General features: G+C 72.2%; 81 protein-coding genes, 1 tRNA gene and 6 pseudogenes (1 of these 88 running past the window's edge). 31 read left to right on the top strand and 57 right to left on the bottom strand.

The annotated features are described in order from the left end of the window. From ACFZB9_RS22370 to ACFZB9_RS22350, 5 genes and pseudogenes are all read left to right on the top strand, one after another. On the top strand, positions 1 to 1,149 hold the 3' portion of the coding sequence (locus tag ACFZB9_RS22370; protein WP_391449678.1) for a carboxylesterase/lipase family protein. Its footprint begins 291 nt before the window's first position; 1,149 of the gene's 1,440 nt are visible here — the last part of the coding sequence; the start codon falls outside the window, past its left edge; it ends in the stop codon at positions 1,147 to 1,149. A 234-nt stretch (positions 1,150 to 1,383) separates the two neighbouring features. Further along, complete coding sequence (locus ACFZB9_RS22365) at positions 1,384 to 2,640, top strand: alpha/beta hydrolase family protein (protein ID WP_391449676.1); 1,257 nt, start codon at positions 1,384 to 1,386, stop codon at positions 2,638 to 2,640. Positions 2,641 to 2,851: 211 nt separating this feature from the next. After that, a pseudogene (locus ACFZB9_RS22360) lies at positions 2,852 to 4,178 on the top strand (sensor histidine kinase). After that, positions 4,175 to 4,852 (top strand): response regulator, encoded by a 678-nt coding sequence (locus ACFZB9_RS22355; RefSeq protein WP_391449674.1) that lies wholly within the window; start codon positions 4,175 to 4,177, stop codon positions 4,850 to 4,852. Before ACFZB9_RS22360 ends, ACFZB9_RS22355 begins: the two are co-directional and overlap by 4 nt. A 177-nt stretch (positions 4,853 to 5,029) precedes the next feature. Next, the gene (locus tag ACFZB9_RS22350; protein ID WP_391449672.1) at positions 5,030 to 5,413 is read left to right on the top strand and encodes a hypothetical protein; all 384 of its coding nucleotides are present in this window, start codon (positions 5,030 to 5,032) and stop codon (positions 5,411 to 5,413) included. Here the strand turns inward: ACFZB9_RS22350 and ACFZB9_RS22345 are convergent. From ACFZB9_RS22345 to ACFZB9_RS22320, 6 genes and pseudogenes are all read right to left on the bottom strand, one after another. Next, the gene (locus ACFZB9_RS22345; protein WP_391449671.1) at positions 5,410 to 6,615 is read right to left on the bottom strand and encodes a DUF6895 family protein; all 1,206 of its coding nucleotides are present in this window, start codon (positions 6,613 to 6,615) and stop codon (positions 5,410 to 5,412) included. The genes ACFZB9_RS22350 and ACFZB9_RS22345 overlap by 4 nt on opposite strands. Before the next feature lie 138 nt (positions 6,616 to 6,753). Next, positions 6,754 to 7,059, bottom strand: a complete 306-nt coding sequence (locus tag ACFZB9_RS22340; protein ID WP_391449669.1) for a hypothetical protein — start codon at positions 7,057 to 7,059, stop codon at positions 6,754 to 6,756. Continuing rightward, the gene (locus tag ACFZB9_RS22335; protein WP_391449667.1) at positions 7,046 to 8,275 is read right to left on the bottom strand and encodes a hypothetical protein; all 1,230 of its coding nucleotides are present in this window, start codon (positions 8,273 to 8,275) and stop codon (positions 7,046 to 7,048) included. The genes ACFZB9_RS22340 and ACFZB9_RS22335 overlap by 14 nt, the downstream gene beginning before the upstream one ends. A 323-nt stretch (positions 8,276 to 8,598) precedes the next feature. Then, entirely contained in the window at positions 8,599 to 8,751 is a 153-nt protein-coding gene (locus tag ACFZB9_RS22330) for a hypothetical protein (RefSeq protein ID WP_391449665.1), read from the bottom strand. A 131-nt stretch (positions 8,752 to 8,882) separates the two neighbouring features. Beyond that, on the bottom strand, positions 8,883 to 9,839 hold the full coding sequence (locus ACFZB9_RS22325) for an aldo/keto reductase (RefSeq protein ID WP_391449663.1): 957 nt from the start codon (positions 9,837 to 9,839) through the stop codon (positions 8,883 to 8,885). A gap of 149 nt (positions 9,840 to 9,988) precedes the next feature. Further along, a pseudogene (locus tag ACFZB9_RS22320) lies at positions 9,989 to 10,336 on the bottom strand (hypothetical protein); the annotation flags it as partial. A gap of 276 nt (positions 10,337 to 10,612) precedes the next feature. On the opposite strand from ACFZB9_RS22320, the gene ACFZB9_RS22315 reads away from it, so the two are divergent. Next, positions 10,613 to 11,248: an NAD(P)-dependent oxidoreductase gene (locus tag ACFZB9_RS22315; RefSeq protein ID WP_391449661.1), complete on the top strand. Its 636-nt coding sequence runs from the start codon at positions 10,613 to 10,615 to the stop codon at positions 11,246 to 11,248. 65 nt (positions 11,249 to 11,313) lie between these two features. On the opposite strand, the gene ACFZB9_RS22310 is transcribed toward ACFZB9_RS22315, so the two are convergent. Both ACFZB9_RS22310 and ACFZB9_RS22305 read right to left on the bottom strand, forming a co-directional pair. Then, a complete protein-coding gene (locus ACFZB9_RS22310) occupies positions 11,314 to 17,604 on the bottom strand; it encodes a beta-ketoacyl synthase N-terminal-like domain-containing protein (protein ID WP_391449659.1) in 6,291 nt (2,096 codons plus the stop codon). A 228-nt stretch (positions 17,605 to 17,832) separates the two neighbouring features. Beyond that, on the bottom strand, positions 17,833 to 19,257 hold the full coding sequence (locus ACFZB9_RS22305) for an MFS transporter (RefSeq protein ID WP_391449658.1): 1,425 nt from the start codon (positions 19,255 to 19,257) through the stop codon (positions 17,833 to 17,835). Positions 19,258 to 19,854: 597 nt separating this feature from the next. On the opposite strand from ACFZB9_RS22305, the gene ACFZB9_RS22300 reads away from it, so the two are divergent. From ACFZB9_RS22300 to ACFZB9_RS22285, 4 genes are all read left to right on the top strand, one after another. Beyond that, positions 19,855 to 20,976 carry a Rieske 2Fe-2S domain-containing protein gene (locus ACFZB9_RS22300; RefSeq protein WP_391449964.1) on the top strand — a complete coding sequence of 374 codons (1,122 nt, stop codon included), beginning with the start codon at positions 19,855 to 19,857 and terminating at the stop codon, positions 20,974 to 20,976. A gap of 582 nt (positions 20,977 to 21,558) precedes the next feature. Next, positions 21,559 to 21,837 carry a hypothetical protein gene (locus tag ACFZB9_RS22295; protein WP_391449656.1) on the top strand — a complete coding sequence of 93 codons (279 nt, stop codon included), beginning with the start codon at positions 21,559 to 21,561 and terminating at the stop codon, positions 21,835 to 21,837. A gap of 113 nt (positions 21,838 to 21,950) precedes the next feature. Beyond that, positions 21,951 to 22,403: a hypothetical protein gene (locus tag ACFZB9_RS22290; RefSeq protein ID WP_391449654.1), complete on the top strand. Its 453-nt coding sequence runs from the start codon at positions 21,951 to 21,953 to the stop codon at positions 22,401 to 22,403. A 185-nt stretch (positions 22,404 to 22,588) separates the two neighbouring features. Then, complete coding sequence (locus ACFZB9_RS22285; protein WP_391449653.1) at positions 22,589 to 23,845, top strand: cation:proton antiporter; 1,257 nt, start codon at positions 22,589 to 22,591, stop codon at positions 23,843 to 23,845. Positions 23,846 to 24,274: 429 nt separating this feature from the next. Here ACFZB9_RS22285 and ACFZB9_RS22280 read toward each other — a convergent pair. Then, positions 24,275 to 24,601: pseudogene (locus ACFZB9_RS22280) on the bottom strand (TetR-like C-terminal domain-containing protein); the annotation flags it as partial. 18 nt (positions 24,602 to 24,619) lie between these two features. Here ACFZB9_RS22280 and ACFZB9_RS22275 point away from each other — a divergent pair. Next, positions 24,620 to 25,156, top strand: coding sequence for an exonuclease domain-containing protein (locus ACFZB9_RS22275; RefSeq protein WP_391449652.1), 537 nt, complete (start codon positions 24,620 to 24,622; stop codon positions 25,154 to 25,156). A gap of 229 nt (positions 25,157 to 25,385) precedes the next feature. Here the strand turns inward: ACFZB9_RS22275 and ACFZB9_RS22270 are convergent, their stop codons facing one another. Continuing rightward, entirely contained in the window at positions 25,386 to 25,967 is a 582-nt protein-coding gene (locus ACFZB9_RS22270; protein ID WP_391449650.1) for a TetR/AcrR family transcriptional regulator, read from the bottom strand. 113 nt (positions 25,968 to 26,080) lie between these two features. Between ACFZB9_RS22270 and ACFZB9_RS22265 the strand changes: the two genes are divergently transcribed. Continuing rightward, the gene (locus ACFZB9_RS22265) at positions 26,081 to 27,091 is read left to right on the top strand and encodes a zinc-binding dehydrogenase (RefSeq protein WP_391449648.1); all 1,011 of its coding nucleotides are present in this window, start codon (positions 26,081 to 26,083) and stop codon (positions 27,089 to 27,091) included. 146 nt (positions 27,092 to 27,237) lie between these two features. Then, positions 27,238 to 28,173 carry an alpha/beta hydrolase gene (locus tag ACFZB9_RS22260; RefSeq protein WP_391449646.1) on the top strand — a complete coding sequence of 312 codons (936 nt, stop codon included), beginning with the start codon at positions 27,238 to 27,240 and terminating at the stop codon, positions 28,171 to 28,173. Positions 28,174 to 28,293: 120 nt separating this feature from the next. Here the strand turns inward: ACFZB9_RS22260 and ACFZB9_RS22255 are convergent, their stop codons facing one another. Together ACFZB9_RS22255 and ACFZB9_RS22250 are read right to left on the bottom strand one after the other, a co-directional pair. After that, positions 28,294 to 28,821 (bottom strand): transposase, encoded by a 528-nt coding sequence (locus ACFZB9_RS22255; RefSeq protein ID WP_391449963.1) that lies wholly within the window; start codon positions 28,819 to 28,821, stop codon positions 28,294 to 28,296. After that, entirely contained in the window at positions 28,818 to 29,357 is a 540-nt protein-coding gene (locus ACFZB9_RS22250; RefSeq protein ID WP_391449645.1) for a winged helix-turn-helix domain-containing protein, read from the bottom strand. The genes ACFZB9_RS22255 and ACFZB9_RS22250 overlap by 4 nt, the downstream gene beginning before the upstream one ends. 340 nt (positions 29,358 to 29,697) lie before the next feature. Here ACFZB9_RS22250 and ACFZB9_RS22245 point away from each other — a divergent pair, with 340 nt between their 5' ends. Both ACFZB9_RS22245 and ACFZB9_RS22240 read left to right on the top strand, forming a co-directional pair. Further along, positions 29,698 to 30,201 carry a hypothetical protein gene (locus ACFZB9_RS22245; protein ID WP_391449643.1) on the top strand — a complete coding sequence of 168 codons (504 nt, stop codon included), beginning with the start codon at positions 29,698 to 29,700 and terminating at the stop codon, positions 30,199 to 30,201. 412 nt (positions 30,202 to 30,613) lie between these two features. Next, positions 30,614 to 31,333: a dienelactone hydrolase family protein gene (locus ACFZB9_RS22240; protein WP_391449642.1), complete on the top strand. Its 720-nt coding sequence runs from the start codon at positions 30,614 to 30,616 to the stop codon at positions 31,331 to 31,333. A gap of 164 nt (positions 31,334 to 31,497) precedes the next feature. Here ACFZB9_RS22240 and ACFZB9_RS22235 read toward each other — a convergent pair. Both ACFZB9_RS22235 and ACFZB9_RS22230 read right to left on the bottom strand, forming a co-directional pair. After that, a pseudogene (locus tag ACFZB9_RS22235) lies at positions 31,498 to 31,809 on the bottom strand (SDR family oxidoreductase); the annotation flags it as partial. 153 nt (positions 31,810 to 31,962) lie between these two features. After that, a complete protein-coding gene (locus ACFZB9_RS22230; RefSeq protein WP_391449640.1) occupies positions 31,963 to 33,954 on the bottom strand; it encodes a DUF4157 domain-containing protein in 1,992 nt (663 codons plus the stop codon). A gap of 537 nt (positions 33,955 to 34,491) precedes the next feature. Here ACFZB9_RS22230 and ACFZB9_RS22225 point away from each other — a divergent pair. Beyond that, positions 34,492 to 35,358 carry a polysaccharide deacetylase family protein gene (locus ACFZB9_RS22225; protein WP_391449639.1) on the top strand — a complete coding sequence of 289 codons (867 nt, stop codon included), beginning with the start codon at positions 34,492 to 34,494 and terminating at the stop codon, positions 35,356 to 35,358. 656 nt (positions 35,359 to 36,014) lie between these two features. On the opposite strand, the gene ACFZB9_RS22220 is transcribed toward ACFZB9_RS22225, so the two are convergent. The 4 genes from ACFZB9_RS22220 to ACFZB9_RS22205 are packed head-to-tail and all read right to left on the bottom strand — an operon-like array spanning position 36,015 to position 39,154. Next, a complete protein-coding gene (locus ACFZB9_RS22220; protein WP_391449636.1) occupies positions 36,015 to 36,923 on the bottom strand; it encodes an NADP-dependent oxidoreductase in 909 nt (302 codons plus the stop codon). A 51-nt stretch (positions 36,924 to 36,974) separates the two neighbouring features. Next, the gene (locus tag ACFZB9_RS22215; protein ID WP_391449634.1) at positions 36,975 to 37,745 is read right to left on the bottom strand and encodes a TetR/AcrR family transcriptional regulator; all 771 of its coding nucleotides are present in this window, start codon (positions 37,743 to 37,745) and stop codon (positions 36,975 to 36,977) included. A 51-nt stretch (positions 37,746 to 37,796) separates the two neighbouring features. After that, positions 37,797 to 37,979 carry a hypothetical protein gene (locus ACFZB9_RS22210; RefSeq protein ID WP_391449633.1) on the bottom strand — a complete coding sequence of 61 codons (183 nt, stop codon included), beginning with the start codon at positions 37,977 to 37,979 and terminating at the stop codon, positions 37,797 to 37,799. Between the two features lie 29 nt (positions 37,980 to 38,008). Continuing rightward, a complete protein-coding gene (locus tag ACFZB9_RS22205; protein WP_391449631.1) occupies positions 38,009 to 39,154 on the bottom strand; it encodes an FAD-dependent oxidoreductase in 1,146 nt (381 codons plus the stop codon). Between the two features lie 136 nt (positions 39,155 to 39,290). On the opposite strand from ACFZB9_RS22205, the gene ACFZB9_RS22200 reads away from it, so the two are divergent. Then, positions 39,291 to 39,944: a TetR/AcrR family transcriptional regulator gene (locus tag ACFZB9_RS22200; RefSeq protein WP_391449630.1), complete on the top strand. Its 654-nt coding sequence runs from the start codon at positions 39,291 to 39,293 to the stop codon at positions 39,942 to 39,944. Between the two features lie 17 nt (positions 39,945 to 39,961). Continuing rightward, positions 39,962 to 40,201: an SDR family NAD(P)-dependent oxidoreductase gene (locus ACFZB9_RS22195; protein ID WP_391449628.1), complete on the top strand. Its 240-nt coding sequence runs from the start codon at positions 39,962 to 39,964 to the stop codon at positions 40,199 to 40,201. A gap of 69 nt (positions 40,202 to 40,270) precedes the next feature. Here ACFZB9_RS22195 and ACFZB9_RS22190 read toward each other — a convergent pair whose 3' ends face one another. Then, positions 40,271 to 40,921: a helix-turn-helix domain-containing protein gene (locus tag ACFZB9_RS22190; RefSeq protein WP_391449626.1), complete on the bottom strand. Its 651-nt coding sequence runs from the start codon at positions 40,919 to 40,921 to the stop codon at positions 40,271 to 40,273. A gap of 119 nt (positions 40,922 to 41,040) precedes the next feature. Between ACFZB9_RS22190 and ACFZB9_RS22185 the strand changes: the two genes are divergently transcribed. Then, positions 41,041 to 41,457 carry an ester cyclase gene (locus ACFZB9_RS22185; RefSeq protein WP_391449625.1) on the top strand — a complete coding sequence of 139 codons (417 nt, stop codon included), beginning with the start codon at positions 41,041 to 41,043 and terminating at the stop codon, positions 41,455 to 41,457. A 31-nt stretch (positions 41,458 to 41,488) separates the two neighbouring features. On the opposite strand, the gene ACFZB9_RS22180 is transcribed toward ACFZB9_RS22185, so the two are convergent. The 9 genes from ACFZB9_RS22180 to ACFZB9_RS22140 all read right to left on the bottom strand — a co-directional run bounded on the left by ACFZB9_RS22180 (position 41,489) and on the right by ACFZB9_RS22140 (position 50,282). Next, on the bottom strand, positions 41,489 to 42,970 hold the full coding sequence (locus ACFZB9_RS22180) for an MFS transporter (protein WP_391449623.1): 1,482 nt from the start codon (positions 42,968 to 42,970) through the stop codon (positions 41,489 to 41,491). A gap of 22 nt (positions 42,971 to 42,992) precedes the next feature. Beyond that, a complete protein-coding gene (locus ACFZB9_RS22175) occupies positions 42,993 to 43,451 on the bottom strand; it encodes a MarR family winged helix-turn-helix transcriptional regulator (RefSeq protein ID WP_391449621.1) in 459 nt (152 codons plus the stop codon). Positions 43,452 to 43,543: 92 nt separating this feature from the next. Then, positions 43,544 to 44,005 (bottom strand): cupin domain-containing protein, encoded by a 462-nt coding sequence (locus ACFZB9_RS22170; RefSeq protein WP_391449619.1) that lies wholly within the window; start codon positions 44,003 to 44,005, stop codon positions 43,544 to 43,546. A gap of 130 nt (positions 44,006 to 44,135) precedes the next feature. Beyond that, the gene (locus ACFZB9_RS22165) at positions 44,136 to 45,122 is read right to left on the bottom strand and encodes a carbohydrate kinase (RefSeq protein ID WP_391449618.1); all 987 of its coding nucleotides are present in this window, start codon (positions 45,120 to 45,122) and stop codon (positions 44,136 to 44,138) included. Next, a complete protein-coding gene (locus ACFZB9_RS22160; protein ID WP_391449616.1) occupies positions 45,119 to 46,108 on the bottom strand; it encodes a zinc-dependent alcohol dehydrogenase family protein in 990 nt (329 codons plus the stop codon). The genes ACFZB9_RS22165 and ACFZB9_RS22160 overlap by 4 nt, the downstream gene beginning before the upstream one ends. A gap of 28 nt (positions 46,109 to 46,136) precedes the next feature. Beyond that, entirely contained in the window at positions 46,137 to 46,988 is an 852-nt protein-coding gene (locus tag ACFZB9_RS22155; protein WP_391449961.1) for a carbohydrate ABC transporter permease, read from the bottom strand. Between the two features lie 17 nt (positions 46,989 to 47,005). After that, positions 47,006 to 47,905, bottom strand: coding sequence for a carbohydrate ABC transporter permease (locus ACFZB9_RS22150; RefSeq protein ID WP_391449959.1), 900 nt, complete (start codon positions 47,903 to 47,905; stop codon positions 47,006 to 47,008). A 77-nt stretch (positions 47,906 to 47,982) separates the two neighbouring features. Beyond that, on the bottom strand, positions 47,983 to 49,347 hold the full coding sequence (locus tag ACFZB9_RS22145; protein ID WP_391449615.1) for an ABC transporter substrate-binding protein: 1,365 nt from the start codon (positions 49,345 to 49,347) through the stop codon (positions 47,983 to 47,985). A 173-nt stretch (positions 49,348 to 49,520) separates the two neighbouring features. Next, entirely contained in the window at positions 49,521 to 50,282 is a 762-nt protein-coding gene (locus ACFZB9_RS22140; protein WP_391449613.1) for a DeoR/GlpR family DNA-binding transcription regulator, read from the bottom strand. A gap of 550 nt (positions 50,283 to 50,832) precedes the next feature. Here ACFZB9_RS22140 and ACFZB9_RS22135 point away from each other — a divergent pair. Continuing rightward, the gene (locus ACFZB9_RS22135) at positions 50,833 to 53,748 is read left to right on the top strand and encodes a BTAD domain-containing putative transcriptional regulator (protein ID WP_391449611.1); all 2,916 of its coding nucleotides are present in this window, start codon (positions 50,833 to 50,835) and stop codon (positions 53,746 to 53,748) included. On the opposite strand, the gene ACFZB9_RS22130 is transcribed toward ACFZB9_RS22135, so the two are convergent. From ACFZB9_RS22130 to ACFZB9_RS22100, 7 genes are all read right to left on the bottom strand, one after another. Then, the gene (locus ACFZB9_RS22130) at positions 53,651 to 54,340 is read right to left on the bottom strand and encodes a response regulator transcription factor (protein ID WP_391449608.1); all 690 of its coding nucleotides are present in this window, start codon (positions 54,338 to 54,340) and stop codon (positions 53,651 to 53,653) included. The genes ACFZB9_RS22135 and ACFZB9_RS22130 overlap by 98 nt on opposite strands. A 46-nt stretch (positions 54,341 to 54,386) precedes the next feature. Next, positions 54,387 to 55,130: a hypothetical protein gene (locus tag ACFZB9_RS22125; RefSeq protein ID WP_391449606.1), complete on the bottom strand. Its 744-nt coding sequence runs from the start codon at positions 55,128 to 55,130 to the stop codon at positions 54,387 to 54,389. Then, a complete protein-coding gene (locus ACFZB9_RS22120) occupies positions 55,127 to 55,987 on the bottom strand; it encodes a hypothetical protein (RefSeq protein ID WP_391449605.1) in 861 nt (286 codons plus the stop codon). The genes ACFZB9_RS22125 and ACFZB9_RS22120 overlap by 4 nt, the downstream gene beginning before the upstream one ends. 14 nt (positions 55,988 to 56,001) lie before the next feature. Further along, positions 56,002 to 57,543 carry a hypothetical protein gene (locus ACFZB9_RS22115; protein WP_391449603.1) on the bottom strand — a complete coding sequence of 514 codons (1,542 nt, stop codon included), beginning with the start codon at positions 57,541 to 57,543 and terminating at the stop codon, positions 56,002 to 56,004. A 37-nt stretch (positions 57,544 to 57,580) separates the two neighbouring features. Continuing rightward, entirely contained in the window at positions 57,581 to 57,856 is a 276-nt protein-coding gene (locus ACFZB9_RS22110) for a hypothetical protein (protein WP_391449601.1), read from the bottom strand. Further along, positions 57,856 to 62,268 carry an FtsK/SpoIIIE domain-containing protein gene (locus ACFZB9_RS22105; protein WP_391449599.1) on the bottom strand — a complete coding sequence of 1,471 codons (4,413 nt, stop codon included), beginning with the start codon at positions 62,266 to 62,268 and terminating at the stop codon, positions 57,856 to 57,858. Before ACFZB9_RS22105 ends, ACFZB9_RS22110 begins: the two co-directional genes overlap by 1 nt. A gap of 100 nt (positions 62,269 to 62,368) precedes the next feature. Further along, entirely contained in the window at positions 62,369 to 62,665 is a 297-nt protein-coding gene (locus ACFZB9_RS22100; RefSeq protein WP_391449597.1) for a WXG100 family type VII secretion target, read from the bottom strand. A gap of 412 nt (positions 62,666 to 63,077) precedes the next feature. Between ACFZB9_RS22100 and ACFZB9_RS22095 the strand changes: the two genes are divergently transcribed. Continuing rightward, positions 63,078 to 64,433, top strand: coding sequence for a ricin-type beta-trefoil lectin domain protein (locus ACFZB9_RS22095; protein WP_391449595.1), 1,356 nt, complete (start codon positions 63,078 to 63,080; stop codon positions 64,431 to 64,433). Positions 64,434 to 64,583: 150 nt separating this feature from the next. Here ACFZB9_RS22095 and ACFZB9_RS22090 read toward each other — a convergent pair. Next, positions 64,584 to 71,966 (bottom strand): annotated as a pseudogene (locus ACFZB9_RS22090) (type I polyketide synthase); the annotation flags it as partial. A gap of 119 nt (positions 71,967 to 72,085) precedes the next feature. Further along, the gene (locus tag ACFZB9_RS22085) at positions 72,086 to 81,211 is read right to left on the bottom strand and encodes a type I polyketide synthase (protein WP_391449593.1); all 9,126 of its coding nucleotides are present in this window, start codon (positions 81,209 to 81,211) and stop codon (positions 72,086 to 72,088) included. Between the two features lie 688 nt (positions 81,212 to 81,899). On the opposite strand from ACFZB9_RS22085, the gene ACFZB9_RS22080 reads away from it, so the two are divergent. Further along, positions 81,900 to 81,989, top strand: a tRNA-OTHER gene (locus ACFZB9_RS22080). A 69-nt stretch (positions 81,990 to 82,058) separates the two neighbouring features. Here ACFZB9_RS22080 and ACFZB9_RS22075 read toward each other — a convergent pair. The 3 genes from ACFZB9_RS22075 to ACFZB9_RS22065 all read right to left on the bottom strand — a co-directional run bounded on the left by ACFZB9_RS22075 (position 82,059) and on the right by ACFZB9_RS22065 (position 84,700). Further along, complete coding sequence (locus ACFZB9_RS22075) at positions 82,059 to 83,423, bottom strand: copper resistance CopC/CopD family protein (protein WP_391449591.1); 1,365 nt, start codon at positions 83,421 to 83,423, stop codon at positions 82,059 to 82,061. Then, on the bottom strand, positions 83,414 to 83,896 hold the full coding sequence (locus ACFZB9_RS22070; RefSeq protein WP_391449589.1) for a hypothetical protein: 483 nt from the start codon (positions 83,894 to 83,896) through the stop codon (positions 83,414 to 83,416). The genes ACFZB9_RS22075 and ACFZB9_RS22070 overlap by 10 nt, the downstream gene beginning before the upstream one ends. 90 nt (positions 83,897 to 83,986) lie before the next feature. Beyond that, a complete protein-coding gene (locus ACFZB9_RS22065) occupies positions 83,987 to 84,700 on the bottom strand; it encodes a hypothetical protein (RefSeq protein ID WP_391449587.1) in 714 nt (237 codons plus the stop codon). A gap of 465 nt (positions 84,701 to 85,165) precedes the next feature. Between ACFZB9_RS22065 and ACFZB9_RS22060 the strand changes: the two genes are divergently transcribed. Further along, the gene (locus ACFZB9_RS22060; protein WP_391449585.1) at positions 85,166 to 85,771 is read left to right on the top strand and encodes a GNAT family N-acetyltransferase; all 606 of its coding nucleotides are present in this window, start codon (positions 85,166 to 85,168) and stop codon (positions 85,769 to 85,771) included. A gap of 37 nt (positions 85,772 to 85,808) precedes the next feature. Here the strand turns inward: ACFZB9_RS22060 and ACFZB9_RS22055 are convergent, their stop codons facing one another. The 8 genes and pseudogenes from ACFZB9_RS22055 to ACFZB9_RS22020 form a co-directional block, all read right to left on the bottom strand. Further along, positions 85,809 to 87,098 carry a threonine/serine exporter family protein gene (locus tag ACFZB9_RS22055; protein ID WP_391449583.1) on the bottom strand — a complete coding sequence of 430 codons (1,290 nt, stop codon included), beginning with the start codon at positions 87,096 to 87,098 and terminating at the stop codon, positions 85,809 to 85,811. A gap of 132 nt (positions 87,099 to 87,230) precedes the next feature. Further along, positions 87,231 to 88,217, bottom strand: a complete 987-nt coding sequence (locus ACFZB9_RS22050; RefSeq protein WP_391449957.1) for a chitinase — start codon at positions 88,215 to 88,217, stop codon at positions 87,231 to 87,233. Positions 88,218 to 88,379: 162 nt separating this feature from the next. Continuing rightward, positions 88,380 to 89,012 (bottom strand): annotated as a pseudogene (locus ACFZB9_RS22045) (carbohydrate binding domain-containing protein); the annotation flags it as partial. Between the two features lie 855 nt (positions 89,013 to 89,867). Then, positions 89,868 to 91,550 (bottom strand): beta-1,3-glucanase family protein, encoded by a 1,683-nt coding sequence (locus ACFZB9_RS22040; protein ID WP_391449581.1) that lies wholly within the window; start codon positions 91,548 to 91,550, stop codon positions 89,868 to 89,870. 150 nt (positions 91,551 to 91,700) lie between these two features. Then, positions 91,701 to 93,197, bottom strand: coding sequence for an FAD-dependent monooxygenase (locus tag ACFZB9_RS22035; protein ID WP_391449579.1), 1,497 nt, complete (start codon positions 93,195 to 93,197; stop codon positions 91,701 to 91,703). Next, positions 93,194 to 93,769 (bottom strand): TetR/AcrR family transcriptional regulator, encoded by a 576-nt coding sequence (locus ACFZB9_RS22030; protein WP_391449578.1) that lies wholly within the window; start codon positions 93,767 to 93,769, stop codon positions 93,194 to 93,196. Before ACFZB9_RS22030 ends, ACFZB9_RS22035 begins: the two co-directional genes overlap by 4 nt. 83 nt (positions 93,770 to 93,852) lie before the next feature. After that, the gene (locus ACFZB9_RS22025) at positions 93,853 to 95,325 is read right to left on the bottom strand and encodes a glycosyltransferase family 39 protein (RefSeq protein ID WP_391449576.1); all 1,473 of its coding nucleotides are present in this window, start codon (positions 95,323 to 95,325) and stop codon (positions 93,853 to 93,855) included. A gap of 736 nt (positions 95,326 to 96,061) precedes the next feature. After that, positions 96,062 to 97,033: an ArsR/SmtB family transcription factor gene (locus ACFZB9_RS22020; protein WP_391449574.1), complete on the bottom strand. Its 972-nt coding sequence runs from the start codon at positions 97,031 to 97,033 to the stop codon at positions 96,062 to 96,064. A gap of 243 nt (positions 97,034 to 97,276) precedes the next feature. Between ACFZB9_RS22020 and ACFZB9_RS22015 the strand changes: the two genes are divergently transcribed. Together ACFZB9_RS22015 and ACFZB9_RS22010 are read left to right on the top strand one after the other, a co-directional pair. Continuing rightward, entirely contained in the window at positions 97,277 to 97,738 is a 462-nt protein-coding gene (locus ACFZB9_RS22015) for a hypothetical protein (protein WP_391449572.1), read from the top strand. Positions 97,739 to 98,003: 265 nt separating this feature from the next. Next, entirely contained in the window at positions 98,004 to 98,540 is a 537-nt protein-coding gene (locus ACFZB9_RS22010; protein ID WP_391449570.1) for a GNAT family N-acetyltransferase, read from the top strand. A 141-nt stretch (positions 98,541 to 98,681) separates the two neighbouring features. Here the strand turns inward: ACFZB9_RS22010 and ACFZB9_RS22005 are convergent, their stop codons facing one another. The 3 genes from ACFZB9_RS22005 to ACFZB9_RS21995 are packed head-to-tail and all read right to left on the bottom strand — an operon-like array spanning position 98,682 to position 100,198. Then, positions 98,682 to 99,347, bottom strand: a complete 666-nt coding sequence (locus ACFZB9_RS22005; RefSeq protein WP_391449567.1) for a dihydrofolate reductase family protein — start codon at positions 99,345 to 99,347, stop codon at positions 98,682 to 98,684. After that, positions 99,347 to 99,853, bottom strand: coding sequence for an SRPBCC family protein (locus ACFZB9_RS22000; RefSeq protein ID WP_391449565.1), 507 nt, complete (start codon positions 99,851 to 99,853; stop codon positions 99,347 to 99,349). Before ACFZB9_RS22000 ends, ACFZB9_RS22005 begins: the two co-directional genes overlap by 1 nt. 3 nt (positions 99,854 to 99,856) lie before the next feature. Beyond that, a complete protein-coding gene (locus ACFZB9_RS21995) occupies positions 99,857 to 100,198 on the bottom strand; it encodes an ArsR/SmtB family transcription factor (protein WP_391449563.1) in 342 nt (113 codons plus the stop codon). A 221-nt stretch (positions 100,199 to 100,419) separates the two neighbouring features. On the opposite strand from ACFZB9_RS21995, the gene ACFZB9_RS21990 reads away from it, so the two are divergent. Continuing rightward, positions 100,420 to 100,626 carry a hypothetical protein gene (locus ACFZB9_RS21990; protein ID WP_391449561.1) on the top strand — a complete coding sequence of 69 codons (207 nt, stop codon included), beginning with the start codon at positions 100,420 to 100,422 and terminating at the stop codon, positions 100,624 to 100,626. Between the two features lie 85 nt (positions 100,627 to 100,711). On the opposite strand, the gene ACFZB9_RS21985 is transcribed toward ACFZB9_RS21990, so the two are convergent. From ACFZB9_RS21985 to ACFZB9_RS21970, 4 genes are all read right to left on the bottom strand, one after another. After that, positions 100,712 to 101,650: a hypothetical protein gene (locus ACFZB9_RS21985; protein ID WP_391449559.1), complete on the bottom strand. Its 939-nt coding sequence runs from the start codon at positions 101,648 to 101,650 to the stop codon at positions 100,712 to 100,714. Positions 101,651 to 101,797: 147 nt separating this feature from the next. After that, complete coding sequence (locus ACFZB9_RS21980) at positions 101,798 to 102,235, bottom strand: hypothetical protein (RefSeq protein WP_391449557.1); 438 nt, start codon at positions 102,233 to 102,235, stop codon at positions 101,798 to 101,800. Positions 102,236 to 102,381: 146 nt separating this feature from the next. After that, complete coding sequence (locus ACFZB9_RS21975) at positions 102,382 to 103,386, bottom strand: hypothetical protein (RefSeq protein ID WP_391449555.1); 1,005 nt, start codon at positions 103,384 to 103,386, stop codon at positions 102,382 to 102,384. Positions 103,387 to 103,440: 54 nt separating this feature from the next. Then, positions 103,441 to 103,878: a hypothetical protein gene (locus ACFZB9_RS21970; RefSeq protein ID WP_391449553.1), complete on the bottom strand. Its 438-nt coding sequence runs from the start codon at positions 103,876 to 103,878 to the stop codon at positions 103,441 to 103,443. Between the two features lie 206 nt (positions 103,879 to 104,084). Here ACFZB9_RS21970 and ACFZB9_RS21965 point away from each other — a divergent pair, with 206 nt between their 5' ends. The 3 genes from ACFZB9_RS21965 (at position 104,085) to ACFZB9_RS21955 (ending at position 109,857) form a co-directional block, all read left to right on the top strand. Next, positions 104,085 to 107,336 carry a tetratricopeptide repeat protein gene (locus ACFZB9_RS21965; protein WP_391449551.1) on the top strand — a complete coding sequence of 1,084 codons (3,252 nt, stop codon included), beginning with the start codon at positions 104,085 to 104,087 and terminating at the stop codon, positions 107,334 to 107,336. A gap of 272 nt (positions 107,337 to 107,608) precedes the next feature. Further along, complete coding sequence (locus tag ACFZB9_RS21960) at positions 107,609 to 109,204, top strand: prenyltransferase/squalene oxidase repeat-containing protein (protein ID WP_391449550.1); 1,596 nt, start codon at positions 107,609 to 107,611, stop codon at positions 109,202 to 109,204. Further along, complete coding sequence (locus tag ACFZB9_RS21955; protein ID WP_391449548.1) at positions 109,204 to 109,857, top strand: HAD family hydrolase; 654 nt, start codon at positions 109,204 to 109,206, stop codon at positions 109,855 to 109,857. Before ACFZB9_RS21960 ends, ACFZB9_RS21955 begins: the two co-directional genes overlap by 1 nt. Before the next feature lie 58 nt (positions 109,858 to 109,915). Here the strand turns inward: ACFZB9_RS21955 and ACFZB9_RS21950 are convergent, their stop codons facing one another. Together ACFZB9_RS21950 and ACFZB9_RS21945 are read right to left on the bottom strand one after the other, a co-directional pair. After that, positions 109,916 to 111,217, bottom strand: a complete 1,302-nt coding sequence (locus tag ACFZB9_RS21950) for a sensor histidine kinase (RefSeq protein WP_391449955.1) — start codon at positions 111,215 to 111,217, stop codon at positions 109,916 to 109,918. A gap of 124 nt (positions 111,218 to 111,341) precedes the next feature. Continuing rightward, positions 111,342 to 112,019 carry a response regulator transcription factor gene (locus ACFZB9_RS21945; protein ID WP_391449546.1) on the bottom strand — a complete coding sequence of 226 codons (678 nt, stop codon included), beginning with the start codon at positions 112,017 to 112,019 and terminating at the stop codon, positions 111,342 to 111,344. Between the two features lie 124 nt (positions 112,020 to 112,143). Between ACFZB9_RS21945 and ACFZB9_RS21940 the strand changes: the two genes are divergently transcribed. Both ACFZB9_RS21940 and ACFZB9_RS21935 read left to right on the top strand, forming a co-directional pair. Then, entirely contained in the window at positions 112,144 to 113,574 is a 1,431-nt protein-coding gene (locus tag ACFZB9_RS21940; RefSeq protein WP_391449544.1) for a DUF2079 domain-containing protein, read from the top strand. A 231-nt stretch (positions 113,575 to 113,805) separates the two neighbouring features. Beyond that, positions 113,806 to 115,343 (top strand): (Fe-S)-binding protein (locus ACFZB9_RS21935; protein ID WP_391449543.1); only part of this gene is annotated, 1,538 nt, incomplete at its 3' end.

Here is a 115,343-nt window from a genome sequence, read left to right as displayed (position 1 = left end):
CCCGCCGCCGACGGCGCCCGGCGCCCCGTCATGGTCTTCGTGCACGGCGGCGGCTTCGTCAGCGGCTCGAACCGCGCCGCGCTCTACGGCGGCAGCGCCTTCGCCCGCGACGGCGTCGTCCTCGTGACGGTCAACTACCGCCTCGGCATCCCCGGTTTCCTCGATCTGGCGGGTGCTCCGCCCAACCGCGGACTGCTCGACGTGCTCGCCGCACTCGGCTGGGTGCACGACACGATCGCGACATTCGGCGGCGACCCCGGCAACGTCACGGTCTTCGGCCAGTCCGCGGGCGCCACGCTCATCGGCGCGCTCCTCGCGACACCACAGGCAGGCGGCCTGTTCCGGCGGGCGATCATCCAGAGCGGCAGCGGCACCGGCGCGTTCACCCCGGAGCAGGCGCAACGGGTCACCGCCACGGCAGCCGCCGCGCTCGGCATCGAGGCGACCGCCGAGGCGTTCGCCCCGATCCCCGACGAGCGCTTCCTGGCGATCCTGCCCGCCCTGACCGGCCTCGACCTGCGCACCGACACCGCCACGGACCCGCTGGCCGGGTTCAGCCCGTTCAGCCTGGTCCTGCCGGTCCAGCCCGCCGACGCCCTCGCCGAGGGCCCGGCCCGCGACGTCGACCTGCTCATCGGCACCACCACCGAAGAGGGGCGCCTCTACCTCGTCCCGCACGGCGCCCTGGAATCCACCACGCAGGCCGACCTGCTCGCCCTCGCCACCCGACTGCACACGGACCCGCACACCGCCCTCACCGCACAGCGCGCGGCACAGCCGGACCGAACACCGGGCGACCTGCGCTCCGCCCTGCTCGGGCAGGCCCTGTTCGAGGCCGGTACGACGCGCATGGCCCAGGCCCACGCGCGGCTCTCGGGCGGCCGCACACACCTCTACTCCTTCGGGTACCGCTCGACGGCCCTGGGCGGGCGACTCGGCGCCGCCCACACCGTCGAACTGCCCTTCGTGTTCGACAACGCCGACCAACCCTGGCTGCACGCAGACACCCGCCTCCTGGGCCCCGACCCCGCCCCAGCCGGACTCGCAGCCCAAGTGCACGGCGCCTGGGTCGCGTTCGCCGCCACCGGAGACCCCGGCTGGGCGACCTACCACCCCCAGCGCCCCGTGGTGGAAACCCTCGGCGGCTGAACCTCCTCCCCGCCGTCACACCGCGCGCCGGGAAGAAGGGGGGCGCCGGCCCAGCCTGCGTCGTCCGGTGCCGTACCCAGGTATGAGGCCGAACCTGGCTCTCAGGTGTGAGGCCGCACGCCTGCCCGTCCGCCTACGGTTACTCCCGTTCGGGCGAACCAGCCCGCGCCCGACCTCTCCTCGGGCGGCCTGCTCATCGCCGTCCGACGGCTCCTGCTGAAAGGCGAACGCCTCATGACCCAACACCTGCCGCCCGCAACCACGCTGTCGCGCCGTCGCCTTCTGGCGCTCTCGGCCGTCACTGCGGTGACGGGTCTCGAACTGGTCAGCACCGCCGCGCCGGCCACCGCCTCGTCCCGGTCCGCCCTGGCCGCGAGGCCCCTGACCGGCTTGCCGGCCGACAGCGGCCGGCTCACGCTGCCTGCGCCAACCGGTCCCGAACGCATCGGCACCGTCTCACTGCACCTGGTCGACCCGGCACGCACGGACCCGTGGACACCCTCCCACCCGACACGCGAGCTCATGGTGCAGATCTGGTACCCGGCGCAGAGCGTGCGAGGCTACCCGGCGGCGCCGTGGCTCTCCACCGGTGCGGTGCCCCACTTCGAGCAGGGCTGGGGCATGCCCGCCGGGCTGGTGCGCTGGCCGGCCTCCCACGGACACCTGGGCGCTCCGGTGGAGCAGGGCCGTCCCCGCCCGGTCGTGCTCTACTCGCCCGGGTACAGCATGGACCGCAACTCCAGCACCACCCTGGTGGAGGAGCTGGCCAGTCACGGCTACATCGTGGTCACGATCGACCACACCCACGACTCGCCCGAGGTCGAGTTCCCCGGCGGACGGATCGAGACCGGCACCGTCCCGGAGCATCCCACCGAGCAGGTCATGGCTCAGGAAACCGGGGTGCGCGCAGCCGACGCCCGCTTCGTCCTCGACCAGCTCGCCGCCCTCGACGCCGGCCGCAACCCGGACGCCGAGCAGCGCCCGCTGCCGAGCGGCCTGCGCGGTGCGTTCGACCTGGCCCGCATCGGCATGTTCGGGCACTCCCTCGGTGGCTGCACCGCCGCGGCCACGATGCACGACGACCCACGCGTCAAGGCCGGTCTCAGCCTGGACGGTCCGTTCGTCGGCGCCGCTGCCACCGCGGGCTCCGACCTGCCGTTCCTGCTGCTGACCAGTGACCACGACGACGCCTTCGCCGGCTGGGACGTGTTCTGGGAGAACCAGCGCGGTCCGAAGCTCCAGCTGCGGCTGACGGGATCGACCCACGGCTCGTTCACCGACGGCGAAGTGCTCTACCCACAGCTCGCCCCGGTGCTCGAACTCACCGCCGAGCAGGTCGTCGAGCAGATCGGCAGCGGAGATCCGCAGCGCTCGGTCCGCGTCCAACGCACGTACATCCGGGCGTTCTTCGACCTGCACCTGCGTCACCACGACAGCGGCCTGCTCCACGCCCCGTCGCCGCGCTACCCCGAGATCCGGTTCGTCCGCTGACGCCCCGCGGCGCGAACCACCCGTACGCGCATCGAGCGGGACACCGGACACCTGACGGCTGATCGGACCACCCGGACCACCCGGACCACACCAACCACGCGGACCACCCGCACCACGCGGACCCGCCCGACGTCGTACCCCGGTATGAGGCCCGGCCCGGTCCCTGGGTATGACGACCGGCGAGCGCCCGCCCGCATACGCTGGCCACCGCATGAACGATCGCCTCGCCCCCCAAATCCCCGCCCCCGCCTTCCTCCTGGCCGTACGGCGGCTCCTGCGCCCCCTCGGGCAGCCGCACTCCGCCGCCGCTCGGCCTGCGGTGCCGCTGTTCGCCGAGGCCCGCCATCGCTGGCAGCGGCTACTGCCGTACGCCGTCTCGCTGGTCCTGGCCGGCTGGCTCACCCAACTGGGCGCCCAACTGATGTCGCAGCTCTACGGCCTGGGCGGTGCCCTCGCTCTGGGGCTGGCCACCGCCCAGGCCGCCCCGCTGCTGCTGGCGGTCGCCCGACCGGTGCAGGCGTGGTGGGTCATGACAGCCGCCGATGTGGTCGGCGCCCTGGTACTGGCAGCGACCCCGGGGGGGTTCCGGGCAGAGCTGGCCGTGGCCACTGGCCGTCGTCATCGGTCAGTCGGTGCTGCTCGCGGCCCTCACCCGGCGCGCGACACGCCGCACCCTGTTCGGTGTGTGGCTGGGCCTCGGGGTGGTCGGGGTCTTCCTGTGGAGAGCGTTCCCCACGGCAGGAGACGGCACCAACAGCACGCTCTTCGTGCTCGCAAGCCTGGTGCTGCTGGCCGGAGGGGCGCTGCGCGAGCGCGGTGAGGCACAGCGGCAACTGGTCGAGCAGGAGCGCGTCAACGCGGACGAACGCGGACGGCGCACCCTGCTGGAGGAGCGGGCCCGGATCGCCCGGGAACTGCACGACGTGGTCGCCCACCACATGTCGCTGATCACCATCCAAGCCGACAGCGCCCCTTACCGGATCGCCGGAGTGCCGCCCGAGGCCCGAGAGGAGTTCGTCACCATCGCCGCCACCGCGCGCGAGTCGCTCCGCGAGATGCGCAGGCTGCTCGGTGTGCTGCGCAGCGAGGACGCCGACCACGAGCGGGCCCCGCAGCCCGGCCTCGACCGGGTGCCGTGCCTGGTCGAGGCGAGCGTGCGGGCCGGTACCCCGGCCGAACTGCACGTCGCCGGCGAGGTCGCCGCGCTCGGCGGCCTGCCGTCGGCCCTCGAACTGTCCGCTTACCGCATCGCGCAGGAGGCGCTGGCCAACGTCGTGCGACACTCGCCCGGCGCGGACACCCGCGTCTCGGTCTCCCTCTCCCCCGACGGTGGGCACCTGACTGTCCTGGTCGTCAACGGCGCCCCGCCGAAGCCCGTGGACCCGCTGGAGAACACGGGCACCGGACACGGCCTGATCGGCATGCGCGAACGCATCCGGCTGGTCGGCGGCACTCTGGACACCGGCCCGCTGCCGGACGGCGGTTTCCGCGTCGCCGCCTGGATCCCCGTGCGAGACAGGGACGGCGGCACCGCATGACGATCCGGGTGGTCGTCGTCGACGACCAGGCCATGGTCCGCGCGGGGTTCGCCGCACTGCTCTGCGCGCAGAGCGACATCGAGGTGGTCGGCCAGGCCCCGGACGGACGCCAGGGCGTCGACGTCAGCCGCCGCGCCCGTCCGGACGTGGTGCTCATGGACGTACGGATGCCGGAGATGGACGGCCTGGAGGCGGCCCGGCGGCTCCTGGACCCCTCGCCCGACGTCGTCCACCGCCCGAAGGTGCTGATGCTCACCACCTTCGACCTCGACGACTACGTCTACGAGGCGCTGCGGGCCGGCGCGAGCGGCTTCCTGCTGAAGGACGCACCGGTCGCCGACCTGATCCAGGCCGTCCGCGTCGTCGCCGCCGGCGATGCGCTGCTGGCCCCGTCGATCACCCGCCGCCTCATCGCGGATTTCGCCAGGCAACGGCCCGCCCCGTACCGCGCCCCGGCCCTGCGACTGAACGGCCTCACCGCGCGCGAGACCGAAGTCCTGGTCCTCATCGCCCGGGGTCTGTCCAACACCGAGATCGCGGGAACACTCGTCGTCGCCGAACAGACCGTGAAGACCCACATCGGCCACGTGCTCGCCAAACTCTCCCTGCGCGACCGGGCCCAGGCCGTCGTCTTCGCCTACGAGTCCGGTCTCGTTGCCCCCGGCGACCGCTGAACACGATCACCAATGCCTCCTGGCGCCGCGACATGTGGGGGCGTCAGCCGAGGTCGTCGATGATCTCGGCGAGGCGGTTGAGCTGCTCGGCGAGTTGGGCCCGTTCAGCGGGGGCGAAGGCCGCGTAGCCGAGCGCCTGGCGCTCACGCCGCTGCTCACGCAGCCGAGTGAGCCGCCGTGGTCTTCATCCACCCCACCGAGCCGGCGATGCCGATGCTCCCCGGCATCTCCGCACCGGTCATCGACTTCACCTTCGACACCGCCCGCACGGCCGTCCAGATGACCCTCAACGGCGTGATGAGCCGCCACACCCGCATGAAGGTGATCCTCTCCCACGCCGGCGGCTCCCTGCCCTACGTCGCCCACCGCGTCGCCGCCGGTGCCGCGCTGGTCACGCCGGCTCAGGTGGTGCCGCATGGACTCAGCCGGGTTCTTCGGCACACACGCCCGCCCGTTCCGCTGGACCTACCCGGGCACCACACACAGAGGGAGCGTGACCGCCGCGCGCGGGTCCGCGGTCAGCGGGCCAGTGCCGCCGTGAGGTCAACCCCGATCAGCTAGATCAGCGATGCCTGGTTCGACAGGAACTGGGCCGCGACCTGGATTCCTTTCGAATCTCCCGCACGAGAATCCTTGGACGCCACAACCATGCGGGTGAGGGCCGTGAGATCGTAGCGTCGCACAATGGCAATGGTTGCTGCTTCGGTCAGTGCTTCGAGTAGCACTGCGGGGGCGATCGGCAGTTCAAGCAGGTTGGCCACGGCTGGTGGGGTCCGGTGCGGCGGCGATGGCCAGGCGATGTCGACGATTCGCAGCGCGTCAGGACTCGGGACAGCAGGTGTGGCGTTCTCTCCCGGGCTGAGCCACTCCTCGTTCCTGGCGAGCACAGTCGCGCAGAGCAGTGCATCGACGTACGCCACGTGGTACTGGTGAAGGAAGCGGTAGGCGTCGCGCCCGGCAGCCGGCTGGCGTTCGTAGTCCTCGTCGCGGAAGGTCGGTCCGGGCAGGAAGCCCTGTTTGTGCAACACGTGTGTCCGCAGTGCCCAGCCGCACTGTACGGCGCCGGAGGCGGTGCCCGGGACCACCGCGTCAGCCAGCTGTAGCTCCCCCAGTATGTCGAAGTCGCTGATGGCCAGCGCCAGGCAGGCGGCCGATCCGATGGAGGACCGCAGGTCCTCCGGCGTGATGCCGGGAATTTCGTCCTGCCCGAAGTCGGTGACGTACATCAGAGCATGCGTCAGCGCATAGCAGTCGTCCCTGTTGCTGTAGATGCCGACCATGTCCGACGAGATGAAGGGTGTGTCGAGATCCCATGGCGTGATCAGGCCGGAGAAAATCTCTCCCAGCGGACCGGAGGCAAGTTGCCGGAATATCCACTGCTGTTCCATCCGGCGGAACGGAGAGCACCCGTGTGCGCCGACCTCGCCGGTCCGCACAGCATTGGCGACCAGGCGGTCCATTCCCGCGTCCGGGTAGCCCAGTGCGGAGAGATGCAGGTGGCCGGCCCCAAGACTGGTTACCGTCTGGGGGTGCCGGGCCATCACATACCGAACGCGTTGAGCGCGGCACCATCGCGTGCAGTACTCGACCAGCTCTGCCCAGGACCGCTCGTTCTGCCGGGCTCCCACTCGATCGGCGACGAGCAGGAGCAGCACTGTCTCGAGGACGAGCTTGTCCTGCTTTCGGACCAGCTCGCCCTCGTCGTCCGGCCAGCGCGCGGCGTATTCATCGAGATGCCGGAGGTTCGCGCTGGCGTACTGCATGACCTCGCTGATTCGCTGACGGAGGTCGGCTGCTGAACAAGCGGCTGGCTGGTTGCCCGAGGCGCCATCCTGCGGAGTTCTCACTCGGGATCCACCTTCCGCACGTTTCAGTAGGTCCTGGGAACGGTTACTGCTGGGTCACGTCGGGTGTGTCCCCCCGTCATCCGGGGGCGGGGGCGAGGGCGGTTCCGGAACGGGCTTCACGACCACGCAGTAATTGTTGTTCCAGAAGACGACATTGTCATCCTCCGACACTGCTTTCAGCAGATCGGGCTGCAGGACGTCACGGACCGATGTCTCCAGATTGAGCAACTTGCTTTGCGACAGTGCGCTGATCAACCGATCAACGTCTACCTTGGGGCGTCCGTTCGACATGTCATTTCCTCCTCTCCTTTGCTGGATCTGATACTGCACGAAGGCCTGATCGCTCTTACTGCGCGTCACCCACGGTCGCTGGAACGCTGACACGACTCGGCGCCAGGAGTCTCTTCAGGAGGGCGGAATTCGCCAGCAAGAAGGATATTTCTTCGTACCTCACCCGATTTTCCGGTAGAATTTCCGAGAGATCTATTTTGTGTCCTTCGAGCAGGATTCGGAGAATTTCTGGAACAGGGTCGGCGATGCTGATTCCGTCGCCCTCGTCGAGCAATACTCCGATCGCTGCGGCCAACTGTTCGACGGGATTTCCGCCATACTTCTGGGAGAAGATTTTGAGCGATCCCTCTCGGTCAGCGCCGTTCAGAATGAGTGCGAGCACCAACCGGGCACCCGGGTCTCGGACGCGTTCGCGCAGGGCCGTCAGCTGGAGGTCTTGCACCAGGACATCGGTGACCTCTCGTAGCGGCTCTCCAAGGCTCCCGTACCGCTCGGCAACGAGGTCGATGGACTCATCCAGGAGAACGGTTCCCTGAGCTGTTTTACAGAGCTCGAAGAGCAGCGAGAGCGAGGACATGAAGTCACTGGTCGCAAGCCACCGCCGCACACATTCCTGAAAGCGTTCCGGATCCACCTGCAACATTCGCATCAACTGTAACCGACGCTGCGTCGGCGGGTCGTCGAAGAACGGATTGGTGGCCACCGAGGGCGGATGGTAATCGTACTGTGGCTGGGCCCTGGGATCCGCGTGAGTCCGCGCTATCAGCGTCACTGATGGATGTTCGAGATGGAACAGGGAATGTGCTCCATCAGGCCCAGGCAATATCGGGCGGACAGCTCCGACCGACAGCACCTCGGAGCAGCTTCGGATGACATCACCGATGATGACATGACGGGAGACCTCGATTCTCCCATCGAAATGCCACCGGCTGTGCAGGCTGGATCCCGAGACCACTCGGAAAGCGCCTTGGAAGCCGTGCTCGTGGATGGAAGTGGTCGATGAGAGCCAATACAGGAGGCCCAGGTAGAAACGGCTCGTGCTGAACAGTGTCAGCGGAGGTTGGCCGAACCTCGCGCACATGTCTATCTGATGCGGAAGGCTCGGACCGCAAACGGTCTCTGCCGCGAACTCCAGGGGGTCAAATCCGTTGAGATCCGATCCCGAACCGAGGAGATCGACACAAATCTCCGGGAAGGAGTCCTCGGAATAGTCGTGCAACCGCCACTCCCGGTCCAGGGTATTTCCCAGTTCCTGAAACATGTTCCACATGCCGGCTTGAGCCATGGCTTCCTCGCAACACAGACTTGTGCACCGCTCATGAGGGCCTGGGGGGAAAGTTCTGCCGGACTAAACGGATGCGGCAGCTCACCGAGCAGAAGATTGCTTCTCGCTGCGCGACCAGCTGACGCCTTCCTGCGGCCGAGCAGCGGTGGGAAAGGCGGGACCACGCCCACGCACTCCACGTTTCGGTTCTTCGAACTCCATTATCACACGATTCGGTTGGGTGTGTGTCGTGCGCGCCGCCACGGTCGGGCCAGGTCTTCGGCGTAGTCAGCTGCCCCTCACCCCAGAGCATCGGCGTAATCCGGTGATGTCCCTTTTTGTGATCACGCGAGGCCGAGAAGCACCAGTGGGCGTCGTGGGTCACGGGCACTGCGGCGGAGGCAGGCCGCGATGTTGGTGACGCCGGATAGCTTCAGCGCGCCGATGGCCAGGTTGTGCCAGGTCGCCATCGCGCGCGGCGCGTTGCCGGTCCGCACCTGGGAGGCGTCCTCGCCGATATCGCCCTCGCGATGCTGGCGGGGAGACCCGCGACGGCCTGCCGGCCGTGCCACCGACTCGCCTGCGCAGCGGCCGTCCGCGCCCGTCGCACCCGTCCGCGCCGGGCTGCTCAGGCCGCGGCCGGCTCCGCGCCGAGGAGCGCGTCGATCTCGGCCAGTTCCTCGGAGGTCGGCGCCCACTGTCCGGCGGCGGCGTTGGCGCGTACCTGCTCGGCACTGGAGGCCCCGGCGATGACCGAGCCACAGCCGGGCTGTGCGGCGAGCGCGCCCACGCCGATCTCGAGGACGCTGCGGCCGTGCGCCTGGCCCCAGGCGGCGAGGCGTTCGACCGCGTCGAGGCCGGCCTCGGTCACCCGCTCGGGCCGCGACGCCAGGCGCGAGCCCGCGGGGACACCCGTGGCACGGCGCACCTTCCCGGTCAACAGACCGTTGGCGAGCGGGAAGAACGGCAGCACACCGAGGCCGTAGTGCAACGCCGCCGGCACCACCTCCCGCTCCACGCCGCGTTCGAGCAGCGACCACTCGTTCTGGGCCGAGACGAACGGCACCGCCCCGATCTCGCGGGCGACGTGCGCGGCCTCGGCGATCTGCCAACCGGCGAAGTTGGAGTGCCCGATGTAGCGCACCTTGCCTTCCCGCACCAGCTCGCTGAGCGCCGCGAGCGTCTCGGAGATCGGCGTGTGCGGGTCGGGGGTGTGCAACTGGTAGAGGTCGATGTGGTCGGTCTGCAGGCGCCGCAGCGATTCCTCGACCGCCCGCCGGATGTAGGCCCGGCCGCCCTTCGCCCCAGCCGCGGGGCCGTACCCCAGGTCCGCCCACTGATGGCCGAACTTGGTGGCCAGCACGACCTCGTCGCGCCGCCCCTTGAGCGCCTGGCCGAGCAGTGTCTCGGATCCGCCCAGGCCGCCGTACATGTCGGCGGTGTCGAAGAGCGTCACCCCGGCGTCGAGTGCCGCCTCGACCACCGCACGGGTCTGCGCCGCGTCGAGACGTCCGCCGAAGTTGTTGCAGCCGAGTCCGACCACGGAGACAAGGAGCCCACTGCTGCCGAGCGTTCGATAGTCCATGCCGGCACTGTACTTCCGGAACCCGGACTGCAACGGCCACCGCCTCGCCGGGCGGCGTCACGGGAACCCCTGGGGTTGGGAGCGGGGGAAGCGCACGGGCTCGGCACCACCATGCGGCCTGGACGGCGGACGAGTTGGGGGCTCGCCGGTCAGAGGGCGAGGGCGGGGTAGTCGGTGCAACCCCGGTGGTCGCCGCCGTAGAAGGTGGCCGGATCGGGGGTGTTGAAGGGGCCGCCGGCGGCGAGGCGGGCGGGCAGGTCGGGGTTGGCGAGGAACAGGGCCCCGTAGGCGATCATGTCCGCGACGCCGGCCTCGACGGCGTTGCGGGCCGCCTGGGCGAAGTCGTCGATCGTCTGCCGGATCGCGGCCTCGTCCAGCTCCCTCGGGGTCACGAAGTCCTTCGGCCCCTCCTGGGTGTAGACCTGGCCCGTGGCGGCGATCGCCGAGGGCGCCACGGGGACCAGCCCGTGCGGCAGCAGGCTCGGGTGGCCGAGCCGGCGACAAGCGCGCCTCCCTCATCGAGCCCACCGCGGCCGGCCAGGCCCTGCGCCGCGAGGTCGAGCAGAGCTGGAGCCGGCTGGAGGACCTCGTGATCGCCGGCCTGACCAGCGGCGAACGGACCGCGGCCCTGGACACTCTGGAGCGCCTGGAGCAAACCTCGTGCAGGCCGCCGCCGGCCCCGAGCGGGCCGCCTGTCCCGAACGCTGACCATTCGCCCTGCGGGCGCACGGGCCGATGATGGGAGGGGAATCCCGACTCCCGTGGGAGGCGTCATGAGGCTCACCGTCCTCGGAGCGACGGGTGGTGTCGGACGGCACCTGGTCGCACACGCACTGGCCGACGGGCACCGGGTCACCGCAGTGGTCCGTGATCCGGCACGGCTTGCCGTACGGCATCCGGAGCTGACCGTGGTGCGGGCGGACGCCCTCGACCCCGACGAGGTGGCGGGGGTGGTCGAGGGCGCGGACGCCGTGCTGTCGGGCGTGGGTCAAGCCGGGCGGCACGACCCGCTCCATCCGGCCTCGGCCTCGGCCCGCGCGGCGGCGGCGGGGATGGCGGCGACGGGGGTGCGGCGGCTCGTCGTGGTGAGCGCGGGCACGCTCAACCGCTCCGGGGCCGGGCAGTCGTTCGTGGCGCGGCGGGTGCTGTCGCCGCTGCTGTGGGTGGTGTTCAAGGAGCTCTACACCGATCTGGAGACCACGGAGCGGATCCTGCGCGCCAGTGACCTGGAGTGGACCGCGGTGCGGCCCGCCCGCCTGACCGACGGCCCCGGACAGGGCCGCTACCGGCCGGCGATCGACTCAGGCCCACCCGGCAACAGCATCGCCCGCGCGGACGTCGCCAGGGCGATGCTCGACCTCCTCACCGACCCGCGGACCATCCGCCGCACGGTGGGACTGAGTCACTGACACCGCACGGGCGCCCACCGGGCACACCGGGCACACCTCGCACGCCAATCCCTCCGGTTCCCCGGTCAGTCCCCCGGTTCGGACGGCAGCGTCCGGGAGAGCCACCGGTGGATCGCTTCCGCTGTGGTGGCCACGTGCTCCTCCAGGACCGAGTGGTGGTCGCCCGGCACGTCGCCGGCTCGCAGGTGCAGGGTCGCAACGGTCGTCTCCCCCGGCCGGTCCAGGAAGAGGCGCGTGTAGGCGCCCATCGCCGCGAGAGCGGGCTCGTCGAGCCTGAGCGCACTGCGGACCGCCAGTTCGGCCAGCCACTGCTCGTCCCGGACCGGGTGGGTGTCCACCAGCACCACCGCCAGAGCGCCGACCTGCTCCGCGACGGCCTGTGCGACCAGGCCGCCGGTGGAGCGGCCCAGCAGCACCACCGGCCGGTCGAGTTGCCCGATCGAGGCGGCGTGCGCGCGGACGAGCGCCGCCACGTCCTGCGGCACGGGGCCGCCCTCGTACCCCGGGTGCGGAAGCAGCCACAGGCCCGGCAGGTGCCGGGCCAGGGGGCCGTACTCCCCCGGGGGTGAGGTGAAGGAGGGGAAACAGACGATCGCCGGACCGTCGCCATCGCCGTCGCCGTCGCCGTCGCCGTCGCTGAGTCTCTGCGGGGCCACAGCGGGGAGCGTCGCCGCCGACGGCAGCGCCCACGACGCGCAGACGAGCAGGTGCACGGCCTCCTGGGGCCGGCCCAGCTCGCACAGCTTGCGGTAGAGGAAGGCGAGCGTCCCCGGAGCGGGTGGCGGGCGCAGCTGCTCGGCCAGGGCCCTGGGTGTGGCGGAGTCGAAGACCACCGTGGCGGGCAGCCGCAGGCCGGTGCGCGCCTCCAGGCGGTTTCGCAGCTCGATCGAGGTCAGCGAGTCGAAGCCGAGGTCGAGGATCGGGGTGTCCGGCTGCACCTCCGGGTAGCTCAGCACGGCGGCGACCTCGGTGCACACCAGCTCCAGCACGTCGCCCGGCGGGGCCTGCTGCGGCGTGCTGCGGCTCCTGGGCCGGGTATGGGGGCCCCTCCCGGCCGAAGGCTGGGGGAGGTCGAAGGCGATCGGCACCAGGACCGGCTCGTCGGTGCCCAGCGCCGCCTCCAGCAGTGCCACGCCCTCGGCGGGCGTCAGGGGCAGCAGGCCGGGACCGGCGGTCCGGTCGGCCATCATCCCGATCGTCCACGGGCCCCAGGCCAGCGAGAGGGCGGGGAGCCCGAGGCGGTGCCGGTGACGGGCGAGCTCGTCCAGGTAGCCGTTGGCCGCCGCGTAGTTGGCCTGCCCGGCGTGACCGAGCACACCGGCGGCCGAGGAGAACAGCACGAAGGCGTCCAGGTCCCGGTGCGCGGTCAACTCGTGCAGGTGCCAGGCCGCTTCGGCCTTGGGGCGCCACACCGTCTCGACGCGCGCCGGGGTCATCGACGCCAGGATCCCGTCGTCCAGGACCCCGGCGGTGTGCACGACGGCTCGCAGGTCCTCGATCGAGTCGACCAGCGCGGCCAGGGCCGCCCGGTCGGTGACGTCCAGCGGCGTCTCGCCGCTGCGGCTGGCGACCACGACGCACACTCCCTGGTCCCGCAGGTGGTCGGCGAGCGCCCGGCCCAGCGCGCCGCCACCGGTGACCAGGACGGTCCCGCGCCAGCTGAAGGACCCGCCCGGCACCGGGACCAGCTCCGCGCGCTCGGACACGATCTCGGTGCGCCCGGCGTCGGATTCGGCCAGGGTGAACCTGCCGGGGTGCTCCGTCTGCGCGACCCGCACCAGAGCGGCCACCGCCGCTGCGGCCAGGTCCGCCGGCCGCACCAGGACAGTCAGGTGCCCGCGGGCGTCCTGCAGCTCCCGCAGCGTGAGCGCCAGGGCCGCGGGCGCGTCGCCCGGCGGCACCTCAAGGACCCGGCCGTGCGGCAGCGGGCCCGGAACCCGCTGCCACTCGGGGCGGAACAGCGTGCCCCGGCCGGTCGCGGCCGTACGCACGGTGAGTGATTCGACGCACGCCACCGGCCGGCCCCGCTGATCGGTCAGGTCGATCCGCCCGTCACGGATGCGCACGCGCAGACCGGTGGCGCCCCGCGCCAGCAGGTGCACACCGCGCAGGGCGAAGGGCATCCCGCCGGTGAGCTGCCGTGCCGGGTGCAACGCCGCGTCGAACAGGGCGGGGTGCAGCGCGAACCGCCCCGCGTCCGGGAACTGTCCGCGTACCTCGCCGAAGAGTTCGTCGCCGCGGCGCCACATCCTGCTCAGCCCGCGGAACGCGGGTCCGTAGTCGGCGTGCTCGACGTCGAGCTCCTCGGCGTCCGGCGGGGGCCACTGACCGAGGTCCACCTGCGGCCCGGGCCGGGAGTCCAGTCGGCCGCCGGCACAGCGGACCCCGTTCGCGTACACCTCGAACGGCCGCGCGCCGTCGGACTCGGGGCGGACGACGATCTCGGCCCGCCGCGTCTGCGGAAGGCGCATCGCCGTGTGCAGGACCAGTTCGTCGACGGTGGTGCAGCCGGCCCGCGCCGCGGCGTACAGCACCAGCTCCAGGATCGCCGTGGCGGGCACGATCGCCGTTCCGTCGACGACGTGGTCGAGCAGCCACACCGGGCTGAGGTCGGCGACGCACACCACCTCACCGGAACCGGGCACGACCACGGTCGACTCGATCAACGGGTGCTCGGCGGCGCGGTCGAGCCAGTAGCGCTGCCGGTCGAAGGCGCGGGTGCCCTGCAGCCGGGCGGCCGCCCGCTCGGGGTCGGTGGTGGGGACGACACCCTCGACGAGCGCGGCCAGCGTGTTGCCCGGGCCCAGTTCGACCAGGGTGGCGCCCTCGACCATGGCCAGGTGGTCGGCGAAGCGGACCGTCTCGCGCACGTGCCGCACCCAGTGGTCCGGGTCCTGCGGGCGGGCCCCGATGACCGGAATGAGCGGTTGGTGGTACGTCAGACTCCGTGCCACCTGCGCGAACTCGGCCAGGATGGGGTCCATGAGCGGGGAGTGGAAGGCGTGGCTGACGGTGAGCCGGGTCGTCTGCTCGAACCCGGCGGCGATGGCCAGCACCTCCTCCTGCGGGCCGGACACGACGACCGAGTCCGGCCCGTTGACGGCCGCGATCGCGGTGCGGGCGGTGAGCCGGATCTCGCTCTCGGCGGCCCGGATCGCGACCATGGCGCCGCCCGTCGGTAGGTCGCGCATGAGCCGCCCGCGGGCGGTGACCAGTCTCGCCGCGTCCGGCAGGGACAGGACGCCCGCCACGTGAGCCGCCGCGATCTGCCCGGCGGAGTGCCCGATCAGCGCGTCCGGGCGGTATCCCCAGGACTCCAACAGGCGGAACAGCGCCACCTCGTAGGCGAACAGGGCCGCCTGGGCGAAGTCCGTGCGGTGCACCAGGTCGGTGCCGATCGCCTCCCGCAGCTGCGGATCCAGCTGGGCGCAGGCCTGCTCGAACGCCGCGGCGAACACCGGGTACCTGGCGGCCAGGTCCCGTCCCATCCCGGGCCGCTGCGCCCCCTGCCCCGGGAAGAGGAACGCCACCCGCAGCTGCTCGTACTCCTCGACGATCACGTGCGCGTTGGTCCCCGAGATCCCGAAGGCCGACACCCCGGCACGGCGCGGACGGTTCCGCGCCGGCCAGGGCGTGGGCTCGGTGACCAGGCGCAGCGCACCGGCGGACCAGTCGACGTGGGGGCTTGGCTCGTCGAGGTGCAGCGTGGCGGGCACGGTGCGGTGCCGCATCGCCATCACGGTCTTGATCACCCCGGCGACCCCGGCGGCTGCCTGGGTGTGCCCGAGGTTGGACTTGACGGTACCGACCAGGACGGGCTCCGACCGGTCCTGTCCGTAGGTGGCCAGCAGCGCTCCCGCCTCGATCGGGTCGCCCAGGGCGGTTCCGGTTCCGTGGGCCTCGACCACCTCCACCTCGGCGCCGGTCAGTCCGGCGTCGGCCAGCGCCTGCTGGATCACGGCCGCCTGGGCGGGCCCGCTGGGCGCCGTGAGGCCGTTGGACGCCCCGTCCTGGTTCACCGCCGAGCCCCGCAGCAGGGCCAGGATCGGGTGACCGGCCCGCACCGCGTCGGTCACCCGCTCCAGGACCAGCAGCCCCACGCCCTCCGACCAGGCCGTGCCGTCGGCGGCCGCGGCGAAGGGCTTCACCCGTCCGTCCGGGGCCAGGCCGCGCTGGCGACTGAACACCACGAAGCTGTCGGGCGTGGCCATGACCGTCGCGCCGCCGGCCAGGGCCAGGTCGCACTGCCCGGCCCGCAGGGCGTCCGCCGCCAGGTGCATGGTGACCAGCGAGGAGGAGCAGGCCGTGTCCAGGGTGAGCGCCGGTCCGTGCAGCCCCAGGTGGTAGGCGATCCGCCCGGAGGCCACGCTGCCCGCCGCACCCAGCGCGATCTGGGACTCCAGCTGATGCGCGGCGCCCCGGAAACGGCCGGCGTAGTCGTTGTACATCAGGCCCACGTACACGCCGGTGTTGCTGCCCCGCACCGACTCGGGCGCGATGCCCGCGCGTTCGAGCGCCTCCCACGCCGTCTCCAGCAGCAGTCGCTGCTGCGGGTCGGTGGCCAGGGCCTCGCGCGGCGACATGCGGAAGAACGCGGCGTCGAAGTCGGCCGCGTCGGTGAGGAAGCCGCCGCGCGTGACGTAGCTGGTGCCCACGTGGTCGGGGTCCGGGTGGAACAACTCGTCCAGGGGCCAGCCCCGGTCCGTGGGGAATTCCGTGATCGTGTCCTGGCCGGCGGCAACCACCCGCCAGAGGTCCTCGGGGCTGCTGATCCCACCGGGATAGCGGCAGGCCATGCCCACGATCGCGATCGGCTCGGTGGCCGGCCGGGCGGGCGGCGGCGGGCCGGACGCCCCGCCGGTGAGGTAGCCGGCCACCGAACGGGGCGTGGGGTGGTCGAAGACCAGCGACGGTGGCAGCGCGAGGCCCAGCTGCGCGCCCAGCCTCTCGCGCAGTCGCACCGTGCCGAGCGAGTCCAGCCCGGCTTCGGCGAACGGCTGGTCCGCCCCGGGCGACCGGCCGGTGATCGCCTCGGTCGCCCGCCCGACCACGTCGAGCAGGTACTGGAACCGGAGCCGCCGCCGAGCGGGCTTGCCCGAGGACGTCTGCGGAATCCGGCTGATCGGGCGGATCGCCTCCGGCACCCGGTGTGGCGGCAGCCGGCGACGGCAGAAGGCGAGCAGCGCCACCGGGTCCGCCTCGCCCACCACGTAGGCGACCGGCACCTCGCCGAGGACCGGGTCGGGCTCACCCGCCACGGCCACATCCTGGACGCCCGGGCAGGGGGCGAGAACCCGCTCGATCTCGGCCGGGTGGATGTTCTCCCCGCCCCGGATGATCATGTCGCCGGCCCGCCCGGTCACCACCAGCCGGCCGCCCTCCTCGTGGCCGAGGTCCCCGGTGACGTGCCACCGGTCGGCACCGGGCATCCTCAGCTGGATCTCGCCGTCCACGAACCGGGTTTCGATTCCGGGCAGCACGACGCCGTCGACGGCGACCTTCCCGGACGTCTCCGTGCTGCCGTAGCCGTCGTGCAGCTCACGGTCGAACCTGCGGCGGAACCGGACCCGCAGCTCCTCGGGCAGCGGGGCCCCGGCCGACAGACACCGGGGCGGCAGTGGCGCCCCGACGTCCAGCAGCCGGCTGAAGACGGTGGGCACGCCGCCCAGCGCGGTGAACGGTGTCCGGCGCAGCAGGTCGGCGGCCCCCTCCGCCGTGAAACGGTCCATCAGGTAGGCGCTCGCGCCCAGCGCCAGGACGCCCACCAGGCACATCGAGTGCCCGAAGGCGTGGAACAGCGGCAGCGGCCACAGCAGGTGGTCGTCGCCGGACATGCCCAGCAGCCCCCGGTAGGCGTGCTCCGCCGACCGGAGCCAGGCTCCTTGCGCCGACAGCACGCCCTTCGGGTCCCCGCCGGTGCCGGACGTGTAGTGGAGCCAGGCGGGCTCATCCGGCCCGAGGTCGTCACGCGGCGGCGTGCGGGTGGGCGCGAGCAGGTCGTCAACGGTCACCACGCCGACGCCGGCCACCCGCCGGACCTGCGCCAGGTGTTCGCGGTCGGTGACCACCAACCCGGCTCCGCTGTCCGCCAGCCGGAACCGAAGGTCGTCGTCGTCGCTGCGCGGGTCGAGCAGGACGCCCACCGCGGCCGCCCGGCAGACGCCGAGCGTGGCCGTGACGGCAGGCACCCCGTTGCCCAGGCACAGCGCCACCCGACGTCCGCGATCGACGGGGAGGTTGCCGGCCACCCGGGCGGTACGGCGGGCGAGATCCCCGTAGCTCACCGCATCATCGGCGTCGGCGAAGGCGGTCTTGTCCCGCAGATCCGCTGCGTGACGGAGGATCAGCTCATACACCTTGCACCTCTGCGGTCGGTCACGACGTCCAACTGACGTTGGTCATCTGGATCCTGCCCCACGGTCGGCTGCGGACTCCTCACCCGATCGGGTGGCCCCGGGGAGGGTCGGGCCGATCCCGGGGACACGTGGGCCCGCCCGGAAGCGCTGCTCCCGGGCGGGCCCTTCGTTCGTCTCGCTCCCCGTCCGCCCCCTGGTGCAGGAGCCCTCGGGCCGGTCGGCGAGGGCTCAGCCGCTCACCTTCCGGTCGCCGCCCGGCAGCCCCTGGACCAGCAGGGCCAGCAGCAGTTCGAGCGCCACCAGGGCCAGCAGGCTGAGCGTGAAGGCGTGGCCGAAGCCGTGCGCCAGGCTGCCGTAGAAGAGGTTGCCGAGCAGCGCGATCCCGAGGGCACCGCCGACCTGCTGGACGGTGGCGAGCACCCCGGCCGCCGAGCCGACCAGCTGCGGGCGCACCCCGGTGAGCACCGTGGCGGTCAGCGGGCCCATCACCAGACCCATGCCGAGGCCGTCGACGAACAGGCCCGGCGCGAGCCACCAGACGCTGCCCGAGGTGCCGGTCTCGGTCACGGTCAGTGCCATCAGGCCGAGGCCCGCGGCGATCACCACCGCGCCGAGCGCGTTCACCTGGCGGCCCAGCCGCACCGCGACCCGCGGCGCCACGACGGAGGTGCTCAGGTAGCCGCCGCCGATCGCCATGAACAGCAGCCCGGAGTCGAGGGCGTCCAGGCCGTGGCCCTGCTGCAGGAAGACGGCCAGCACCAGGAAGAACGAACCCTGCCCGAGGTTGAAGACCAGCTGGCCCAACAGGCCCAGGCCGGTCGCGCGGTCCCGCAGCAGCGTGAAGTCGACCACCGGGTCGGTGGCGAAGCGGCACTGGTGCACCGCGAAGGCGGCGAACAGCAGCACCGAGCCGGCCAGGCAGACCCACGTCCACAGCGGCCAGCCCTGCGCCTGGCCCTGGATCAACGGCAGTACCAGGGCGGTGACGGCGGCGGCGACCAGCACGGTGCCCGGCAGGTCGAGTCGCTGCTTCTGCGGGGCACGGGACTCGGGGACGCAACGCCGCACCGCCACCAGCGTGACCAGGCCCACCGGCACGTTGATCAGGAAGCAACTGCGCCAACCGAGCCCGAAGAGGTCGGCCTGGATCAGCAGACCGCCGATCAACTGTCCGAGGACCGCGCCGATGCCCATGGTCATGGCGTAGGAGCCGAACGCCCTGGCCTGCGCCGGGCCGCTGTAGGCGGTGCGCAGGATGGCCAGCACCTGGGGTCCGGTCAGCGCGGCGGCCAGTCCCTGCGCCACCCGGGCGCCGACCAGCACCCCGGCGCTCGGGGCCAGGCCGCAGGCGGCCGAGGTGACGGTGAAGAGCAGCAGGCCCAGGGCGAACATCCGGCGCCGCCCGAACCGGTCGCCGAGCCGACCGGCGGTGATCAGGCCGGCCGCCAGGGCCAGGCCGAAACCGGCCACCACCCATTGGACGGCGGTGGGGCCGGCCCGCAGGCCGGTCTGGAGCGACGGTATGGCCACGTTGACGATGAAGAAGTCCAGGGTGGTCATGAAGGTGGCGGTGAGCACCACGGGAAGCAGACCACGCGGGACCGGCGCGGGGGCGTCGACGCGTGGCAGGGGGTGGGACAGGGTGGTGGCCATGGGGACTCCTTCAATGACGATGCCTGGGTGTGAGCGGTCGCCGGCTCCGGGTCGTCGGCCCAGCTGCTGGAGGCCGGTCGTCCCGGCTCTCCCGTCGGCTTGTTGCGCGCTCGTTCTTGCTGGTCACGACGGTAGGCGGGAAGCACGACGGCCGAATCAGTCAGTCATAGGTAGGCCGTGGCCGTTCTGTCCGCACGAACGGGTCGGGCATCCGTCGACCCACTCGGCAACGCCGCCCGGCACAGCCGTCCGGCACAGCGGCCGCACCCGCCGACATCGCCTCCGGCGCCTCCGGCCGCCGCGCTCGGCCGCCGCCCCGTCGGCGCAGGTGCGTTTGCCGTGTCAGCCGTAGCCGTGTGACCGTGAAGTGCCGTTGCGGTCGGCAGTCGCCCTCGGCCCGGGACTGCCCATCGATCCGACCCACTGGCGTCCGCCCCCTCTCGTCGACCGCCCCCGACAGCGGCCGGACCGGGGGAAGGCGGCCGCGGGACGCGCGAGCGGAGGACCCGCCGTCATCGCCGTCTCCTTCCAGTGCCTGACGAGGGAGCACCCGTGATCGAGTTCGGACCCGGAAACGACCGGCCCATCGCTGGTGCGGTGGCGGACGATGCCCCGGTACCGGTGGACGCGTGTCGCGAGACCACCACGGATCTGCGGCGCGTCGGGATCGCCCCCGACTTCTGGTACCCGGTGGCCGTCTCCTCGACGGTGCGCAGGGAGGGCACCTTCGCCGCCGTCTTCGCCGGGGAGCGGATCGCGCTCTACCGCGGCCGCAGCGGGAAGGTCTACGCCCTGGAGGACCGCTGCGCGCACCGCCAGGTACCGCTGAGCATGGGCGTCGTGGAAGAGGAGACGCTTCGCTGCTGCTACCACGCCTGGGCCTACCGCGGCAACGGCCACATCTCGCAGATCCCGTACCTGCCCAAGGGCTGTGAGCGGCCCCCGCGCGGCGTGCGCTCGTACCCGGTGCGCGAGGCGTACGGCCTGGTCTTCGTCTTTCCCGGCAACCCGGAGATGGCCGCCGCGGCGCCGTTCCCGGAGTTGCCGCAGTTCGGCGCGGCCACGCACCGGACGATGACGTTCTCCCGCACGGTGCGGTGCCACTACTCGTTCATGCACGAGAACTTGTTGGACATGAACCACCAGTTCCTGCACCGCAGCGTGTTGGGCAGGATCCAGCCGGAGCTGCTGGGATACGAGAGCGGGCCGCGGTTCGTCGAGGCGCGCTACCTGTTCGTCCCCGCCGGGGGCAGGAAGGACCGCGGCGCCGGTCTGCTCTCCGCCGAAGGGCGCGGCGGACGGCAGACACCCGACGTGGTCACCATCCGCACCGAGTACCCCTATCAGACCCTGCAGGACGTCCCCACCGGCGCCGAGCTGCCGGCGTTCTCCCTCTGGACGGCCTACGTCCCCCAGGATGCCGAGCAGCGCACCTGCCACGCCTACGGACTGCTGATGATCGCCAAGCCGCCGGTTCCCGGGCTCATCCACCTGGCATGGCCGCTCATCCGGCGCTTCACCGAGAGGGTGTTCGCCCAGGACCGGATGGCGGTCGAAGCCGAGCAACTGGCCTGGGACGAACAGGGCGAGGACCGGAACCACGAGGTGTTCCCGCTCATCCTGGAGGTCAGGAACGTCCTGCGGACCAACGGAACGCCGCTCCGTCCCGAAGCTGCCACCGCCGAGCCCCTCGCCGTCGACGGCCCCGCTACGAAGTGACGGCCAGTCACTTCGCCAAGCCCCATGTGCACCGCGCCGATTCACCCGTCGGACACACCGCGCCCGCGTGAAGAGCGGTACCTGGCTACAAGCTGCTGATGGCCAGCAGCAGAGCGAGGATCCCCACAATGAGGCAGACGAGGCCAATGAGCGTCTCAGCGAGGTGATCGACCAGCCATCGACGCAGAGCCGCACGCCGCCCCTGCCCCGGGGCCGGCTCCATCCCCGAGCCTGCCCACTCGCGTGAGCCGGCACGGTCCGCGTCACGCTCGGGGACCGGAACCGCCTCAGGCGGTCTCTCTGGCTCTTCTGGAGTGCTCACCGCATCCTCCGTGTGCCGAACTCGCCGTCGGCAGGTCGCCGCCGACCGGGCTACCTCCAGGATGCTCCTGCGAGGCCTGGGCGTGCCGACGAGGGCCGAGACGGCCCCACTCCTCCGGTCGGCCGGAGGGGGATGTGCTTTTCGGGCAGGGCGTGACGGGACAGGTCGGCCGACAGCGCCTGCGCAGGCCTTACTACTGGGTAGCGTAGGCACCTCCCGACAGGGAGTAGCCGCCATCGCCGCAGCGAACGGACTTCGCCATGACCGCACGGCCGATCGAGCACCATGCGCCGCAGAGCCGGCTCCCGGAGACCATCAGGGAGTTCCGGGCGGTCCTCCCCGACGGCGACCTGCGGGTTTTCAACAGCGAGGTCGAGGACGTGCCGCTGCACGAGATCGACCGGTATCTGGAGGCTTGGCAGCACGTCCTGCGCCTGCGGGCGATCCCCGAAATCGGCGACGCACTGCGCAGCGCCGGCGATCGTCCTGGCACCCCGATCGGCGAGATCTTCTCCGAGTGGGAGGAGGCCGGTGTCTGACCTGCCCGACATCTACCTCGACGACTCCGCGCGTACCGTCGCCGTCACCCTGACTCCGGACCAGCGTCGCAAACTGCTGCACACGCTCCGGAGTATCCAGCGCCAACGGTCTCGTGCTCGCTCCCGACGCCTCGCACCTGCTGGTCGCCGAGACCGGCGGATACCGGGTGCGCCGGTACTGGCTCACCGGCCCCCGGGCCGCAACCGTGGAGCCGTTCGCCGACAACCTGCCCGGGCTCCCGGACAACGTGAGCCTGGGCAGCGACGGCCTCCTGTGGGTCTCGATCGCAGCCCCGCGCAACGCCCTGCTCGACAAGCTGCTGCCGCTTGCGGGACTCTGGCGGATCCTGCTGTGGAACCTCCCCGACGTCGTCCGCCCCAAGCCGACGGCCCAGGCCCAGGTGATGGCCTTCGATCTCGACGGCCGCCTCGTCCACGACCTGCGGGCGAGCGACGGATCCTACGGACTCGTGACCAGCGTCGCCGAGCACAACGGGACCGTCGTGGCGGGCAGTCTGCACGAGAACGACATCGTCGTGCTGGACCTGGCCTCACACGACTCCTGACCGACCAGGGCGCACCCGTCCAGGCGAGGCTCGGTGCTGCCCGGTGCCCCGCGCCTCGCGCGCCTCGCGCGCCCCGCCAGGACACGCGGGAACGGCGCAGCCCGCGTCCGGTGCGGCGGCGCGCCCTATGATCATGACGGCTGTGCCGCCGTCATGATCACGAACCAGGGAAGACAGGTGCATCCGTGATCGCGCTGGTCGTCAGCATGGGCACGCTGTTCGCCTGGTCCCTGGTGGCCGGCCGGCTGACCCGGTGGAGCGTCACGGCGCCGGTCGCGATGACGGCCGCGGGCGTGGCGCTGACCGTGGGACCACATCCGCTGGTACGGATCATGCTGACCACCTCGGACGCCGAGCACGCAGTCGAGATCATCCTCGCCGTCCTCCTCTTCGTCGACGCCACCGCGGTGCCGGGCCAGCTGATGCACCGCCAACGGGCTCTGCTGGTACGACTGCTGGTCCTCGCCCTGCCGCTCACCTTCGGTGTCGCCGTGCTGGCGGGCGCCCTGCTCTTCCCCACGCCCAACTGGTGGCTGGCCGCGCTGTTCGCCGCGGTGACCGTGCCCATCGACCTGGCCCCCGCGGTCGAGCTGATCCGCGACGTCCGGCTGCCCTCCTGGCTGCGCGGGGTGCTCACCGTCGAAAGCGGACTGAACGACGGGATCGTCGCCCCGCTCTTCCTGCTGTGCCTCGCGGGCTTCGAGGCGCACGGCGGCGTCGCACACGCTGCGGCGCACACCCCCTCGGACGACCTCGGCGACGCCCTCGACGCGCTGCTGTGGGCGGTGGTCGCGGGCGCCCTGGTCGGCAAGCCCGGCGGCTGGCTGCTGCGCCGCGCCTGGCTGGCCGAGTGGACCCGGGCGGCCGCGCTGCGCCTGGGGATCGTCGCACTCCCGCTGATGGCGTACGCCCTGGCCATCGAGCTGCACGGCAACGGCTTCGTCGCCGCATTCGTGGCCGGCCTGTTCTTCACCCCGGCCTCCCGGGCGCTGCCGCCCGAAGCGCCGCATCTGCTGGAGGACATCGGGACACTCCTGTCGCTCGCGCTCTGGTTCGTCTTCGGACAGTTGGTCACCCAGGCGTTCACCGGCGCCTTCGACGCCCGGGTGGTGGCCTACGCGTTCCTGTCCCTGACCGTGGTGCGGATCGCGCCCGTGCTGCTCTGCCTGGTGGGCAGCGGGCTGAGCCGGGCCGACCGGCTGTTGCTCGCCTGGCTCGGGCCGCGCGGCCTGGCCTCCATCGTCTTCGGCCTGCTCGCCTTCATCAGCCTGGCCCCCGAGGACCCGCACACCGCGGACCTGATGGGCCAGGTGATGGTGATGACCGTGCTGATGAGCCTGGTTCTGCACGGGCTGACCTACGGCCCGTTGGCGATGCGCTACGACCGTGCGCGCCGGCGGGCCGAACCCGTCCCCGGCGCCCACCAGGACCCGGACCACTGACGGACCCTCACCCGCGGGCAGGGTCTCGGCGCACCCTTGGGCGACACCCCGGCGGTCGTTGCGGCCCGCTCCGTGGACCGGGCCCGCCCGACGCTCCGCGCCGCCCTCGTGCCGGCGCCTCGCTGCGCCCGTGGTTCGTCGTCTTCGACGGCGACGCCCACGCCTACGTCGACGGTGGCATCGACACCTCCTGGTACGACACCAACCACTACCTGCTGGTCATGACCGACGCCCAGAAGGGGTTCGAGGGGAACCATTGCGAGGCCCTGCGGCTCCGAGACCCCGCCGACACCCACTGGCCCATGAGTGGCCGGCCGCTCTCGGAGTCGATCCCTGGGCGTCGGACAGTGCGGTGGCTCTTGAGCGGCGATGCCGTAGGCAGGCAGCCGGGCCGCAAGACCCCGGCCGCCCCTGCGTTCGGACGGTGCGTCAGACCACGGCGAGCCGGTCCACCAGCAGCTCCACCCGCCGCTCGGCTTCCGCCGGCGGCAGCCGCCCCGCCCGGGTCAAGGTGGCCAACCCGTGCAGGGCCGCCCAGAACACCTCGGTGAACAGTCCCGGGTGGACACCGTCCCCGGCGACCTCACCGAGGCTCTCCAGCAGGGCGGCGAAGCCGTCCTTCAGCGGCGCCGGGGTGTCCTCCTGCGCGAACGCCAGGCCGCCGTCGAGCTGGAACATGGCGTCGTAGACCGCCGGGTTGCGTGCGGCGAAGTCGAGGTAGGTGCGGGCGAGGGCGGTGACCCGCGCGCGCGGGCCGAGCGCCTCCTGAACGTCGTGGATGTCGAAGCCACCTGTTGGGCAGGCGACCAACCGCCGGGCGCGGTCAACGAGATCATCGAGATCGGGCTGACCGTCGTCGACCTGGCCACCGCGGAGCGCCTCGCCCGGCATCGGATCCTGGTGCGTCCCGTCCGGTCCACGGTCAGCGAGTTCTGCACGGAGTTGACCGGCCTCACGCAACACGAGGTGGACGCAGGGGCCGGCTTCGCCGACGCGTGTCGGCTGCTGGCGGTCGAACACCACGCTGGGTCCCGCCCGTGGGCCAGTTGGGGCGACTACGACCGCAACCAGTTCACCCGGCAGTGCCAGGACACCCGGACGCCCTATCCCTTCGGCCGGCACCACACCAACGCCAAGGTGGCCTTCGCCGAGGCCTACGGCCTGCGCAAACGCCCCGGCATGGCGCAGGCCCTGGAGATCGCCGGGCGGCGGCTCGAAGGACGTCACCACCGCGGCGAGGACGACGCCTGGAACATCGCCGCCCTCGTTCTGCACCTGTCCGAACGGGGCGTCTGGCCGGATCCGTGCTGACCGCGCCGGGCATCCCTCGGCACACGGAGGCTGGACAGCAGATCGGGGCCGGACGCATCGAGACGGATCTGCGGGATTGGCTCCCAGCCCACCGCATATTCCGCGGAAGCCAGGTGCGCTGAGAATACCGAGGCGAGTGTTCCGCCGAAGCAGCTCCGGAGGCCCCCTGGCCCGCCTCAGGCCCTGCACGGGATTCGGCGAACCGGGGAGTTGTCACCCCGGCCGTGGGTCAGATGCGCGCGCCGTCGAGGATCAGGTCGACCAGACGCGGCACCAGGGTGCTCTCCAAGGGTTCGCCAGTGAGCAGTACCCGGGCGAGAAGGGGGCCCGCGATGGCCTCGACCAGCAGGTGGGGATCGGTATCCGCGGGCAGGTCCCCTCGGTCGATGCCACGCCGGACGACGGCTTCGGCGCGGTGCATGCGGGCTTGCCAGTAGGAGCGCCGGCCCTCCTCCAGGTCGTCTTCGCCGCGCACCGTGCCGAGGTGCAGCAGCGCGGTGCCGGCCGGCGTCGCGAGGTACCGGGCCAGCGCCGTGAACAGTGCTGACAGGTCTGTGCGTACGTCGCCCGTGTCCGGTGTCGGGAGTGCCGCATCGGAGTGCGTGGCCAGCGCGTCGAAGACGAGGTTCTCGCGGGTCTTCCAGCGTCGGTAGACGGAGGTCTCGTGGACACCGGCCGCGCGGGCGACGGAGGCCACCGTGGTCGCGGCCAGACCCTGCGAGGTGAGCAGGTCGACGGTGGCGGCCAGAACGGCCTGCCGCACCCGTTCACCGCGCCGCCTGAGCGGCGGCACTTCTCTGTCGTCCGTCACGACACCGAGCCTATCGCAAGTGGCCTTGCGATAGGCGGCCGACGGACGTACGTTGGAACGCAAGACGACTTGCGATAGCCCGCAGGCCACCAACCGAAACGGACGAACCCGCCATGGACCTCATGCGTGCCGCGCGGCTGCACATCCCCTCCCACACGCTGACAATCGAGGACGTGTCCAGGCCCGTGCCCGGTGCCGGGCAGGTACTGGTGAAGGTCGAGGCGGCCGGCGTGTGCCTGTCCGACGTCCACCTGATCGACGGCACCCTCACGCCGACCCACCTGCAGGCAGACACCGTCACCCTCGGGCACGAGGTCGCCGGGACGATCGCCGAACTCGGGCCGGACGTGACCGGCTGGACGGCCGGGCAGCGGGTCGTGCTGCAGGCAGGCGAGGTCCGCGACGGCCGCCTCCTCACCCGAGGGGTCGACTACGACGGCGGCTGGGCCGAGTACGCACTGGCCAGTACCGGAACGCTATTCGCCCTGCCCGACACGCTCCCCATCGAACAGGCCGCGATCATCCCGGACGCCGTCTCCACCCCCTGGGGAGCCATCACCACCACCGCCGAGGTCCGCCCCGCCCAGGCCGTCGGCGTCTGGGGCATCGGCGGGCTCGGCGCCCACGCCGTCCAACTGCTGCGCACCGTCGGCGCCTACCCCATCATCGCCGTCGACCCCGTCCCGGCCGCCCGGCGGCGTGCCCTGGACTTCGGCGCCGACCTGGCCCTGGACCCCATCGACCCCCAGCTGCGCGAGCAGGTCCTGGCCGCCACCGACAACCGGGGGCTGGACGCCGCGTTCGACTTCGCCGGCGTCACCGCCGTCCGCGAACAGGCCCTGACCGTCCTGGCCCCCAAGGGGCGCCTGGTCCTGGTCGGACTGACCGACAAACCGCTGACCGTCACCGACGGCACCCGCTTCAGCTACCTCCAGCACCAGATCCTCGGCCACTACGGCTCCGAGGACAACGCCGTCCCGCAGCTGGTCGCCCTGACCGAAGGCGGCCGACTGGACTTCTCACGCTCCATCACCGACGTGCTGCCACTGGCCGCCGCCGCCAAGGCAGTCCAGCGCCTGCACACCAAGGAAGGCGACCCGATCCGGCTGATCCTGCGCCCCTGAGCCCCTCCCTCCCCATGCGGGCAAGGGAAGCCGCTGCCCACCCGCCCGCCTCCGGTAGCGGCAACCGCACCGTGACCGCACGATGCGAAGACCCGAGCCGCCCCCGGTGCCCCCGGCCACACCCCATCGAAGGAAAGGTGCCTCCCATGCCCGTCGACCCGACCATCGCCGCCATCCTCGACCAGGTCAACGCCCAGCCCATCCCCCGCGTCGTCGACACCGACCCCGAGGTGCTGCGCGAGGTGAACCGGCAGTTGGGCGCCGGCGTCAAGCTGACCGAGCCGATCGAGGTCGGCTCGGTGGAGAACACCACCGTCCCCGGACCCGCCGGGCCGATCCCCGTCCGCGTCTACCGGCCGACAGACGACGGGCCCGTCCCCACCGTGGTCTTCTTCCACGGCGGCGGCTGGCTCACCGGCGACCTAGACACCCACGACGACGTCACCCGACGGATGTCCCGCGACGTGAACGCCGTGGTCGTGGCCGTCGACTACCGCCTGGCCCCCGAGCACCCCTTCCCCGCCGCCTACGACGACTGCCTCGCTGTCGCCCACCACGTCGCCGAGCACATCGACGACTACGGCGCCCGCCGCGACCGGCTCGCCGTGGCCGGCGACAGCGCCGGAGGAAACCTCGCCGCCGCCGTCGCCCTCACCTTCCGCGACGAAGACCGCCCGCTCGCCGCCCAGCTGCTCGTCTATCCCGCCACCGACTTCATCGGCGACTACCCCTCACGCACCGAGAACGCCGCCGGCTACGTCCTCGGCACCCAGGACGTCCTGGACCTGCAACACCTCTACGCAGGCGACGACCCCGCCGTCCGCGGCTCCTACCAGGTATCCCCGCTGCGCGCCGAGAGCTTCACCGACCTCGCGCCCGCCATCATCGGCACCGCCCAGTACGACCCGCTGCGCGACGAGGGCGACGCCTACGCCGAAGAACTGAAGAACGCCGGCGTCGACGTCTTCGCCCGCACCTACGACGGACTGATCCACACCTTCCTCAACCTCTTCCCCATCTCCCCCGCCGCCGACGACGCCGTCACCGAGCTGTACGCCCACCTCAAGGAACGACTCAGCTGACCCCTCCCGAACCGGCGCGGATCGCAAACGGCAGGGCCGGACCAGATCAACTGAGACAGCAACTGCCATCCGTAGAACTGACTACTGAATTTGAATGCGTGATGTCGGGTCTGGTCGTGATCAGCCGTCCATGATCAGACCGGCCTGAGTGAGTGCTCCGTCGATCAGGTGCGGGCGGTACTGGATCTTCTTGAGGCGTCGTTTGACGGCTTTGGCCAGGTGGTCGATGCTGGCGACCGCGAGGTTGCCGATGCCACGTTTGACCAGTGACCAGATGCCTTCCTGAGGGTTGAGGTCTGGTGCGTACGAGGGGAGTTGGAATACGGTCAGCCAGTCGTGGTTGGCCGCGATGAACTCCTTCATAGGTGGCATCAGGTGGGCGGATAGGTTGTCCCAGACGAGCACGATCGGGCCACCGAGCTGGGTGCGTGCTCGCAGGACCAGGTCGCGGTAGTCCTTCCACGTGAAACCCTTGGGCTCACCCTTGCGGCCTCGGTGGACGCGGAACCCGTAGATGAGACGGGAGCGTTGCCCCCTCTTGTAGCAGCTCATCCCGGCCATCGACACCCTGCCGGACCCGCTGCCCCGGACCCGTACGACGGGCGTGCGGCCCACGCGGCCCCAGGTTCTGACACGCGGCGGTCTCAGCGACTGCCCGGCCTCGTCCTCGAAGACGAGCCAGGCCCCGCGAGCCGCCGCGGCGCTTTTACCCGCGGCCAGACCTCCTTCCTCCAGAGCTCGACGGCCGCGTCGTCACGTTCGATCGCCCGACGGGCCGGCTGCTGCCAGGACCAGCCGTGGCGCTTGAGCAGGGCCCACGTCCCCTCGACGGTGTAGGCCACGTGGAACAACCGCCCGATAAGCGTCTTCACCCGGGCCAGTGTCCAGCGCTGATCCTCCCAACCGTGGACCAGCGGACCACGCTCCAACTCCTTCTCGAGTCGGGCTACTTGCGCCTCGCTCAGCCTCTGCCTACCCGGCGATCCCTTCGAAGCGACGCCAGACTCACCGCGTTCTCGCCACTGCCGCCGCCAGCGTTCCACCAACCGCTCCGACACCCGCAACGCGGCAGCGATCTCCCTGTTCTTCTCCCCGCCCTCGAAGCGGACCACGGCCTGAAGCCGGATCCGCTCCCGTGCGGCCCTCTCGGCGTCGGTCAAGCCGCCGCCCTGCGCGTACCTCACAGAACCACAGCTACCGGACCCGAACCCTCGCCGTCAGGCGAACGGACCGACTTCACTCATTCAAGTTCAGTAGCCGTTGTTCTATCGAGTTTGGTGATCGTGAGTTCGAGCTTGCCGACTCGGTCGGGTGGTCTTCTGGTCGGCTGGGCATGAAAGTGGGACCTCCCGCACAGCTCGTGGGTGTCGAATCCAGCCGAGCAACAGGAGGCCCCTGGTGCCGCAGTCTTCCGTGTCCGTGCCGTTGCCGTCCAACTCGGCTGCTCTGTCGTGTGATTGCCTCGCTCACCGGTTCGGGAATGCCGATGACCGGCCGCACAGGCGTCCGAGGTACCCCTCGGACATGACCGACGTGGAGTGGGCGGTCGTGCGCGACGCGATGCCCGTGCCCGCCTGGCCGGAAGGCCGCGGCGGGCAGCCGGAGGGCTACTGCCACCGGCAGCTGGTCGACGCCGTGCGCTACCTGGTCGCGGGCCTTACGAAGCTGGCGTCAATCAAACGTCTACTGGCTGCTGGTCGACTGCGGGCACTGACCCCTTCGAGTCCTTGGAAGACCATAATGATCAAGCGTGCAGTAGTGGGCGTGACGGCAGCCGCGCTGTTCAGCCTCGGTACCGGTGTGGCGCTCGCAAACGCGGGCGTGGACAGCGCCGCCCGGCCGGCTGGAGACGGGACGTACGTCCCCGTGGCGGAGCCCACTCAGGACCGTTCGGAGCACCAGGTTCAGGAGTTCCCCTTCTGGCTTCACCACGCGAACGTGGATAGTGCTTCTGACGCCGCCCCGGCTGATTGGTGGCATGCTCATGTGAACGCAGAGGGCTGGAGCGGCAAGCGCTTCGACGAGTGATCCCTCGGCTTTGCCCGCCGGTGCCCATGCACCGGCGGGCATTTGCTGTTGCGCGGCGCACTCTTCAGACCGCCTCAGGACGTCCTCACAGGCCTGACAGCGCCTGTCACGCATTTGAGACGGGACTCAGGAGGCCGAAGACTCCATCGCCGACGGAGAATCCGTCCACATCCGCGGCGCCGGCCTCGACGACGCCCGACAGGTCGGTGCTCGGTGGCATCCGGCCGTGGAGCCCGCGCAATAATCCGTTTGGCGGACCACGGCGACCACTGCTACCTTTCCGGAGGCCGTGCGAGAGAACGAGGAGGTGGTACCCGTGAACGTAACGACATGGGTGCTCTCCTCCGGGGTCACGGTCGGGCGATAGGTCGTCCGGGAGCGCCGTTCAAGAGCTCTCCCGAAAGGCACGACCGTGCAATTCACCTCTGAACAACACCTCGATGACGGCGTCCTCGAACGCGAATTCACCCTCGGCGAGATCCCCGGCACCCTGTGGACGCCTGGATCAGCACCGGCTCCGCTGATCCTGATGGCCCACAACAACGGCCTGCCCAAGCGGGAAGCCCGGCTGGTGGCCCGGGCCCGTCAGACCGCAGCGTACGGCTACGCGGTGGCCACCATCGACGCCGCCGGGTGTGGCGACCGGCCCCGTTCCGCCGCCGACGAGCAGGCCCGCGCCGACCTCCGCCGAGCGATGCAAGCCGGCGAGCCGGTCGACGAGATCTTCGAGTCCTTCATCGGCCCACTGGTCGAAAAGGCGGTCCCGGAATGGCGGACCACCCTGGACGCCCTCCTTTCGCTGCCCGAGATCGCCGGCCCGGTCGGGTACTCGGGGTGGACCGCCGTCGGCATTCGGCTGGCGGTGGCCGAGCCGCGCATCGCGGCCGCCGGCCTCTTCGCCGGGGGCTACGTGCCCCGCGCCCAGCGCGAAGAGGCCCGACAAGTCACCGTTCCGCTGCTGTTCCTGCTGCAGTGGGACGATGAAGGCAACCCCCGGCAGCGAGCCCTGGACCTGTTCGACGCCTTCGGCAGCAAGGAGAAGACGCTGCACGCCAATCTGGGCGGGCACACCGGCACCCCGTGGTTCGAGGTGAAGGAGGGGAGCCGGTTCTACGACCGGCACCTGAGGTGAGCCCGGGCCGCCGGGCCGGCAGCAGCCGGTAGGCGATGCCGGCCAGGATGCTGCTCGTTGCGGACAGCTCCCGGCCCACCTCCGCTCGCTGCACCGCGGGCCCCTGCCAACTCGGCAGGGGCCCGCGGTGCCCGAAGCCATAACTGTTCGTTTTCTGCAGAGCTTCAAGTGCCGGCCGATCTCTGGCTCTGGCGACGAAGGACCCTGCGGTGGCCGCCGTCGACCCGCAGGACGGCGCCGGTGACGTAGGAGGAGCGGTCGCTGAGGAGCCAGGCGGCGGCCTGGGCAACCCCGTCCGGATCGGCGGCGCGGCGCAGCGGGGTCCGGGCGTTGAGCTGTTCGATGGTGCCGGGTGGCCTCTCGTCCCACTCGCGCAGCATGTCGGTGAGCGTGGTGCCGGGCGCGATGGCGTTGACGCCGATGCCCTCCGGTCCGTACGTGACGGCTGCCGATGCGGTGCGGCTGTTGACCGCCCGCCCCACTCTCCGCAAGACCTTCGAGCACCCCCTCGGGTGGGAGCCGACCGAGGAGCCGTAGCGACGCCGCGGCGGTCGTTCTCACCCTTCTTCCGCTGTTCCACTGTTCCGCTGTTCCACGGGTCCGCTCGGATGCGCGGCCGGGGCCGTTCGTTATCGCTTCTTCTTCTCGTACTTGAGGGTCCTGCCCTCGTTCAGGCGCTGGACCAGGTCGAAGGCGGCGATGGTCAGGGGCGTCAGGTCGGCGGTGCGCAGGCCGTCCTTCATTCGGCGCAGCTCGGCCACCAGGGCGACCTCCTCCCTGCCGGGTGTGCCGACCCGGTCGTCCACCGAGCCCAGTGCGCCGAGGGAGGCGTGGATGTGGCTCCAGTCCTCCTCGTTGGCCTGGATCTTCTCCGCCTCGGTCAGGTGCTTGTAGTTGCGCAGCAGGTCCTTGCCGGCCGGCATGCCCATGAGCCACTGGTGGCGGGTCAGCGGGATCTGCCGCTCGACGCGGTTGCCGGCGTCCCCGTGCTCGACGCTCCTGGGGTACACCAGAGCCTGCTCGTCGGTCGGGCTCAGACCGGCCGCTTCGAGGACGAACGCGGCGAACTCGGCCGGGTGTTCGCGGTAGTGGATCCGCATCGTGCGGGGCAGCAGCGTGAAGTTGTGGGCGAAGGAGGTGCGGGACATCAGACCACCCGCGATCGACTTCGAGTTCGCCCTGTTCCCCAGCTCGGCGCCGTACGTCAGATAGCTGCCGATCAGGGTGGCCAGACCGACCAGCCCATCCGTGGCCGCACCGCCGGTGATCTCCTCGGACAGGCCCTTGGCCTGCGCCTGGGCCGCCTGACGAATGCCGTCGACCATGCGCAGGCTGTCCTGGTGCAGGTCCTGCTTGGCCTCCTTGCGCTGGTCGAACGCGGCGGGCATGGTGAACGTGGGTCGCTTGTCCGGCGCTTGGAGGTACTCCATCAGCCGGGGCAGCTCGTCCAGTTTGAACCCACCGGTCATCTGCGGCGTGTAGACCAGCACGCCGTCGAGCGGGAACACCACCATCCCCGGGAGCGCCCTGAAACCGCCGAGGTCGACGTCCTGGAGCGGGAAGGACTCCTCGTCCTTGCGGGCGTCCAGGGCGCTCGACACCCTGGTGATCTCCCCCATCACCTGGAGGAGCTCGTCCTTCGTCGTGAGCGGCTCGGTCACCCATTCCAGGGCCGAGCCACCGGTCGGGCTGACGTCCGAGGTGAGCCGGTAGCCCGTGCCGCCACCGACCGTGCCCATCTTGGGGACGTCGCGGCCGGGGATGGGGCTCTCCCGGATCCGGCCGTTCTGGAGCAGCGACAGGGCGGCGAAGTGCTGGTGCTGCGCGTACGCGTCGGGAGCATCGCGCCGCGCCCGCGCGAGCCGCGCCGTGCCCTCGGCGGTGGCCTGGTACTGCCCGGGGCCGGCCGGCTGGGCGGTGAGCCACGCGTTCTTCAACTCCTCGCCGGGCCTGGCTCGTTCGGTATCGTCCAGGAGGTCACTGTGCTGCCGCCGGTCGGCCATTCTCAGCAGGACCTGCACACCGATCAGGTCGTCACGCCGGGAGACCTCGTCCTGGTACCTCTGCTCGTCCTGCGCGGTCAGGTTGTTGTGATCGCGTACCCGCCACTGCGACTCGAACTCGAAGCCGACGCGGCGCTGGACCGCGGTGCGGTGGACGGCGGTGCGGTGGACGGCGTCGTGCTGCCGGTCCCCGCCGCCGGCGGCGCAGTCGTGGACGCTCTCCCCGCGGGCGACCCGGGCCCCGACGTCGGACGCCTCGCGCTCCCACCTGTCGTCGGGATCGCTGAGACCGAGGGGGGCGTCGTGCTGGGTGGTGTGGTGGATCTCGTGGGCCATGGTCTCGACGTCGCGCAGCACGCTCGCGTTCTGGACCACGATGCTGTCGCCAACGGTGTAAGCCTTGGCGTCGATGCCCGCGGTGGCCCGCTCGTCGACCGAGACCCTGAGGTGGTCCAGCCTGGTACCGAAGGCGTGCTCCATGGTCGTTCGCAGACCGTCCGGCAGCCGGCTGCCGCCGCGCCCGGCCACTCTCGCCGCCTCCCGCACCGCGTCACGGCCGGTGGCTTCCTGGTTCCGCTCGCGCTCGATCATCCGGGCGACGGCCACGTTCCCGATCACTCGTTGCAGGGCAGCCGGCGCACCCGGAAGCGGCCTGCCGCTTCCGGGCGCGGCCCCGGTGGCCATGGCGGCAACCGGGAGCGCGCCGGGGCTGCGAACGGGGAGGACCGGCTTGGCCTGCAACGAGTGATCGGGGCCGGTGTTCTGTCGGGACTCGGTGGTGCGCCGCACGGAAGATCCCTTCGAGCGAGATCCGTTACATCGCCTCAGCATGCGAATCTGCCGCAGTAGCCGCCGTACGGGAAGGGCAAAAAGGGTGGACGAGGGGCCAATCCGAGCTGCCCGAACGGTCATCGTGTAGGTGTCCGGTCCACGGCCAGGCTCCCCTCTGATCCGTCCACCCCGACCACGACCCGGCGCAGGTCGCGCCTCGCCTCCATCAGCCGCCCCGCCGCCCGATCGCCCGGCGCACCTCGGCGGGCCGGCCGGCGGTGTGTCGCCGGCGCGGGCCGGCCCTGGCGTGGCAGTATGACCGCGCCCCCGCCCCGGGCCGGTGCCGGACCGGACCGCACGGACGCGCCGAAGGAGCGGATGCCCATGGACCGCCGCCAGGTCCTGACCGCTGCCGTCGGCGGCGTGCTGGCCGGGTGCACCGCGCCCAACAGCCCACGCGCCGACCGGGCCACCCCCGCCGCGTCGAGCACACCCGGCACGCCCGCCGCACCCAGCACGCCCGCCGTGTCCGTCGCACCGAGCCCGCTGGACCGGGCGCAGGTGGTGGCGCGCTACGCGGGCGTCACACCGAGCAGCTGGGGCATGGACGTGCCAGGTGCGCTCGGCCAACTCCAGCCGGGCCGTGGGCAGATCGCGCTGACCTTCGACGCCTGCGGCGGACCCGGCGGCGACGGCTACGACCAAGCACTGATCGACTTCCTGCACGACCACGCGGTGCCCGCCACGCTGTTCCTCAACTCCCGCTGGATCGACGCCAATCCCGAGACCTTCCGCCGGCTCGCCGCGCAGCCGCTGTTCGAGATCGGCAACCACGGGACCCGACACCGCCCACTGTCGGTCACCGGCCGCTCCGCCTACGGCATCCAGGGCACCCGCGACGCCGGGGAGGTCTTCGACGAGGTCGCCGGCAACCACAGCCGGCTCACCGAACTGCTCGGCACCCCACCGCGGTTCTTCCGCTCGGGCACCGCCCACTACGACGACGTGGCCGCCCGGATCGTGGCCGAACTGGGGGAACGGGTGGTGGGCTTCACCGTCAACGGCGACGCCGGCGCGACCTACCCCACGGCCCAGGTGGAGAGCGAGGTCGCCACCGCCCCACCGGGCGCGATCGTGCTCGCCCACATGAACCAGCCCGCCGGCCACACCGCCGCCGGCATCGCCGCCGCCGTCCCACGGCTCCTGGCGGCCGGCCACACCTTCACCCGGCTCGGCGACGCGCTGCGCTGAACCGAGCCGAGCCACTGCCCGGCTGGGCCACCGACGCCGGACGCACCGCGGACATACGGCCAAGCCGAGCCAGGCCCGCCGGACGCCGTGGAGGCCGGGCTCGGGTCAGCAGCACCCCACCCACCCCGAGGAAACCACCGACCATGCCGAAGACAGCCGCCGAGAAGCTCGGCATCAAGCCCGGCGCGAACGTGACCATCGTCAACGCCGCGCCCGGCACTCCCCTGCTCGCCGAACTGCCCGAGGGCGTGACCCTCTGCCCGGGACAGGAGCATGGTGACGGTGCGCCGGATGTCCTCGTGCTGTTCGCTGATGACCTCGCTCACCTGCACCGGGACGCCCCGGGCCTGCTCGCCCCGCTGACCGACGCCACCAAGGCGTGGATCGCCTACCGCAAGAAGGGGGTCTCGGACCTGAGCCGCGATGCCCTCATGCCAGCAGGGACCCGTGGCGAGGAACCATGCGCTCCAGTTCGCGCATCGTCGCCCCGTCGTCCACCGTGCGCTCGACGACCATCTCGGACCTCGCTTGCGCCCGCTCCGGCGGAGATCACGACTGTCCCACGGCACCCGGGAAACGCGGCGTCCGAGATCGGAACGCCGCGCCGCTCGCCCGGCCGTGTCCCTGCGGGCAACTCGCAGGAGCAGCCGCCACGCTCAGCCGACCAGCAGCACCAGCCTGCCTCGCACGCGGCCGTGCTCGCTGGTGCGATGCGCTTCGGCGATCTCGGCGAGTGGGAAGGTCCGGTCGACAGGAAGCCAGAACCGCCCGGTCGCGATCACCTCACCCACCTCGGCCAGCGCGTGGAAAGCGTGACCGAGGAACCCGTTGCTGAACAGCACGCCGTGCTCCTTCGAACCCTCGAAGTCGGCGAGCGTCACCACGTTCTGCGCGCCGCCGGCGAGGTCGATGAGCTGGGGCAGGACACCGCTTCCGGCGACATCGAGGGCGAGATCGACACCGCCGGGAGCGAGAGCGCGTACCTGCTCGACCATGCCTTCGCCGTACGTCACGGGCTCCGCGCCCAGCAAGCTCAGGTAGCCCTGGTTGGCGGCGCCGGCGGAGCCGATCACGCGCGCGCCGCGTGCGACGGCGAGTTGGACGGCTGTGCTGCCGACCCCGCCGGAGGCGCCGTTGACGAAGAGCGTGCTCCCGGCTGCCACGTTGAGCGCGTCAAGGCTACGGGTCGCCGTTTCGAGTGCGACGGGCAGTGCGGCGGCATCGATGAACCCCAGGGAGGGGGGAATGATCGCGCGGTGGGTCAGCAGGGCCAGTTCGGCCGCCCCGGCGCCGTCGTCGCAGACACCGAACACCCGGTCGCCGACGGCCACGTCACTCACGCCCTCGCCGACCTCGTCGACCACACCCGCGACATCGCGACCCGTCGTCTGCGGGAGCCCCGCACCGAAACTCAGCAGGCCCTTGCGCAACTTCCAGTCGGTCGCACTGATTCCGGCCGCGTGCACGACGATCCGGACCTGCCCAGGACCTGGATGTGGGTCGGGAAGCTCCACGATTTCCAGGACCTCGGGCCCGCCGAATGTGCTGAACTGTGCTGCCTTCATGACATTCCTCTCCGTTCGACGCATGCTGGTGCGTCGTCGATCACGGATCCCTCAGGTGACCTGTCGGTGCTCATGGTGACCTTCGATCTGCGGGGTGAGTCCTCGCAGGAGCTGCTCAAGCGTGAAGTCGAACCGGTCGTGCCCCTCGCCGGAGGTCACCTCCCGCGCAAACGCCACCGAGTTCGGGAAGCGGTCCGGGGGCAGCATCGTGAAACGCTCGATGATTTCGGCCCTGTCGACGACGCGTCCTTCGGTGTCCTCCCCGGGATGCCGCCGAAGCCGTACGAGGCTGTAGGCACCGACGTACTGGAACGCGCCGTCGATGGCCCACGCGGCGGACTGCGGCGACACCCCTGCGGCCAGGAGGATCGCGAGCAGGCCTTCGAAGATCCGCAGCGCGTCCAGGCTGTGCGGGGTTCCCTCCAAGGCGGCACGGGAGATGCCCGGATACCGGAGGTACTGGTCACGCAACTGCCGGCAGACGTCGATGGCCTGCACCCTCCAGCGCGCGGGATCCGGCGCGGGCAACGTCACCCGTGAGCACAGCTCCCCGATCAGCAGGTCGTCGAGCTGCGCCTTGTCGCGCACGTGCGCGTACAGCGCCCCCGGGGTGGCCTGCAGCGCAGCAGCGATCCGACGCATCGTCAAAGCATCGAACCCTTCGGCCTCGACGAGTTGGAGCGCGGCGTCCACGATCCGGCCGACCGTGATGGGTGTCCGGCGGGGCCGGGACGCACCCTGCGTGCCGTCCAGTGCCGCGATCTGCGCCGCCCACTGGTCACGGGAGACGATGTCGCGCGAAGCGTTCCCCTTGGCGGCCATGACTCGACGGTAACACCTTCCGTGAACACTGTTCAATGAAGAAAACAGTGTTCACCATCCGATTTCGCCGACCAGGGCGATGAGCGCCCGGTCGTCGGGGTTGCGTCCGGCCTCCATCCGCAGGACCGCGACGCACTCGCGGGCGGCGCGTGGCCAGTCCGCGTACAGGGACCGGTAGGCATCGTCGAGGAAGGTCAGCCGGATCAGGAGACCAATCGCCGGCCCCCGGCCCACCTGGCCCAGGGCTTCCCTCGGGCGGGAGCTCAGGACTGGGCGGCCGCGTCGTGGTCGAGGTCGGGGCTGTCGGCGGACAGCAGGTGCTCGGCGCCGCCTTCGAGGATCGTGGCCGTCTCGGTGGAGCGGGGGAGCATGGCCTTCTCGTAGGTGCGGACGGCGGCGTCGACGGTGGCGGAGTCGGCGAGGGCGAGGGCGAGTTCGCAGGCGTCGAGCATGGCGAGGTTGACGCCGACGCCGAGCGGGGGCATGAGGTGGGCGGCGTCGCCGAGCAGGGTGACGGTCGGGTTGTGCGCCCAGGCGTGCGGGACGGGGAGGGCGAGGATCGGGCGCTCGACGTAGGGACCGTCGTTGTCGGCGATCATCCGGCGCATCCGGGGCGACCAGTGGGCGTACCTGTCGAGGAGCAGGGCGCGGATGCCGCCGGTGTCGTCGGCGGTCAGGCCGCTGCGGCTGATCCAGTCGACCGGGACTCGCTGGATGAGGTAGACGCGGATGTGGTCGGCGCTGTTGCGCTGGGCGAACATGGCGCGGTCGCCGTCAGCTGCGTGGGCGCTGCCCTGGCCGACCAGGTCGGCGATGTCGGGGTGGCGCCTCTCGACGTCGGAGAAGCGTGCCTCCAGGAAGCTCACCCCGGTGTACTGGGGAACGGCGGGGGACACGGCCGGGCGTACCCGGGAGTAGGCCCCGTCGGCGCCGATGACCAGATCGGTCTCGATGGTCGTGCCGTCGGTGAAGTGCAGCTGCTGCGGCCCGTCGACGGGCCCGCTGATCGCGTCGAGGGCTTGTCCCCAGTGCACGGTTCCCGGTTGCAGGGAGTCGAGCAGCAGGTCGCGCAGCTGGCCACGGTCGATCTCCGGCTTGAAGAGCTCGTCGGCCTCCGGGACCTGGTGGGAGGTGATCGTGCCGGTCGGGTCGAGCCGGCGCATCTCCTGCCCTTCGGGGCGGGCCAGCTCGAAGAACTCCTCAAGCAGGCCGGCCTCGCGCAGCGCGATCTGGCCGTTGTCGGCGTGCAGGTCCAGGGTGCCGCCCTGGTTGCGGGCGTCGGGGCCACGGTCGCGGTCGTGGACGGTGACCGCGATGCCGCGCCGTTGGAGGATGCGGGCGCAGGTCAGCCCGCCGGGCCCGGCGCCGATGATGCTGATCCTGGCCTGGGCAGGTGCTACGGAGTTCATGGTCTTCCCATCGCCGGTGCCGGATCACGGCCGTGGCCCTCTGCCACGGACCCGTCGGGCACCGGCTTCATTATTTTGCAACGACTCCAAATATGCAACCGTTCCAAGTTTGTCACGTGCCCGGTAGGGTTGGGACATGGCAGAGACGATCGAGCGCGCAGAACCGGGCGGGCGGCGCGAACGCAAGAAGGCCGCCACCCGCCAGACGATCGCCGACACGGCGCTGCGACTGTTCCTGGAACGCGGCTACGAGCAGGTGGGCGTCCGCGAGATCGCCGAGGGCGCCGACGTGTCGGTGTCGACCCTGTTCAACTACTTCCCCCAAGGCAAAGAGGCCCTGGTCTTCGACGAGGACGCCCGCAACGAGGCCACCCTGGTCCGCGCGGTCACCGACCGGCCGACCGGCCAGAGCATCCCCCATGCGCTGCGCGCCCACCTCACCGGCTTCGTCGGCTCGGCCCACCCCCGGGACCCCCGGTTCGCCGACTTCCTGCGGCTCGTCCGGGAGACCCCGGCGCTGCGCGAGTACTCCCGCGCGATGTGGCTGCGCCACGAGCACGCCCTGGCCCGCACTCTCGCCGACCAGACCGGCCGGCCGCACGACGACCTCATCTGCGCCGCCTACGCCCGGTTCACCCTGGAAATCCTCGCGTTCGCCGACTCCCACCCCGACCCCGCCGCCGCCATCGACCAGGCCTGCCTCCTGCTCGACCAGGGCTGGACGGCCACCGTCGCCCACCATGACCCCGAGTCCGGTGGACCCGCCGCCGCCCCCTCCCCCACCGCATAGGGCTGCCGCATGGCCCCGTGGCCGTCGTCACGGGTGCCGCTACCGGCATCGGAGCCGCGACCGCGCGCCGGTTCGCCGCCGACGGGTACACCGTGGTGCTCGTGGGCCGCACCGAGGCGACCCTCCGGCACACCGCCCAACAGGGCCCGGCGGGTGCGCAGATGCATCCCTGGGTGGCCGACATCTCGGATCTCACCGCTGTCACCGCGGCCACGGACGGCGTGGCCGAGAGGTTCGGGCGCCTGGTCGACGCCTGACGGCGAGGACGAGATGCACCGGATCCCGGCAGGCGGCAGGGCTGCTGCCGGCGGTACGGGCACGCAACGTCAGGAAGGCTGCGGCGGCGTCGCGTTCGTGGGTGGGAACGGATCGGCCGGACGGCTCGTCGCACGGGCCTGCAGGCGCACCCGAAGTCCGTCCCCGCCCGCCAGGTAGAGCACTTCGGCCGGCTCCTCGCCGGCCGCGCCGAACCAATGGGGGGTCCGGGTGTCCAGTTCGGCCGCGTCGCCGGGACCGAGCGCGATCCGGGCATCGGCCAGGACGAGCTGGACCTGCCCGACCAGGACGCACATCCACGCGTGGCCTTCGTGGCGGCGCTGGTCGGGCGTCTCGTGCGGGGGCAGGATGAGCCGGTACACCTGGATTCCGCCCGTGTGGTGGGAGAGCCGTTGCGCGGCGATGCCACGCCGCCGTCGCGGCGAGTGCACGACCGGCGGCTCGCCCACGTGCTCCACCACCGCGACCAGTTCCTCCACGGGAGTCCGGTAGACGGCGGCGAGCGGGACCAGCAGGTCGAGTGAGGGCCGGCGTTGCCCACCTTCCAGGCGCGAGAGCGTGGAGGCGCCGATGCCGGTCAGCGCAGCCACCTGGTGCAGCGTCAGCCCGGCGGCCTGGCGCAGCACCCGCAGCCGGGAGCCGATCTCCGGGAGCAGTCGGGCGATCTGATGGCGCTGGGGGATCACGGAGACGGTTGCCATGGCCCACAGTTTTGCAGTTTCCGCATCTTCGTGGACCGCGGTCCGCGCAGCGACGGACTATCAGAACGGGCCGGATCACGGCCCGCTGGAGCCGTCCTGTACAGAAAGGTGGTGGCGGCGTGAGCGGACAGGAGTCCTCCGCGGACCGCATGCGGTACTTCGTCGAGCAGGTGCAGGAGAAGGGCCGCCTCGACCTGATCGACGAGCTCTTTCATCCCGACTTCCGCAACCACACCGTCGAGCCGGGGCAGCGCAATGACCGCCAGGGGGTGCGCGAGACCATGGTGGCCATGCACGCGGCCTTCTCCGACCTGCGCGTCGAGGTCCTGCACTGCGTCGCGGACGGAGATCTCGTGGCCACCCACAAGGTGTTCCGCGGCAGGCACACCGGCACGTGGTTCGGTATCCCACCGTCGGGCAACCAGGTCGAGTTCAGGGTGATGGACCTGGTCCGCTACCGGAACGGCCAGTTCTTCGAGCACTGGGCCGTCGCCGACGCGGTGAGCCTGCTGCGCCAGACCGGCGCCCTGCCGTAGCTCCTGCCGCCCGGCCATGGATTGCCCATGTTCATGGGACCGGGCGATCGGCGGGGGGCCTGGTGCGCAGAGTGCGGTCGGCGATGGTCATCAGGACCAGGGCGATGCTGACGCCGACCATGATCCAGGCGATCAGGTGCACGCCGTGGTCCGAGACGCTGGTGTGGAAGACGACGCCGGTGATCGCGGATGCGGCGATCGAGCCGATGTAGCCGAAGGTCCGCAGCAGGCCCGAGGCGGTGCCGAGCAGTTCGGCGGGTGCCTGGCTGTACAGGGCGGTCTGGTTGCCGGCGGCGGCCGTACCCATGACGATGCCGAAGACCAGGGTGACCGCCACGACCCAGCCGATCCAGGCCGACGCGCTGAACAGGAGTACCCCGGCCGATCCGAGCAGGCAGGCCAGGGCTGCGGCGATGACCGGGCCGCGAACCAGGTTGCGCCGCGAGATCGGTGAGATCACCAGGCCCGAGACGAGCGTCATCGGGAGCAGTAGCAGCCCCGCCTCGGTCTCGGACAGGCCCCGCACGGCCTGGGCCCACTGCGTGACGCCGTACAGCACGACGTAGACGCACAGCAGGACGAGTCCGTAGCGCAGGTAAGTACTGGTCAGGGCCCGGTTTCGGGCGAGCAGGCGGAAGTCGAGGAACGGAGTTCGGGCGCGCAGTTCCCACAGCACCAAGCCGATCCAGACAACCACGGAGATGGCCAGCAGGTACCAGTGCGCGGTGGGCAGGCCGAACAGGAACAGCAGCAGCGCGATCATCGCGGCGGCGAAGCCGGCGATGCCGATCACGTCCAGGCCGGCCGCGATGTCACGGGCACTGCGGGTGCGGTCCAACGGGCCGTCGGCGGATACCCAGAGCAGCGTCGCCGCCAGGGCGGCCAGGGCGACCGGAACGTTGACGAAGAACACCGCCCGCCAGCCCAGCGCGCCCACCAGCACACCACCGAGCGGCAAGCCGAGGGAGGCGGTGGCGATACCGGCGATCTGCAGACCGCCCAGTACCCCGCCCGGGGGCCTGTCCAGGCCGGCGTCCTTGGCGCGTCGGCGGATCAGCAGCATGGCCGTCGGATAGGCACACGAGGTGCCCAGACCGATCAGCACCCGGCTGACCAGCAGCGTCAGCAGGTTCTGGGCGAACCCGCCGATCAGTCCGCCGACGATGACCAACCCGATGCCGGTCAGGAACACCCGACGCGGTCCGAACACCTCGGCGGCCTTGCCCGCCGTGGGCTGCGCGATCGCGCTGGCCAGGTAGAGAGCCGTGACCAGTGCGGCGGTCTGCCCGATCGAGACGCCCAGACCGTGGGCGATCGGCACCAGCGCGGTGGCGATCAGCGAGCTGTTGACGGGGTTGAGCGCCGAGCCGAGGAACAGCGGTGCGGTGAACCGCCACGAGAACGGCTGCTCGGGCGGCGTGGCTATCGCCGCCGGGGCGCTGGTCGAGGACTCGGTCGAGGACTCGGTCGAGGACCCAGGGGTGGACCCAGATGTGGACCCGGTCGAGGGCATCAGATTCTCCAGTACATGGTGGTCACAGGAGCTCGGCGAGACGCTCCAGCAACCGTGCGGCGGCGTCGAGGGCCGCGATCTCCTCGTCGGTGAACGACTCGGCCAGCACGCCGGCGATCCGGTCCGCAAGGGCGCTGCGCCCCGAGGTGATCGCGGCCTGCCCCGCGGGGGTCAGGCTCAGGATCATGCGGCGCCCGTCGACGGAGTCCGGCTGCCGCACGACCAGGTCACGCTGTTCAAGGCCCGCGATCGTGGCCCCCATCGCCTGCGGGGTGATCTGCTCGCGCCGGGCAAGCTCCGCGGTCGTGGCGGGACCGAGCCGGTCCAGCCGCGCCAGCGCCGACAACTGCGGCACACTCAGGTCGCCCTCGGACAGTGCCTCCTGGGTGCGCCGCTTGAAAGCCCCTACGCTCACCCGCAGCCGGGTGGCGGTCTCATGGACCGCCATGGTCCGCTCGGTCGACTTCTGGATCTCGTTCACCTATAGAAGGCTAGCCTTCTAAAGGCAAACTTGCAAACCTGACCTTCCATGTGCGGGTGAGGCGTCGCGTGAAAGCCCCCAGCGGCGGACCGTCAGCGCGGTGGGCCGAGGATGATGTTGCCGTACTTGTCGGCGATGCCGGGATCGGGTGTCACCTGGAAGCCGGGCGGACGTGGGGTGGACCTGTCGCGGCCGGTCTCCCGGAACATCCCCTCGATGCCGGCCGGCGTGTTGATCACCAGCAGGTCGGCCTTCTTCGAGGTGATGCGGTATCCGTGCGGGATCTGCTTGGGCAGGAACACCACGCCGCCCTCGGCGAGTTCGTACTCCTGGTCGTCGCACCAGACCAGGGCGGTGCCCTTGATCAGCAGGAAGATCTCGTCCTCGCGGGTGTGCAGGTGATACGGCGGCGCCTCCCCCTGGGCGACGTCGAAGCGCCCCATCATGAGCTGCCCGTCGGTGGCCTTGCCGTCGAGCAGCATCGCCAGCGTGCCACCGCCGAGCCATTCGAGTTGCTGCTGCTGTTCGGGTTGCGCGAGATAGGCCATGCTCATGGCGGGCTCCGTTCAGGTACGGGGACGCTCGTGCAGGCGCAGCGTCGAGGGGTGGGCGCGGTCGTGGTGGTAGGTGTCGATGCCGACCTTGCTCCCGGATATGTTCACGGCCGACCTCGTGACCTTCGGATCAGTCCAGGAGCTCGGCACGGCGCGGCGGGTCGGCGCCCGGGCGGGTGCAGGTGAAGGCCGCGGTACGGGCTGCCAGGGCGAGCGACCCGACCACCGGCGCGGGCAGCCGCCACGTGCCGGTGGCGGCCCGCAGCTGGTCGCGGGCGGGCACCCGCTCCCCCCGGGCGCCGCCCAGCAGCCCGGCCCGCAGCAACCCGCTGAGCAGGCCGGCCATGAAGGCGTCGCCCGCGCCGACCGTGTCCGCCACCTCGGCCGGAGCCGGCCGGACCCGGTGGCCGCCGTGCCGCCAGAAGGCCCGTGCGCCGCTGGCCCCGAGGGTCAGCACCACGAGCGAAGGGCCGCTGCGTGCCCACCGCGCGGCCACCGCGGCGGTGTCGTGGCCGGGGTAGAGCCAGCCGAGGTCCTCGTCGCTGGCCTTCACCACGTCGCTGAGGGCCACGAGTTCCTCGACCCGCGGCCGCTCCCGCGCCGCGGGGCCCAGGAGTGCGGAGCGCAGGTTCGGGTCGTAGGAGACCGTGACGCCCGGGCGCGCCGCCCGTACGGCCGCGACCACCTGCTCGGCGCCGGGTTCGAGCAGCGCGGCGATCGACCCGGTGTGCAGATGGGCGAGCGGGCCGGTGGTGGCCGGGTCGGTCGCCGCGGGCGGCAGGCTCCAGCTGACGTCGAAGTGGTACCTCGCCACGCCGCCGGCGTCGAGGACGGCGGTGGCGGTGGACGTCGCGGCGTCCACGACCGACCCGTCGGTGAGTCGCACACCGTTCTCGCCGAGGTGGCGCCGCAGCATGCGGCCGTACTCGTCACCGCCCACCCGGGTGGCCAGCCGCACCGGGTGGCCGAGCCGGGCCAGCCCGAGCGCCACGTTCGCGGGGCTGCCCCCGGGGACGGCGCGTCGCCGGCCGTCCGGTCCGGCCAGGATGTCGGTGAGCGCCTCACCGATGACCAGGGCCGAGGGCTCCGCGCGCGGCAGGGGTGCTCCGGTATTCATGGCGTGATGACGATCTTCCGGCCCTTACCCGCCTGGAAGCGGCGCAGCGCGGCGGCGTAGTCGGCCAGCGGGAGCCGGTCGCTGATGAAGACCTGCGGGTCCAGCACTCCGGCGGCGAAGAGCTCCGCCGCGCGCTCGTAACTGTGCAGGACCGCCATCGAGCCGGTGATGGTGATCTCCTGGTTGTAGATCCGGTAGGGCTCGATCGTCGCCCGGGCGGCGTAGTCCGCGACGCCGAACTGCAGGTAGGTGCCGCCCTTGCCGACCCGGCCCAGGGCCTCCTGGATGGCCCGCTCGTTGCCGGTGGCGTCGATGACCACGTCCCAGCCGCGCGGCCGCTCGATCTCCGCGGCGTCGGTGACGGCGTTGGTGCAGCCCAGCAGGCGGGCGGCGGTGAGCCGTTCGCTGTTGATGTCGACCACGTCCACGCCGGCCGCCCCGGTGCGCTTGGCGAGCTCCAGCATCATCAGGCCCATGGTGCCGGAGCCGTAGATCAGCACGCTGCTGGCCAGCCGGCTGCGCAGCACGTCGTATCCGCGCACCGCGCAGGAGAGCGGTTCGATGAGGGCGGCGTCCTCGGTGCGGACGTGCTCGGGCAGGCGCACGCAGTTGGCGACCGGGGCGAGGGCGAACTCGGCGGCCGCACCCGGGACGGTGACCCCGATCGCGGCGAAGTGCTCGCACAGGTTGCTCCGCCCGATCCGGCAGTAGTGGCACTCGTGGCAGGGCAGCGAGGGGTCGACGGCGACCCGGTCCCCGATCGCCAGCTCACCGACGCCGGTGCCCACGGCGACCACCTCACCGGCGAACTCGTGGCCCGGGACGATGGGCAGGGTGGGCGCGAACTCGCCCTGCAGGATGTGCAGATCGGTGCCGCACAGGCCGCAGGCCGCCACCTTGACCACCACCTCCCGCGGGCCCGGTGCCGGATCCGCCACGGTCTCCATGGTCACCACACCGGGCGCGCTGATGACGGCGGCCTTCACCGCACCGCCCCCGAGACGATTTGACTGGTCATTTGACTGCTCCGAGCGAGAGGCCCTGGACGAGCTTGTCCTGGGCGGCGAAGCCGGCGATGAGCACCGGCACGGAGATACAGACGGCGGCGGCGCACACCTTCGCCAGGAAGAGGCCCTGGCTGGTGACGAAGCCGGTCAGGAAGACGGGTGCGGTGCCGGCGACGACGCCCGTCAGCACCCGGGCGAACAGCAGTTCGTTCCAGCTGAAGATGAAGGAGATCAGCGCGGTGGCCGCGATGCCCGGCATCGCCACGGGGGCCACGATCCGCACCAGCGTGGTCAGCAGCCCCGCGCCGTCGATCGAGGCGGCCTCCAGCAGTTCCTTGGGCACCTCGGCCAGGAAGGAACGCATCATCCACACCGCGATCGGCAGGTTCATCGAGGTGTAGAGGATGACCAGCAGCCAGATGTCGTCCAGCATGCCGGTGTTCTGGGCGATCAGGTAGATCGGCAGCAGGCCCGCCACGGCCGGCAGCATCTTGGTGGACAGGAAGAAGAACATCACGTCGGTCCACTTGCGCACCGGCCGGATCGACAGCGCGTAGGCGGCGGGGATCGACAGCAGCAGCACCAGCAGGGTCGAAGCCACGCTGGCCGTCAGGGAGTTGATCAGCGGCGGCCACGGGCTCACCCCGGTGCCGGCGCCGAAGAACTCCCGGTACCCCTGCAGGGTCAGCCCGGCCCCGACACTGGGCGGGTTGGTGGCCGCGGCCGACTCGCTGTGCAGCGAGGTGAGCACCATCCAGGCGAACGGCAGGAAGAAGAGCACCCCGCAGACCCAGGCCAGCAGCCCGAGCACGGCGCCGCCCTGCCGGGCCGCGGCGACGCGACGACGCGGGGCGGACAGGGTGGTGGTCGCGGCCGTCACAGTGACTCCTCCCGGAACAGCGACGAGACGGTCCTCAGCGCGAAGGTCGCGAGGAGGATGGTGCAGATGACCACGAGGACGCCCTCGGCGGAGGCCTGGCCGTAGTCGTGGCCCTGGTAGAAGGTCTGGTAGACGGTGTAGGGCAGGTTGGCGGTGCCCAGCCCGCCGGAGGTCAGTGTGAAGACCGCGTCGAAGTTCTGCACCACGTAGATGCTGCCGAGCAGCGCGGCCAGCTCCAGGTAGCGGCGCAGGTGCGGGAAGGTGAGGTAGCGGAACACCTGCCAGGTGCTCGCCCCGTCCACCCGGGCCGCCTCGACCACGTCCATCGGCCGGCTCTGCAGTCCGGCGAGCAGGATCAGCATCATGAACGGCGTCCACTGCCAGATCAGCGAGGCCTCCACCGCGAGCAGCGGCGTGGTCGAGAGCCAGTCCAGCTGCGGTGCGTGGGTGCTGCCGAACAGGCTCCACAGCCAGGTCAGCGTGCCGTTCAGCAGACCGTAGGAGGCGTTGTAGATCGCGTGCTTCCAGAGCAGCGCGGAGGCCGCGGGAACCACCAGGAAGGGCGTGATCAGCATCGTGCGCACGATGCCGCGGCCGCGGAAACGCCGGTCGAGCAGCAATGCCAGCACCAGCCCCAGGAGCAGGCTCACCAGGACCACGGCGGCGGTCAGCAGGACCGTGGTCCCGAGGGACGAGCGCAGCGCCGGATCCTCGAACGCCGCCTTGTAGTTGGCCAGGCCGCCGAACCCGCGGTCGTCCGGCTCCAGCGCGTTCCAGCGCATGAACGAGATCACCAGGGTCCCCACGAAGGGCAGCTGGGTGACGACGATCATGAATATCAGCGCCGGCAGCAGCGGCGCCCGGCGGGACCAGGCGCCCCGCGGCCGCCGGCTCATCGGCGGGGCGCCGGGCCGCGGCGCCTCCGAGGGGCGCCGGCTGCGAAGGATCGAGAGGGTGCTCAAGGGTGCCTCCGTCAGTGACCGGCGTACTTGGCGCCGACCTTGGCGGCGAGCGCCTGACTGTTCTTCAGCGCCTGGTCCACACTGCTCTGGCCCGCGATCGCGTCGCTGATCTGCTGCGAGACCTGGGTGCCCAGATCGGTGAACTCCGGGATCCCGACGAACTGGATGCCCGGCGCGGGCCGCGGCTGCACGCCCGGGTTCTGCGGATCGACGCTGGTCAGCGCGGTCTCGGTGGCCTGGGCGAACGCCGAGGCGGCGGCCACGTAGCTCGGGTTGCGGTACGTCGAGGCACGCTTGCCGGCCGGCACCCGGGACCAGCCCAGACTCTGGCCGACCAGGTTCTCGTAGCCCTGCCCGGAGGCCCAGGAGATGAACTTCCAGGCGTCGTCCTGGTGCTTGCCGGCCTTCTGCACGCCCCACGCCCAGGTGTAGAGCCAGCCCGAGCTCTTCGTCCGGTCGACCGGCGCGGGCACGTACCCGATCTTCCCGGCCACCGGTGAGTCGGAGGCCTCCAGCGAGCCGGCCGCCGAGGTCGCGTCGTACCACATGGCGACCTTGCTCTGCTCCATGTCGTTGAGGCACTCGGTGAACCCGGACTGCGGTGCGCCCGCCTCACCGTGGGACTTCACCAGGTTGACGTAGAAGTTGGTCGCGGCGGTGAAGGCCGGGGCGGTCAGCTGGGCCTGCCAGTTCTGGTCGAACCAGGTGCCGCCCATGGTGTTGACCACGGTGGTCAGCGGTGCGATCACCTCGCCCCAGCCCGGCTGCCCGCGCAGGCAGATGCCCTTCATGCCCGACTGCGCCCCGTCGGCCTGGGCCGCCAGGTCGGCGACCTGCTCCCAGGTCGGATTGGCGGGCATGGTCAGGCCCTTGGCCGCGAAGACATCCTTGCGGTACATCAGGAACGAGGACTCGCCGTAGAACGGTTCGGCGTAGATCTGGCCGTTGTACGTCAGCGCCTGCTGGATGGTGGGCAGGATGTCACTCTGCTGGAAGCCGGTGTCACTGCCGGCGTACCCGCTGAGCGAGGCCAGCCAGCCGTTCTTCGCGTAGAACGGGACCTCGTAGTTGCTGATGGTCGCGATGTCGTACTGCCCGGACTGGCTGGAGAAGTCCTGGGTGAACTTGTCCCGGGCGTCGTCCTCCGGCAGCACGGTGAAGTTGACCTTGATGCCGGTGGTCTTGGTGAAGTTGGCCGCCGTCAGCTTCTGCAGATCCTCCATCTGCGGGTTGTTCACCATCAGCACGTTGATGGAGTGCGCCTGCGAGCCGCCGCCGGCGCCACCGGCGCCGCTGCAGCCGGCCAGGGGGGCGCCGCACAGGGCTGCCAGGCCCAGCGGCACGGTGGCGCGCAGGACCGTCTGTCTGATCGTCATGGTGCGTGTTCCCTTTCTCGGCGAACCCGGTCGGGTGGGACCGGTTCGGGCACGGGCGACCGGGGCGGCGGCCGCGCGTCCTGCGGAGACGGCGGCAGCCGCGCCACGGCCACCGGCCGGTGGTTCCTCGGGCGTGGTGGTCTTCGAGGGCGGGTCTTCCAGGGACCGGTGCCTCAGGCCCGGATGACGTGCGGTCCCAGCAAGGCGTAGCGATGGGCTTCCGCGCTGGACAGTTCGGTATCGGTGACGATGGTCTCGAAGTCGCCGACCTCGGCGAAGCGGCAGAAGCTGCTGGCTCCGAACTTGCTGTGGTGACCCATGAAGACCCTTCTGCGGGACACCCCGAGGGCCTTGGCCTTGACATCGGCCACCGCCGGATCGGGCGTGGTCAGGCCGAGGTCCCGGGAGATCCCGTTCGCCCCCAGGAACGCCAGGTCGATGACGAAGCCCGAGAGCATCGCGCAGGCCCAGGAGCCCACGGTGGCCATGGTCCGGCCGCGGACCCGGCCGCCCAGCAGCAGGACGGTCATGTTGGCCGAGTCGGCCACCGCCGCCGCGGTCGACAGCGAGGCCGTCACCACGGTCAGCGGACGGTCGGCCGGCAGCAGCGCGGCGAGGAGCTGCGGGGTGTAGCCCTCGTCGACGAAGACGCTCTCCGCCTCGCCCACCAGCTTGACGGCTTCGGCCGCGATCCGGCGCTTCGCCTCCACGTGCCGGGTGACGCGCTGCGCCAGGTCGGTCTCGAAGCCGGTGCTCTCGACCGGGTAGGCGCCACCGTGGGTACGGCGGACCAGCCCCCGGCGCTCCAACTCGCTCAGGTCGCGCCGGATGGTCTCCACCGCGACGTTGAAATCCGCGGCCGCGGCGGTGACCTCGACGCGCCCCTCCTGCCGGGCCAGGACCAGGATCCGGTGTTGCCGCTCCGTTGCCTGCATCTGCCGATCTCCCTCCGCCCGTTCGGACATCGGAAGCCCGAAATGCGCCCGTGGAAGATTTATACCCCCGTCCCGACGCTACGGACAGCTCCGCGGCCGACTGGAACAAGCCCGAATCATGCCCGTTCCCCGTGGAGATGAGTGCAGGTCAGCGGCACAGGCCTGCTCGGTGGCCCCTCTCCGATGCCCGAATGACCGGGTTCCGGCTCCCGATCCCGCACAGCAGCGCCTGGATCGGTGCGGGATCCGGTCATCCCGTGCCGGGGAAACACGCGGTCACGGGGCTTGACCCCGCTGTCGGACACCGACGACACTCGGACCCCGATGGTCCGGGCCGACCCCAGCCCAGGTGGCCGACCGCCTCGGGACCACCTCGGGACCACCCCGGAGCCAGTACTGCGGAACTGGCTCAGGAGCGCCCGGCAGACCCACGCCCACAGCCACGGGCGCCCGGGCGCCCGATGTCCTTACCGCATCACCAGGCTACGCAGAGCCGGAACAACGCCCCCACCCGCGCCGGAACTCTGCCTTCTCCGAGGGAGAGACCGTCGTGGAGGACGACTGCCTGAGGGTTGAGACCCTCGGACCACTGCGCGCCTATGCCCAGGGGCGAGAACTGCTTCTCGGCTCGCCGAAACAACGCGCGGTGTTCGCCGTTCTCGCGCTGAGTACCAACAGTGTCGTCTCCCGTGACGACCTGATCGACTCCGTCTGGGGCGAGTCGCCGCCGGCCACCGCGGCCGGCATCCTGCACACCTACGTGTCCGGCCTGCGCCGCGCGTTGAAGGGTCTGGGCGAGCCGCTGACCAGCACGGGACCGGGCTATGCGCTCCAACTCGACCCCGGGCGGCTCGACATCAAAGTGGTCGAACAGCTGGCGGATCAGGCTCGCAACAGCCGGGCCGAGCAGGACCCCACCGCCGCGGTCACCGCCCTGGACGAGGCGCTGGCCCGCTGGCACCCGGGCTCCGGCCTGGGCGGCCTGCCGGGTCCGTTCGCCGCCCAGCACCGCACGTGGGTGGCGGAGCTGCGGTTGCGGCTGCTGCTGGAGCGTGCCGAACTTCTCCTCGATCTCGAACAACCAGCCACAGTGGCCGACCAGTTGAGGACGTGCGTACCGGAGAACGGCTACCACGAGCGGCTGCGTGCCCTGCTGATGACGGCGCTGCGGCGCAGCGGCCGCACGGCCGACGCACTCGCGCAGTACCACGACCTGCGCAGGCTGCTCGCCGAGGACTTGGGGATCGACCCGTCGGCCGAGCTGCAGGCCCTGTACGCGTCGATCCTGACCGAGCCCGTCGCAGCTCGCGCCCGCCCGCGTGGCGAGGCGGTCGCCCCGGCGACCGCCACTGTCCTTCGGCCGGCGCAACTGCCCCGCGGCGTCGGCGGGTTCGTGGGGCGAGTCGCGTCGGTCCGGCAGGTGCTGGACGCGGCACGTACCGCCTCCGGTGGCGGCGGGGCCGAGGAGGCCGGGTGCCCGCAGATCGTGATGATCGTCGGAGTCGGCGGGGTCGGCAAGACCGCGCTGGCCGTCCACTGCGGTCATCTGCTGGCCGCCGACTACCCCGACGGCCAGCTGTACCTGAACCTCCGCGGCTTCGACCCCAAGCACCCGGCGAGTTCCCCCGTGGACGCCCTGCACCACCTGCTCACCTCGCTGAACGCCGGGAAGGTCCCGGCGGACCAGGAGGAACGGGTCGCGCTGTGGCGCAGCATCGTGCAGAACAGGCGCATGCTCATCGTGCTGGACAATGCCGCTTCCGCCGACCAGGTGGAGGACCTGCTACCGGGCGGCGGCCCCTCCTTCACCGTCGTGACCAGCCGCAACCGGCTCAGCGGCCTCGCGGTCCGGTACGCGGCCCGCCGGGTGTCCCTGTCCCCGTTCACCGCCGAGGAGTCGCTGCGACTGCTCCGCGACTCGATCGGGAGTGCCCGGGTCGGCGCCGAACCCTCGGCGGCACGGCGCCTGGCCGACCTGTGCGACCACCTGCCGCTGGCGCTGCGGATCGTCTCCGAGCAGGTGACCGCGGGCCCCCGCTCGCGGATCGCCGACCTGATCACCGACCTGGAGGATGTGCGGCGCCGGCTCGACGCCCTGCAGCTCCCGGACGACGAGCTGTCCTCGGTACGCGGCGTGCTCTCCTGGTCCTACGCCAGGCTCGACGCCACGGCCGCCCACGCGTTCCGCACGCTCGGGCTGTTCCCTGGCGTGGGCATCCGCATGGAGGCTGCCGCCGCGCTGCTGGACGTCCCGCCGTCGGCCGCGGCGACGGCGCTGCGGAGCCTGGCCGCCCAGCACCTGGTCGAGACCACCGGCAGCAGCTACTGGATGCACGACCTGACACGCATCTACGCCGAGGAGGTGTCCCGCGGCCACGGGACGAGCACCACACGTCGAGCGGCCCTGGAGCGGGTGCTGCGGTGGTACGTGAGGACCCTGACGCGGGACCACGGGAACCACGGGGACACCGGGGACACCGGGGACACCGGGGCCGGGCTCGCGCCGACCGGTCCGACCGAGGACGGCCACGGACCGTCGCGCTTCGACGACCAGCGGGAACGCGTGACCTGGTGCGCGCAGGAGCGGGACAACGTCGCAGCGCTGGTGCGCGCGGCACAGCGGATCGGCTGCCACGAGCAGGCCTGGCAGCTGGCCCACCTGCTCTTCGACTACGTCTGCACCGCCGGGCAGGCCCGGCCGTGGGTGGACACCCTCCTGATCGGACTGCGCAGCGCCGAGGTGACCGAGAACCGGCGGGCCCAGGCGGTCCTGCTCAACGACCTGGGGGTGGCCCACACGCGACTGGGCCGGCACGGTGCCGCGGTGGACCGGCTCCAGCACGGCCTGCACCTGCTGGCGGGTCCCGACGACGACGACCTGCGCTCCGGACTTCTGAGCAGTCTGGCAGCCGCGCTTCGGGAGGCGAAGGACTACGCGGCCGCGCTGCCCCACGCCCGAGCGGCCCTGGATCTGGCGCACCGCGTCGGGTCGGGGTACCACGAGGCGGGTTGCCTCGATGTCCTGTGCGAACTGCACGCCGACATGGGTGAGTTCGAGGAATCGTTACGCCATGGCAGGCCCGGCCTGACCGCGGCGCGCAGCTGGCGGAACGTGCCGGCCGAGGCCAACATCCTGATCAACCTGGGCGTGGCGGAACACGGGCTCGGCAACACCGAGAAGGCGCTGCGGTACCTGACGGACGCGCTCTCGCTGTCCGAGTCCGGCGGCGACCGCTACCACGAGGCCCTGGCCCTGTTCGCGCTCGCCCGGGTGCACGGTTCGGGCCCGGCCCGGCAGGCGACGCGCGGCCTGGCGGCCCGGGCGCTGCTGCGGCTCCAGGAGCTGGGGGCCGAGGAGGCCGCCGAGGTCACGGAGTTCCTGCGTGTGCTGGATGCCGATCCCCCACCGGTGACAGCCAGGAATCCGGTGCGTCGCGCCGGGGATCGGGTGCGTCGCGCCGGATAGCCCCGCCTCGCCGGTGCTGCTGCCAGATCAGCACCGCCTCGACCCGGTTGCCCGCTCCCAGGGCCCGGAAGATCCGGTTGACGTGGTTCTTCACGGTCTTCTCGCTGACGTGCAGTCGCGCGGCGATCTCGGCGTTGCGCGCGCCGCGGGACACCAGGGTCATCACCTCGTGCTGACGCTGCGACAGGGCGGCCACCGGGCTGTCGGCCCCGGTGTCCGGCACCGCGGCCAGCTGGGGCCGGCTCTCCGGGGGCGGGTCCTCGACCGCCGGCCGGCCGCCGACCTCCACCACGCTCAGCCGGTACTCCGCGCACAGCCGGCGAGCGGCCCGCACCCCGGCCGGGGCGACGGGGCCGGCCACACGCTCCAGCGCGGTCCCCACCGCGGCCTTGTCGGTGGCGGCCACGGCGACCGCTCCGACCGGCCCGAGTGCCGGTCTGACGGTGACCTCGACGTAGGGCATTCGGACGATGTCGACGGCCAGGTTCTTGCTGGCGAACACCTGCCGGATCTGGGCGAGGATGTCCGGGCTGGTGATGGCGATCCGCACGCAGGTGGAACCGGCCGGCACTGGGGTGGCGACGAGTGTCATACGCCCAGCGTGGCGGAGCCGGGTTCAGACATCCTTCAGGACCGGTTCAGACCGTGTTCGGACTCGGCTCGCCGGACATCGCGCCCTCCCCCGACCCCTGGGCCACTTCGGTCACTTCGGTCACTTGGGCGACCTGGGCGACCTGGGCCACTTCGGCCAGCTGGGCGAGCACCTCGTCCTCGGTGGGGACGTCGACGCGGTCCGCCCAGCGCAACGTCGACACGATCATGTCGAAGAGCAGCACGACGGCCTGCACCGGCGCGGCCTCGACGTCCCCGTCGGTCAGCACCGTGAAGGTCAGCAGTCCCCACACGCCGGGCGCGTCCGGATTGGACACGTAGTACGAGACCCGCCAGGACGGTGTCTTGCGCCGGAGCCGGCCGCTGTCGATGACCGAGGCCACCCGCACCGCCGGGGCACCGCCGATCTCCAGGTAGGTGCCTTCAGAGCCCGCGTCGCTGAGAATCGAGGCCAGCAGCTGCTCCGGGTCCTCGCTCTCGTCCTCGCCTTCGAGGACGGTCACCAGCATCGATCCGGGCAGCCGGATGCCGCTGAACTCCTGCAGCGGCAGCAGGACCGAGCGGGCGCTCTGCCGGGTGGCCTCGTCGGTCGCCTCGGTGAGTTCCTTGCGCAGCATCCGGCGCCACGGACCGGCCTTGTCCCGCGGCAGCGAGTCGGGCAGGTGGTGCTGGATCACATCCTCGATGACCCGGCGGCGCAGCGTGGTGGTGTCCGGCGTGGTGGGAATCTGCACCCAGCCGTCCGGCAGGACGAGTTCGAAGTCGATCATGCCGGTCCTCCCCCGGTGGCCGCGACCTCGGTGACCGCCGCTTCGGTGACCGCCGCTTCGGTGACCGCCGCTTCGGTGACCGCGACTTCGGTGACCGCCGCTTCGGTGACCGCCGCTTCGGTGGCCGCCGCTTCGGTGACCGCGACTTCGGTGGCCGCGGTGAATCCGAGCCGGGCCGGGCCCCCGTCGGTCGGAGCGCATTCGTCGGCTATCTGCTGCATCAACTGCTCGACTCCGTTGCCGATCAAGGCCATCAGTCCCATCTCGAAGACGAGCGTGGTCAGCGTGACGTCGATGCCGACGCTCGGCGCGCCGCCGGTCGGCGGCACGTCGAGGCGAAGCGCGGCGTGGACGCGTGCGTAGGCGGCGCCCTCCTCGCTGCGGCACAGGGCGAACACCCGCAGCCCGTCACCGATCGAGGTGGTCACGTAGTCGACCACGGGCTCGCGCGCGTCGCCCTCCATGCCGCGGGCACCGACCAGGTGCATGAGGTAGTTGGGATCCCCCGTCACGGGCCCGGTGAACTCCACGACCACCGGGACCGGCGCCCACCTGGGCCGGCCGTTCACGAACGCCGCGCCCCAGGCCAGCCGGGTCCAGGCGGGCAGCCCGTCCGCGCGTTCCAGCAGCCAACGGGCGGCATCACGTCCCAGCATCTCCGAGGTGAAGGGGAACTCCGCCCCGGCGTCGGCGGGCCAGGCCGCCCGCGCGGCGGCCATGCCCTCGGACGTCCACTCCTCGAACAGAGCAGCCAGGCGCTCGATCCACGCCTCGGGCGCCGGCTCGCCCGGTCGCACGGTCGGCACCCACTCCCAGTGCCACGGCTGCCGCGTCAACGCCAGCAGATCGTCGCTCATCGTCCCTCCCTTACTCACGTGGCGGGCACCTGGCCCGGCGGGTTGACCGCGGGGATCCAGCCCATCAGGCGCCCGCCGGTGTAGATGAATCCGGCGCCGAGGCCGAACGCGCCGTTCAGGCCGCCCCAGGCGAACCAGAGCGGCGAGATGTTGCCGAGGCCCCCCGCCTTCATGATGGCCGAGAGGTCGAGGGGGCCTTTCAGACCGGTGATGATGGCCGCGAAGTCCTTGCCGAACTTCGCCGGATCACTGAACAGGGTGGCCCACATGTCACCGGCGCCCTTGAGTTGCTCCCAGGCCGAGGCCCAGAACCCGGTGTCCGGGGTGATGACACCGAGCTTGCCCAGCACCCAGTTGGTGGCCGGATTGTTGAACCAGTCCGACAGGTTCTTCCAGTCGGCGGCCGCGTTCGGTCCCGGCGCCGCGGCCGGTGCCGGCTTGGGCAGGTTGTTCTGCCCGAACGGCCTGGAGAAGTTCGGCACCGGGCGGGGCGGGTTGTTCTGCCCGAACGGCCTGGAGAAGTTCGGTACCGGACGCGGGTTGTTCTGCCCGAACGGCCTGGAGAAGTTCGGGACACCGCCACCGCCACCTCCCCCGCCCCCGCCGCCGGGTGGCCGCAGTGGCACCATCTCGATGTTCTGGCCACCCCCGGTCACGATCGGCTTGGGCGTCTTACCGCCGAGGGCAGCTGCGGCCTTGGCGCCGGCGGACAGCCCCTTGCCTATCAGCGAGATGGCGGCGCCGGCGCCGGCCAGGCCCAGCCCGATCACCCCGAGGATGACGTCGACGACGCTGCCCTTGCCGTCGTGATAGAGCACGATGTTGGCGACCAGCGTGACCGCGCCGGCCACCACTCCGGCGATGACCAGCACGTCCACACCAGGGATGAGGATCGCGAGGGCGGCCAGGATCATGCCGATGATGGCGAAGATCTGGCTGATCTTGGCCATCACGGCGTCGAGCTTGTCCTTGTAGGAGTCGGTCAGCCCGTCGTCGTACCTCCTGGCGCTGACCGCGTCGCCGAAGCGCTTGCCGGCCACGTTGAGCGCGTCCAGCGCGTTGTTGAGCCGTGTCTTCGCCGCCGCCATGTTCGCGTCCGCATCGGACTTGGCCTTGTTCTTGTCGTTGCCCTTCTGCTGCTCCTCGGGGGTGGTGGTGCCGTCCTTGCTCTTCTGCGGATCCGGCATGCCGTTCGCCTTGGTCTGCGCGTTCTTGGCCGCCTCGGCGTCCGTCAGCGCACCGGCGGTCTCGGAGAGCCCCTGGTCCAGATCCGGCTCGTACTTGTTGATCTCGCCTGCGACGTCGTGGTACCGCACAGCGGCCTTGCTGAGTCTGTCGTTCAGCGAACTCGCCTCGGACTTCAGCCCCTGGACGTACTGGCCGGCGAGGCTGTCGCTGTTGGTACTGACGATCTGCTGCAGCTTGGCGGTCGCGTCATCGATGGTCGAGGCGATGAGGGCGTAGCGCTTCTGTGCCGCGCTCACCACGTCGGGGTCGGCGTGGACCGGGTCCGAGTGCCGGTCCAGCGGCGCCCAGTCCAGATTCCTGACGGACATTCAGTTCTCCTTGGCCTTGGTGCTCTTGTCCACCACGTCAGCTCTGGAACGTATTCATCAGCTGCGTCTCCGCCTGCGACCAAGAGGCGTCGATCTTGGTCACCTTGTCGCGCAGGGCCTTCATGTCCTTGACCATCGCGTCGCGGTGAACGGTCCAGTTGTCGGCGAAGTCGCCCATCGAGAGATTGGCGTTGAGCTGTCCCCAGAGCCCCTTGTCGTCGTTCTGGAAGTCCAGCGCCCCCTCGAACTGGCTGATCAGCTCGTTGAGGTCGTTGACCAGGTCCTGCAGGTCCTTCACCACGAGGTCTGCCATCACTGCTCCTGGTTGTCGTGAACGAGATTGTCGGGCGCGGGCTGAGCAGCCGGCGCCAGCGGGATCCGGGCGGCCAGCAGGCTGCCGCTCCCCAGGTGCACCAGGGCCGCGCCCGGTACGACCCGGGCGGCGACCTGGGAACGGGACAGCCGGACACCCAGCAGGTCGCCGTCGCCCATGTTGGGCGGCGACAGCAGCACGCCGCGCCGGTTCTTCTTGACCTCCGCCTGCCAGCCGGAGAAGCCGTTCGCCACCGAGGCGACCTCGCCGCCGATGATCACGCCTCGCTTGTTGCTGGAGGCCTTGCGGACGAACGTCTTCAGCCAGTCCCGGCACGGCAGGTCGCGCCACACCTCGGCGTCGTCGACCACCAGCACTACCGGACCGTCACCGGGGTCCAGCAGTTCGGCGAACTCACTCTCGGTGGGCGCCTCGTCGGTGAGGACGCCACGCACTCCGGGCCGGCCGGCGAAGCCGCGCAGCGGGGAGTTCATCGGGGCGCCGATGACCACCTCACACCCGCCGCGCAGCAGCGACTCGACCATGACGCTCAGTGCCGTGCTGCGCCCGGACCGGGACGGCCCGGCGACCAGGAAGGTCGGCTGATCGCCCAACAGATCGGCCCCGACCGGCTCCACGTCGTCGCCGGCCACCCCGATCAGTGCCCACATGGGGGGCGGGGTCCCGAGCATCTCCCACGCCTGCTCGAACGGCAGTTGGGTGGGCAGCACCGCGATCCGGTTGGGCCGCGCCGACTTCGCGACGCCCGCCTCGCGCTCGACCAGCCGCGCCGCCAGCGCCTGCACCGCGGCGACCTGCGCCGGGCCTGCCGGGTCGGCCGCCACCAGCGCGACCTGGGTCTCGATCGCGCTGACCGCGCGGTAACCGCGGCCCGGCGGCAGGTTCTCCGGCATCTTGCGCGGGTTCAGCCCGGCCAGGCTCGCGTCGCTGCGGTCCGACAGCCGCAGCACCAGCTTGTCGTCACAGAGTGAACTCAGCCGGCCGCTCAGCAGCATGTGGTCACCGGCGATGACCACGTGCACCCCGGCGCTGGCGCCTTCGCGGTGCAGGGTGTGGATCAGGTCGGTCAGCGCCCCGTTGTCGTACTCGCTGAGGGTGCCCATGAACCCTTCCCAGCGATCCAGCAGCAGCACGATGTGGGGCAGCCGCTCGTCGGCCGGCCTGGCCGCACGTTGCTCGGCCACGTCGGCGAAGCCGCCCTCACCGAGCAGGCGCTGACGGTTCTGCACCTCGTCGTGCAGGCGCTTGAGCAGCCGGGCGGCCCGGTCGGCCTCCGTACGCTGCACCACCGCGCCGCAGTGCGGCAGCCTGCTGAGCGGAAGCAGCGCGCCGTTGCCGCAGTCGAGCCCGTACAGGTGCAGGTCGGCGACGCTGGAGGCGCTGGCCGCGGCCGCCGCGAAGGTGCGCAGCGCCGCGGAGCGCCCGGAGCGCGGGGCGCCGACGATGTGCAGGTGCCCGAAGGTGGCCAGGTCCACCGTCACCGGTTCCTGGCGCTGCTGCGCCGGCAGGTCCTGGACCGCCCAGGAGAACGACGGATTCCCGGTCGCACCGCCGACCGGCTCCGTCGCCAGCTCGACCACCGGCGACAGCGGCAGCGGCGGCAGCCACGGCCGGCGCTGCGGGGCGATGCCCTGCATGTCGTTGGCCTGCCTGATCGCCGTCACCAGGACCGACAGGTCGGTCACCTCGTCGGTCTCGGTCGTGCTGTGCGGGCGTTGCGGCGCGGGCAGTCCCAGGTCCAGCCAGGAGACCGGCTGCAGGAACGGCGGGGCCACCGCGGCTGCCCGGTCGGCCCGCGGGCGGCGGCCGCCCACCCGGCCGGTCTGGAACGGGATCAGCGAGCTGTGCCCGAGTCGGGCGAAGGCCCGTCCCGGGGTCGCCGCCGAGATGTTCGCGGCCTCCCGGGCGTCGATCACATCGGTGCTCTCGCCGGCGTCCGTCACCCGCAGCGCGACCCGCAGGTTGGTGTTGGCGCGGATCTCCGCCGAGACCACACCGGACGGGCGTTGCGTCGCCAGGAGCAGATGGATGCCCAGCGACCGGCCGCGCTGGGCGACGTTCACCAGGCCGCTGACGAAGTCGGGCAACTCCCGTGCCATGGAAGCGAACTCGTCGATGACGATGAGCAGGCGCGGGATCGGCGTCAGTTCGGGCCGCCGCCCCGCGTAGTCGATGTAGTCCTCCAGGTCCTTCGCACCCGCGGCCGCCAGCAGGTGCTCGCGATGGGTCAGCTCGGCGCCCAGCGAGGTCAGCGCCCGTTCGACCAGATGCGTGTCCAGGTCCGTCACCAGGCCGACGGTGTGGGGCAGTTCGACGCAGTCCTTGAACGCGGCGCCACCCTTGTAGTCGACCAGCACGAAGGTCATGGCGTCCGGGCGGTTGGCCACGGCCAGTGAGGCCACCAGGGTCTGCAGGAACTCCGACTTGCCCGAGCCCGTGGTGCCGGCCACCAGGCCGTGCGGGCCGTGGTTGACCAGGTCGAGGGCGAACGGGCCGTTGAGCGAGTACCCGACCACGGCCTTGGTGCTGCGGCTCGAGGAGCGCCAGCGGGTGGCGATCGCGGCGGCGGTCGGATCCTCCAGACCGAGGACCTCGAGCAGGCGCGCGGCGCCCGGCAGCGCGGCCTCGCCCTGGGTCTCGCTGACATCACGCAGTGGCGCCAACTGGCGTCCGGTCGCCGCGTACCAGCTGTCCGCGACCTCGTCCGCGCGGATGCCGTCGATCTGCGCGGCGCGCTGCCGGCGGAGCGTGGCCGGCCGCGCCTCGCCCCCGACGACCACGGTCGCGCACTCCTCCGGCAGGGTGCGTTCGTCGGCGTCCACGCAGATGCTGTAGACGCCGACCGCGGGCCCTTCCTGAAGGATCGTCACCACTCCGGGCAGCGCCCGCAGCCGTCGGGCGCCGTCCATCACCACGACGACGTCCGGGTCGGCGAGCACGGCCCCGGAGCCGGCGTTGAGCCGCACCTGCTGGCGGGCGTTGATGAGCTCGATCAGTTCGGCGACCCGGTGGCCGAGCGTCTCGGCGTCCGCGCCCACCAGCGCCAGGGCCTGCTGTCCCAGCAACGGCCGGGTGTGCGGCAGCCAGGCCGCCCACTGCCACAGCGGCTCGCCCGCCGGGTCGGTCAGCACGTACAGCTGCACGTCGCGCGGGCTCTGCAGGACGGCCAGTTGGCCGACCAGCCAGCGGGCCATCCGGCGCGGCCAGCCGTCCGGCCCCGCGACGCCGACGACTCCGGTCTGCGCGACGGAGAAGTTGACGGGGACGTCCTGCGCCGCGCGCAGGTCCCGGTGGCGCTGGCTGCCCTCGCCCTCCTCGACCACGATCCCGGTGGGCAGGTCGGCGACGCCGACCCGCACCAGCAGGTGGTCCGGATCGGTGCGGCGGCGCTCCCAGAGCCGGGCCCGCGGACCGGTCGCGATGACGAGCAGCTCGGCCGGGTCCGGGCTGGCGGCGCGGCAGTCCAGCCGTTCCTGATCCAGCGCCGCCGCGATCTCGGCCTCGGTGGAAGCGAGTTGGGCCTGGTACTCGGCCAGCTGCCGCCGGTTGCCGAGCTTGCCCTGACGGCGCCCGCTGATCCAGTTCCCGACCATCATGACCGGCGACATCGCGGCCATCATCAGGAACATCGGGTTGTGCGACATCACCGCGATCAGGCCGCCGCCGACGGCGGGCAGACCGGCCGCCAGCCACGGCAGCGCGCTCGGGGCCGCCGGCTTGGGCTGGACCGGGATGCGAAACGCGGTGCGCTGCACCGGGGGGAGCAGCCGAGGAGGGCGGTTGTAGTCCAAGTACTCACCGTCGTGCGATGGTTCGACGACGGCATCCGGGCGCAGCAGCGGGTGCGCCTCCAGGATGGCGTCCCCGACCAGGAGTTGGACCGTCTCCCGCCAGCGCACCTCGCGGTCGGGCAACGGGGCCCGGTTGAGCAGGGCGGCGGGCGCGACGGCGCGCACGTGCACCGAGGCGTCCAGCGACACCCGGACGATGGCGGCCACCGCCGCCGGGTCACCGCCCTTGGTGACCTGGACACCGGCGCCGGTTCGGATCCGGTGCTCGCCCGCGTTGAGGTACCAGACCCGCCCGGCACCGTTGCCCGCCACCACTCGGATGGTGACCAGGCCGGCGCGGCGGCTCGGGAGCGGCCCCGGCCGGCCCAGCCACAGCACGGTGCCGTCGTGGATCCCGCTGTCCGCCAGGGGCTGGGAGAGGTCGAGCAGTTGATCAGCGAGATAGACCGCCGTCACGGGCGAGTCGCCGGTCGGCAGGGCCTGCGACACGTCGAGGCTGTCCAGCAGGTTCTTGACGACGTCGCGCAGGAGCGTGGTGGGATCGGCGTCCACGACCACGTCGGCCGACCAGTCCGGACGCCGGGCAATGGTGATCATCATGGGCATGGCTCCCAACCCCTCATGAGTCCGAGCGCCCGCGCCGCCGGTACGGGCGGCGCGGGGCACGCGTGCGGTTGCCCGGCCAACTCCGGGCCGGCGGCTACTTGTTGAGGGAATTGGTGAGCTGGGTGTCCATGTCGCGCATCGCCGCCACGGCCTTGTCGAGCCACTGCGACAACTGGTCCAGGGTGTCCATGGCCTGAACGGCCGAGGTGTTGAACTCGGTGTGCACCTCGTCGAACTTGCCCGACGCCTGGTCGGTGACGAAGCCGTTGGTGGTCAGGCTGTCGACGATCTGCCTGCACTGGTTGAGCTTGTCGTCGATGTCGGCCTTGTTGTTCCGCATCGTGGTCGCGGTGTCCGACAGCTCCTGATAGGTGACGTTCAGGTTCGCCATGGTGTGTGTCCCTTCTGGTGTTGCCGAGCGTCTCGACAGGCGTCGACACGTTCGGCACCGACGCCGTCGATGCTAGGAACGGACCCGAGGGCGGTCCAGAACCCCCGCTGCCGGCTTGGGCCCTGGGGCCCAAGCCAGGCACGTGCTCGGCGTTGACACCACTCGGGCGGGAAGAGCAACGTTCCGGGGAGGCCGAATTCCCCGTGCGCGCCGGTCGATTCGGCGCGGCCCCCGACGATGCGGCTTTGACGATGCGATTCTTGACGAGGAGACACAGGTGACACTGCTGAGCCGACCCGCTGATCGCGTTCCTCGCCGCGGCGACTGGCTTGCCCGGCTCCGTAGGTCGCGACGGGCCGAGCCGCGATCGGGCCCGCGGGCCGATCACGGTCTGTGGACCGTGGACCGGGTCATGCGCGTCCTGGCCACCGCCTGCGACCGCGAGAACCGCGGCGTTCCGGTGGCCCACGCCGTCGTCGTCGGGCCCGACACCGTCTGGCTCCGCCTGAAGACCCCCGATGTGCGGCCCCCCGCCGGGTGGACCGCCGAGCACGGCGGCCGGACCTGGCATGCGCAGCTGCGCCGGCTGCAGAGCGAGAGTGTGGCGGAGTCGCTGACCGAGCCGTACCCGCGGCTGGTCTCACTCGGCCACACCAGCAAGGGCTTTGTGCTGCTCAATCTCAGCGAGGTCGGTGGGATCATCAGCCTGGAGGGCGACGCCCGGCAGGCGAGGGCCCTGGCTGAGGACTGGACCCGCGAACTCACCACGAGCCCGTGGTCACGGGGTGTGCAGGTGGTCCGCATCGGGTTCAACCCCGGCACCGCGGAGCGGTTCGGATCGACCGAGGCACCGACCCTGGCCGACGGCGATGCCGCGATGGCCGACGAGCGCGGCGGGGTGGCGCTGCTGCTCGGTCTGCCCGGCGGCCGTGACCGCGAATCCGTCTACAAGCTGGCCAACGATCCGCAGGGACGATGGTCGGTGGTCGTCGTCGGCCGGGTCGACCATCCGCGGTGGCGCTTCACCGTCGACGCGACCGGCGTCGTGGACACCGGCATCCTGGAGGAGCCCGTGGCACGCCGGCTGGATCCGGGGGTGGAGGTACCTGCCCACGAGGAAGCCGAACCCGATCCCGCCGCCCACCCGCCCGCCGGGGCCGCGCCCGAAGGCCGCCGACGCGAGCGGGCGTTCACCAGCCGGTGGATCATCCTCGCGACCGTGGTCGTCTCCTGCCTGGTGGCCGGCGCCCTCGTTCTCACGCTGAAGGGCTCCGCACCACACTCCGCCCCCGTGGCCAAGGCCTCCGGCGACCAGGGGGTGCCCCAGGGAGCCGCCACCACGAAGCCGACGAAGAGCACCGCGCCCGCGAGCACGACGGCCGCCGGCAGCGGCGCGACCGCCGGCACGGTGAGCGCTCTGGTGAACCCCGGCACCGGCAAGTGCCTCAGCGGATCGGCCGGCTCGGACGGCACACCGCTGATCCTGGCGGCGTGTGACCGCGATGTGAACCAGCAGTGGGACGTCGCCCCGGACGGCACGATCCGGACGAAGGGCCTCTGCATGGACGCCGCCTGGGGCGCCACCAGCGCCGGCACGGTCGTGCAGATCGCGGTCTGCAGTGGCAACCCGGCGCAGCGCTTCTCCCCCAAGGGCGACACCCTCTACTCCGCACACGCCAACTTGTGTGCGGGCGAGGTGAACGGGGGCACGGGAATCCAGCTGCTCCCCTGCGACCAGAGCGGAGCCGAGGTCTTCAAGCCGTCCTGAGGCGCCACCACACGCCGCGGTCGGACCGAGGGTCCGTCGACCCGCCGCCCGGATGTCCGCGGGCGGCGGGTCGACGGCTAGGGGGCACAGGGGCCAGGGTCGGGGTCGGGGTCGGGATGCGGGGACGGGTCAGGGGTCAGGGGTCAGGGGTCAGACGGTGGGTCGGACGGGCCGGCGGCGGGCCTGGGCGAGGAGGGACAGGACGTTCGGCAGGGCCGGGTGGTGGACGGGGTCGTCGAGCCCGAGGGCCGCCGCCAGTCCCGACACGTCCGCGTGTTCCACCGCGTCCCAGAGGCGGTCGGCCGTCGAACGGGCTCGGGGGGCGGCCTGGGTGAGGTCGTCGAGCCAGTAGCGCTGCCGCTGGAAGGGGTAGGTGGGCAGTGGCACGCGGCGTCCCGGCAGGTCGGCGCAGAGGGCGTCCCAGTGGACGTCGGGCAGGGTTCGGGCCAGCGCCGTGTACAGCGCCGTGGCCGCGGGTCGGCCCGGGCTGAGAGCGGGTGCGGTGGCAAGGCGCGAGGAGGCCGTCCACGGCTGGTCGGTGCCCAGGAGCAGCAGGCGGCTCACGCCCCGCTCCGACAGGCCCTGGGTGGCGCCGCGGTACTCGGAGGTCGGTACTGGCGCGGTCGCGCAGCGCACCCAGAACTCGGCGCTGTGCCAGTGCTCCGGCGGCAGTTCGCGTCCGTCGTCGGCGCTGAGCAGCGGTGTCGTGGGGGCCACGCAGGTCAGCGAGCGCGTGAGGCGCTCGCTGTCCGGTCCCGCGACGAGCAGCGCGCAGGCCTGTGCCTGGGTCAGGACGCCGGCGGCGTGCGCGGCGGCCAGGGCGCCGAGGCCCTCTCCCAGGACGGCCGCCGGCCTCGCACCCCAGGTCTCCAGCAACCGGAACAGCGCGAGCTGGAGGGCGAACGGAAGGGTGCGGGAGTCGAGCGGGGCCCCACCGGTGAGCGCCTGCAACCGGCCACTCAGCTGACCGAACGTCGCGGCGAACTCCGGGAACTCGTCGGCGAGTTCGTTGGCGGCTTCCGCCAGCTGCCGGTGTGTCCCGGCGTCCCCCGTGGCCTGCCCGGTGAAGACGAACGCCGTCCTGCCCACGGCCGGCGCGGGCGGGCGCACCACCGTCGGGACGTCCCGGCCCTCGGCCAGGGCGAGCAGGCCGGTGAGCAGGTGGGTGCGGTCCGGGCCCGTCACGATCGCGCGGTGGTCGAAGGTCGGCCGGCCGGTGGCGAGGGTGAGAGCGACGTCCGCCGGGTCGAGTTCGGGGTGGGTGGCCAGGTGGCTCGCGAGTCGGTCGGCCTGGTCGCGCAGCGCCTGCGGGCTGTGGGCCGAGAGCACCCACGGCGCCGGCGCCCTGCCGTGACAGCCGTCCGGTGTCCGCGAAGACTGCGCCGCGACCGGTTCGTCAGCGGGGGCCTGTTCGATCACGACGTGCACGTTCGTGCCGCTGACGCCGAACGCGGACACTCCCGCGCGCCGGGTCCGGTCCTCGCCCGGCCACGGCATCGCCCTCTCCCGCAGCCGGACGGTCCCGGCCGTCCAGTCCACCTGGTCGCTCGGCTGCTCGGCGTGCAGGCTCGGGGGCACCACGGCGTGCCGCATCGCCAGCACCATGGCGATCACGCCCGCGGCTCCCGAGGCACCCTGGGTGTTGCCCAGGTTCGACTTGACCGACCCGAGCCACAGCGGGCGCTCCGGCTCGCGGTCCTTGCCGTAGACGGCGAGGACGGCCTGGGCCTCGATCGTGTCACCCAGGGCGGTGCCCGAGCCGTGCCCCTCCACCACGTCCACCTGATCCGCCCTCAGCCCGGCGTTCGCCAGCGCCTGGGCGATGACCCGCTGCTGGGCCGGCCCGTTGGGGGCCGTCAGGCCGTTGCTCGCGCCGACGTGGTTGACGGCGCTGCCGCGCACCACCGCGAGCACCGGGTGGCCGTGGCGCCGGGCGTCCGACAGCCGCTCCAGGAGCAGGACGCCGGCGCCCTCGGAGAGCCCCATGCCGTCCGCCGACGCCGCGAACGACTTGCTGCGGCCGTCGGGCGCCAGGCCGAGCTGCCGGGCGACGCCGTTGAACACCACGGGGGTGGCCATCACGGTTGCCCCGCCGGCCAGCGCGAGCGAGCATTCGCCGGCCCGCAGGGACTGGGCCGCCAGGTGCAGGGCCAGCAGGGACGAGGAGCAGCCGGTGTCGACGGTGATCGCCGGCCCCTCCAGGCCGAGCGTGTAGGCGAGGCGGCCGGAGGCGATGCTGCCCGCCGTCCCGTCGACGAGGTGGGCGGCGACGTCCTCGGGTATCCCCCGTGCGCCCGGGCCGCCCTCGGCGTGGATCGCCTCCAGCGCGTACTGGCTGGGCAGCACACCGGCGAAGACCCCGGTCCGGCTGCCGCGCAGCGTGTGGGGATCGATGCCCGCGCTCTCGACGGCCTCCCAAGAGGTCTCCAGCAGGAGGCGCTGCTGGGGGTCCATGGCGAGCGCCTGTGCCGCGGAGATCCCGAAGAATCCGGCATCGAACTCGGTCGCGCCACTGAGGAATCCGCCACCGCTGACCCGGGTCGCGCCGCTCTCCTGCGGTGCCCGGTCCAGGCCGCGCCAGCCGCGGTCCTTCGGGAAACCGCTGATCGCGTCCACGCCCGAGGCGAGCAGGTGCCAGAGCTGCTCGGGGGTGTCGGCTCCGCCGGGGTAGCGGCAGGCCATCGCGACGATGGCGACGGGGTCGTCGTCCGCGGCCGGTTGCGCCGCCGGTTGCGCGACCGGGGCGGGGGCCGCCACCGGGGCCGGCTGCGCGGGCGTGCCCTGTGGTGCCTGGGCCTGGAGGAACCGGGCCAGGGCCAGCGGGGTGGGGTGGTCGAAGACCAGGGTCACCGGCATGCGCAGGCCGGTGACCTCGGCCAGCCGGTTGCGGATCCGCACCGCCAGCAGCGAGTCCAGCCCGAGGTCCTTGAAGGCCCGGTCCACCGGCACCGTCCGGGGCGTCTGGTGTCCCAGCACCTCGGCGACCACGGAGCGCACCAGCTCCAGCAGCACCTCCTCGCGCTGCGAGGGGTCGAGCCCGTGCAGGCGCTGCTCCAGCGGCGTCGCCGCCGCGTCGGGGTCGGGCGCCGGTTCGGTGTGCGCGGCCTCGACCAGCCGCTGCGCCTCGGGCACCCCGGCGAGCAGGGGACGGCTGCGGGCCGAGGTGAAGGCGGGCACGAAGCGCTCCCACTCCACCGGAACCACCGTCAGGCAGCCCTCGTCGGCCGCGATCGCCTGGCCCAGTGCGCTGAACGCCGTCTCGGGCTCCATGAACGGCAGCCCCCGCAGGCGCAGTTGTTCAGGATCGACGTTCTTGGGCCGGTACGGGTCCTGTGCGTGCCACACGCCCCAGGCCACCGAGGTCGCCGGGAGCCCGAGGGAGCGGCGGTGCTCCGCCAGCGCGTCCAGGTAGGCGTTGGCGGCCGAGTAGGCCGCGTGGTCGCCGCTGCCCCACACGCTGGCCACCGAGGAGAACAGGACGAACGCCTCCAACGGCTCCCCGTCCAGGTAGTCCTCGTCCAGGAGTTCGTGCAGGTGGCCGGCGCCCGCGGCCTTGGCGGCGAGCGAGTCACCCAGCTCCGCGACACCGGTCGCGGTCAGCGGCGCCAGCTCGATCAGGGTGGCCGCGTGCACCACCGAACGGATCGCGATCCCCTGGCTCTTGACGTCCGCGAGCAGCGCCGCGACCGCCGCGCGCTCACCCAGGTCGCACGCCACGACCGTCAACCGGGTTCCGGCCGCGCCGAGTTCCGCACGCAGTTCGGCCATGCCCGGGGCCTGCGGCCCCCGACGGCTGGTGAGCACCAGGTGGTCGGCGCCCGACTCGGCCAGCCATCGTGCGATGCGCGGCCCCAGGGTCCCGGTGGCACCGGTCACCAGGACGGCGCCGCGGGGCCGCCAGGTATCGGCGGGGGTCTCGGGCAGCGGCGCGCGGACCAGCCGCCGGGCGTGCAGCCCGCTGGAGCGCAGCGCCACCTGGTCCTCGCCGCCCCGGGCCGCCAGCGCTGCGCAGAGCAGCTCCAGGGCCCGCTGGTCGAGGCCCGGCTGGGGGTACCCCCGGCCGGAGGCTGGGGGAAGGTCCAGCAGGGCGCCCCAGCGCTCGGGGTGTTCCAGGCCGACGACCAGGCCCAGGCCCCACACCATGGCCTGGAGCGGGCTGGTGAGTTGGTCCGAGGGGCCCACCGAGACGGCACCGCGGGTCGCCAGGAACAGCGGCGCGAGTGACCCGGTTTCGATCAGGGCGCGCACCAGCGCGAGGGTGGCGCCCGCGCCCGCGGGCACCTGCGGGCGGTCGTGATGGGCCCGCTCGTCCAGCGCCAGCAGCGAGAGCACGCCCGAGCGTGGTTCCTCGGCCGGCAGCGCCCTCAGGCGGGCTACGATCTCGGCGGGCTGCGCGGCCCGGGCGGCCACCTCCAGCCGCTCCACCCGCGCACCGCGCGCGGCCAGTTCCCGCTCCAGGACCTGCGCCGTGGCCTGTGCCGCCGCGCAGTCCTCGGGCACGACCAGCAGCCAGCCTCCCGCGAGCGCGGCCGGTGCCGCGGGCGTCACCGGGGTCCAGGCGATGCGGTAGCGCAGGTCCTCCAGGGTGGAGCGGTCCCGGCGCCCACGCCGCCAGGAGGAGAGGACCGGGAGCAGGTCGCCCAGGGTGCTGCCCGACTCCAGCATGTCGTGGCGCACCGCCTTGCCGAGTGCCGCGACGTCCTCGCGCTCGACGGCCTCCCAGAAGCCGGCCTCCGTGGGGTCGGCCACCCGCGCCGACGGTCCCTCGGGCTCCCGGATCCAGTAGCGGCGGCGCTGGAAGGCGTAGGTCGGCAGCTCCACCGCCGTGCCGGCCCGCGCGGCCGGCGCCGTGCGGTCGAAGGTGCCGCCGCCGACGTGGTACTCGCCCAGTGAGGTGAGGAACCGGTCCGGCCCGCCCTCGCCGCGCAGCAGCGTGGGCACCACCACGGCCGGGTCGTCCGCGCTCTCGTCGATGATCTCGCGGGTGCCCAGGCCCAGGATCGGGTGCGGGCTGACCTCGACGAAGGTGGCGACGCCCTCCTGAAGGAGGGTGCGGACGGTCTTCTCGAACTCGACGGGCAACCGCAGGTTTCGGTACCAGTAGTCGGCGTCGAGGTCCCGGGTGTCCAGCAGTCCCCCGGTGACGGTGGAGTAGAAGGGCACCGTGGACGGGCTCCCGACGATCCCCGCCAGCAGGGCGAGCAACTCCTCGCGGACCGGCTCGACATGGCGCGAGTGCGAGGCGAAGTCCGAGGCGACCCGGCGCACCCAGATGCCCTCGGCCTCGCACTGGGCCGACAGGGCGTCGATCGCCTCCCGGTCGCCGGCGACCACCAGGGAACTGGGACCGTTGTTCGCCGCGACGCACAGGCGCTCCCCCCACGGCCGGAGCCGGGGCAGCAGCTGCTCCCTGCGCAGCGAGACGGACAGCATCGCGCCGGGGTCGGGCAGATCGGTGACGATGCGGCTGCGCAGGGCGATGATCTTCGCGGCATCGTCCAGGCTCAGTGCGCCCGCGACGTGCGCGGCGGCGACCTCGCCCTGGCTGGCCCCGATGACGGCATCCGGTGTCACGCCCCAGGAGCGCCAGAGCGCGGCCAGGGACACCGACACCGCGAACATCACCGGTTGCAGCACGCTGGTGATGGTGAGCGCGGGCGCCGCGGGCTCGCCGCGCAGGACCGCGCCGAGCGACCAGTCGACGTGCGGGGCCAGCGCCTGCTCACACGCGGCGATGCTGTCCCGGAACACCGGTGAGGTCGCCAGCAGTTGGACGGCCATCTCGGCCCACTGCGCCCCCTGGCCGGCGAACATGAAGACGGTCCTGCCGCCCTCTCCCGCCAGGCCCCGCAGCAGTCCGGGGGCCTGCTGGCCGTCGGTGAGCGCGTCGAGCGCCTTCAGGAACCCCTCGCGGTCGTCGGCCACCAGCGCGGCCCGGTGCCCGAAGGCCGCCCGGGTGGTGGCCAGGGAGTATCCGACGTCAGCCGGATCCAGCTCGGGGCGGGCCGCCACGTGCGCCCGCAGCCGGGCCGCCTGGGCCCGCAGCCCGACCTCGTTCGGCGCGGACAGCCGCCACAGCCAGGGGGCGGGAGCGGCGCCGACGCCCTCGCCCGCGCCCTCGCCCGTGCCCTCGCCCGCGCCGATCCGCTCTGCGCACGGCTCCGGGTCCGGGTCCGGGTCCGGCGCCAGGTCCGCCGGGGCCTCCTCGACGATCACGTGCGCGTTGGTACCGCTGATGCCGAACGAGGACACCCCCGCCCGCCTGGGCACCTGCGTGCGCGGCCACGGCACGTCCTGCTCGGGCAGCCGCACCGCACCCGCCGACCAGTCCACCTTGCCGGACGGCTCCACGGCCGAGCGCAGTCGCGGCACCAGGCCGTGCCGCAGCGCCAGCACCGTCTTGATGACGCCCGCCACGCCGGCCGCCGCCTGGGCGTGCCCGATGTTGGCCTTCACCGAGCCCAGCAGCAGCGGCCGATCCGCGGGCCGGCCCCGGCCGTAGACGGCCAGCAGGGCCTGCGCCTCGATCGGGTCGCCGAGGGCGGTTCCGGTGCCGTGTGCCTCCACCATGTCGACCTGGTCGGCCGTCACCATCGCGTTCTCCAACGCCTGGCGGAGCACCCGCTGCTGCGCGGGCCCGTTGGGCGCCGTCAGGCCGTTGCTGGCCCCGTCCTGGTTGACCGCGCTGCCGCGCAGCACGGCCAGCACCCGGTGTCCGTCGCGGCGCGCGTCCGAGAGCCGCTCCAGCAGCAGCAGGCCCACGCCTTCGGCGAGGGACATGCCGTCCGCGCTGTCCGCGAAGGGCTTGCAGCGGCCGTCCGCGGCCATCGCCCGCTGCCTGCTGAACTCCACGAACGGCGCGGGCGAGGACATCACCGTCACACCACCGGCCAACGCCTGGGAGCACTCGCGCTGCCGCAGGGCCTGGCAGGCCAGGTGCAGGGCGACCAGCGAGGACGAGCAGGCGGTGTCGACGGTGACGGCGGGGCCTTCCAGGCCGAAGGTGTAGGAGATCCGGCCCGACATCACGCTGGCGACGTTGCCGGTGCCGATGAAGCCCTCCAGCTCCTGCGGGGTCCGGGTGAGCCGGGCCGAGTAGTCCTGGTTGTTGCAGCCGATGAAGACACCCGTCCGGCTGCCGCGGACCGAACTCGGATCGATCCCGGCCCGCTCGAACGCCTCCCAGGCACTCTCCAGCAACAGCCGCTGCTGCGGGTCCATCGCCAGCGCCTCGCGCGGGGAGATCCCGAAGAAATCGGCGTCGAACTCGGTGGCGTCGTGCAGGAATCCGCCCTCACGGACGTAGGACGTCCCCGGGTGGTCCGGGTCGGGGTCGTAGAGTTTGGCGGTGTCCCAGTCCCGGTCGACCGGGAAGCCGCTGATCGCGTCGGCGTCCGAGCGGATCAGCTGCCAGAGCTCCTCCGGTGAGCGGACCCCACCCGGGTAACGGCAGCTCATCGCCACGATGGCGATCGGCTCGTGGTCCTTGGCCTGCGCCTCGGCCAGCTGCCGCTGGGATTGCCGTAACTCGCCGACCATCCGGTCGAGATAGCTGCGCAGTCGTTCGTCGTTCGCCATGATGTCCTGTCCTTGCCGGCTCTGGGGTTGGGGGTTGCGCGCGCGGGCGGCGGCCCGCGATGGTGGCGCCGTCGTCAGCGGGTTCCGAACTCCCGGTCGATCAGGTCGAAGAGGTCGTCGTCCGTCACCGCCACAGGCGAGTCGCAGACGGACGCGCCGTCGCCGGCGGCATCGGTGGCGGCGTCGGCCGGCCCCTGCTCCGCCTCGGTCAGCCGCCACAGCAGGCCGCGCACCCGCGTGGTGACGGCGGCCAGCCCCTGCGCGTCGGCGCCGGCGAGAACGGCCTCCACCTCGTCGAGCCGGCCCAACGCCGACCGCAGCCGCTGCTCGGCGTCCGCGGCGGCCCGCGCGCCGTCGGGGGCGAGCTCCTGGCGCAGGCGCTCGGCGAGCAGCGCGGGGGTGGGGTGGTCGAAGACCGCGGTGGCGGGAAGCCGTGCGCCGGTCACCCGGTTGAGCCGGCCGCGCAGCTCGTTGGCGGTCACCGAGTCGAAGCCGGAGTCCCGGAACGGCCGGTCCACCGGCAGGGTGTCGGGCGAGGCATGTCCCAGCGCGCCGGCCGCGTGCCCGCGCACCAGCGCCTGCAGGATCCGCAGCTGCTCCCCCTCGTGCAGCCCGGTCATCCGGCGCTGCCACCAGGACTCGCCGTCCGCGCCGTCCGCGGGCTGCACGCTCGCGCCGGCCACCGGCAGCGCCTGGGGCACCGGCTGCGGGTGTGCCGTGGTGGCGGTGGCGTCCAGCGCCCGGGGCTGGTCGACGCGGAGGACCAACTCACCGATGGTGAGCACCGGTTGGCCCAGCTGATCGGCGAGTTCCAGCGAGAGGCGGTCGGCGGCCGCACGGTGCAGCGCGACCCGCAGCGCGCCGGCACCCGTGGCGTGGAGCACCACCTTGCCCCAGGAGAACGGGCGCAGCGAGGCGGCACCACCGACATCACCGCTCCGCGGATCGCCGCCCTCCGCTCCGCCGAACGGACAGAGCGCCAACGGCTGCAGGGCCGCGTCCAGCAGGGCCGGGTGCACGCCGAACCGACCGGCCTCGGTGGCGAGTTCGCTCGGCAGTACCACCTCGGCGTACAGGTCGTCCCCGCGCTGCCAGACGGCACGCAGCCCGCTGAACGCGCTCCCGTAGTGGACCCCGGCGGCGGCCAGCCGTGCGGCCAGCCCCTCCAGCGGTACCGGGACCGCGCCGACCGGGGGCCAGGCACCGGGCCCACCGGTGGGGGCGGGGCCGCGAGGAGCCAGCTCACCGGTGGCGTGCCTGGTCCACGGCTGGGCCGACGGCCCGTCACCGTGCCGCGCGTGCACGTCCACCGGGCGCCGCCCGTCCTGCCCGGCCGAGCCGACCACGAGCTGGATCCGCACACCGTCCGCCTCCGGCAGGACCAGCGGCTGCAGCAGTGTCAGTTCCTCGACCAGCTCGCAGCCGCTGCGGGCGGCGGCCTGCGCCGCCAGCTCCACGAACACCGTGCCCGGCACGACCGCCTGGCCGGCCACCTGGTGGTCGGCCAGCCACGGATGGCTCTGCCGCGACAGCCGCCCGGTGAGCAGCAGGCCGTCCGAGCCCGCGGGCACCAGGGCGGCCGCCAGCAGCGGGTGGTCGGCGCCGTCCAGACCCAACGACGCGGCGTCGACCGCGGTGGCCGGTGGGGGCGAGAGCCAGAAGCCCTGCCGTTGGAAGGGGTACGTGGGCAGGTCGACCAGCCGCGCGCCGGTCTGCTCGAACACCACCGACCAGTCCGGTTCCAGGCCGTGCACATGGGCCTGCGCGAGCGCCTGGTGGAACCGCGGCAGGCCGCCCTCCCCGCGGCGCAGCGATCCGAGCGCGGCCGCGCCCTGGCCGGCGGCCCAGGCGGACTCCTCGATCGCCATGGTCAGCACCGGATGGGGGCTGGCCTCGACGAAGCACCGGTACCCGGCCTCCAGCAGCGCGCCGGTGGCCTGCTCGAACTCCACGGTCTGCCTCAGGTTGCGGTACCAGTACTCGGCGTCGAGGTGCGCGGTGTCGATGAGGCCGCCGGTCACCGAGGAGTAGAACGCGACCTCGCAGGAGCGCGGCGCCAGGCCGCCGAGCACGTCGAGCAGCCGCCCGCGCAGCGCCTCCACCTGCGCGCAGTGCGAGGCGTAGTCGACGGCGATCCGGCGCGCCCTTATCTGCTCCTCCTCGCACCGGGCCAGGAACTCCGCCACCGCTTCGAGGTCACCGGAGACGACCACGGACGAGGGACCGTTGACCGCCGCGACCGACAGTCGGCCGGCCCACGGCGCCACCAGCTGCCTGGCCCGCTCGACCGGCAACGCGGCCGAGACCATGCCGCCGAGCCCGGCCGACGCCACCAGGACCTGGCTGCGCAGCGCGACCACCTTGGCCGCGTCCGGCAGCGAGAGCGCGCCCGCCACGCACGCGGCCGCGATCTCGCCCTGCGAGTGGCCCACCACCGCGGCGGGCACGACCCCGTAGGAACCCCACAGCGCGGCCAACGACACCATCACCGCGAACAGCACCGGCTGGACCACGTCCACCCGATCCAGCGACGGCGCGCCGTCGGCGCCGCGCAGCACGTCCAGCAACGACCAGTCCACGAACGGCGCCAGGGCGGCGGCGCACTCCGCCATCCGCTGCGCGAACACCGGTGAGGCGTCGAGGAGTTCCACCGCCATGCCCGGCCACTGCGAGCCCTGGCCGGGGAAGACGAAGACCGCTCCCGCCGACTGGTCCCCCGCCTGCCCCAGGACCAGCCCGGCGGCAGCCTCCTCCCCGGCCAACGCGTCCAGACCGGAGAGCAGTTGCGCACGATCCGCGCCGACCACGACGGCCCGGTGCTCGAAGGCGGACCGGGTCACCGCGAGGGAGTATCCGACATCGAGGACGTCCGACTCCGGTCGTGACGCGAGGTGTTGCCGCAGCCGGACGGCCTGGGCCCGCAGTGCGGCCTCGCTGCGTCCCGACAGCAGCCAGGGCACCGCGGTGCGAGCGGCTCGGCGGCGAGCGCCGTCCCCCCCGTCGGCTCCGGCACCGGTATCGGCACCGCCGACCGGGAGTTGCGGCTCGTCCGGGGCCTGTTCCACGATCACGTGCGCGTTCGTGCCGCTGATCCCGAAGGAGGACACCCCGGCCCGGCGCGGGCGCTCGGTCCGCGGCCAGGGCAGCGACTCGGTGAGCAGTCGCACCCGGCCCGTCGACCAGTCCACCTTCGCCGTCGGCCGCTGCGCGTGCAGCGTGCCCGGCAGCACGCCGTGGCGGATGGCCGAGACCATCTTGATCACCCCCGCCACGCCCGCGGCGGCGGCCGTGTGCCCGATGTTCGACTTGAGCGAGCCGAGCAGCAGCGGACGGTCGACGGGCCGGTCCTGGCCGTAGGTGGCCAGCAACGCGCCCGCCTCGATCGGGTCGCCGAGTGCGGTGCCGGTCCCGTGCGCCTCCACCGCGTCCACCTCGCCGGGCGACAGGCGCGCGTTCACCAGCGCCTGACGGATCACCCGCTGCTGCGCCGCGCCGCTCGGCGCGGTCAGGCCGTTGCTGGCGCCGTCCTGGTTGGTGGCCGAGGCACGGATGACCGCGAGCACCTGGTGGCCGTTGCGACGCGCGTCCGAGAGCCGTTCCATCAGCAGGAGCCCGGCGCCTTCCGCCATGCCCATGCCGTTGGCGTCCGCGGAGAACGCCTTGCAGCGACCGTCCGGGGCCAGCGCGCCCTGACGGGTCATGCCCACGAAGCCGGCCGCGGTGGACATCACCGTCACCCCGCCGGCCAGCGCCAGCGAGCACTCGCCCGACCGCAGCGCCTGCGCCGCCAGGTGCAGGGCCACCAAGGACGAGGAGCACGCGGTGTCCACGGTGACCGCGGGGCCCTCCAGGCCGAACGTGTAGGCCAGGCGCCCGGAGAGCACGCTGGGGAACGTGCCCGTCAGCAGGTGCCCCTCCAGGCCCTCGGGAGCCTGCGGCAGGTCCGTTCCGTAGGAGGCGGTCGCGCACCCGACGAAGGTCCCCGTCCTGGTGCCGCGCAGCGTGCGGGGGTCCATTCCGGCCCGCTCCAGCGCCTCCCAGCCGATCTCCAGCAGCAGCCGCTGCTGCGGGTCCATGGTCAGCGCCTCACGCGGCGAGATTCCGAAGAACGCCGCGTCGAAGCGGTCCGCGTCGTGCAGGAACCCGCCCTCGTGGGGCAGGCTGCGGCCCCGGCGCTCGGGATCCGGGTGCCGGAGGGAGGCCAGATCCCAGCCGCGGCCGGTGGGGAAGGCCGAGATCGCGTCCCGGCCCTCGACGACCAGCTGCCACAGGTCCTCCGGGGTGTCGGCACCGCCCGGGTAGCGGCAGGCCATCGCGATGATCGCGATCGGCTCGTCCGCGGCGAGGGCCGCCGCCGCCGGCGCCGGGGCGCTCGGGGCGGCTTCCGGGCGCCGCCCGAGGTACTCGGCCCGCAGGTGCTCGGCCAGCCTGGCCGGCGTCGGATGGTCGAAGACCAGGGTGGCGGACAGGCGCAGACCGGTGGCGGCGCCCAGCCGGTTGCGCAGCTCCAGGGCCGTCATCGAGTCGAACCCGAAGTCCCGGAACGCGACGGTGGGCCGCACGGCCTCCACATCGGCGTGCCGCAGCACCGCGGCCGTGTGCCGGCGCACCAGGTCGAGCAGCAGGCGCTCCTGCTGGGGAACCCCCAGGGCGGCCAACCGCTCGGCCAGCGAGCCGGATTGGTCGCTACCGGGTTCGGTGGAGGCCGCCGCCAGCGCCCGCCGGGCCTCGGGGACACCTTCGACCAGCCGACCGGGGCGCACGGCGGTGAAGCCGGGCACGAACCGTGCCCAGTCCACGTCGGCCACCACCAGGTGCGTCTCCCCCGCGGTCACCGCGTGATCCAGCGCGGACAGCGCCGCCTGCGGCTCCATCAGGCCGTACCCGTTGCGGCGCAGGCCCTCGGCGGCGGCGTCCGCCCGCGCCAGCCCGTCACCGGCCCAGCCACCCCACGCCACCGCGGTGGCGGCCAGGCCGAGTGCGCGGCGGTGCTCCGCCAGCGCGTCGAGAAAGGCGTTGGCCGCGGCGTAGTTGGCCTGACCGCCCTGGCCCAGCACGCCGGCGGCCGAGGAGAACAGGACGAAGGCCGACAGGTCCAGATCCTTGGTGAGCTCGTGGAGATTGCGGGCGGCGACGGCTTTCGGGCCGAGTACCGCTGCCAGTTGCCCGACGGTGAGCCCCTCCAGGGTGCCGTCCGCCAGGACGCCCGCCGCATGCACCACCGCGGTCAGCGGCTGTGCGGCAGGCAGCGACGCCAGCAGGCGCGCCAACGCCTCGCGGTCGGCCACGTCGCAGGCGGCCAGCGTCACCTGGGCACCCAACTCGGCCAGCTCCGCGCGCAGTTCGTCCGCACCAGCGGCCTGCGGACCACGCCGGCCGACCAGCACCAGGTGCTCGGCCCCGCCCCGGGCCAGTCGGCGCGCGAGCTGCCCGCCCAACGCCCCGGTCCCACCGGTGATCAGCACCGTTCCGCTCGGCCGCCACTCCTGCGGGCGCGGCTGCGATCCCGAGGCGCGCACCAGCCGCCGGACGAATGCCCCGGCGGGGCGCAGCGCGATCTGGTCCTCCCCGTCGGGGGCGGCCAGCACGGCGCACACCAGCCGCAGCGCGCGGTCGTCCGGTTCGGCCGGTTCGGCCGGCACGTCCAGCAGCCCGCCCCAGCGTTGCGGCTGCTCCAGCGCGGCCACCCGCCCCAGACCCCAGACCTGGGCCTGCGTGGGGCTCACCGGTGGGTCCGCGGGCCCGACCGACACCGCGCTCCGGGTGACGCACCACAAGGGGCCCTCGACCGCGGCGTCCTGCAGCGCCTGGAGCAGCGCGGTGGTGTCCGCGAGGCCCCGGGGGACCGCCGGGTGCACCGGGTGGGGGCGCTCGTCCAGGGCCAGCAGCGACAGCACACCGGCCACCTGGAGCGGGGCGTCGTCCTCCTTCTCGGAGGTCTCGGTGGTCGCGGCGGTCGCGGCGGTCGCGGCGGTCGCGGCGGTCGCGGCGGTCGCGGCGGTCGCGGTGGTGACGGCGTCACGCAGCTGGCGCGCGAGTGCGAGGCGGTCGGCGGTGCCCTCGCCGAGCGGCATCCGCACGACCCGGGCGCCGCACCGGGTCAGCGCCGCCTCCAGGGCCGTGCCCAGCGGCTGCTGCCCCTCGCCCGGCCCGGCCAGCAGCAGCCAGGTCCCGGTCACCGCCACCGGGGCGGCCGACAGGCGGGCCGCCGGCTGCCACCGCACCCGGTACCGCCAGGAATCCACCATCGACCGCTCGCGGTGCCGGCGGCTCCAGGACGACAGGGCGGGCAGCACCTCGCCGAGCGCGGTGAGCGGACCGCCCCGGTCCAGGTCCAGCGCACCGCCCACGGCCTGGAGGTCCCCCCGCTCCACCGCCTCCCAGAAGCCGTCCGCCTGCCGGTCCGAGCCCTCCACGGCGACCGGCTGTTCGAGCCAGTACCGCTGCGGCTCGAAGGGGTAGGTCGGCAGCTCCACCGACCTCGCCCCGTGATCGCAGGACAGCACACCATCCAGCGCCGGGCTCCAGTCGACGGCGGCCCCGTGGGCGTGGGCCCGGGCCAGCGAGAGCAGGAAGCGCCGGTACCCGCCCTCGCCCCGGACCAGCGAGCCGGTCGTGGCGTCGTCGCGCTCGGCGTCGTCGAGGGTCTCCTGGACGGCCCCGGTGAGCACGGGGTGCGCGCTGACCTCGACGAGGACGGCGCGCCGGTGGTCCAGCACGGCGCGCGTCGCCCGTTCGAACTCCACCGGGCTGCGCAGGCTGCGGTACCAGTACTCGGCGTCCAGCTCCCGGCCGTCCAGCAGCTCGCCCGTGACGGACGACACGAACGGAATCGCGGCGGACTGCGGGGACAGTCCGGCGAGCGCTGCCAGCACCTGCCGGCGGACCACTGCCACCTGCGGCGAGTGCGAGGCGTAGTCGACCGGCAGCCTGCGCGCCCTGATCCCGCGCTCCACGCAGAGCGCCAGCACCTCGTCGAGGGCCTGCGGTTCGCCTGCGACGGCGGTGGAACGGGGGCCGTTGTGCGCGGCCACCGACAGCCGCTCCCCCCACGGCGCCAGCAGCGCCCGGACCTCCGCTGCGGGCAACGCGAGCGACACCATGCCGCCCCCGCCCGACAGTTCGGCCAGCACGCGCCCGCGCAGGGCCACCACCCGGGCAGCGTCGGGCAGTGACAGGGCGCCGGCCACGCACGCCGCGGCGATCTCACCCTGGGAGTGGCCCACCACCGCCTCGGGCTCCACACCGAACGAACGCCACAGGGCGGCCAGCGAGACCATCACCGCGAACAGCGCCGGCTGGACCACGTCCACCCGGTCCAGCGACGGCGCGCCGTCGACGCCGCGCAGCACGTCCGGCAACGACCAGTCCACGAACGGCGCCAAGGCGGCGGCGCACTCCGCCATCCGCTGCGCGAACACCGGTGAGGAGTCCAGCAGTTGGAGCGCCATGCCGGGCCACTGCGAGCCCTGCCCCGGGAAGACGAAGACCACCTTGGCAGCCGACTTCCCGCTGCTCCCCACCACGATGTCGCCGTCGGCCTCGTCCCCGGCGAGCCGCGCCAGCGCGTCCAGGAAGCCGGTCCGGTCATCGGCCACGAGCACCGCGCGGTGCTCCAGTGCGGCCCTGCCGACGGCCAGTTCGCGGCCCACGTCCAAGGGGTCGAGCCCGGGCTCCGCCAGGAGGTGCGCCCGTAGCCGTTCCGCCTGGGCCCGCACCGCGCTCGCGGTGCGGGCCGACAGCAGCCAGGGGATCGGCACGCCGCCAACCGCACTGTCCGGCCCTTCGGGGACCACGCTCTCCGGCCCTTCGGGGACCGACCGTTCGACCTGTTCGATGATGACGTGGGCGTTGGTCCCGCTGATGCCGAACGCGGACACCGCGGCCCGCCGGACCCCGTCCGCCGGCTGCCAACCGACCGGCTCGGTCAGCACGCTCACCCCACCGGTCCGCCAGTCCACCCGGGTCGTGGGCTGCTCGACGTGGAGCGTTCGGGGCATCGTCCCGTGCCGCATCGCCTGCACGACCTTGATCACCCCAGCGACCCCGGCCGCGGCCACCGTGTGCCCGATGTTCGACTTCACCGTTCCCAGCCGGACCGGCCGCTCCGGCGCCCGGCCCCTGCCGTAGGTGGCCATCAGGGCGCGGGCCTCGATCGGGTCGCCCAGAGCCGTCCCGGTGCCGTGTGCCTCCACCAGGTCGACCTGATCGGTGCTCAGTCGCGCGTCGGCCAGCGCCTGCCGGATCACCCGCTGCTGCGCGGCGCCGCTCGGCACCGTCAGCCCGTTGCTGGCACCGTCCTGGTTCACGGCGCTGCCACGGATGACGGCCAGCACCCGGCGCCCGTGACGACGCGCCTGCGACAACCGTTCCAGCACCAGGATCCCGACGCCCTCGCCCCAGGCGGTGCCGTCCGCCGCCGCGGAGAACGCCTTGCACCGGCTGTCCCGGGCCAGTCCGCGCTGCCGGCTGAACTCCACGAAGATCCCGGGAGTGCCCAGCACGCTCACGCCACCGGCCAGCGCCAGCTCGCACTCGCCGTCACGCAGCGCCCGCACCGCCAGGTGCAGGGCCACCAGGGACGACGAGCACGCCGTGTCGATGGTGATCGCCGGGCCCTCCAGGCCGAAGCTGTGGGCGACCCGGCCCGAGACGACGCTCATGGTGCTGCCGGTCAGCGTGTAGCCCTTGGTGTCCGTGGACGCCTCGTGCAGCCGCGGCCCGTACTCCAGGTCGGTCGCGCCGACGAAGACACCGGTACGGCTGCCCCGCAGCGAGGTCGGGGCGATTCCCGCGCGCTCGAAGGCCTCCCAGGTGGTCTGCAGCAGCAGCCGTTGCTGCGGGTCCATCGCCAGCGCCTCACGCGGGGAGATGCCGAAGAACGCGGCGTCGAAGTCCCCCGCGTCGTGCAGGAACCCGCCCTCACGCGCGTAGCTCTTCCCGGGCTGCGCGGGGTCCGGGTGGTACAGCCCTTCGACGTCCCAGCCACGGTCCACGGGAAACGGGGACATCGCGTGCCGGCCGTCCGCGATCAGCTGCCAGAACTCCTCCGGCGAGGCCGCGCCACCGGGGAACCGGCACGCCATTGCGACGATGGCGACCAGATCGTCCTCGCCCGCCGGCCCGCCGGGCTCTCTCCCCGCGCTCGCACCCCCCGTACCGGTCCCACTGCCGAAGCGTTCGATGCGGGGGTGCGCCATCCCAACTCACTCCTTCGGGGCCGTGCTTCGAACACGGCGTGTCGGTCTGTCACCGGTCATACTCACTCCGTGCGCTGACCATCCGCTGACTGAGTACTGACCCTGACCTGACACTGGGCGAAGGGGAGCCTCCCACCGGCACGGATGCCGTCCGATGACCTACTGACATTGCCCTATAGGGAAGTTGACGATCCGTCAGTCGCCGCGGTGGGGGGGGGCCCCCCCCCCCCCCCCCCCCCCCCCCCCCCACCCACCCCCCCCCCCCCCCCCCCCCCCCCCCCCCCCCCCCCCCCCCCCCCCCCCCCCCCCCCCCCCCCCCCCCCCAACCCCCCCCCCCCCCCCCCCCCCCCCCCCCAACCCCCCCCCGCCCCCCCCCACCCCCCCCCCCCCCCCCCCACCCCCGGGGGGGGGGGGGGGCGCCCCCCCGCGCTGGGGGGCGCGTTCCACCAACCCCCTGCGCCCATCTGCTTTTTTCCCCCCCCCCCCGGGCGGGGGGGGGGGGGGGCCCCCCCCGCCCCCCCCCCCCCCCCGCGGCTCTCCACCGGGCCCGAGCGCCGGACCACGCCGAACCGCGCCGGAGCACGCCGAACCGCCCGCACGCGCGCGTCAGCCCCGGGTCAGGAGGCGGTCAGCGGGGTGCGGCACTGTGGTCACGTGCCCAGGGCGGCGGGAGCCGGCCCGGGCACGAGGAGAGGTGCCCGGAGCGGCTCATCGGGGACCTGGGCCGCCAGGCCCGGTCGGGCTCACGCCCACGCAGGTTCGAATCCTGCCTTCTCCGCACCACGTGGCGCCCCGGCACCGGCCGGGGCGCCACGTCCGCTCGCCTCCCCCGTCCGGATCCGGTCGATCACCCGTTCCCGCGGTACCCCGCCACCCCCGCCGCCGCAGCCGGCGGGTCATTGCCCACCTGGGAGCGGGCCGGGGCCGTGGCGAGCAGCAGCACGGTGAGCAGGAGCAGCAGGGTGACGCCGCCGAGTTCCAGCAGGAGCGCCCGCCGGAGCGTGACCGCCCGGGCGGTGAGCCGGCGGCGGGCGAGGGCGGCGATCGCGAGGACACCGGCCAGCACGGCGACCTTGGCGATCAGCAGCCGGCCGTAGGAGGTGCCGGTCAGCGCGGAGAGACCGCTCACCTCCCGGAATGCCTGGTAGAGCCCCGTGGCGGCGAGCAGGGCCACCGAGCCCACGGCCAGCCGGGAGAACCGGCCGGCGATCGCCGTGAGCTCCACCCCGCGCGCGCCCAGCACGGCCAGCGTGAACAGCCCGCCCGCCCAGATGGCCATCGCCGCCACGTGCACGGTGGTGACCCCCAGGGCCAGCGGCACCAGCGAGCCGCCGGCCGCGTGGCTGGTCTGCGCCCAGGTGAGCGCCAGCAGCAGGGTGAACACGGCCGCGCCCACCGTGCCGGCCGGACCGCGACGCAGGATCAGCCCGCCCGCCGCCGCGAGCAGCGCGAGCAGCAGGATCCGCGCCACCAGCGTCCGCCCCTCGTGGCTGGAGAGCGTCGCGGAGAGCAGCGCCCGGTCCGCGAGGTGGTCGAGCGACTCGCCCTGGGTGGCGGGCCCGTACGCGAAGAGCTGGAGCACCGTCCCGGCGAGCAGCACGGCCCACCCGGCGGACGCGGGCCAGCTCAGCTCCCGCGCCCCCGCCGGGGCGTCCACCGGCAGGCAGCACAGCCGGATCGCCGCACAGCCGACCAGTGCGGCGAGGCCGGCGAAGCCGAGCCAGAGCGCCAGGTCCTGCACCGCGTCGGTGAGCCGGTCGTCGCCGGCCCCACCGGCCCCGCCGAGCGCGGCGTTGCGGCTGGGCGCGCCGACCGAGAAGACCACCGCGCCGGCGGTGGTGTGCCCGTCGTCCACCGCGCTGACCCGCCAGTCGACCACGTAGCTGCCCTGCGGTCCGCCCGGGGCCAGCGGCACGGTGAGCGTGGTCCCGGTGGCCCGCGGCGGGCCGCTGTCGGCCCGCCGCCCGTCCGGGGCGATCACCCGGATCGAGCTCAGTCGCAGCGTGACCGCCTCGCTGAACTCCAGCTCCACCTGGCGTGGTTCGTCTCTGAGCACCACGCCGTCCGAGGGCGTGGCGGCCACCAGTCCGGCGTGCGCGGCTGCCGGCCCGGCGACCCCGAGCAGCAGCACCGCGGCGGCGAGCAGGCCCACCAGCAGCAGGCGGCGTACGCGGTGGAGGCGGCGCACCCGGGGCACCGAGGTCAGTGGCATGATCCGGCAGCCCGTCGCGCAGCCACGAGCTGGTCAACACCCGTGCGGTATGCGGTGAGTGAGGTGGCGTCCGGCACGAAACGCCACGTGCCCCGGGTGAACACCAAGGTGTTGCTGCCGCGCTCCGCCCCTTGGTGCCAGGCCACCCGCACCGTGTCCTCGGCCACCTTGCCGCTCTCGTCGATCACGTACGGCACGCCGAGCGCGGGGCGGCACTCGGTGTTCAGCTTCACGAAGTCGGCCTGGGTGATGGCCTGCTGTCCGGAGTCGTCCCAGAGTGACCAGGCCTGCGCCCAGCCACCCCCGGCGAGCAGCCCGAACTCCTGCCTGGCCACCGACTCCGCCTGGAAGGTCTGCGGCTCCGGCGGCGTCCCGGGCGCGGCGGGGCGCGCCGGTCCCGAGGAGCACCCGCCGGCGGTGACCACGGCCAGCCCCACCCCCAGCAATCCCGTGCACCAACGGCGTCTCGACATCGGCTGCCTCCTCACTGATCGCGCGTCAGGGCCGGACTCGCGGCGGAAGGACGCCCCGCCCCGAGCCCGGCCCGTCGGGCCGAACCGGTGTCAGTTGGTCAGCCGGTTGGTGCCGTAGTGCTGGATCAGCGCCTGGTTGGCGCCGAGGTCGAGGTCGGCGGTGAACTTCAGCGAGTCCCGGATCTGCGTCAGGGAGATCGCCGAGGCCGGGACGCCGCCGAGGCTGTAGGTGAAGGACTGGCCCGGCGAGACCTGCCGCTGCGCCAGGGGCACGTCGTGGAAGTCGAGCCGGGCGATGTAGAAGGACGTCCCGTCGCCGCGCGGCACCTCCAGGTAGTCCTGCTGGGGGTGACCGTACTGCTGGGTGGCGGTGTAGCCGTGGTTGTCCGAGCCGGACGGGGCACGGAAGACCAGCACGGCGCAGTCGGTGGACAGCACCTCGTTGCCGGTGTTGGTGAAGACGAAGTTCCAGTTGCCGTAGTACTCGTTGCCGCTGAAATTGACGGACTCCGACAGGCCCACGTTGCTGGTGAACTGGGTTGTCAGCGGCTCACTGAGCACCGGGTTGGCGCCGCTCAGCGGGTAGTTGACACCATTGGCGCAACGCTCCAGCGGGGCACTGTACTGGGACGGCTGGCCGGTGGGGACGGCCTGGGTGTAGGTGGCCGGGCCCGCGCTCACCGCGGTCGTGGTGTTGGCGTCGGCACTGGCGGGGCTGCCGCCGGCGAACGCGGCGATACCGGTGAGCAGGAGGACGGTGCCGAGTGCGGCGCCCAACCCCTTCTTCGCGGACTGTCTGTGCATGGTGGATCGATCCCTTCGGTCGCGAACGAGAGCGAACGACGACCCACGGCGTGGTGCCACGGAGCGAAGGCCGCACCGGGGCCGCGGCGCGACGGCCGCGACCCGGAACTGCCTTGCTGCGCACCGGCTCGGAGCAGTGGGGGAACGCGGAGACGGCACGCCTTGGAACACCCGCCGGGGGCTCGCCTGTACGGTGGCACTCACTCCTTGCACGCGTCAAGGGTCTGTACCATTGAGGTCCAGACCATTGGGTCCAGACCTCTCCAGTGGGACAGGCGACTCCCCGGGGAGGCCGGATTCCCGACAGCTTCCTCAGGGATTCCATACGTTGCCCCGAAGGGCGATTGGCGGCCGCCCGACGGCCGGTGGCCGGTGGCCGGTGGCCGGCTCACGCGTCAATCGAACGTCTACTCGCGACTGATCAACTCTGGATACCGTTTCGACCGAGACCTTCGGAGGACCATCATGATCGACACCACCACACGGGGTGGACGTCCGCCCGCGACACTGCCGGTCCTGGAGACCGCCCTCGTCCGCCTGCGGGACCACCGCGCCGACGACCTCGATGCCATGCGCCTGGTCTGGAGCGACGCGGACGCGATGCGCCACCTCTCCACCGGCGTCATGGACGACGCCCGGATCCGGCGCAGGCTGGACGAGGCCATGGCGACCGCCGCCGCGACGCCGCGTCACCACTACCAGCTGGCAGCGTGCCTCCAGGGCGACGATCGCCCCATCGGCGGCATCCGCCTCGACGTCGAGGATGCCACCACCGGCTACGCCGGCGTCCTCACCATGGCCCGGCACCTGCGCGGCTCCGGGTGCGCGCCCGACATCGGCCGGCTCATGCTCAAGCTCGCCTTCGCCGAACTCGGCCTCACCCGGGTGCGGAGCATGACGTCCCTGGAGAACACCGACGCGGTCCGCGCGATCACCCGCTTCGGCTTCACCCCCACCGGCGAGACCGAGCGCTACTTCGCCGAGGCCGACACCACCATGCGCCTGTTGACGATGGAGATCTCCGTGGACACCTGGCGCACCATGCCCGGCTCGGCCGGCCCGGGCGCATGACCGGTGAGCCGGCCCGGGCGCATGACCGGTGAGGCGGTCAGGACGGCCGTCGAGGCTCTGTCAGGGTGATGGCCGGCAGTGGGATCCGGCTGACCACCGACCCGATCAGGGTGCCGATCGCAACCCCGAAGACGGCGGAGGCGGCCGTGACCAGGGAGTGGGTGGCGTTGCCCACCTCGATCTGGGCGCTGTGCAGCAGACCGAAGGAACCGGGGACCACGATCCAGAACGCGGGGAGGTAGGCCACGCGCCAGGCCGGGCCGCCCGGCAGCCAGTGCGCGACGGTGGCCGCCGCCGCGGCGGTGACCGCACCGGCCAGTCCGCCGACCGCCGGGCCGTCCGAGGTGCCGACGGCGATCTGCACCGTGGCGGTCACCGCGACCACGGCGACGATCCAGACGATGGCCCGTGGCGGCACGTGCACGTTGATCACGATTCCCAGGACGGCCAGGGCGACCCCGAGGGAGACCACCCACCAGCTCGCCGCCGGAACCGGGACGTCGGCAAGAACAGCCGTCGGCGTGCCGGCCGCCGCGGTGGCCGCCACCACCCCGGTCAGGAAGAGGGCGAGCTGCACCGTCCCGGACACCAGCCTGGCCGCTCCGGCACTGGCGGCACCGGCGGCTATCTCCGACAGCCCGGTCACCAGGAGGCTCCCGGGCAGCAGGATCGCCAACGTCGCCACGATCGTGCGCAACGGGCCCTCCAGCAACGAGGCCCGGGCGGCCAGCAGCACCAGCAGCGCCACCAGGAAGCCGGCCGTGACCGGCAACAGCGGTCGCAGCAACGGCACTCTGCGCGCCAGCATGGACAGCCCCGCCACGATGAGCGAACCGAACCCGGCAGCCACGACGTTCGCCGCCACCGGCTGCAGGTAGAGGCAGATCCCCACCCCGACCGGTAGCACGCCCAGGTCCGCGACCCAGGCCGGCCACCGTGCGGGCACCCGGCGGATCCCCTCCAGGGCGGTCAGCGCCCCGGCGCCGTCGAGCTCGCCGACGCGCACGCGCTGCACCACGTCGAGGACCTCCGCCGTCTGCTCGAACCGCAGCGCCGCGCCGACCGGCTCGAACGCGGTCCCCTCGTCCGGGTGCAGTGCGATGAACAGCCCGGTCGTGAGGGCGGCGACCCGGACCTGCGGAGCTCCCAGCGCCCGCCCCAGGGCGGACAGTTCCTCCTCGACGTCGTGCACGGGCACGCCGCCGCTGAGCAGTGCCGCACCCAGTTCGAGCAACAGGCGCCGACGCGGATCAGCGGGAGCGGAGGAGCAGGCGGAGCAGGCGGACGGGCCGGCGGAAGGATGGGGGTGTGGTGGTGCGCTGAGCATGGCGCATATCGTCCCATTCGTGGAGTCCGAGCCATGAGGCGGTCCCCCCGTTACCGCACGGTGGTGACCTCCTCCGGCTCGGCCGGCCGCCCATCGGGGCAGCCGGCCGAGCAGCGGGGAGTCAGTGGGACGTCATCGGCCCTGGAGGGACTTGACGTTGTCGCCGAAGGTCCAGCCCAGTGAGCCGTCCCAGTTGACCGACCACGTCATGAGCCCCTTCAGCGAACCGCCGAAGGCGCTCCACGCCTGGCCGACCAGGCTCGGCGCCAGGTAACCGCCACCCGCGCCGGGCTGGGCCGGCAGGCCGGGCACCTGCTTGTCGTAGGGCACCTTGATGGTGGTGCCCTGGATGGTCAGGCCGTTGTTCAGGCAGGTGGTCTGCGCGGTGAAGCCCTGCACGGTACCGGCCTCGTAGGAGTCGCCCGAGCAGCCGTACATGCTGCCGTTGTAGTACTGCATGTTCAGCCACCACAGTTGCCCGTTGTCGGCGTACTTCTTGATGATCGGCAGGTAGGCGCCCCAGATCGACCCGTAGGTGACGCTTCCGCCGGTGACGTACGCGGTTTCCGGGGCCATCGTCAGGCCGAAGCCCGCGGGCATCTGGGACAGCACGCCGTCGATGATCCGCTCCAGGTTGGCCTGGGAGGCGGACAGCGTGTTGATGTCGCCGCTCCCGGCGAGGCCGGTCTCGATGTCGATGTCGATTCCGTCGAAGTTGTACTCCTTGAGGATCGGGACGATGGTCGCCACGAACCGGTCGGCGACGGCGCTGGAGCTCAGGTCGATGCCGGCGGAGGCCCCGCCGATCGACATCAGGATCGTCGCCCCGGCGGCCTTGGCCTGGCACATCTCGGCGGGGGTCGCGACCTTGACGTTGGTGTCCATGCCGTCCTGCCACTCGGCGGTGCCGTCGGACAGGATCACCGGGAAGGCGGCGTTGATGACGTTGTAGCCGTGCGCGGCAATACGACTGTCCGTGATGGGGACCCAGCCCATACCGGGGTGGACACCGTTCGCGGCGCCGTCCCAGTTCTCCCAGTATCCCTGCAGGACCTTGCCCGACGGCCTGGGCTTCGTGGGACAGGTGCCGCCGGTGGGCGGTGTGGTCGTCGGCGGCACGGTGGTGGGCGGCGCCGTGGTGGGCGGCACGGTCGTCGGCGGCGTGGTCGTCGGAGGCGCCGTGGTGGGCGGCGCCGTGGTGGGCGTGGGGCTGCTGCCGCCGGGGCCGGCGAGTGACACGTCGTCCGCGTCGTACGCGGGCTGCCCGTACCAGCCGTGCAGGTAGACGGTCACCGAGGTGGTGTCCGGCCCCGTGGTGAAGGCGACGCTCAGCTGGCTGTACGACGGGCTGCTCGCCGTCCAGGTGGACGGGGCACTGGTGAGGCCGGTGCCGGTGGCACCCAGGTAGACGTAACTTCCCTGGACGTAAGCACTCAGCGTGTACGGGGAGTTGGGCTGCACGCTGACGGTCTGGGAGCACTGAGCGGTGTCCTGGCCGGTCGGCGTGGCCTGAAGCGCCCAGGCGCCGGAGTGGACCGGACTGCTCACGGTCGTGCCGGAGCCGCCGGAGCAGGTCCAGCCGGAGAGTCCGTTCTCGAATCCGGGGTTGGTCACCAGGTTGGTGGTGGCGGCCCCGGCCGTCACCGAGCCCGCCACGACGACACCGGTTCCGATGACGGCGGCGGCGCTCACCCCGGCGAGAGAGCGCCTCAGGACGCTCGGTCCCAGCTCGGCGCGGCTGGTCCGGTTCACCTGCGATGCGCGCTCCAGGGCCGCCTGCTGACGGCGCGGAACTCGGAGCGGCCCGATCCCGCCCCGGTCGCCGGCCCGGTCGCCGTCCAGGCGGCGGCCGGGATCCGGACAGGGGCGGACATCGCCTGACAGACGTGGAGTACGCGGCCTCCGACGGAACATACTGGGCTCCCTTCCCGCCGAGCGCCATGGACATGACCGACGCGTGGGGGCGTGACGCCCGGCTCTGGGTGAGGTGGGGACATGTGGGGCTGTGCCGGACCGGATCGTAGGAGCGACGGCAGAGCTCGTCAATAGGTCTGGACCACTACGAGGGGTGCGGCCCGGTCGGGCAAGGGTGCTCCGCAGGAGTGCCGCCCGAGAATCGGATCAGGCGGCGAAGCAGGCGACCCCACCGTGAAGCGCGCCCACTGACCCGCCGCCTTGGGAATCAGCCCCGCTGCCGGCGGCGGCTGCCCAGCCAGACCCTGCACGGGGACCCGCGCCGGGCACCTCGTCGGCGGTCTACCTCACTTGAAGCGGCGGGGACTTGAAACGTAGCGTCAGCCACCGCGTCAGCCCCCGACCCTACTCAGCCGGCCGCGGGTCGCAGGTCCGTCAGCCTTGGTAGCCCTGGGTCTCAGGGCAATTCGATGAGTGGTAGCTGCCAGATCCCCACACTGCGATGTTGCTCGCGTCGTAGATGACGAAGTTGCCATCAGCCTGGACGACCGCGTGATGTCCGCGCGGTGCGGTCTGCGACACCCAGGTGGTGTGATCCCACACGCTTCCGTCCGTGCGCCACACGGACAGGTTGCCGTTCGTCTCGAAATCGGCGTGCGAGTAGCCGGGGGCCCACGTGCTGGTGCCAGTCGCGCACGTAGACCGCACCGGGGCCCGCCATCCGTCCCACGTCCTGGAGAACCTCATCGAACGCGCGCCCGCCCCTCGTCTCGCCTGCCGCCCCGAACGGCCCACGATACGGAACGCGGCGGTGGTCAAGGCCGGCCACGGCCACCTGACGAAGTGCCTCAGGCCTCAGGTGGCGGAGAAGGTGAACCAGTGGACGTTGACGAAGTCGGAGGTCGAGCCGATGAAGGTCAGGTAGACGTCGTGCACCCCCGTGGCGGTGCCCGTCAGGTTCGTCGGGACGGTCTCCCAGGACTGCCAGCCACCGGTGTCGGCGAGGTCGATCTCGGCGATCTTGGTTCCGGTCGGACTGTCCAGCCGCACCTCGACCCCGCCGCTGATCCCGGCCGCCGCGCCGCAGGCCAGGCGGGCCAGGAACTGCCGGGGTGAGGTCGCACCGAAGTCGAGGCCGGTGTAGCCGAGCCAGCACCCGGCCTGGATCCAGCCGACGTCCTGGCCGCCCCCGGTGTCCGAACACGCCTCCGTCCGGGTGCCGTTGTGGGAGGTGTAGGACGACGCCTGGACCGTGCCGTAGGCGCTGACCGTCGAGCCGCCGCCACCCCCGCCGCCACCGGACCCGCCGGACCCGCCGCCGAAGGTGACGGTCCATGAGGTGGGCGCCGGGTCCTGGAGGTGCCCGTCGACCGGCGCGCTGCCCGTCGGGCCCACGTCGTCGTAGGGGAACGCGTACCCGATGCTGGCGTTGGCGTGCACCAGGCGGGCGTAGTGGTTGGTGATCGCGTTCTGGTAGTACTGACCTGCCGTCACCCCGCTGGGCTGCTGGGTGCCGCCGGAGAGCAGCAGCGTGCTGCGGTTGAGCGCGGCGGACAGGCGGGCGGCGACCGCGCCGCGGGCGTCGCCGCCGGAGTTGTAGAGCGGACCGCTGGCGCAGCTGAAGATGTCGTCCGTGCTCGGTTCGGTGAACGCCACCTCATCGGCGTTCAGGCCGGTGAAGGTGAGGACGCCGTTGCTGACCGTGCCGCTGAACGAGCCGAAGGCCGGGTTCTGGGTGTCGATGGTCAGCGGCGTGGACTGGAAGCGGGACCAGACCTGGTCCACGTAGGGGCTGAAGTAGCTGCCGAAGGAGACCGGCGAGTGGGTGGGGGCGAGCACGCGCAGGACGGTTCCGCTGCCGTCCTTCACCACCAGCTGGTCCCAGGGCGCACCGTCGACGGCGTGTTGCGCGACCAGTCCGCTCGCGAGGGCGTCCAGGGCTCCGGCGGGCAGCGGGCTGACCTCCTGGCTGCCGGCCGCGCCGGTGCTCGCCATCGAGATGGCGGCGGCGACCAGGTCGACGTAGCTGATGTTGGCGTAGAGGTTGGCGGAGTTCCAGGTGAACTCGCAGAAGGACCAGTTGGTCGGCCAGTTGGGGTCACTGGTGCTGAACCCGGGCTCCACCAGGCCGGGCTGGCCACCACCCACTGCCGGGTTCACGAAGAACTGGATCTTGTTGCCGGCGCTGAACCAGACCCGGCCGCCGCTGATGTACTGCGACAGCGTGAGAGCCACGCCCGCGCCGCCCGAACTTCCCAGCGGTATGGAGAAGTCGGGCACGGGGGTCAGGTTGCCGGCAGGGTTGGCCAGCGCGTGGAACACGCCGTCGGGGCCGACGAACCCGGGGCGGTTCGAGCTGTCGGCGCCGGTGATGTAGGCGTAGACGGTGTCGCTGCCGGAGCTGTTGCGCAGCGTCAGCGGCAGGGTGGGGCCGGCCGCGGTGGCGACCACGTCGAGTTCGGATACGAGCAGTGGGGCACCGAGCAGGGCGGCGGTGACCGTCCCCGTGGCGGTGAGCAGCTTGCGACGCGAGATCATCTGGATGTCCCGTCCGGGCAGGAATGACGTGGGGGTCGGCGACGGAGGCCGACCGTCGCGGATGCTGCAGCGGCGTTCAATATGACCCGGTGGCCCAGACCAGTCAAGTACAAGAACTGAAGATGTTTCAGGGAACTCGTCGGCCATGGCTCAATTGCTTGAAGTGTCATGCACGCTGAGGGCAGGTGAGGGTACGGTGGGGACATGGTCGGCCTCGCTGCCGTCGCCGGTGACCCGTTCCAGGTAGTCGCGCACGGTGTCGGCCCGGTCGCTGACCACGCCGACGTACCCGTCGGGGCGCACCAGCACCAGGGCGTCGCCGTCCACGTCGTAGCCCTCGGACTTCGCGGCCCGGTGCACCCGGACGCCCCTGCCGAACTCGCCCTCCGGGCGGCGGCCGAAGGCCAGCAGGGTGAAGTGCGTACCGCGGAACAGGTCGAACAGCCGGGTGCCGTCCGCGAGCAGCCCGTCCGGCGCGCGATCGCCGGCCCGCAACCGGCCGGGTGTGCGCCGCTCCTCGACGGCGAGCGGGCCGCCGCGGTAGTTGACGTCCAGCTGGTGCACCGCGACCGGCTCGCTGGAGCTCTGGAAGTTCAGCCGGTGCAGCCGGGTGCTGACGCCGAGCACGTTCGCGGCCACCGGCATCCGCTCCGCCTCGTAGCTGTCCAACAGCTCATCAGGTGCTCCGGACAGCACCGCGGCCAGCTTCCAGCCGAGGTTGTAGGCGTCCTGCACGCTGGTGTTCATCCCCTGGCCGCTGGCCCCGGAGTGCACGTGCGCCGCGTCGCCCGCCAGCAGCACCCGGCCGACCCGGTAGCGGTCGACCATCCGCACGTTGACCCGGTAGAGCGAGATCCAGCGCAGGCCGTGCAGGCGCAGGTCGTCGCGGCCCGAGCGCTCGCGCAGCAGCCGGTTCATCTCCTCCAGCGTCAGGGCCGGCACCTGCTCGCTCGCCATGGTGGCCACGAACTGGTAGTACTCACCGCCGGGCAGGTTCCACAGCGAGAACCGCTCGCCGACGTCGCCGGCCCTGGTGAACATGTGGCAGAACACGCCCTCCAGGCCGTCCGCGCGCGCGTCCCCGATGATCGTGCGCTCGGTCTCGAGCGTCTCGCCCGCGAAGCCGACACCGAGCGCCTTGCGCAGTCGGCTGCGGCCGCCGTCGCAGCCGATCAGGTGACTGGCCCGGATCGGGCCGGCCGAGGTGTGCACGGTGACGCCGTCCTCGTCCTGGTCGAAGCCGGTCACCTCGGTGTCGAACTCGACCTGGCCGCCGAGTTCGCGCAGCCGCTCGAAGAGGATCTCGTCGGTGCGCCACTGGGGCAGCAACAGGATCTCGGGGTAGGGGATCTCGGCACTGTGCTGCGGCAGTTGGACGCCGAGCAGCTCGCCGGCGGTCCGCTCGGAGACGACGTCGTGCCCGGCGTACAGACGGAACTTCGGGAACGGCATGCCGTCGGCGAGCATCCGGTCGAGCACGCCGAGGTCGCGGAAGACCTCCTGGGTGCGCGGCGAGATGCCCTTGCCGCGTGAGCCCTCGAAGAGCGTGGGCGCCTTCTCCAGCACACGACAGGCAACGCCACGGCGGGCGAGTTCGCAGGCCAGCGTGATCCCGGTCGGGCCGGCGCCGGCTATCACCACGGTCATGATCGGTCTCCTCCACGGGTGAGCAGTACGAGCAGCACGTCGTCCACGAGCCGGTCGACGAAGGCGTCGTCGAGGGCGTCGCCGAGTTGCAGCTGGCGCAGGATCATCGCCTCGGCGACGTCGTGCACCAGGTCGCCGTCGAAGCCGGCCGGCAACTCACCACGAGCGACCGCCCGTTGCAGGGGTTCGCGCCAGGGCGAGAGGTCGTCGTCGGCCAGGTGTGCCTCGATCAACGCGGCCAGCTCCTGGTCCTCGCGCATCGCCTCGGCCAGTTCGTGGTAGGCCTTCGGCGGCAGTTGGGCGGCCTTGGCGCGCAGCATCCGCAGGACCGCGACGAGGTCGCCGCGCAGCGAGCCGGTGTCGGCCACCCTGTCGTTGAAGTCCTGGTCCTGCGCGTCGAGAGCGGCCTTGACCAGCTCCGCCTTGTTGCGCCAGCGCCGGTAGATGGTCGTCTTGCTGGCGTGTGCCCTGGCCGCGACGGCATCCATCGTCAACGCGTGGTAGCCCACTTCGGCGAGCAGCTCCGTCGCGGCCGCGAGGATCGCGTCCACCCGTGGTTGACCTCGAACCATGACCATCTCCCATGTGTACGGTACTCGTATCGTACACCTCAGACGGTCCGTGCCCCGGACTCGCGGCGCGGATCGTGCTCGGGTCATCCGTTGAGGCAGTAAGCGGTGATGCGCGCCCCGGTGACGTCGACGGTGGGGCCGCAGGCATGGAAGGAGTCGCGCAGCGTCGAGCTCTTGGCCCTCTCCCCCGCGGCGCCGGCGGGGGGTTCGCCGGCGGGGTCGTGGACGACGACGATGCGGGAGAACGCCCGCATGCGGGTGGGGATGTCCCGGGCGGGGAGTTCGACGCCGTCCAGCGTGTCGGAGGAGACCGGGTCCTGTGCGAGGGCGAGGTCGGTCAGGCCCCGGGTGTCCCGGGGGTCGGCCGCGGTCCACACGCGATGCCCCGTCGGGATGAACAGCAGGCCGTCGCCCGGGTGGGCGGCCTGCCGTACGGCGTGCCCCACGGCGGTGGCGTCGTCGTGCCGGCTCTGGGGCGTACGCAGATGGAGGGCGACCAGCGCCAGCACCGCCACCGTCGCCAGCACTGCCACCGCCGCCCCCACAACCCACGCGGCCCGCGCGCTCCGGCCGGGCCGCGGTCGCGAGGCCCACAGGCGGTCGAGTTCGACGCCGAGAAGCAGCGCGAATCCGATGGTGCAGTAGAGGACATAGCGGTCGACGAACAGCGGTTGGACGACGGCGGCCGTGAGCAGGAGCAGGCCCGGCAGGAGCAGAACCGGCAGCGCGAGGGCGGACAGGCGCGACAGCTCCCTCCCCCGGATCTGGTGGCGGGCGCACCACAGGCCCACCAGTGCCATGGCGGTCACGCCCAGCAGCTGCAAGGGGTCCGGCCAGCCGATCCACGCCACCTGTCCGGCCTGGCGCCGGCTGAGGACGACGAGCGGCAGCAGGCCGGCCACCACGCACCCCGCGGCCACGGCCCATGCGCGGATCACCGCCCGCGGGCACCCGAGGAGCACGAGAGCGATCCCGTGTGCCGGGACGACCAGTACGGCGAGTTCGTGACACATGGCCGCACCCCAGAGCAGCACCGCGTAGCCGGCCCACCGCCGCCCTGTCGATCGGTCGGTTGCATGCAGCAGCAGGCAGGTGGACCAGGTCACCAGGGCGCAGACGATCGCGTACGAGCGCCCCTCCTGCGCGTACCGCTGCACCAAGGGGATCAAGGGAAAGACCAGGCCGGCCAGGAGACCGGCGCGAGGGCCGGCCAGGCGACGCCCCAGCAGCGCGACACCGCCCGCCGCCAGCGACATGGCGACCACCGAGGGCAGTCTCAGGGCGACCGGTCCACCGTCCCAGAGGCAGAAGAGCACATGCATGAGCAGGTAGTAGACGCCGTGCACCATGTCCACGTGCTGGACCGTGCGCCAGATCTGAGACGCACTGCGGTGGGCCACTTCACAGGTGACGGCCTCATCGCCCCACATGCTGTTCTGACGACGTATCCCCCACAACCCCAGGGCCAGGGTCACCAGCATCGGCGGCAGCATGATCGTGCCGCCCCGCACGGGCGTCGAGGCCCGCAGTCCCGGGGCCGTAGGAACGATGACCATCACACCCACACCCAACGGACGCAGGGGTGGGCGGCGGGCACGGGGGCGGCTGCCTGTATCGACATGTCATCTCCGGAGGTACGGGGAGGAGGTTCGGTGACTGCCTCCCATCCTCGATACGCCGAACTGGCGAACCGTCGGCCTCAGGGCGTGACCGAGGCGTCTGCCGAAAGTCGGAGCCGGGGACGCGCGTACTCCTCGGGGCGGACGGCCGTCTCTGTCCTCCGACAGAGACGAGAGCCGAGAGCCGACAGCCGGTGCGCGGGGCCACTGCCCAGGACAACAGCCCCGTGCGGTAGGCGAGGACCACTGCCCGGCCCCGGCTACGCCTTGCCCGATGACGCCCGGTGCGTGGAACCGAGCGAGGCCGCACCCGGGCCGATGCGGTCCACGATCGGAGCGGCGATGCCCCCGTGTGCCTCGCGATTCCCGCACAACGACAGCGGCCGCACCAACCATCGGCCCGTCGCCAGAACCCGACGCACAGCTACGAGCTCGCGGTGCGCGGGGCGCTGCTGTCCGTCGTGCGACACCTGGCGCCGCTGGGTGAGACGTGGTCATCCTGTCGGGTTCTCGTTTCCCGGGAGCTTGTGCATGCCGTCGGTGGTCGGACTGCTGAAACAGCACGAGCGCGCTGCCCGTCATCGTGCGGACGGGCTACGGGACCCGCCCGGTCCACGAGGCGCCGAACCAGGGCGACCAGCGCGACCAGGGCGGCCAGAGGGCATACGGGTCGTCACGCTGGGGATCGGCCCGCCGCACAGATTGCGGAGTCTGTGGCGGGCCGCCCGGGGCTGTACAGCAACAAGTCGTGTCCGAGCAGGGTGAGGGCATGGCGGACCTGCCGCCCCTCGCGCTCCGTGCTGATCACCCCGGCTACTCGCAGAGCGGTGGCATGAGCGGACGCGCTCGCCGGGCTGAGGCCAAGACGCTCGCTCAGCTCCGTGGTGGTGCACGGGCCCAGGCTGATCGCGCGAAGGGCACGGGCGCGGGTCGATCCCACCAGACCAGCCAGACCGTCCGCCCCAGGGGCAGAGGCGTACTCGGCCCGACGGACAGGGATCGGGTACATCATCGCCGCCGCAGCGCGGTGTTCCGCTGGGCTGGCCGCGATGGAGGTCAGGAAGATGTTGGGGCGTAGCTCCAATCCCCGCCCGCCCAGGGCGAAGCTGTGGGCCCAACCGGGCGCGGCGAGCCGCAGGACACCGTCCGTTTGCCAGCTCGCCTGCGGGTGGAGCTGGGCCAGCATGGCGCCTGTTCCAGCCTCGCCGACGGCGCGCGAGTGGTGAGCGACGTCGGCTTCCAGCAGGCGCTGGATGTCCGGCCAGTCAGGAATGAGGCAACTGCGGAACAGGGCCCAGGCACCCTCGGCGATCTGCCGCAGCCGACGGGTGCCGCCCTCGCGCAACTCTCGGACGATGCGCGGTAGCTCCGGACCGTCACCGTAGAAGGCGAGGTCCTGGCGGATGCGGCTCTCGGGCACAGCAATCATGGCGTCGAGCTCGTCGGCGAGCCGCCGGTGCCCGGACTCGGCATCGGCGCAGAGGAAATCGGGGACACCCTCGAAACTGGCGTTGACCAGATCCAGCAGGCAGTCAGCCTGCCGCGGCACGTTCTGCCGCACCCTGCGCCACCAGCGATCACGCCTGATCGAAGCACTGACGCAGTGATGCCCCGCCCCGGCGACGCCGCTGAGTAGCTGGTCCATCGGCGAGACGCTGAACCTGGTGCTCGCCACATCCGATACACCGAATCCTAGTTCGAGCATGGATCCACCCCAGACGCTGCTTCTCCCGACGTGACAGGACGATCATGCCGCCTGTCGTACGGGTTCGGGCGGATTCGCAACTATTCGGTCCTGATTGAACAGCTCGCGGAACGCATGCTCCCGCTGTGACCATCTCGGCACACGCTTCGCCATATTCCACCCCTCAACAGGAGAGGCACCACCTTGCGCCTGCCCACACGCACTTCGTTCCGCCGACTTGTCGGACTCTCCGCCGCCACGATGGCGCTGGCCGGCGGCACCACGATGGCCTCTGGCGGCACAGCCAACGCGGCCCCCGGGGACAACGTCTGCCGCTACGCGTCGGTCAACGTTGCCACCTTCAACATCCTGCCGTGCGTCTACCAGGACAGCAGCGGCTACGTGCACGGGAAGGCCATCGCCACCGGCGGCTCGACCGAAGCCTACCTGCACGTGCAGATCGGCTACCGGTGCGACGGTGGATCGGTCAACTGGGTTCCTGGGACGGACACTTCCCTGCGCATCGGGGCGGGCGGCGGCACCCTGTACACCGTGCCCACCGACGGCATCGGCACGCTCAATGGCTGCCAGTACTTCTCGAAGACCTGGATCTTCGACAACGATACGGCCTACGGGGACGTCGAGGCCGGCCCGATCTACACCTGACCGCTGATCAACTCACGGGGAATTGTTCGACGGTGGAACAGGAGGCGCCAGGACTGCGTGTTGCAGGCCCGGCGCCTCGTCCTACCAAACGGCCGCCACCCTCGTCCCACTCCTTATGGCTCGACATGCGCCCGCCGCACCGGGACCGCGGCCGGGGCAACCCCGCCGCCGGGGCGCGGCCCGAGGTGTGGGAGGGTCAGAGGCCGTTGCCCACACCGGCCATGCGACGTCGAACCAGGTGGCCGAGAGGATCAGGAGCCGTTCCGTGCCCGATGAGATCACCCTGCGCCCCGTCACCGCCGACGATCTCGATCTGTTCGAGCAGGAGTTCAGCGGGCCGCAGGGCGCCGGCCCCTACCAGTGGTTCGGCTTCCACTCACCGGCCGGCCTGCGCCGCCGCTTCGCGGACACCGGCCTGCTCGGCCCCGACGGCGGGGTACTCTCCGTCGCCGAGAAGGGCGTGACGGTGGGCCGGGTCGAATGGTTCCCCGCCAGCTGGGGACGACCCGACACGTCCGCCTGCTGGACCCTGGCGATCGGCCTGATACCCGCCGCGCACGGCCGGGGCATCGGCACCCGGGCCCAGCGACTGCTGGCCGAGTACCTCTTCGACCACACCAGGGCCGAGCGGATCCAGGCCTGGACGGACCAGGCCAACCTCGCCGAACAGCGCGCACTGGAGAAGGCAGGCTTCGTCAGGGAAGGCGTGCTGCGCTCCGCGCAGTGGCGCGGCGGGCAGTGGCACGACCAGGTGATCTTCTCCATGCTCCGCGCGGAGCTTTCCGACGGCGAAGCGAGGTGAGGTCAGGTGAGGCGAGGTGAGGTGAGCAGGAGACGCTGACCGACCCGACGATCCTCGGCCGGCCAAGGCCGGCCGACCCCCACGCGGCACACCGTCAGCCGCTGTAGGTGCTCGCGTCGCCAGGGTGGAGTGGTGGCGCGGCTACCGTGGGTGCACGGCGTAGGTCAGGTGTGTCACCCGCGACGACGACTCCGAACGGATCGGCTCCAGCGCGACCCTGGACGCGTCCACGCCGTCGAACAGGCGGGTGCCGGAGCCGAACAGCACGGGTGCCAGCGCGATCGAGAACTCGTCGATCAGGCCGGCGTTCAGGTGCTCCAGGATCGTCGCGCCGCCGCCGGCGATGCGGACGTCGCGGTCGCCGGCGGCCTCGCGGGCCCGGTCGAGGGCGTGCTCGATGCCGTCGTTGACGAAGTGGAACGTGGTCCCACCCGGCCGCTCCCAGGGGTCACGCTTGGTGTGCGTCACGACGAACACCGGGGTGTGGAACGGCGCCTCCTCCGGCCAGCTCTGCTCGCCGAGGTCGAACATGCGCTTGCCCATGACGCTCGCGCCGGTGCGCTCGAACGTCTCCCGCGCGATGTCGTTGTCGCGCCCTTCCTCGCCGCCCTCGCCGAGCTTCAGTCTCTCCCGGAAGTACCGCAGCGGGAAGATCCACTGCTGCAGTTCCATCCACTGCGCCATCCAGCGCTGGACCTGCGGGTCGCCCTGCCTCTCGGGTGCGAAGAGGTCCTCACCGGGCGCGGACTCGGGCGCGATGAACCCGTCCAGCGACATCGACACGCTGAAGAACACCTTCCCGGCCATCAGCCCTCAGCTCCCTTCCGAAGGGTCTCGGTGACGTAGGCAGCCAGGTTGCTCAGGGTCTGCCGGCCGCCCTCGATCGCGTGGTACTTCTCGACCGCCTCGTCGCGCAGTTCCTTGGTGGGGAACACCGTGCGCATCTCGATCCGGGTCGCCGCGCCGTCCGGCGCGAAGGTCAGGACCGACTCGAAGGCGTTCGGGTCGTCGCGGGACTCACCGTGCAGCAGCGCGATCCGCTCCGGCGGGGCGATCCGCAGCCAGCGGATCCACTCGGAGTAGTCGGTTCCGTCCGGCCCGTGCAGCACGAAGTCCCACTCCCCGCCCTCGCGGAACTCGAAGGACCGCGTGGTGGTGGTGAACCCCTCCGGCCCCCACCACCGCGACAGGTGCCGGATCTCGGTGAACGCCTCGAACACCAGCTCCCGTGGGGCGCCGATGACCCGGGAGATCACGATCTCCCGGTCTGCCGTCGCCGGCTCCGCCCGCGTTTCCTGCCTTGCCGCTGCCATCGGTCATTCCTCCTGCCGTGTCTGCTTGAGGTCCTGCACGTAGGTGTCCAGCCGGTCGAAGCTCTCGTTCCAGAACCGCTCGAATCCGCCGACCCAGTCGTGGACCGGTCGCAGCCCGCGGGCGTCCAGGCCGTAGAGGCGCTGCTTGCCTGCCTTGCGGTCCCGCACCAGCCCGACCTCCCGGAGCACCCGCAGGTGTTTGGACGCCCCCGGCTGGGTCATCCCCAGCTCCTGGGCCAACTCGGTCACCGGCCGCTCACCCGCCCGCAGCAGCGCCAGGATGTCCCGGCGCTGCGGCTCGGCTATCGCGTTGAAGACGTCCGATGTCGTCGCTGCTCGTGCCATAACACCGATCATATGCCCATATCGGCATGCGTCAAGCCGAAGGGAATCAAGCGGGTCCTGTCGGATGACGACGGTGGAGATGGCAGTGCGTGGCGGCCCACCGCGGTGTCCGACCGAGCCTCGTTCCGACTCCTCCGCATGCGGATCCTCACACGGTGAGTGGATCGAACGTGTGAGACACATTCGAGAACGTACTGGTCAGGGGCCGGTACGGTTCCTCCGTGACCGCTCCTGCTCGGACCGACGATGAGATCGTCGCGGGGATCCGCGAATTCGCCCGCGCCAACCGCCTCCCCCGGCCCGCACCCGCGAAGGCCGCGGACGCGTTCGAGGCCCTCACCGGGTTTCCGATGCAGCCGCTGCTGCGGAGGATCTACTGCGAGGCGGCCAACGGCGGCTTCGGTCCTACGCTGTGCAGATGCTCATGAGCCTCGCGTAGCTCGGTCCGCGTGCCCCCGGGCAGGACGACACCGGACCAACACCGGACCGGCCCGGATCAGCCCGTACCGGCGTTCACCGGAGGGCCTGCTGTGCGAGGGCGAGCTGGTGCTGCTCGCTCGCGCGGTCGTGGTCGAGCTGGGCCTGGTGCAGCCGGATCTGCTGCTGCTGGTAGGCGGCGTCGACTCCGTACCAGATGCCGATCAGGTTGGTCCGCCGCTTGCAGCCGGTGTCGGCCGTCGCGGTCGCGATCTCCAACCGCCCGGGGGTGGAGGACTGTTGCCACCGCGGGTCGTTGTAGGCGTCGACCGGCGTGGCGTAGGTGTAACCCTCGGCCTTCATGCAGGCGGACCAGGCGGCGAAGGCGGCCTTGACCCGCGGATCGGCAGTGGCCTGGGTGTAGCTCATGCTGTTGATCTGCCCGGCGAGTTGGGACGATCCCAGGGGATCGGTGCCGGCCAGCTGTCGCTGGGCCTCGCCGTGGCACCCGCCCGCGGGGGCGCCGTGGCCCGTCCCGGTCAGGGCCGCTCGCTCGGGAGCGGGCAGGTCGGCCGGCAGCGGCGTGCGGGGCTGTGGCTGCTGGTCCGGGTCGGCGGGAGAGTGGTAGCCCTCCACCGCGGCCGTGGCCGGGTCGGCCGGGCCGTAGCGGCGCGGGACCTCGCTGCCGCTGCGCTGGTGGGCCAGCTCCGGTGGGGCCTGGAAGTCGAACCCCTGCCGCTTCATGCAGCCACCGGCGACGACCCAGACCGCGTGCTCGAGGTGGGCGTCCTGCGCCGGGGTCAGCAGGTAGTCCTCGATGGGCAGTCGCAGGGCGGACAGGTCGCTCGGGGCGGCCGTGGCGGTGACCGGAGCGGCCGGCCCCGGGGTGACCAGCGATCCGGCCGGCGCGGTGTCGACGGCGTGCCCGTGCGGGCCGGCACAGCCGCTCGCCAGGCCGGCGAGGGCCGCCAGGACGGCTGCGGTGAGGGTCAGGGCCGGGTGGCTCGCCGATCGGCGAATGAGGTTGGGAGGCATAGCGGTTGACGCCTTCGCTCGCTCGCTGGCTGACTGGCTGACTGGCGGGGCTGTGGCCGACCGGCCCGCGATGCGGGCAGGCCGGCCACGGTCAAGGTCGCGTCACCGCGTGCGCGGTGGCGTTGCACCGGGGCGAAGCACCGTGGCTCACCCGTAGTTGTAGATCGAGAACGATGCCTCGTTGTTGTAGGTGGTCATGAGATTGCCCGCGCCGTCGGGCTGGATCACGTCGTAGGCCCCCCAGCCGTAGGCCGCGCTGTTCACGTAGACGTAGACGTCCTGGTAGCCGCCGTTCGCCCCCCAGGCGGCGTTGTTCTTCACCGGGCAGCCCAGGCAGTTGCCGCCGCTGCTGGTGGGGCCCTGGCCGAACGTCTCGCCCGCGAGGTCGTTCTCCTGGGTGCCGTACGTGTACCACTCGCTGCCCGCGCCGTTGCTGTTGTAGGTGAGGCAGAGCTGAACGCCGCAGATGTCCTGGCCGTTGCTGTAGATGGTGCCGGCGCTGGCCGGGGTGGCCAGCAGCAGACCGCCGCCGGCCAGTGCCGCGGTGGCCGCGAAGAGCGTGATCCTGGTGCGCAGTGCTGTCATGGTTTCCTCCCGTTGGTTCGTTGCTCGCCCAGGGATGGGCTGATCGGAGGCGGCCGGTCGGAGCCGGCTGCTCGGACCCGACCGATCGGATCCGGCTCCTCGGATCCGGTTGCTCGGAGCCCGCTGCTCGGAGCCCGCTGCTCGGGTCAGGGTCGTGGCGAGGCGGCCGAGTCGGCGTTCTTGACGGCGGTGTCGATGGCCTGCCGGACCTGGGTCAGCTGCGGGAGCTGCGCCTGGATGTCCTGGGCCTCCAGCCGCGACTCGGCGCCGAACCAGGTGCCGACCACGTCGGCCTGCTGCTTGCAGGCCACATCGGCGCCCGCGGTGGCGATTTCCTCGGCCGTGGGGGTGGGTGTCCGCCAGCGGTGGTCGTTGACGGCGCTTTCGGGTGTGTCGTACCGGTACCCCTTGGCGCTCATGCAACCCGACCACCGGGCGAAGGCGGACTTCACCGCGGCCTCGTCCAGGGAGCGTTGGTAGTCGTGGAAGTTGATGTCGACGGCCGCCTGGTCGTCCTGCACGATCCCGCCGCCCGCGGTCAGGATCCGTTCCGCCTCCCCGACGCAGCCGCCGGGCGGGACGGCGAGGCCGCGGTACGTTCCACCGGCCGGTGCGGTCGGTGCGGCCGTCGAGCCGGGGAGTTGGGGCGCCCCGGTGCCGTGGCCGAGGACGGCTGCCAGGTCGGGCGGGAGCGCGGGTTCCGTGGGCTGCTGCCCTGGGGCGCGCAGGGCGCCGGGGGCGTGGTAGCCGTCGGTCCGGGCGGTGTCCGGGTCGGTGGGACCGTAGCGGTTCACCATCTGCGACCGGGTGCCGAGGTCCACGGCAGGTGCGTAGTCGGCGCCGAAGCGCTTCATGCAGGAGCCGATCAGCGCGGCTCTGGCGCTCTGGATCCGCGCGGCATCGGCGGAGCCGATCAGGTAGTCCTCGATCGGCAGGCGCAGGCCGGACAGTGGGCCCTGAGCCGCCGTGGTGCTGCCCGGGGCAGGCGACGGGACGGCGGCCGGCGCCGCCGATCCGGCGGCCGGGGGCCGGGTTCGGCTTCCCGGGGCGGCGGCGCACCCCGTGGTGACCAGCCCCAGGCTCAGGCTCGCGGCCACCAGGCCGAGGGCGGCCGCGGTCTTGACAGGTCGCGCCGCGGCGATGCGTGGCATCCTCGCCCGCCCGGGCCGCTTACCGGCTCACCGCCTGGCGGAGCACCGACGCGCTCACCGGCACTCCTGATAGAAGTCGAAGCACTGCGAGGCGTTGTTGTTCTTCAGGCTGGAGTCGAGGTTGGCTCCCGCGTCGGGGCCGATGGTCTGCTCGGGACCGGCGTTGTTCGAGTTGTAGTAGATCGTCACCGAGTAGTTGATGTTGTAGTCGTACACCGACGCGGCGTTGTTCTTGACGTACTGTCCGGAGCCGCTTCCGTTGCCACCGCCGAACGTGTACCAGCTGGTGTAGAGGTAGTTCTCGGCCTGCTGGCTGTTGCCCGCTCCGTCGCCGAAGTACGAGCCCTGGAAGCCGGAGTTGTAGAAGAGGCAGGCGACGTCGCTCGGGCAGTCCCCGGGGCCGTCGGCGTAGGCCGGAGCGGCGGCCAACAGGCCCGCGCCCAGGGCTGCGGCTGCCGCCGCCATGGCGATCGTCCTTCGTCTCGTGTTCACGCTTTCTCCTTGTCCCTGCCCCAACCGGGCAGCACGCCGCGGAAGTGGTCGAATCACCGCCGCAGGCCGGTCCACGCCTCCCCCGGGCCGGCCGGCGCTGCGGCGGCGTTGCAGACTCTATGGACAGCCGTCCTCGGTCCGTCCTAACTTCGTCCTGACGCACGGTAAGGCGAGCTGTCGTACGGAGTCTCACGGGGTGCGGGGGAATGGAATTCGGCGTCTCGGAATTCGTCTCGGAATTCGGTGTCCTGGGGCCGCTGCACGCGCGGATCGGCGGGCGGGAGGTCACGCTCAACGGCCCGCGGCAGGCCAGGCTGCTCGCCGCCCTGCTGGTCGACGCCAACCGGGTGGTCCCGATGGAGCGGCTGAGTACGGTGATGTGGGACGGCGACGGGCCCGCCACCGCCGTCCGGCAGGTCCAGGACGTCGTCTCCGGGCTGCGCCGCAACCTGTCCGCGTGCGGCGCGCCACCCACCCTGATCAGCACGCACCGCGGCGGCTACCGGATCCAACTGGCCACCGCACAGCTCGACCTGACGGCCTTCGAGCAGGAGCGGGAACAGGCGCGGCACAGCCCGGCGGCAACGGCCGCCGCCGGACTGCGACGCGCGCTGGCCTGCTGGCGTGGTCCGGCCCTGGCCGATCTGACCGGCCGGGCGCTGGAGGCCGATGCCGCCCGGCTCAACCTCGCGCGCACCACCGTGCACAGGGAGTGCCTGGAGCTCGAACTCGCCCTGGGGCGCCACCGGGAGGTGGTCGAGGAGCTGACCGCCCTGCTCCGCGGCCACCCGCACGACGAGCGGTTGGCCGAGCAGGCCATGCTCGCCCTGTACCGCGACGGACGCCAGGGCCAGGCGCTGGAGGTCTACCGGAGCATCCGGCGGCGGCTGGCCGATGACCTCGGCGTCGATCCCACACCACCGCTGCGCGAACTCCAGCGGCGGATCCTGAACGCGGACCCGTCCCTGGCACCGCCGCCCCGGGCCGCGGCCACGGCCGCCGTCCCACCGGGCGGGGCTCCGGCAACTCCCGGCGCAGGCGACCGCAGGAGTCCCGGTGTGCGGCGGCGCCCTGGCGTCCGATGTCAGCTGCCGGCCGACACCCGCCTGTTCACCGGCCGCGCCCGGGAACTCGAAGAGCTGCTGCTGGCCGCCGGTGACGCACCGGGCGGCAGCAGGGCGGGCATGGTGGTGATCTCGGCGATCGACGGCATGGGAGGCGTCGGCAAGTCGGCCCTGGCCGTCCACGCCGCCCACCGGGTCCGCCACCGGTTCCCCGACGGGCAGTTCTTCCTCGACCTGCACGGTCACACACCCGGCAGCCCGCCGCTGCCCGCCGCCGACGCGCTCGGCTGGCTGCTGCGCTCCCTGGGCGTGCCCGCGCAGCGGATCCCGCAGGACCTGGGCGAGCGTGCCGCACTCTACCGGGACCGGATCGCCGACACCCGCACCCTGATCGTCCTGGACAACGCCGCGAGCTCCGCCCAGGTCCGCCCGCTGCTGCCCGGCACCCCCGGCTGCCTGGTCCTGGTCACCAGCCGCAAACGGCTCACCGGCCTCGACGACGCGCACCTGCTGCCCCTGGACGTACTCCCCCGGCCGGAGGCCGTCGCCCTGCTGCACGAGGCCGCCGGGCCCGGCCGGATCCCCGAGGGCCACCCGGGCGACGCCGAGCTGGTGGCCCGCTGCGGACACCTGCCGCTGGCGATCCGGATCACCGCCGCCCGGCTGCGCCACGACCGGACCCTGCAGGTCGAGGACCTCGTCGATCAACTACGCGACGAGCAGCAGCGGTTGTCCCGGATCAGCGATGAGGAACGCAGCCTGAGCGCGGTCTTCGACACCTCGTTCACCGCGCTGCCGCCGGCCGAGCAGGAGCTCTTCCGGCACCTGGGCCGGTTCCCCGGACCGGACTTCGACGCGTACGCCGCCGCCAATCTCCTCGGCACCGACCACCGCACCGCCGAGCGCCTGCTGGAGTCGCTGCTGGACCACAGTCTGCTCATCCAGCACAGCCCCGGCCGCTACCGCTTCCACGATCTCGTCGGTCTGTACGCGCGCGGCATGAGCGAGCACGCCCGCACCGGGGCGGCCGGTGCCGTGCTGGACGATCACGCGACGGCGCTGGACAGGCTGTCGGGCTACTACCTCCACACCGCCCGGCTCGCCGACCACCACCTCGCCCGCCGCCGGAGCACGCCCGCGGTGGCCCACCCGGCACCGGCCACCGCGCCCCGGATCTCCGACCGGGCCACCGCGCTGACCTGGCTGCGCGCCGAGCGCGACAACCTCCTGGCCCAGGGCACCGGGGACGCCGCCCGCACCCGGCCGGCCCCGGTCATCGCGCTCATCGCCGCCCTCGCGGCCTTCCTGCTCCTGGAGGGCCTGTGGACCGAGGCGACCGAACTGCACCGCCGCGCAGCCGACGCCGCACGGCGGCTCGGCGACCCGATCGCCGAGGCGGGTGCCCTCTGCGACCTGGGCCGGGTGCAGCACGCGACCGGGAACTACCAGGCGTCGGCCGAGCTCTACGAGCAGGCCCTCACCCGCTACCAGGGCCTCGGCGACCGCCGCGGCGAGGCGACCGGCCTGCACGAGCTCGGCCGCATCCGGGTCCTGACCGGGGACTACCCGGCCGCCGCCGAGCTGCACGAGCGGGCGCTGGCCATCTTCCGGGCCCTGGGCGACCGCCCGGCCGAAGCCCGTACGCTCTGCGACCTGGGCCGGGCGCGGCACTCCACCGGCGACTCGCCTGCGGCGGTCGGCCTGATGGAGCACGTCCTGACGATCCACCGGGACCTCGGCGACCGCCGCGGCGAGGCGGGTGCGCTGCACGACCTCGGCTACGTCCTGCACGAGATGGGGGACCACCCGGCGGCGGCCGAGCTCCACCAGCGGGCCCTGACGATCTACCGGCAACTGGGCAGCCGCCAGGGCGAGGCGACCGCCCTGTGGAGCCTGGGCCGCGCCCGCCACGAGATGGGGGACCACGGTGCGGCGGTCGGGCTCTTCGAGTCCACGCTGACCATCTGCCGGGAGATCGGCAGCCGCCAGAGCGAAGCCGACGCCCTGCACGGCCTGGGCCGCGCGCAGCACGCGCTCCAGGACCTGCCGGCCGCCGCCCTGCTGTACCGGCAGGCACTCGCCCTCTACCGGGAGATCGGCAGCCGCCCCGGCGAGGCCGCGTTGCTCACCGACCTCGCGGCGCTCGTCACCGACACCACCGGCCCCCGCGACGCGCTGCCGCTGTACCGGCAGGCCCTGGACCTCGCCCGCCTGATCCACAGCCCCCGGGACGAGGCCCGTGCCCTGGACGGCCTCGCCCACTGCTCGGCGCTCCTCGGCGACCCCGGCGTCGCGGTGGCCGCCCTGCGCCGGGCCGTGGCCCTCTACCAGCGCCTCGGCGCCCCCGACACCGCCGCGGCCGTCAGCCGGCTCAGCGCCCTGCAATCACCATGAGCCGGGCCGCCCCGGATGCGCTGACCGACCGTCACCTCCACAACCCGGGCCGGGCCGGGCCGGGCCACGTTGTGGAGGTGACGGTCTGGGCTGGTGCCTGTCGTAGGTGGATCTTGGTTGAACTGTGCCGGGGCGGGGTAGTCGACCACCCGATCGACGCCGGGATCACCGATGTCGTCCGGTGGGGTCGTCCCGCCGGGTGGGGGCCGGGGCGGTGTAGCGCACGGCGCCGGGAACGGGTCACCTCCGGGGTGGCAGTGAGGGAACGTGGGATGAGCGGATCCACCGATGTGCTGGCACACGCGCCGGAGCCGTCGGGACGGGTACGGCCCGGGTGGCGGCTGCCGACCGGTGTGCTGGCCGAGGCCACGCGCGCTCTTGACCGGGCGTCGGCCTTCGCCATCGGGACGCAGGGCGGCGACGGCGCCTGGCGGGTACCGGCCCAGCCGCGGATCCTGGACAACGCCGTGGCGGCCTACAGCCTGGCCGGTGTCGACGGCGCCCAGGAGGCGCGCGAGCGTGCCGTGCGCTGGCTCGCCTCGGCCACCGTGCAGCGGCACGACCCACTGGTCGCGGCCGCGGACCGGTGGCTGCTCGGCCTGAGCACCGGCCCCGGTGTTCCGGCCCTCCCCCGCCTGGTGGTGCACCAGGGCCCGCACCTGCGGCGAGCCCTGTACCTGCACGCCCTCGGCTGCGCCGCCGACGCTCCCGGAGCCGATCCCGGCCTGTTGCTGGACCACGTCCGGGCCGCGCTGGGCGCCGACCGCGGCGCACACCTCAAGCCCTGGCAGCGCAGCCTGCTGCACGCCTTCGAGGCCATCGGCCACTGCGCCCTGGGCACACCCCTCCCGCCGGACGCCCCGGACGAACTCGGGCGCGGGCAGTCGGCCGACGGCGCGTTCTACGGCATGCCGATGGTCACCGGCATGCTGCACCTCGCGCTGACCCGGATCGCGCCCGACCATCCCGTCACGCGGCGCTGCCGCGAGAGCCTCCTGGCCGACCAGCACGAGGACGGCACCTGGCGCTTCCTGGTCAGCGAGGTGTGGGACACCGGCCTGATGGTGCGGGCCCTGCGTGGGCACCTCCGCTTCGAGCAGGCCGCGCTCGCCCCGGCCCTCGGCTTCCTCGCGTCGGCCCAGCGCGAGGACGGCGGCTGGGCCTGCGCCCACGCCCTCGACTCGGACAACGACACCACCGGCAACACCCTCCTCGCCCTGGCCGGCACCGCGTGGGCCGAACACGTCCGGGCCGGCGCGACCGACTACGCCCGCCGACACCAGACACCGCAGGGCCTGTGGACCACCTGGCGGTCCAGCGACGACACCCCGGTCGCCGACGTCGTCGCCCACATGGTCGCCGGCATCGCCGCCGCCGCCCTGCCCGGGATCGACCTCGGCCCGGCCCGCCGGTGGCTGGCCGACCTCGCCACCACCGGCGGCTGGGAATCCAACTGGTACATCCCCCTCCCCTACGGCCCGGCCGAGATCGCTCCCGCCCTCGGCCACCGGCCCGGCCCCGACGCCCCGCCACCCGGCCGCGGCGCCGCGACGGCCCTCCTGGCGGCGCAGCGCCCGGACGGCGGCTGGCCCCGCATCCCGGACGAACCGTACTCCAGCCCCACCGCCACCGGTCTGGCCCTGACCGCCCTGACCACCGACGCCCTCGACGTCCCCGAGACCGCGCTGCACCGAGCGGTGCGCTTCCTCATCGACGCGCAGACCCCGGACGGGACCTGGAACGACCGGCCCGTCATGTACGGCCCCCGGCCCTTCCTGACCGTCACCACCCCCCAGGTCCACGCCCTGGCCGCCCGCGGACTGAACGACCTCCTCCAGGCGGCCCGAGCGCGCACCGGAGCAGCGTGATGAACCCAACCGATCTGCACACCTCCACGGACGTGGGCACCCCCGACGGCGAACTCCTCGCCGAACTCGGCCCGCAGGCAGCCGTCTTCGACTTCGACGGCACCCTGGTCGACACCCACACCGTCAACACCGACGCGGCCCACGCCAGCCTCACCGACCTCGGCCTCGCCGTCCCCGAGCGGTGGCTGCACACGGCCCCGCTGGCGGACCTGACGGCCCTGCGGCAGCGGCTGCGCAGCGATCTGGACCTGCGACTGCCGTGCACCGACGGGGAGTTCGTCGACCGCACCCGGGCCCACTGGCTCACCCTCAGCGACCGGGTGCGGCCGATCGCGCGCGTGGCGGCCCTCGCCCGCGAGCTGGCCCAGGCCGTGCCCGTGGCGGTGGCCTCCGCCAACGACGGCCAGGTCGTGCGCGCCGGCCTGACCGCGGCCGACCTGGGCGGCCTGTTCGAGGTCATCGTGGCCCGCGAACATGTCCCCCGTCTCAAACCCGCGCCCGACGCCTACCTGCTGGCCACCGCGAAGCTGGCGGTGCCCCCCGACCGGTGCGTGGCGTTCGAGAACACCGCCGAAGGCCTCGAAGCCGCCCGCGCCGCCGGCATCCCCGTGATCGACATCCGCGACACCACCTGGGCCGTCCAAAGACCCTGACCCCCTCGGGTAGCCGACGGCCTCGGTCCGGCCCCAGGGCCTCCGCCGGGGCCGGCATTCACCGCGGCAGTTCCAGCGGGACCTCCGCGATGAAGCAGGCGCCGGTGGAGGCCGTGCCGTCGAGGCGGAGGGTGCCGCCGTGGCGGTGGGCGATCTCACGGGCGATGGCCAGGCCCAGGCCGGTGCCACCGGCGTCGCGGGTGCGGGAGGCGTCGAGACGGGCGAATCGCTCGAAGATCCGCTCCTGCTGTTCGGGCGGTACGCCCGTCCCGTCGTCGCGGACCTCCAGCACGACGGTGGTCCCGTGCGAGGTGACCGTCAGGGTGACGGTGCTGCGGGCGTGGCGTACGGCGTTGTCGAGGAGGTTGCGCAGCAGTCGTTCCAGCTGCCGCGCATCGCCGTGGACGGCGATGTCGTCCGCCGCGCGGCAGTCGACCCGTACGGCGGCGGGGGCATGCCGGCGGGCCTGTGCGGCCGCGTTGCGGGCCAGGTGGCCCAAGTCGACGCGGTGAGCGGGTAGTGAGGTGTGGTTGTCGAGGTCGGCGAGCAGGAGCAGGTCCTCGGTGAGTTGCTGGAGGCGTTCGGCGTCGTCGAGGGTGTCGCGGATGACGCTGGGCCAGTCCGTGTGATCGGGGTAGTGCAGGGCCACTTCGAGATCTGCTCGCAGGGCGGCGAGGGGGGTGCGCAGTTCGTGCGAGGCGTCCGCGGTGAAGCGGCGCTGCTGTTCGACGGCCTGTTCCAGCCGGTCCAGGGTGTCGTTGGTGGTGGCGGCCAGGCGGGCTATCTCGTCGCGGCGGGGCGGGACGGGGACGCGCAGGCTCAGGTCGCGGGCGGTGATGGCGCGCAGGCGCTGCTGGATGCCCTCCACCGGGCGCAGGGCCCGGGAGGTGGTGGCCCAGACGATCAGGGCGACCAGCAGGACGGCTGCGGGGATTCCGCCGTAGAGCGCGGAGTCGATGTCCGCGACGGCCTGTTCGGCCTCCCAGGGGGTGACCAGGAGATGGAGGGTCAGGTGCCCGGCGGGGGCGGCGACTCCGTCGAGCGGCCCGGGGCTCTGGAAGGAGGCGATGAACAGGGTGAAGTCGTGCCCGGCCAGGCGCCTGCTGCGGGGCAGGGCACTGCCGTCGACGGGGCCCAGATGGACGGTCGTCTGGGCGAGGGGAGGAGTGCCCGGTTCGGCAGGACGCAGCGGATCCGGCACGAAGGGGGCCAGTTCCGGTGCGCCTGCGACGAGGTGTCCTTCGGCGTCGATGACCGCCCAGGTGTCATTGCCCTCGTAGTTGGTGAGGTCGCCACCGCGCGTGTAGCGGGCCTCGATCACATTCACGGTGGCTTTCGCCTGGTTGAGGGCATCGGCCATCTTCGAGGCGTACAGCTCGTGGCGCAGCCACCACGCGCCGGCGCTGAAGGCCAGGGCGGCGGTGAGGGCCGCGGCCAGGGCGGCGCGCAGCCGGATCGGCAGGCGGCTCGTGATCATCGTCGGTCTACTGGTCATCGTCGGCCAGTCGGTATCCGGCGCCGCGCACGGTCTGGATGGTGGACCGGCCGAACGGCGTGTCGATCTTGCGGCGCAGTGCGCTGATGTGGACGTCGACGACGTTGCTGCCGCCCTGCTGATGGGCGTCCCAGACCTGTTCCAGCAGTTCGGTGCGGCTCACCACGTCGCCGGCTCTCAGCCCGAGGTGGGCGAGCAGGGCGAATTCCTTGGTCGTCAGCTCGATGTCGCTCCCGCCTCGGGTGCAGCGGCGGGTGGCCGGGTCGAGGTGAAGGTCGCCGATCCGCACGGCGGCCTGCCGGACCGGGCCGCCGCGGCGGATCAGTGCCCGCAGCCGGGCCAGCAGGACGACGTACGAGAACGGCTTGGCCAGGAAGTCGTCCGCACCCGTGTCCAGCGCCTCGGCCTCGTCGTACTCCCCGCTCTTGGCGGTGAGCATCAGGATCGGGGTGCGGTTGTCCTCCCGGCGCAGCTGGTCGCAGACCCGGTAGCCGTCCAGGCCGGGGAGCATGATGTCCAGGACGATCGCCTGGTAGGGCTGTTGCCGGGCCATCCACAGGCCGTCGCGACCGTCGTGGCACACGTCCACCGCGTAGCCCTCGGCCTCCAGGCCGCGCCGCAGTACGGCGGAGATCCGCCTGTCGTCCTCGACCACTAGTACGCGCATGCCGGTCATCCTGCCTCATGGCCCGATTCGGAGGATGAAGATCACTTCATGTGGATTCATCATCGCTTCATCCTCACCGGCCGATGGTGGGCACTCCCTTCCGCACCACTCGGCTGGAGTGCCCGTGTCCCTCGTACTGTCCCGTCCGCGTCCGCGCCAGGAGCGGGATCCGGCGCCGGCGCCGAACACCCCGATCAGCGGCCGGTACTGGAGGGGAGCCCCGTACCTGCTGGCCACGCTCTTCTTCGGCGCCTACGGCGCACTGTCCGTCGCCAAGCACCTCCAGCTGCGGACCAACGGCTACGACCTGGGCATATTCGAGCAGGCCGTGCGCGCCTACAGCGAACTGCGCGCCCCCGTCTCGGAGCTCAAGGGTGCGGGCTTCAACCTGCTGGGCGACCACTTCCACCCGATCCTGATCACCCTGGCTCCCTTCTACCGGCTCTTCCCCTCCCCGGTGACCCTGCTCGTCGCCCAGGCCGCCCTCCTCGCCGTGTCGGTGGTGCCGGTCACCCGGCTGGCGATCCGCACCACCACTCCCCTGCTCGGCACCGGGATCGGCCTCGCCTACGGGCTCTCCTGGGGACTCCAGAAGGCCGTCGCCTTCGACTTCCACGAGATCGCCTTCGCGGTCCCGCTCCTGGCGTTCTGCCTGGAACGCCTGGCGCGACGGCAGTGGCGTGCCGCCACCGCGTACGCGCTCCCGCTGGTCCTGGTCAAGGAGGACCTGCCGATCACCCTCGCCGCGATCGGCCTGTACATCCTGCTGAACGGCCGCCGCCGACTGGGGGCGGCGGTCGTGGCCTTCGGGGTCCTGTCCGGGCTGCTGATCGTGCTGGTCCTCATCCCGGCCCTCAACCCCCACGGCCAGTACGACTACCTCACCTCGACCTCCCCTGACTCGGACGGCCCGCTCGCCCGGCTGCTGCTTCCGCAGGTCAAACTCGACACACTGATCGCCCTGTTCGTCCCGACCGCGTTCCTGGCTCTGCGCTCACCCCTGGTCCTGCTCGTCGTTCCGACGCTCGCCTGGCGCTTCTGGTCGACCAACCCGGCCTTCTGGGGGCAGGACTACCACTACAGCGCGGTCCTGATGCCGATCGTCTTCCTGGCCTTCGCGGACGCGCTGGGCAGGCTGCGCGACCGCCGGCTGGTCCAGCCGCGGATCATCGCGAGCGCTGTCGCGGTCAGCGTGTCCGTGAGCCTCCTGCTGCTCCCGGGGCTGCCGTTGAGCGAGCTGACCGGACCGGCCTGGAAGCCCAGCCCGTGGGCCGGCCCGGCCCGGGAGGTGATGGCCGCCGTACCCGACAACGCGCAGATCGGCGTGGTCAACTCCCTGGCAGCGCAACTCACCGATCGCGCCCACGTCTACCGGCTCCCGACGGCCCTGGACGGCGGAACCAAGCCCGAGTGGCTTCTGGTCAGCGACCCCGCGCGCGGCGGAATGCCCGCCATGGCCTGGGAACTGACCTGCCTGCCCCGGCTGCCTTCGCTGGGCTACCACCTGGTCGAGGAACGCAGCGGGATCCAGCTCTACCGGCTCGGCGGCAGCTGAGCCACCTGGACCCAGCGATGCTGTGAGACTGCGTCAGCAGGGCCTCCTGGAGGGCTTGTTGGCGCATCCGCAGGTCCAAGCGTCGGATGGCCGGTGGTGCCGTACATCACCTCTGGTTCGACTGTGGATCGGGTACGTGAATCGCTACGCTCGGCTTGAGCCCCATAGGTTACCGATGAGTAGCCATCGCTCCGCAGGTCGTGCCGTCGTTCCGTGGCTGGAGGAGCCCGCATGCAAATCGCCGCGATCATCGTGTCGCTGGTCCTGGCCGTGATCGGCACGTCGCTCTTCGCGCGCGCGGTCCTCCGGATCTACGGCTTCGTCCGGCTCGGTCAGAACGTGCCCGCCGGCTCGCGCAGCGACGACTGGAAGGACCGCACGGTCACCGTCGTCCGCGAGTTCCTCGGGCACACCCGGATGACCACCTGGGGCATCGTCGGTGTGGCCCACTGGTTCGTCGCGGTCGGCTTCTTCACTCTGGTGCTGACCGTGGTCAACGCCTTCGGCCAGCTGTTCAAGGCCGACTGGCTGCTGCCGGTCATCGGTGACTGGCCGGCCTACGGCGCCTTCGTCGACTTCATCGGCGTGATGACCACGCTCGGCATCCTGACGCTGACCGTGATCCGCCAACTGAGCCACCCATGGCGCCCGGGCCGCAAGTCCCGGTTCGCGGGCTCCAACTCCGGCCAGGCGTACTTCGTCGAGGCCGTCATCCTGATCGTCGGCTTCTGCATCTACACCATGCACGGCCTGGACGGCGCACTGCACCACGCGGACGGCTACCAGGCGGGGTACTTCCTGTCGTACCCGCTGGTCGCCGCGTTCAAGGGGCTGAGCATCTCCACGCTGCAGAACCTGGTCCACCTCTTCGCGATGATCAAGATCGCGACCACTTTCATCTGGATGATCACGGTCTCGCTCAAGACCGACATGGGCGTGGCCTGGCACCGCTTCCTGGCCTTCCCGAACATCTGGTTCAAGCGGAACGCCAGGGGCGGGGTCGCGCTCGGCGCGCTGCTGCCGATGCACTCGGGTGGCGCCCCGATCGACTTCGAGGACCCGGCCGAGGACGCCGTCTTCGGTGTCTCGCAGGTCGAGCACTTCTCCTGGAAGGGCATCCTCGACTTCTCCACCTGCACCGAGTGCGGCCGCTGCCAGTCGCAGTGCCCCGCCTGGAACACCGGCAAGCCGCTCTCGCCGAAGCTGCTGATCATGAGCCTGCGCGAGCACGCCTACGCCAAGGCACCGTACCTGCTGGCCGGTGAGGACAAGTCGAACGTCCCGGCCGCCGCCGTGGCCGAGGCCGGGCGCCCGCTGATCGGCACCGCCGAGGCCCCCGGTTCCGGTGGGCTGGGCGGGGTCATCGACCCCGACGTGCTGTGGTCCTGCACCACCTGCGGGGCCTGCGTGGAGCAGTGCCCGGTGGACATCGAGCACATCGACCACATCGTCGACATGCGCCGTTACCAGGTGATGATCGAGTCCTCGTTCCCGACCGAGGCCGCGACGATGCTCAAGAACCTGGAGAACAAGGGCAACCCGTGGGGCATGGCCACCAAGGCGCGCCTGGACTGGGTCAAGGAGCTGAAGAAGGAGACCGGCATCGAGGTACCGGTGATCGGGCAGGACATCGAGCCGGCCGAGGTCGAGTACCTCTACTGGGTCGGCTGCGCTGGTGCGCTGGAGGACCGGGCGAAGAAGACCACCAAGGCCTTCGCCGAACTGCTGCACACCGCCGGGGTCCAGTTCGCGATCCTGGGCAAGGAGGA

Origin of the sequence: Kitasatospora sp. NPDC008050 (assembly GCF_042957465.1) — a bacterium.
Classification (GTDB): domain Bacteria; phylum Actinomycetota; class Actinomycetes; order Streptomycetales; family Streptomycetaceae; genus Kitasatospora.
The sequence above is the reverse complement of the archived record's forward strand: the minus strand, read 5'-3'. Positions and strand labels throughout refer to the sequence as shown.

Excerpts from the sequence above, each read along its gene's own strand:
- ACFZB9_RS22345 (WP_391449671.1), bottom strand. The coding sequence starts at position 6,615 with ATGCAGTACGCCAGCGCGAACCTCCGGCATCTCGATGAATACGCCGCG.
- ACFZB9_RS22060 (WP_391449585.1), top strand. The coding sequence starts at position 85,166 with ATGATCGACACCACCACACGGGGTGGACGTCCGCCCGCGACACTGCCG.
- ACFZB9_RS21975 (WP_391449555.1), bottom strand. The coding sequence starts at position 103,386 with ATGCCACGCATCGCCGCGGCGCGACCTGTCAAGACCGCGGCCGCCCTC.
- ACFZB9_RS21945 (WP_391449546.1), bottom strand. The coding sequence starts at position 112,019 with ATGCGCGTACTAGTGGTCGAGGACGACAGGCGGATCTCCGCCGTACTG.
- ACFZB9_RS22075 (WP_391449591.1), bottom strand. The coding sequence starts at position 83,423 with ATGCCACTGACCTCGGTGCCCCGGGTGCGCCGCCTCCACCGCGTACGC.
- ACFZB9_RS21955 (WP_391449548.1), top strand. The coding sequence starts at position 109,204 with ATGAACCCAACCGATCTGCACACCTCCACGGACGTGGGCACCCCCGAC.
- ACFZB9_RS22260 (WP_391449646.1), top strand. The coding sequence starts at position 27,238 with ATGCCCGTCGACCCGACCATCGCCGCCATCCTCGACCAGGTCAACGCC.
- ACFZB9_RS22065 (WP_391449587.1), bottom strand. The coding sequence starts at position 84,700 with ATGCACAGACAGTCCGCGAAGAAGGGGTTGGGCGCCGCACTCGGCACC.
- ACFZB9_RS22095 (WP_391449595.1), top strand. The coding sequence starts at position 63,078 with ATGCGCGTCCTGGCCACCGCCTGCGACCGCGAGAACCGCGGCGTTCCG.
- ACFZB9_RS22005 (WP_391449567.1), bottom strand. The coding sequence starts at position 99,347 with ATGGCCGGGAAGGTGTTCTTCAGCGTGTCGATGTCGCTGGACGGGTTC.
- ACFZB9_RS22335 (WP_391449667.1), bottom strand. The coding sequence starts at position 8,275 with ATGGCTCAAGCCGGCATGTGGAACATGTTTCAGGAACTGGGAAATACC.
- ACFZB9_RS22220 (WP_391449636.1), bottom strand. The coding sequence starts at position 36,923 with ATGAAGGCAGCACAGTTCAGCACATTCGGCGGGCCCGAGGTCCTGGAA.
- ACFZB9_RS22035 (WP_391449579.1), bottom strand. The coding sequence starts at position 93,197 with ATGACCGTGGTGATAGCCGGCGCCGGCCCGACCGGGATCACGCTGGCC.
- ACFZB9_RS22245 (WP_391449643.1), top strand. The coding sequence starts at position 29,698 with ATGACCGACGTGGAGTGGGCGGTCGTGCGCGACGCGATGCCCGTGCCC.
- ACFZB9_RS22085 (WP_391449593.1), bottom strand. The coding sequence starts at position 81,211 with ATGGCGCACCCCCGCATCGAACGCTTCGGCAGTGGGACCGGTACGGGG.
- ACFZB9_RS22020 (WP_391449574.1), bottom strand. The coding sequence starts at position 97,033 with ATGGACCAGCTACTCAGCGGCGTCGCCGGGGCGGGGCATCACTGCGTC.
- ACFZB9_RS21950 (WP_391449955.1), bottom strand. The coding sequence starts at position 111,217 with ATGGCCGATGCCCTCAACCAGGCGAAAGCCACCGTGAATGTGATCGAG.
- ACFZB9_RS22125 (WP_391449606.1), bottom strand. The coding sequence starts at position 55,130 with ATGATCGACTTCGAACTCGTCCTGCCGGACGGCTGGGTGCAGATTCCC.
- ACFZB9_RS22295 (WP_391449656.1), top strand. The coding sequence starts at position 21,559 with ATGACCGCACGGCCGATCGAGCACCATGCGCCGCAGAGCCGGCTCCCG.
- ACFZB9_RS22140 (WP_391449613.1), bottom strand. The coding sequence starts at position 50,282 with ATGCAGGCAACGGAGCGGCAACACCGGATCCTGGTCCTGGCCCGGCAG.
- ACFZB9_RS22190 (WP_391449626.1), bottom strand. The coding sequence starts at position 40,921 with ATGGCAACCGTCTCCGTGATCCCCCAGCGCCATCAGATCGCCCGACTG.
- ACFZB9_RS22150 (WP_391449959.1), bottom strand. The coding sequence starts at position 47,905 with ATGAGCCGGCGGCCGCGGGGCGCCTGGTCCCGCCGGGCGCCGCTGCTG.
- ACFZB9_RS22000 (WP_391449565.1), bottom strand. The coding sequence starts at position 99,853 with ATGGCAGCGGCAAGGCAGGAAACGCGGGCGGAGCCGGCGACGGCAGAC.
- ACFZB9_RS22305 (WP_391449658.1), bottom strand. The coding sequence starts at position 19,257 with ATGGCCACCACCCTGTCCCACCCCCTGCCACGCGTCGACGCCCCCGCG.
- ACFZB9_RS22225 (WP_391449639.1), top strand. The coding sequence starts at position 34,492 with ATGGACCGCCGCCAGGTCCTGACCGCTGCCGTCGGCGGCGTGCTGGCC.
- ACFZB9_RS22130 (WP_391449608.1), bottom strand. The coding sequence starts at position 54,340 with ATGACACTCGTCGCCACCCCAGTGCCGGCCGGTTCCACCTGCGTGCGG.
- ACFZB9_RS22215 (WP_391449634.1), bottom strand. The coding sequence starts at position 37,745 with ATGGCCGCCAAGGGGAACGCTTCGCGCGACATCGTCTCCCGTGACCAG.
- ACFZB9_RS22030 (WP_391449578.1), bottom strand. The coding sequence starts at position 93,769 with ATGGTTCGAGGTCAACCACGGGTGGACGCGATCCTCGCGGCCGCGACG.
- ACFZB9_RS22115 (WP_391449603.1), bottom strand. The coding sequence starts at position 57,543 with ATGTCCGTCAGGAATCTGGACTGGGCGCCGCTGGACCGGCACTCGGAC.
- ACFZB9_RS21960 (WP_391449550.1), top strand. The coding sequence starts at position 107,609 with ATGAGCGGATCCACCGATGTGCTGGCACACGCGCCGGAGCCGTCGGGA.
- ACFZB9_RS21980 (WP_391449557.1), bottom strand. The coding sequence starts at position 102,235 with ATGACAGCACTGCGCACCAGGATCACGCTCTTCGCGGCCACCGCGGCA.
- ACFZB9_RS22055 (WP_391449583.1), bottom strand. The coding sequence starts at position 87,098 with ATGCTCAGCGCACCACCACACCCCCATCCTTCCGCCGGCCCGTCCGCC.
- ACFZB9_RS22325 (WP_391449663.1), bottom strand. The coding sequence starts at position 9,839 with ATGGACTATCGAACGCTCGGCAGCAGTGGGCTCCTTGTCTCCGTGGTC.
- ACFZB9_RS22120 (WP_391449605.1), bottom strand. The coding sequence starts at position 55,987 with ATGAGCGACGATCTGCTGGCGTTGACGCGGCAGCCGTGGCACTGGGAG.
- ACFZB9_RS22165 (WP_391449618.1), bottom strand. The coding sequence starts at position 45,122 with ATGAATACCGGAGCACCCCTGCCGCGCGCGGAGCCCTCGGCCCTGGTC.
- ACFZB9_RS22315 (WP_391449661.1), top strand. The coding sequence starts at position 10,613 with ATGAGGCTCACCGTCCTCGGAGCGACGGGTGGTGTCGGACGGCACCTG.
- ACFZB9_RS22145 (WP_391449615.1), bottom strand. The coding sequence starts at position 49,347 with ATGACGATCAGACAGACGGTCCTGCGCGCCACCGTGCCGCTGGGCCTG.
- ACFZB9_RS21965 (WP_391449551.1), top strand. The coding sequence starts at position 104,085 with ATGGAATTCGGCGTCTCGGAATTCGTCTCGGAATTCGGTGTCCTGGGG.
- ACFZB9_RS22070 (WP_391449589.1), bottom strand. The coding sequence starts at position 83,896 with ATGTCGAGACGCCGTTGGTGCACGGGATTGCTGGGGGTGGGGCTGGCC.
- ACFZB9_RS22110 (WP_391449601.1), bottom strand. The coding sequence starts at position 57,856 with ATGGCAGACCTCGTGGTGAAGGACCTGCAGGACCTGGTCAACGACCTC.
- ACFZB9_RS22205 (WP_391449631.1), bottom strand. The coding sequence starts at position 39,154 with ATGAACTCCGTAGCACCTGCCCAGGCCAGGATCAGCATCATCGGCGCC.
- ACFZB9_RS22180 (WP_391449623.1), bottom strand. The coding sequence starts at position 42,970 with ATGCCCTCGACCGGGTCCACATCTGGGTCCACCCCTGGGTCCTCGACC.
- ACFZB9_RS22025 (WP_391449576.1), bottom strand. The coding sequence starts at position 95,325 with ATGGTCATCGTTCCTACGGCCCCGGGACTGCGGGCCTCGACGCCCGTG.
- ACFZB9_RS22265 (WP_391449648.1), top strand. The coding sequence starts at position 26,081 with ATGGACCTCATGCGTGCCGCGCGGCTGCACATCCCCTCCCACACGCTG.
- ACFZB9_RS22040 (WP_391449581.1), bottom strand. The coding sequence starts at position 91,550 with ATGATCTCGCGTCGCAAGCTGCTCACCGCCACGGGGACGGTCACCGCC.
- ACFZB9_RS22355 (WP_391449674.1), top strand. The coding sequence starts at position 4,175 with ATGACGATCCGGGTGGTCGTCGTCGACGACCAGGCCATGGTCCGCGCG.
- ACFZB9_RS21985 (WP_391449559.1), bottom strand. The coding sequence starts at position 101,650 with ATGCCTCCCAACCTCATTCGCCGATCGGCGAGCCACCCGGCCCTGACC.
- ACFZB9_RS22100 (WP_391449597.1), bottom strand. The coding sequence starts at position 62,665 with ATGGCGAACCTGAACGTCACCTATCAGGAGCTGTCGGACACCGCGACC.
- ACFZB9_RS22170 (WP_391449619.1), bottom strand. The coding sequence starts at position 44,005 with ATGAGCATGGCCTATCTCGCGCAACCCGAACAGCAGCAGCAACTCGAA.
- ACFZB9_RS22105 (WP_391449599.1), bottom strand. The coding sequence starts at position 62,268 with ATGATGATCACCATTGCCCGGCGTCCGGACTGGTCGGCCGACGTGGTC.
- ACFZB9_RS22200 (WP_391449630.1), top strand. The coding sequence starts at position 39,291 with ATGGCAGAGACGATCGAGCGCGCAGAACCGGGCGGGCGGCGCGAACGC.
- ACFZB9_RS21995 (WP_391449563.1), bottom strand. The coding sequence starts at position 100,198 with ATGGCACGAGCAGCGACGACATCGGACGTCTTCAACGCGATAGCCGAG.
- ACFZB9_RS22365 (WP_391449676.1), top strand. The coding sequence starts at position 1,384 with ATGACCCAACACCTGCCGCCCGCAACCACGCTGTCGCGCCGTCGCCTT.